At 59.0% G+C, this 100,851-nt stretch carries 83 protein-coding genes and 1 pseudogene (1 of these 84 cut by a window edge); 39 read left to right on the forward strand and 45 right to left on the reverse strand.

All coding sequences use genetic code 11. The annotated features are described in order from the left end of the window. Nucleotides 1–372, forward strand: partial view of a carbonic anhydrase gene (locus BM131_RS03645; protein ID WP_090185795.1) — the 3' portion only. 369 nt of this gene lie to the left of the window's left edge; the window shows 372 of its 741 coding nt (coding positions 370–741); its start codon lies beyond the left edge, outside the window; the stop codon is at nt 370–372. 91 nt (nt 373–463) lie between these two features. Here BM131_RS03645 and BM131_RS03650 read toward each other — a convergent pair whose 3' ends face one another. From BM131_RS03650 to BM131_RS03665, 4 genes are all read right to left on the reverse strand, one after another. Beyond that, the gene (locus BM131_RS03650) at nt 464–1,702 is read right to left on the reverse strand and encodes an aspartate kinase (RefSeq protein WP_090185798.1); all 1,239 of its coding nucleotides are present in this window, start codon (nt 1,700–1,702) and stop codon (nt 464–466) included. A 140-nt stretch (nt 1,703–1,842) separates the two neighbouring features. After that, a complete protein-coding gene (locus BM131_RS03655) occupies nt 1,843–2,487 on the reverse strand; it encodes an SDR family NAD(P)-dependent oxidoreductase (RefSeq protein WP_090185801.1) in 645 nt (214 codons plus the stop codon). Nucleotides 2,488–2,499: 12 nt separating this feature from the next. After that, nucleotides 2,500–2,886 carry a DUF1178 family protein gene (locus tag BM131_RS03660; protein ID WP_090185803.1) on the reverse strand — a complete coding sequence of 129 codons (387 nt, stop codon included), beginning with the start codon at nt 2,884–2,886 and terminating at the stop codon, nt 2,500–2,502. Nucleotides 2,887–2,961: 75 nt separating this feature from the next. Then, nucleotides 2,962–3,453, reverse strand: a complete 492-nt coding sequence (locus BM131_RS03665; RefSeq protein WP_090185805.1) for an NUDIX hydrolase — start codon at nt 3,451–3,453, stop codon at nt 2,962–2,964. Nucleotides 3,454–3,473: 20 nt separating this feature from the next. Between BM131_RS03665 and BM131_RS03670 the strand changes: the two genes are divergently transcribed. Genes BM131_RS03670 through BM131_RS03690 form a run of 5 tightly spaced genes read left to right on the forward strand, consistent with a single transcriptional unit; the run spans nt 3,474 to nt 7,649 of the window. Next, entirely contained in the window at nt 3,474–4,637 is a 1,164-nt protein-coding gene (locus BM131_RS03670; protein ID WP_090185807.1) for an acetoin utilization protein AcuC, read from the forward strand. A 42-nt stretch (nt 4,638–4,679) separates the two neighbouring features. After that, on the forward strand, nt 4,680–5,414 hold the full coding sequence (modA, locus tag BM131_RS03675) for a molybdate ABC transporter substrate-binding protein (RefSeq protein WP_090185809.1): 735 nt from the start codon (nt 4,680–4,682) through the stop codon (nt 5,412–5,414). Beyond that, on the forward strand, nt 5,414–6,103 hold the full coding sequence (gene modB / locus BM131_RS03680; RefSeq protein ID WP_090185812.1) for a molybdate ABC transporter permease subunit: 690 nt from the start codon (nt 5,414–5,416) through the stop codon (nt 6,101–6,103). Before modA ends, modB begins: the two co-directional genes overlap by 1 nt. Next, nucleotides 6,100–7,149, forward strand: a complete 1,050-nt coding sequence (modC, locus tag BM131_RS03685) for a molybdenum ABC transporter ATP-binding protein (protein ID WP_090185815.1) — start codon at nt 6,100–6,102, stop codon at nt 7,147–7,149. The genes modB and modC overlap by 4 nt, the downstream gene beginning before the upstream one ends. Then, nucleotides 7,146–7,649: a gluconokinase gene (locus BM131_RS03690; RefSeq protein WP_245754125.1), complete on the forward strand. Its 504-nt coding sequence runs from the start codon at nt 7,146–7,148 to the stop codon at nt 7,647–7,649. Before modC ends, BM131_RS03690 begins: the two co-directional genes overlap by 4 nt. Here the strand turns inward: BM131_RS03690 and BM131_RS03695 are convergent. The 9 genes from BM131_RS03695 to BM131_RS03735 all read right to left on the reverse strand — a co-directional run bounded on the left by BM131_RS03695 (nt 7,618) and on the right by BM131_RS03735 (nt 15,616). After that, entirely contained in the window at nt 7,618–8,730 is a 1,113-nt protein-coding gene (locus tag BM131_RS03695; protein ID WP_090185818.1) for a THUMP domain-containing class I SAM-dependent RNA methyltransferase, read from the reverse strand. The two genes, BM131_RS03690 and BM131_RS03695, sit on opposite strands and share 32 nt — an antisense overlap. Before the next feature lie 79 nt (nt 8,731–8,809). Then, the gene (locus BM131_RS03700) at nt 8,810–9,382 is read right to left on the reverse strand and encodes a peptide-methionine (R)-S-oxide reductase (protein ID WP_175499145.1); all 573 of its coding nucleotides are present in this window, start codon (nt 9,380–9,382) and stop codon (nt 8,810–8,812) included. Nucleotides 9,383–9,646: 264 nt separating this feature from the next. Then, nucleotides 9,647–10,534 (reverse strand): polysaccharide deacetylase family protein, encoded by an 888-nt coding sequence (locus BM131_RS03705; RefSeq protein ID WP_090185822.1) that lies wholly within the window; start codon nt 10,532–10,534, stop codon nt 9,647–9,649. After that, a complete protein-coding gene (locus BM131_RS03710; RefSeq protein WP_090185825.1) occupies nt 10,531–10,947 on the reverse strand; it encodes a nuclear transport factor 2 family protein in 417 nt (138 codons plus the stop codon). Before BM131_RS03710 ends, BM131_RS03705 begins: the two co-directional genes overlap by 4 nt. Next, entirely contained in the window at nt 10,944–11,570 is a 627-nt protein-coding gene (locus tag BM131_RS03715) for an aspartate/glutamate racemase family protein (protein ID WP_090185827.1), read from the reverse strand. The genes BM131_RS03710 and BM131_RS03715 overlap by 4 nt, the downstream gene beginning before the upstream one ends. Beyond that, nucleotides 11,567–12,406: an ABC transporter permease gene (locus BM131_RS03720; RefSeq protein ID WP_090185830.1), complete on the reverse strand. Its 840-nt coding sequence runs from the start codon at nt 12,404–12,406 to the stop codon at nt 11,567–11,569. Before BM131_RS03720 ends, BM131_RS03715 begins: the two co-directional genes overlap by 4 nt. Beyond that, a complete protein-coding gene (locus BM131_RS03725; RefSeq protein WP_090185833.1) occupies nt 12,406–13,260 on the reverse strand; it encodes an ABC transporter permease in 855 nt (284 codons plus the stop codon). Before BM131_RS03725 ends, BM131_RS03720 begins: the two co-directional genes overlap by 1 nt. Before the next feature lie 57 nt (nt 13,261–13,317). Further along, a complete protein-coding gene (locus tag BM131_RS03730) occupies nt 13,318–14,595 on the reverse strand; it encodes an ABC transporter substrate-binding protein (RefSeq protein WP_090185836.1) in 1,278 nt (425 codons plus the stop codon). A 34-nt stretch (nt 14,596–14,629) separates the two neighbouring features. Next, complete coding sequence (locus BM131_RS03735; protein ID WP_090185839.1) at nt 14,630–15,616, reverse strand: ABC transporter ATP-binding protein; 987 nt, start codon at nt 15,614–15,616, stop codon at nt 14,630–14,632. 236 nt (nt 15,617–15,852) lie between these two features. Here BM131_RS03735 and BM131_RS03740 point away from each other — a divergent pair, with 236 nt between their 5' ends. Continuing rightward, nucleotides 15,853–16,554 (forward strand): GntR family transcriptional regulator, encoded by a 702-nt coding sequence (locus BM131_RS03740; RefSeq protein ID WP_090185842.1) that lies wholly within the window; start codon nt 15,853–15,855, stop codon nt 16,552–16,554. A gap of 3 nt (nt 16,555–16,557) precedes the next feature. On the opposite strand, the gene BM131_RS03745 is transcribed toward BM131_RS03740, so the two are convergent. Continuing rightward, nucleotides 16,558–17,250 carry a FadR/GntR family transcriptional regulator gene (locus BM131_RS03745; RefSeq protein ID WP_090185844.1) on the reverse strand — a complete coding sequence of 231 codons (693 nt, stop codon included), beginning with the start codon at nt 17,248–17,250 and terminating at the stop codon, nt 16,558–16,560. Nucleotides 17,251–17,431: 181 nt separating this feature from the next. On the opposite strand from BM131_RS03745, the gene BM131_RS03750 reads away from it, so the two are divergent. The 5 genes from BM131_RS03750 to hydA are packed head-to-tail and all read left to right on the forward strand — an operon-like array spanning nt 17,432 to nt 22,366. After that, nucleotides 17,432–18,217: a transporter substrate-binding domain-containing protein gene (locus BM131_RS03750; protein ID WP_090185847.1), complete on the forward strand. Its 786-nt coding sequence runs from the start codon at nt 17,432–17,434 to the stop codon at nt 18,215–18,217. Nucleotides 18,218–18,271: 54 nt separating this feature from the next. Continuing rightward, nucleotides 18,272–18,946, forward strand: coding sequence for an amino acid ABC transporter permease (locus BM131_RS03755; RefSeq protein ID WP_090185849.1), 675 nt, complete (start codon nt 18,272–18,274; stop codon nt 18,944–18,946). After that, nucleotides 18,943–19,677: an amino acid ABC transporter ATP-binding protein gene (locus BM131_RS03760; RefSeq protein ID WP_090185850.1), complete on the forward strand. Its 735-nt coding sequence runs from the start codon at nt 18,943–18,945 to the stop codon at nt 19,675–19,677. Before BM131_RS03755 ends, BM131_RS03760 begins: the two co-directional genes overlap by 4 nt. Before the next feature lie 14 nt (nt 19,678–19,691). Then, on the forward strand, nt 19,692–20,948 hold the full coding sequence (locus BM131_RS03765; protein WP_245754126.1) for a cysteine desulfurase-like protein: 1,257 nt from the start codon (nt 19,692–19,694) through the stop codon (nt 20,946–20,948). After that, the gene (gene hydA / locus BM131_RS03770; protein WP_090185852.1) at nt 20,945–22,366 is read left to right on the forward strand and encodes a dihydropyrimidinase; all 1,422 of its coding nucleotides are present in this window, start codon (nt 20,945–20,947) and stop codon (nt 22,364–22,366) included. Before BM131_RS03765 ends, hydA begins: the two co-directional genes overlap by 4 nt. Here hydA and BM131_RS03775 read toward each other — a convergent pair. Next, entirely contained in the window at nt 22,363–23,307 is a 945-nt protein-coding gene (locus BM131_RS03775; RefSeq protein WP_090185855.1) for a DMT family transporter, read from the reverse strand. The two genes, hydA and BM131_RS03775, sit on opposite strands and share 4 nt — an antisense overlap. A 114-nt stretch (nt 23,308–23,421) precedes the next feature. Here BM131_RS03775 and BM131_RS03780 point away from each other — a divergent pair, with 114 nt between their 5' ends. Next, the gene (locus BM131_RS03780) at nt 23,422–23,880 is read left to right on the forward strand and encodes an Lrp/AsnC family transcriptional regulator (RefSeq protein WP_090185858.1); all 459 of its coding nucleotides are present in this window, start codon (nt 23,422–23,424) and stop codon (nt 23,878–23,880) included. A 51-nt stretch (nt 23,881–23,931) separates the two neighbouring features. Here the strand turns inward: BM131_RS03780 and BM131_RS03785 are convergent, their stop codons facing one another. After that, on the reverse strand, nt 23,932–26,970 hold the full coding sequence (locus BM131_RS03785; protein ID WP_090185861.1) for an efflux RND transporter permease subunit: 3,039 nt from the start codon (nt 26,968–26,970) through the stop codon (nt 23,932–23,934). Between the two features lie 6 nt (nt 26,971–26,976). After that, nucleotides 26,977–28,014: an efflux RND transporter periplasmic adaptor subunit gene (locus BM131_RS03790; protein WP_245754127.1), complete on the reverse strand. Its 1,038-nt coding sequence runs from the start codon at nt 28,012–28,014 to the stop codon at nt 26,977–26,979. A gap of 229 nt (nt 28,015–28,243) precedes the next feature. Here BM131_RS03790 and BM131_RS03795 point away from each other — a divergent pair, with 229 nt between their 5' ends. Next, nucleotides 28,244–28,930, forward strand: a complete 687-nt coding sequence (locus tag BM131_RS03795) for a TetR/AcrR family transcriptional regulator (RefSeq protein WP_090185864.1) — start codon at nt 28,244–28,246, stop codon at nt 28,928–28,930. Nucleotides 28,931–28,946: 16 nt separating this feature from the next. Here the strand turns inward: BM131_RS03795 and BM131_RS03800 are convergent, their stop codons facing one another. The 5 genes from BM131_RS03800 to BM131_RS03820 all read right to left on the reverse strand — a co-directional run bounded on the left by BM131_RS03800 (nt 28,947) and on the right by BM131_RS03820 (nt 32,913). Then, entirely contained in the window at nt 28,947–29,750 is an 804-nt protein-coding gene (locus BM131_RS03800; RefSeq protein WP_090185867.1) for an N-acyl homoserine lactonase family protein, read from the reverse strand. Next, nucleotides 29,747–30,037, reverse strand: coding sequence for a putative quinol monooxygenase (locus BM131_RS03805; protein ID WP_090185870.1), 291 nt, complete (start codon nt 30,035–30,037; stop codon nt 29,747–29,749). The genes BM131_RS03800 and BM131_RS03805 overlap by 4 nt, the downstream gene beginning before the upstream one ends. Before the next feature lie 12 nt (nt 30,038–30,049). Beyond that, the gene (locus tag BM131_RS03810; protein WP_090185872.1) at nt 30,050–31,330 is read right to left on the reverse strand and encodes a TRAP transporter large permease; all 1,281 of its coding nucleotides are present in this window, start codon (nt 31,328–31,330) and stop codon (nt 30,050–30,052) included. Then, nucleotides 31,327–31,836 carry a TRAP transporter small permease gene (locus BM131_RS03815; protein WP_090185875.1) on the reverse strand — a complete coding sequence of 170 codons (510 nt, stop codon included), beginning with the start codon at nt 31,834–31,836 and terminating at the stop codon, nt 31,327–31,329. Before BM131_RS03815 ends, BM131_RS03810 begins: the two co-directional genes overlap by 4 nt. A 75-nt stretch (nt 31,837–31,911) precedes the next feature. Next, complete coding sequence (locus BM131_RS03820) at nt 31,912–32,913, reverse strand: TRAP transporter substrate-binding protein (RefSeq protein WP_217646837.1); 1,002 nt, start codon at nt 32,911–32,913, stop codon at nt 31,912–31,914. Nucleotides 32,914–33,035: 122 nt separating this feature from the next. Between BM131_RS03820 and BM131_RS03825 the strand changes: the two genes are divergently transcribed. The 3 genes from BM131_RS03825 to BM131_RS03835 are packed head-to-tail and all read left to right on the forward strand — an operon-like array spanning nt 33,036 to nt 35,829. Further along, nucleotides 33,036–34,127: an isocitrate/isopropylmalate dehydrogenase family protein gene (locus BM131_RS03825; RefSeq protein WP_090186018.1), complete on the forward strand. Its 1,092-nt coding sequence runs from the start codon at nt 33,036–33,038 to the stop codon at nt 34,125–34,127. Further along, on the forward strand, nt 34,124–35,155 hold the full coding sequence (locus BM131_RS03830) for a Gfo/Idh/MocA family protein (protein ID WP_090185880.1): 1,032 nt from the start codon (nt 34,124–34,126) through the stop codon (nt 35,153–35,155). The genes BM131_RS03825 and BM131_RS03830 overlap by 4 nt, the downstream gene beginning before the upstream one ends. Beyond that, complete coding sequence (locus BM131_RS03835; protein ID WP_090185884.1) at nt 35,152–35,829, forward strand: GntR family transcriptional regulator; 678 nt, start codon at nt 35,152–35,154, stop codon at nt 35,827–35,829. The genes BM131_RS03830 and BM131_RS03835 overlap by 4 nt, the downstream gene beginning before the upstream one ends. 61 nt (nt 35,830–35,890) lie before the next feature. Here the strand turns inward: BM131_RS03835 and BM131_RS03840 are convergent, their stop codons facing one another. From BM131_RS03840 to BM131_RS03850, 3 genes are all read right to left on the reverse strand, one after another. Further along, the gene (locus tag BM131_RS03840) at nt 35,891–37,081 is read right to left on the reverse strand and encodes a GAF domain-containing sensor histidine kinase (RefSeq protein ID WP_090185886.1); all 1,191 of its coding nucleotides are present in this window, start codon (nt 37,079–37,081) and stop codon (nt 35,891–35,893) included. A 197-nt stretch (nt 37,082–37,278) separates the two neighbouring features. Then, nucleotides 37,279–37,917: an NrsF family protein gene (locus tag BM131_RS03845; protein ID WP_090185887.1), complete on the reverse strand. Its 639-nt coding sequence runs from the start codon at nt 37,915–37,917 to the stop codon at nt 37,279–37,281. Then, nucleotides 37,914–38,477 (reverse strand): sigma-70 family RNA polymerase sigma factor, encoded by a 564-nt coding sequence (locus tag BM131_RS03850; RefSeq protein ID WP_090185890.1) that lies wholly within the window; start codon nt 38,475–38,477, stop codon nt 37,914–37,916. Before BM131_RS03850 ends, BM131_RS03845 begins: the two co-directional genes overlap by 4 nt. Before the next feature lie 213 nt (nt 38,478–38,690). On the opposite strand from BM131_RS03850, the gene BM131_RS03855 reads away from it, so the two are divergent. From BM131_RS03855 to BM131_RS03870, 4 genes are all read left to right on the forward strand, one after another. Next, on the forward strand, nt 38,691–38,984 hold the full coding sequence (locus tag BM131_RS03855; RefSeq protein WP_090185893.1) for a BufA1 family periplasmic bufferin-type metallophore: 294 nt from the start codon (nt 38,691–38,693) through the stop codon (nt 38,982–38,984). A 71-nt stretch (nt 38,985–39,055) separates the two neighbouring features. Next, nucleotides 39,056–39,901 (forward strand): MNIO family bufferin maturase, encoded by an 846-nt coding sequence (bufB, locus tag BM131_RS03860; RefSeq protein ID WP_090185896.1) that lies wholly within the window; start codon nt 39,056–39,058, stop codon nt 39,899–39,901. Further along, nucleotides 39,885–40,649 carry an HvfC/BufC N-terminal domain-containing protein gene (locus BM131_RS03865; RefSeq protein WP_175499147.1) on the forward strand — a complete coding sequence of 255 codons (765 nt, stop codon included), beginning with the start codon at nt 39,885–39,887 and terminating at the stop codon, nt 40,647–40,649. The genes bufB and BM131_RS03865 overlap by 17 nt, the downstream gene beginning before the upstream one ends. After that, a complete protein-coding gene (locus BM131_RS03870) occupies nt 40,642–41,118 on the forward strand; it encodes a DoxX family protein (RefSeq protein ID WP_090185902.1) in 477 nt (158 codons plus the stop codon). Before BM131_RS03865 ends, BM131_RS03870 begins: the two co-directional genes overlap by 8 nt. Nucleotides 41,119–41,183: 65 nt before the next feature. On the opposite strand, the gene BM131_RS03875 is transcribed toward BM131_RS03870, so the two are convergent. The 7 genes from BM131_RS03875 to glpD form a co-directional block, all read right to left on the reverse strand. Next, entirely contained in the window at nt 41,184–42,902 is a 1,719-nt protein-coding gene (locus tag BM131_RS03875; RefSeq protein WP_090185904.1) for an ABC transporter substrate-binding protein, read from the reverse strand. Nucleotides 42,903–42,973: 71 nt separating this feature from the next. After that, nucleotides 42,974–43,249, reverse strand: coding sequence for a DUF2160 domain-containing protein (locus BM131_RS03880; protein ID WP_090185907.1), 276 nt, complete (start codon nt 43,247–43,249; stop codon nt 42,974–42,976). 24 nt (nt 43,250–43,273) lie between these two features. After that, nucleotides 43,274–44,113 (reverse strand): carbohydrate ABC transporter permease, encoded by an 840-nt coding sequence (locus tag BM131_RS03885; protein WP_090186021.1) that lies wholly within the window; start codon nt 44,111–44,113, stop codon nt 43,274–43,276. 45 nt (nt 44,114–44,158) lie between these two features. Further along, the gene (locus BM131_RS03890) at nt 44,159–45,031 is read right to left on the reverse strand and encodes a carbohydrate ABC transporter permease (protein ID WP_090185910.1); all 873 of its coding nucleotides are present in this window, start codon (nt 45,029–45,031) and stop codon (nt 44,159–44,161) included. Beyond that, nucleotides 45,028–46,110 carry an ABC transporter ATP-binding protein gene (locus BM131_RS03895; RefSeq protein WP_090185913.1) on the reverse strand — a complete coding sequence of 361 codons (1,083 nt, stop codon included), beginning with the start codon at nt 46,108–46,110 and terminating at the stop codon, nt 45,028–45,030. The genes BM131_RS03890 and BM131_RS03895 overlap by 4 nt, the downstream gene beginning before the upstream one ends. A gap of 1 nt (nt 46,111) precedes the next feature. Then, complete coding sequence (locus BM131_RS03900; protein ID WP_090185915.1) at nt 46,112–47,188, reverse strand: ABC transporter ATP-binding protein; 1,077 nt, start codon at nt 47,186–47,188, stop codon at nt 46,112–46,114. Beyond that, nucleotides 47,185–48,768, reverse strand: coding sequence for a glycerol-3-phosphate dehydrogenase (gene glpD, locus BM131_RS03905; protein ID WP_090185917.1), 1,584 nt, complete (start codon nt 48,766–48,768; stop codon nt 47,185–47,187). Before glpD ends, BM131_RS03900 begins: the two co-directional genes overlap by 4 nt. A gap of 245 nt (nt 48,769–49,013) precedes the next feature. On the opposite strand from glpD, the gene BM131_RS03910 reads away from it, so the two are divergent. The 8 genes from BM131_RS03910 to BM131_RS03945 all read left to right on the forward strand — a co-directional run bounded on the left by BM131_RS03910 (nt 49,014) and on the right by BM131_RS03945 (nt 59,822). After that, complete coding sequence (locus BM131_RS03910; protein WP_090185919.1) at nt 49,014–49,778, forward strand: DeoR/GlpR family DNA-binding transcription regulator; 765 nt, start codon at nt 49,014–49,016, stop codon at nt 49,776–49,778. A gap of 18 nt (nt 49,779–49,796) precedes the next feature. Beyond that, entirely contained in the window at nt 49,797–51,797 is a 2,001-nt protein-coding gene (locus BM131_RS03915) for a bifunctional DedA family/phosphatase PAP2 family protein (RefSeq protein WP_090185921.1), read from the forward strand. A gap of 193 nt (nt 51,798–51,990) precedes the next feature. Beyond that, nucleotides 51,991–53,607, forward strand: coding sequence for a peptide ABC transporter substrate-binding protein (locus tag BM131_RS03920; protein ID WP_090185925.1), 1,617 nt, complete (start codon nt 51,991–51,993; stop codon nt 53,605–53,607). 113 nt (nt 53,608–53,720) lie between these two features. Next, entirely contained in the window at nt 53,721–54,638 is a 918-nt protein-coding gene (gene oppB, locus BM131_RS03925; protein WP_090185928.1) for an oligopeptide ABC transporter permease OppB, read from the forward strand. 2 nt (nt 54,639–54,640) lie between these two features. After that, on the forward strand, nt 54,641–55,555 hold the full coding sequence (locus tag BM131_RS03930; protein ID WP_090186024.1) for an ABC transporter permease subunit: 915 nt from the start codon (nt 54,641–54,643) through the stop codon (nt 55,553–55,555). Nucleotide 55,556: 1 nt separating this feature from the next. Further along, a complete protein-coding gene (locus BM131_RS03935; protein WP_090185931.1) occupies nt 55,557–56,525 on the forward strand; it encodes an oligopeptide/dipeptide ABC transporter ATP-binding protein in 969 nt (322 codons plus the stop codon). After that, on the forward strand, nt 56,522–57,520 hold the full coding sequence (locus BM131_RS03940; RefSeq protein WP_090185933.1) for an oligopeptide/dipeptide ABC transporter ATP-binding protein: 999 nt from the start codon (nt 56,522–56,524) through the stop codon (nt 57,518–57,520). The genes BM131_RS03935 and BM131_RS03940 overlap by 4 nt, the downstream gene beginning before the upstream one ends. A 154-nt stretch (nt 57,521–57,674) precedes the next feature. After that, nucleotides 57,675–59,822 (forward strand): esterase-like activity of phytase family protein, encoded by a 2,148-nt coding sequence (locus tag BM131_RS03945; RefSeq protein ID WP_090185936.1) that lies wholly within the window; start codon nt 57,675–57,677, stop codon nt 59,820–59,822. An 84-nt stretch (nt 59,823–59,906) separates the two neighbouring features. Here the strand turns inward: BM131_RS03945 and BM131_RS03950 are convergent, their stop codons facing one another. From BM131_RS03950 to BM131_RS03975, 6 genes are all read right to left on the reverse strand, one after another. Then, the gene (locus tag BM131_RS03950) at nt 59,907–61,121 is read right to left on the reverse strand and encodes a hypothetical protein (protein ID WP_090185939.1); all 1,215 of its coding nucleotides are present in this window, start codon (nt 61,119–61,121) and stop codon (nt 59,907–59,909) included. Further along, nucleotides 61,118–61,792: an ABC transporter ATP-binding protein gene (locus BM131_RS03955; protein ID WP_090185941.1), complete on the reverse strand. Its 675-nt coding sequence runs from the start codon at nt 61,790–61,792 to the stop codon at nt 61,118–61,120. Before BM131_RS03955 ends, BM131_RS03950 begins: the two co-directional genes overlap by 4 nt. After that, complete coding sequence (locus tag BM131_RS03960; protein WP_090185944.1) at nt 61,792–62,214, reverse strand: hypothetical protein; 423 nt, start codon at nt 62,212–62,214, stop codon at nt 61,792–61,794. The genes BM131_RS03955 and BM131_RS03960 overlap by 1 nt, the downstream gene beginning before the upstream one ends. A gap of 81 nt (nt 62,215–62,295) precedes the next feature. After that, entirely contained in the window at nt 62,296–63,804 is a 1,509-nt protein-coding gene (locus BM131_RS03965; RefSeq protein WP_090185947.1) for an alkaline phosphatase, read from the reverse strand. 138 nt (nt 63,805–63,942) lie between these two features. Further along, nucleotides 63,943–65,535 (reverse strand): DEAD/DEAH box helicase, encoded by a 1,593-nt coding sequence (locus BM131_RS03970; protein ID WP_090185949.1) that lies wholly within the window; start codon nt 65,533–65,535, stop codon nt 63,943–63,945. Nucleotides 65,536–65,620: 85 nt separating this feature from the next. Continuing rightward, nucleotides 65,621–66,535, reverse strand: a complete 915-nt coding sequence (locus tag BM131_RS03975) for a hydrogen peroxide-inducible genes activator (protein ID WP_090185952.1) — start codon at nt 66,533–66,535, stop codon at nt 65,621–65,623. A 93-nt stretch (nt 66,536–66,628) separates the two neighbouring features. On the opposite strand from BM131_RS03975, the gene BM131_RS03980 reads away from it, so the two are divergent. Continuing rightward, nucleotides 66,629–67,600: a sodium-dependent bicarbonate transport family permease gene (locus BM131_RS03980; protein WP_090185954.1), complete on the forward strand. Its 972-nt coding sequence runs from the start codon at nt 66,629–66,631 to the stop codon at nt 67,598–67,600. A gap of 389 nt (nt 67,601–67,989) precedes the next feature. Here BM131_RS03980 and BM131_RS03985 read toward each other — a convergent pair whose 3' ends face one another. The 5 genes from BM131_RS03985 to BM131_RS20210 form a co-directional block, all read right to left on the reverse strand. Beyond that, on the reverse strand, nt 67,990–69,702 hold the full coding sequence (locus BM131_RS03985; RefSeq protein ID WP_217646838.1) for a nuclease-related domain-containing DEAD/DEAH box helicase: 1,713 nt from the start codon (nt 69,700–69,702) through the stop codon (nt 67,990–67,992). Next, nucleotides 69,702–74,558: a protein NO VEIN domain-containing protein gene (locus BM131_RS03990; RefSeq protein WP_090185956.1), complete on the reverse strand. Its 4,857-nt coding sequence runs from the start codon at nt 74,556–74,558 to the stop codon at nt 69,702–69,704. The genes BM131_RS03985 and BM131_RS03990 overlap by 1 nt, the downstream gene beginning before the upstream one ends. 112 nt (nt 74,559–74,670) lie before the next feature. Further along, nucleotides 74,671–75,483, reverse strand: coding sequence for a hypothetical protein (locus BM131_RS03995; protein WP_175499150.1), 813 nt, complete (start codon nt 75,481–75,483; stop codon nt 74,671–74,673). Then, on the reverse strand, nt 75,381–76,097 hold the full coding sequence (locus tag BM131_RS04000; protein ID WP_090185960.1) for a hypothetical protein: 717 nt from the start codon (nt 76,095–76,097) through the stop codon (nt 75,381–75,383). Before BM131_RS04000 ends, BM131_RS03995 begins: the two co-directional genes overlap by 103 nt. Then, nucleotides 76,094–76,264: a hypothetical protein gene (locus BM131_RS20210; RefSeq protein ID WP_175499152.1), complete on the reverse strand. Its 171-nt coding sequence runs from the start codon at nt 76,262–76,264 to the stop codon at nt 76,094–76,096. Before BM131_RS20210 ends, BM131_RS04000 begins: the two co-directional genes overlap by 4 nt. A 127-nt stretch (nt 76,265–76,391) precedes the next feature. Here BM131_RS20210 and BM131_RS04005 point away from each other — a divergent pair, with 127 nt between their 5' ends. After that, entirely contained in the window at nt 76,392–77,336 is a 945-nt protein-coding gene (locus BM131_RS04005) for an HNH endonuclease (protein ID WP_175499160.1), read from the forward strand. A 105-nt stretch (nt 77,337–77,441) separates the two neighbouring features. On the opposite strand, the pseudogene BM131_RS04010 reads toward BM131_RS04005, so the two are convergent. After that, nucleotides 77,442–78,378 (reverse strand): annotated as a pseudogene (locus BM131_RS04010) (IS5 family transposase). A gap of 508 nt (nt 78,379–78,886) precedes the next feature. On the opposite strand from BM131_RS04010, the gene BM131_RS04015 reads away from it, so the two are divergent. From BM131_RS04015 to BM131_RS04025, 3 genes are all read left to right on the forward strand, one after another. After that, the gene (locus BM131_RS04015; RefSeq protein WP_090185967.1) at nt 78,887–81,988 is read left to right on the forward strand and encodes a hypothetical protein; all 3,102 of its coding nucleotides are present in this window, start codon (nt 78,887–78,889) and stop codon (nt 81,986–81,988) included. Further along, nucleotides 81,985–86,925 (forward strand): DEAD/DEAH box helicase, encoded by a 4,941-nt coding sequence (locus BM131_RS04020; protein WP_090185970.1) that lies wholly within the window; start codon nt 81,985–81,987, stop codon nt 86,923–86,925. Before BM131_RS04015 ends, BM131_RS04020 begins: the two co-directional genes overlap by 4 nt. A gap of 72 nt (nt 86,926–86,997) precedes the next feature. After that, on the forward strand, nt 86,998–93,108 hold the full coding sequence (locus tag BM131_RS04025; protein ID WP_090185971.1) for a hypothetical protein: 6,111 nt from the start codon (nt 86,998–87,000) through the stop codon (nt 93,106–93,108). A gap of 591 nt (nt 93,109–93,699) precedes the next feature. On the opposite strand, the gene BM131_RS04030 is transcribed toward BM131_RS04025, so the two are convergent. After that, nucleotides 93,700–94,374, reverse strand: coding sequence for a hypothetical protein (locus tag BM131_RS04030; protein ID WP_090185975.1), 675 nt, complete (start codon nt 94,372–94,374; stop codon nt 93,700–93,702). Nucleotides 94,375–95,198: 824 nt separating this feature from the next. On the opposite strand from BM131_RS04030, the gene BM131_RS04035 reads away from it, so the two are divergent. From BM131_RS04035 to BM131_RS04060, 5 genes are all read left to right on the forward strand, one after another. Beyond that, nucleotides 95,199–96,005: a hypothetical protein gene (locus tag BM131_RS04035; protein WP_090185978.1), complete on the forward strand. Its 807-nt coding sequence runs from the start codon at nt 95,199–95,201 to the stop codon at nt 96,003–96,005. A gap of 132 nt (nt 96,006–96,137) precedes the next feature. After that, nucleotides 96,138–96,365, forward strand: a complete 228-nt coding sequence (locus BM131_RS04040) for a MerR family transcriptional regulator (RefSeq protein WP_090185981.1) — start codon at nt 96,138–96,140, stop codon at nt 96,363–96,365. A gap of 26 nt (nt 96,366–96,391) precedes the next feature. Further along, nucleotides 96,392–98,497, forward strand: coding sequence for a tyrosine-type recombinase/integrase (locus BM131_RS04045; protein WP_090185984.1), 2,106 nt, complete (start codon nt 96,392–96,394; stop codon nt 98,495–98,497). A gap of 38 nt (nt 98,498–98,535) precedes the next feature. Next, nucleotides 98,536–99,855, forward strand: a complete 1,320-nt coding sequence (locus BM131_RS04050; protein WP_090185986.1) for a site-specific integrase — start codon at nt 98,536–98,538, stop codon at nt 99,853–99,855. Nucleotides 99,856–100,573: 718 nt separating this feature from the next. Then, a partial coding sequence (locus BM131_RS04060) for a transposase (RefSeq protein ID WP_217646839.1) occupies nt 100,574–100,851 on the forward strand: 278 nt, incomplete at its 3' end.

Below are 100,851 nucleotides of genomic sequence, written 5' to 3' on the forward strand. Positions count from 1 at the left end.
TTCCCGATGGAACTGCACTTTGTGCATCAGGCCGCTGACGGGCGTTTTGCCGTCCTTGGGGTAATGATTGCCGAAGGGGCCGCAAATCCTGCGATCGCGCAGTTATGGAACGTCGCGCCCTATGATCACGGCACCACTGGCATCGGCGACGCCATGTTCAACCCGCGCGATCTGCTGCCAAGCAGTCAAAGCTACATGCGTTTCATGGGCTCTTTGACAACGCCGCCCTGCACGGAAGGAATCAACTGGCACATGCTGATGTCGCCGATCACAGCCTCTGCGGAACAAATTGCCGCATTTCAGACTGTGTTTCCCAACAACGCCCGCCCAATCCAGTCGCGCAATGGGCGGCTTGTCGTGGCAGAGTGGTAACGGCATCGCCGCTTTGGCGTAGGGATAGGCGGTCTAACTGAAAGGTGGATTGGCCCGAACCGCGGACCAATCCTTTCTGTAGAAACGAACCTTAAGCGGATTTTTCCAGCTCAAACGCGTCGTGCAGGGCCTGCACGGCCAGTTCCATATATTTACGGTCGATCAGCACGCTGATCTTAATTTCGGATGTGGTGATGACCTTGATATTCACACCTTCGTCGCGTAGCACGGCAAACATCTTTGCTGCGACGCCAGCATGGCTGCGCATGCCGATGCCGACGATGCTGACCTTAGCCACACCTTCATCTGCAACCAGATCGTGGAAGTTGATCGTCCCGCCAGCCTTGGCATCTTCCATCGCCTTTTGCGCGCGGACGACCTGATCGACCGGGCAGGAAAAGGTCATGTCAGTGCGACCCTCTTCGCTGATGTTTTGCACGATCATATCGACGTTGACCCCGGCATCTGCCAGCGGGCCAAAGATCGCCGCAGCGATACCCGGCCGGTCCGCGACCGAGATCAGGGTCATCTTCGCTTCGTCACGCGAATAGGCCACACCGGCCACGACATTGCTTTCCATGATGTCCTCCTCGGCGCACACCAGTGTGCCCGCATTGTCTGATGGTTCCTCGAACGATGACAGCACCCGCAGCTTGACGCCAAACCGCATTGCCAGCTCGACAGAGCGGGTTTGCAGCACCTTGGCCCCGAGCGACGCCAGCTCTAGCATCTCTTCAAAGGCGATGCGGTCCAGCTTGCGCGCTTTACGAACGATACGCGGGTCGGTGGTATAGACGCCGTCAACGTCTGTATAAATATCGCAACGCTCTGCATCGAAAGCGGCGGCAAAGGCGACAGCGGTCGTATCCGATCCGCCCCGGCCCAGCGTCGTGATCCGGCCTTCTGGGCTGATGCCCTGAAAGCCAGCGACCACGGCAACCTTCATGCCTTCGGCAAACTTGGCGTTGATGTTGTCGGTCGGGATCCCCTCGATGCGCGCATTGGCATGGGCAGAGGTCGTCTGCACCGGCACTTGCCAGCCTTGCCAACTGCGTGCCGGGATATCCATTTCCTGCAGCCGCAACGCCATCAGGCCCGCCGTGACGTTCTCTCCGGACGATACGACAGCGTCATATTCGCGTGCATCATACAGCGGCGACGTCTCGTTCACCCAGCCGACCAGCTCGTTGGTTTTGCCAGACATGGCTGACACAACGACGATCACGTCATAGCCATTGGCCACTTCCAACGCGACGCGTTTGGACGCGCGCGCGATCCGGTCAAGGTTTGCGACGGACGTGCCGCCGAATTTCATCACAAGTGTGGGCATGATATTTCCCCGTGCTTCCGCGCCGCCCTTTACGCGACGAGAGGCGCAAGAGCAATCCACATGCATGGAACGTCCGTATTCTTCTCGTTAAAAATATCCCGGGGGGGCGCGTCGCGGCGGGGCAGAGCCCCCTTCAAGCCTTAATAAGGGTGATCTTCCCCGTCCCAAGTCTTGAAACATCCCGTCGTCGCCACGGATAAATCATCGAACCTGTCCAGTAACCCGCCTGCGGCCTGAACGGGCGTAATCGCAGCGCTGCTGCCGCCCATGTCCGTTTGCACCCAGCCGGGGTGATAAATCCCGACGGCGATCCCGTCATCCTTTAGGTCCGCCGCAAGGTTGCGGCCAAAGTTCAGCGCCGCCGCCTTGGATGCACGGTAAACATAGGACCCGCCCGGCGCATGGGTGTCGGATGCCATCTGGCTGCTGATGATTGCGATCTTGCCGCCAGCGGCTTTGATGTTTGGCAAAAGCGCCTGAATGGTTAGGAACACGCCCGTCACGTTGACCGCAAATTCCTGCGCCCAAATGTCGGCGGTTAGATCTGCCACGGACTGGCCGCGATCCAGAAAAACGCCCGCGTTGCACACCAGTAGATCCAGCGGTGTATCGCCAAAATCCTTGGCCATCTGTGCGACCGAACCCGGATCGGTCACGTCCAGCCGCATCCAATCCGTCGTTGGTGCATCACGGTGGGTGCCAATCACCTTTTCGCCGCGGTCGCGATACCCTTCGAACATGGCCCGGCCAATGCCGCGATTCGCGCCAGTAATCAAAGTTGTCATGTCGTCACCTTTTCAGTTGGTACGGCGGCGCGGCATAAACGGCAGCGGCAGCACGGGAATATCATCGGCCAGCAGGGCGCGCACATCTGCGCCCGTCGCCTCGCCGTAGATAGCGCGCTCTGGCGCGTCGCCCAGATGCATTGCGCGCGCCTCTTTGGCAAAACTGGTGCCGACGTCCTCTGCGTTTGCTTCGACCTGTTTGCGCAACTTTTGGACAGCAGCCTCTTTGCCGCGATCGGCGGCGACGGCGGGGGCCATGATCGTTTTGCTGACCTTCGCCGATCCGCAGACGGCGCAGGTCAGCTGCCCTGCGGCAGAGAGCGCAGCATAGGCATCAGCCGACTGAAACCAGCTGTCAAAGCGGTGATCACTGTCACAAATCAGGGTATAGCGGATCAAGGGTCACATCCGTTGCGGGGTGGGGCAAAGATAAGCTGACTGCGCCCGGATGCAACGGTTTAACCGCAGCTGGGGTTAAAGGCTATCGGGATCAAACGCTTCGACAATGCGCCGCAGTGCGGGTTCCTCCAGTTTCGACGCCGCCTTGCGCCGAGAGAACCACTTGCGCTTGCGTTCAGCCTTTTCCGGCCAATCGCTGGCGACCTGCAGGACTTCCAGCGGATAGACCATGACAACGACCGGAGTTGTCCGATTGGACAGCGGTTTCACATAGGAAAATACGCCAAGACAGCGGTCTACCGGGTGTCCGGTCAGGCCCGCTTCTTCCCAAGCTTCGGTTGCTGCGGCCTCTGCTGGGGTCTGTTTGTGCATCGGCCAGCCCTTGGGCACGATCCAGCGTTTCGTGCGGCGCGATGTGATCAGGCAGACCTCGACCTCTCCTGCTGCGTCGCGGCGCCAGCACAGGGCCGCGAACTGGCCGCGGACATCCGTTTTCCCGCCGCGCAGCTTGAGCGGCAGCTGGGCGCGGGCGGGGAATGGCTGGTCAGGGGTGGCGTCGGCTGGCAAAGGTCTTACATCCCGTTGATATGCACCCTGTCGTCCCACACCCCCATGACGTCCGCAAGACGCAAACCCTGCCTTGGTTTATCGGGTCGGAAATATACCGCCATTCGTCCTATGGCCCGTTTCATCCGCTACGTGTGCCGCGCGTATCGACGGTGATGGACCTGTGCCGCGCCATGGGTTGGATCGCGCCAGAGCAATATCTGAACAGCCCCCGCGCCAAGCCTGCGGCCCTGATGTCCTATCACACGCCCGAATATGTCGCCGCCCTGCAACGGGCAGAGGCGACGCAAACCGTCAGCGACACTGACCGCACGCGCCACGGCCTCGGCACCTCGAATAACCCTGTGTTCAAAGAGATGTATCGCCGCCCCGCGACCTCTGCTGGGGCGGCGATGTTGGCGGGCGAGTTGTTGCGCCGGCCCGGCACCGTGTTCACCCCTGCTGGCGGCACGCATCATGGATTTCCTGACCGGGCTGGTGGGTTTTGTTATCTGAATGATCCTGTGCTTGGCATTCAGTCCCTGCGCCGGAATGGGGCGGCGCGGATTGCCTATCTTGATATCGACGCGCACCATTGCGACGGCGTGGATCACGCTTTTCGGGACGATCCCGATACGCTGCTAATTTCCACGCACGAGGCGGGCCGTTGGCCGCGCACCGGACCGCTTGATGATGCGGGCGCTGGCAACGTGCTGAACGTGCCGCTGCCCAGCGGCGCGCATGACGACGACATGGCCCTTGTGCGCGACCGCGTGATCCTGCCCGCGCTGGCGCTGTTCCGCCCCGACGCCATCGTGTTGCAATGCGGCGCAGACGCTGTGACCGAAGATCCGCAATCGCGCCTGTGTCTGTCCAACAACGCGCATTGGGCGATCTTGCGCGCGATCCGCCCCTTGGCACCGCGCCTGATGGTGCTGGGCGGTGGCGGCTATAATCCGTGGAGCGTCGGGCGGCTTTGGTCGGGTAACTGGGCGATTTTGAACGATCACCCTATTCCCGATATCCTGCCTGACCCGGCGCAAAAGGTGCTGGCCGCGCTGCGCTGGGACGGGCAGCGCCGTATCACAGTTCCGCCGCCGCATTGGATCACAACCCTGCGCGATGCGCCGCGCCCGGGCGCGATCCATGACGCGGTGCGGCACGCCTGCGATACCCTTTCGGCGCGTCTGCTCTCTTGGACGTAAAGGTGACTTGCAGCGGCTGCGCCCGCGCGGGATAGTCCGTTCATGAAACACATCGCCCTTCTACTTTCGCTGCTTTTTGCGACCTCTGCGCAAGCCCGCGATCTGACCATTTTCGCCGCCGCAAGTTTGAAAGAGCCGCTGGACCAGTTGCTGCAAACCCAGCCCGGCGTCACCGCGACCTATGGCGGCAGTGGCACGCTGGCGCGGCAGGTCATGGCTGGTGCCCCTGCGGATCTGGTGTTTCTGGCGCATCCCGACTGGATGCAGGCGATGGATAAGGCTGGCGTACTGACCCCGGGCACCGTGACCGACCTGCTGGGCAATCAGATTGTGATTGTGGCCCCTGCTGGCACCCCTGATCTGGCGTTGACGCCCGATGCGTTCGCCGCTGCGCTTGGCCCGGATGGCCGCCTTGCCATTGGTCTGACGGCATCCGTGCCCGCCGGGATTTACGGCGCTGAATCCCTGACCGCACTGGGCCTCTGGGACACGGTAAAGGACCACTTGGCAGAGGTCGACAGTGTCCGCGCTGCCCTTGCCTTAACAGCGCGGGGCGAGGCGCCGCTTGCGCTGGTCTATCGCACGGACGCGCGTGTCGAACCCGCCGTCACCATCGTCGCAACCTTGCCAGAAGATAGTCACACCCCGATCCTGTACCAAGCCGCCACCGTCGGCCCCGCCAATCCCGAAACCACCGCCTTGCTGGATTTGCTCAAATCCCCGGCCGGGCAAGCAGCCTTTGAACAGGCGGGCTTTATCCCGCTGGCTTCGCACTGATGTCGCTTGACGCAGCCGCCTGGGCCGCCGTCGCGCTGTCGCTGCGCGTGGCGTTGGTCGCGACCCTGCTGGGGTTGCCCCTCGCGATTGCCGTGGCCTGGCTACTGGCGCGCAAGCAATTCTGGGGCAGGGGCCTACTGAACGGGTTGGTGCACCTGCCGCTGGTGCTGCCCCCCGTCGTGACGGGGTATCTGTTGCTATTGGCCTTCGGCACCCAAGGGCCGATTGGCGGCTTTCTGCGCGACACCTTTGGGATCACGCTGGCGTTTCGCTGGACCGGGGCCGTATTGGCCGCCGCGATCATGGCGTTTCCCTTGACCGTCCGCGCGATCCGGCTGGGATTCGAGGCTGTGCCACCGGGCCTAGAGGACGCAGCTGCCACTCTTGGCGCATCGCGCGCCCGTGTGTTCCTGACCGTAACCTTGCCGCTGATCGCCCCCGCCGTGCTGGCCGGGGCGGTACTGGGTTTTGCCAAAAGCCTTGGTGAATTCGGCGCAACGATCACCTTTGTCGCCGCAATCCCGGGTCAGACGCAGACGATCCCTTCGGCGATCTATGCGCTGTTACAGGTGCCCGGGCAGGACGGGGCGGTGGTGTCGCTGGTCGTAATTTCGATCGTTTTGGCCATGGGCACGCTGGCGCTGGCCGAGTGGTTGTCGCGCCGCATGACCGCCCGGATTGCCGGATGATTGATGTCGCTGTCACGAAACGGTTGGGTGATTTCACCCTTGATGCCGCCTTTACTGCGCCTGCCGGCGTGACGGCGATTTTTGGTCGCTCCGGCTCTGGCAAATCTTCGTTGATTAACGGGATCGCGGGGCTGTTGCCGCTGGATGCAGGGCATGTGCGTGTCGGCGGCACCGACCTGACGCGGCTGCCGGTGCATAAGCGGCGGATCGGCTATGTCTTTCAGGACGCACGGCTTTTTCCCCATATGTCCGTCCTGCAAAACCTGACCTACGGCGGCAGCCATGACCGCGGCGCTGTGATCGATATGCTGGGGCTAGACGATCTGCTTGATCGCCGCCCGGCGTCCCTGTCTGGCGGGGAAAGGTCCCGCGTGGCCATTGGCCGCGCCCTGATGATGCGCCCGCAATTGTTGCTGATGGATGAACCCCTTGCCGCCCTTGATGCGCCCCGCAAGGCAGAGGTGTTGCACTATCTTGAACGGCTGTGCAGCACCGCGCGGATCCCGATCATCTACGTCAGTCATGCCATGTCAGAGGTCGCGCGCCTTGCGACGACCCTTGTTTTGCTGGACGCGGGCCGCGTGACCCGCGCTGGCCCGCTGGACGATATCCTGTCCGATCCCGCTGCCGTCCCGCTGATTGGTGTCAGAGAAGCAGGTGCCGTCCTGACCGGCACCGTGCGCGGATTAAACACCGCCGACGGCCTGACAGAGGTCGCCTTGTCCGCTGGCCGCCTGATCCTGCCGGGCCGCCTTGGCTCCCCCGGCGCACGCATTCGCCTGCGGATTCCTGCGCAGGATGTAATCCTGTCCACGGCAAAACCTGCCGGGCTGTCGGCCCTGAACGTGTTGCGGTGCCAGATCGCCGCGATTGAAATCGGTCAAGGTCCGGGTGTTGCTGTTTCGCTTGTCTCTGGCACGGACCGTTTGCTTGCGCGGATCACACGGCGTTCTGCCGCGCTGATGGGACTGGCGGTCGGGCAAGAGGTGCACGCCATTCTGAAAGCCACCGCCATGGCACCGCAAGATATCGGAGGCAGCGCATGAGTGACGCCGCACCATTGATCATTGTCATGGGGGTGTCGGGTTGCGGCAAATCCCATATCGGGGCCGCGCTGGCGCAGCGCCTTGGGCTTGGTTTTCTGGACGGGGACAGCCTGCATCCGCCTACCAATATTGCAAAGATGGCGCAGGGCATTGCGCTGAACGACGATGACCGCGCGCCTTGGCTTGATGCGGTCGGCGGCGCGCTGGGCGCAGGGTCAGAGGTGATTGCCTGTTCTGCGTTAAAACGCAGCTATCGTGACCGCATCCGCGCCGCCGCGACGGGGGTTGTTTTTGTGCATTTGGACGGCGCGCGCGCCGTGCTGGCGCAGCGGGTCAGTCAGCGCCCCGGCCACTTCATGCCGCCCGCGCTGTTGGACAGCCAGCTTGCAACGCTACAGCCGCTGCAAGCTGACGAGGCGGCGGTTGTTGTTGATCTGGACCAAACACCGGAGCAGATCATCGCAGCTATTATTTCAACGGATCTGTTCGGAACAGCGTGACCTTCAAGCCGCCATGCGGCACCTGAAGCCGGTCCTGCGTGAAAGGCAGACCCGTCGCCTTGGCCAGCCCCGGCTCGCTTGTGACAAGGCCGACACGCCAGCCGCGAAAGCGGTCTTTCAGCGTCGCACCCAGCGCGCCGTACAGCGGAAACAGCAGATTGCGGTTGCCAATGCGCGCGCCGTAGGGCGGGTTGACCATGATCAGACCCGGCGGCCCGGCAGGACGCGGCAGATCGCTGATCGCGTGGTGGGCAAAGGTCGTGATATCGCCAACGCCCGCCCGCTGCGCGTTCGCCGTCGCATTGCGCACTGCGCCGGTATCGCGGTCCGAGCCGTAGAATTGCAGATTGGTGTCGCGCAAAGCGTAGGCGCTGCGCAGCGCATCAAAGGCGGCCCGGTCAAAGCTGGCCAGCTGCATAAAGGCGAAATCACGCGAACGACCGGGCATCAGCCCGCGCGCGATCTCTGCCGCCTCGATCACAAAGGTGCCTGACCCGCACATCGGGTCCACGACGGGTTCGGTCCCGGTGTAGCCGCAATGCGCGAGGAACAGCGATGCCAGCGTTTCGCGCATCGGGGCCTTGCCGACAGCCTCTTTATGGCCGCGTTTATGCAGGCTTTCGCCGCTGGTATCGACGGACATCGTCACCGTATTGTCGTCGATCCGCACCTTCAGCGTGATCGGGGCATCAGAGGCGATGGTGATCCCGGCCTCTTCTTTCAGGGCGGTTTCAATGCGCTGCTGGGCTGCACCCGCATGATAGATTTTCGATTTATGACAGGTGACTTCGACCCGGACAGGTACGTCGGCGCGCAGGGTGTCGGTCCATGGAAACTTGCGTGACCGCTTGTCCAGCTGCGCCAAATGGAACGCCAAAAAGCTGCCAAACCGCACAAGGACGCGCCCCGCGCCGCGCAGTTCCACATTGGCGCGCCACACATCAGGCCAGCCACCTGGAAAGCTGACGCCGCCCGGTACGGCTTGCGCCCCGGCAAAACCAGCGGCCTGCACCTGCGCCAACAACAAAGGCTCTAGCCCCGGCGGCGCGGTCACGAAAATGTCGAATGAGGTATCAGTCATGCGCCCATCTAGCGCGAAACGCAGGCCCGCGCATCTGGAAAAGCGATTGCACCAGACGCACGGGATTTAGGCGTAGGGATTAGCTGGGGCGAAAGTTAAGCGCTGTCCCGTTAATGCAATGCAGCGGCCTGTTGCCGACAATCAGGTGGTGACCCAGATGGCTGCCACAGCGGCGGCAATGAATTTCGGTCAGCGCAATTTCTGCATTGGGGCGCATGCCATAGGCAGGGTTGGGGCCGTCGATATCGGTCATCACGGCGTTGGGTTCAGAATGGAAAAAGAACGAAAATCCTTTGTCCACAATGGTTTTCCAGCGCGAATCGTAAACTTTCAGATCGCAGCCTTTGCAGTGGTATTCGCCGTCTTTGGTTTCTTGCCACAAAAAGCTGGACTTGGGGACTTCAGTCTCGCCCTCGCGCATGATGCTGTATTCTGTGTCGCTTAGCATCGCGCGCCATTCTGCATCGGTGCGGCGCACTTCGTAAGGATAGGACCGGTCGGGTTGGTAGCGACGGTTGACGCCGCCCAGATCGGCCGCGGCCCCCGGTGTGATATTCGCGCCTGCGCAGCCGGCGGCACCGACGGTCAAAGCTGCGACACTGCTTGCCGCAAAAAAGCGGCGCCGTGTTAGGTTGTCTGTCGTGGTGTCCATGTCGTTCCCTCGCGCGTTATATCGTGCCGCCCTAGTAGCTATCGCCGAGGTCTTAGGTTTTGGTGAATGTTCACCGGGGTGACGATCGCAATTGACAGCCATTAACCTGTATTAGGTCTTTGCGCATTATGACAGTTTTTTGCTGTATTGATGACACGAATGTCACCGCGCTCGCTTTTCGTTTGCCGTCAAAGGTACCCCTTCATTGGGCTGATATGGACGTGGTCTGCCGCCTTGGTAAGGGCACCAAAGGTCTTAATCCGTCTAGGATACGGGCGGCGGGATACGTGCGGCATAGGCCTGCGCGATCTGCCCTGCCGTCGTGATCCAGATGTCATCCCGGCGCTGGGCAATATGGTTTAGCGCGCGTCGCAGCTGGCGCAGGCGAAAGGGTTGGCCGACGATATAAGGGTGCAGCGCGATGCCAAAGACCAGCGGTTGCGCGACGCTTTGATCCAGCAGTTCGTCAAAGTTGTCGATGATCATATCGGCAAACTCTGCCGCGCCGGTTTTGCGCCCGACAATCGCAGGGATGTCGTTGATTTCTTGACCGTAAGGCAGGGACAGTAGCGGGCCGGACCTTGTTCGCATCCAGACTGGCTGGTCGTCCATGCACCAGTTCATGGTGTAGCTATATCCCGCCTCTACCAGCAGATCTGGCGTCACCTCGGTCTCGGCAATCCATGGGCTAAGCCACCCCTTGGGTTGTTGCCCGGCGTGCGCCGTGATCACATCAGAGCAATGGGCAATCATCGCCGCCTCTTCGGCCTCGCTCATGCCGCTTTGGCTTTCGGAATTGGTGCGGCCATGGCCTGCGACCTCGTCCCCGCGGACGGCGTGGGCCGCCATCAGGGCGGGGGCGTAATCGTACATTTCGCTATTGGGCAGCACGGTGGCGGGCAGGTTCAGATCGTCCAGCAGATCAATCAGCCGCCACGCACCGACCCGGTTGCCGTAGTCGCGCCAAGCATAGTTCAAAACATCAGGCTCGGGTTCGGCATTACCGATCTGCGCGCCTTTTCCTGCCCCAAAGGCAAAGTGTTCATGGTTCACACCTAGATAGACCGCCAGCCGCTTGTTGCCGGGCCAGTCAAAATCGGGGCGCTGGGTGATCGGGGTGTAATCATAGCGTCCATGCGTTGGCAGGCTCATAGCGGCGCCTCTGCCAGGCCGGCACGGTCCAGCAGGATTTCCGCGCTGTCGTTCCAGATTTGCGTTTCAACGATTTTGCCGCCGCGCACCGTAAAGATGTCGATATAGCGGTTGCCGTCAAATGCGGTGCCGTCCGGCCAAGCGCCGTACAGATGCCCTGTATTATAGACGTGAACGTCGCCGGTTTCGTGATCCTGAACCGCATCGGTGCGGATGAACCGCTTTTTCACCCATGCATAGCGTTTGGCGTTGAACGCAGCCGTCTGCGCTGGCGCGGTAAAGGCGCGGCCGCCAGTAAAGGCGATCTTAAGATCTGCCGAAACATACTTGGCGGCACCCTCTGGGTCAGGGACCATCGACCGTTCTAAAAACGCCTCGACCACTTGTTTGGCCTGCGTCGCGGGGTCTGTCATTGCATCGTCCTTTCAAGCGCGGCGCGCAGGCCGTCGATCAACGGCACAGGGAAATCAGGCGCGTTGGCCGCCACGTCCACCATGCCTGCGCAGCCCAGAACAATAGCGCTGATGTCGTCTTCGGCCACCGCCTGCCGCGCCTCTGCCAATACGCGGGGGATGGCGGTGGCGGGATCGGTATCAAGGTCCAGTACCGGTACACCGCTGGCGCGCACGCGCGCGCATAGCGGGGTCAGGCCAAGGGCTGCGATGTTCCCTTCCAGCACCGGGATCGAGACGGCGAGCGTCGTTACCACGCTGAAACGGCCCAACTGCGCGGCCTTGTCATAGGCGGCCTGCCCAATCCCGATCACAGGGCAGGGGACCAGCGCACGCGCCTCGGTCAAGCCTGTGTCGTCAAAGCAGCCGATGATGATGACCGATGCACCTGCGTCATAGGCCTTTTTCACCAGCTTCAGCAGCGGCGGGATGCAGGCGGCACCGTCCTGCGGCCCTTGGATCGCGGGCGGGCCGTCATGGGATGTCCAGCCTTCGATCTGGGCATCGGGGCACATCTGGCGGGCGGTGGTCAGCAGCGTTTCGGTCATCGCTGCCGTGCTGTTCGGGTTGATGATGACGATCACAACACACCTTTACCCGCGTCCGATCCCGCCCGCGCCCGGCGGCGGTTGCCGATCAAGGCGATGGTCAGGAATACGCCGATAATGGCCAATGAAAACAACGTCGTCAGTGTCCCCAGCGCATAAAGGACCGGAGAGGTGACATTCGTTGTCATCCCGTAAATCTCGAGCGGGAGCGTGTTGTAACTGCCCGCGGTCAGCAGCGTGCGGGCGAATTCGTCGTAGGACAGGGTGAAGCCGAATAGCGCGACGCCGATCAGCGCGGGCGCAATAATCGGCAGCACGACATGGCGCAGGGTCTGCCACGGGCTGGCCCCCAGATCACGCGCCGCTTCCTCATAGCTTTTGTCGAAACGGTTGAAGACGGCGAACATGATCAGCAGGCCGAACGGCAGCGTCCACGTCAACTGCGCCCCAAAACCAGAGGTCGCCCAGTGTACCGTCAGGCCGGTTTGGCTGAACAGCAAGCCGACGCCCAAAGAGATCAGGATGGAAGGGATCACCAGCGCGGTGATGATCAGGTAAAACAGGATGCCAGAGCCCTTGAACCGGGTGCGGAACGCCAGCCCGCCCATGACCGACACGGTGACCGTCGTGACCATGACCATCAGGCCCAGCACAATGCTGCGGCTAAAGCTGCCCCAGATGTCGCCGACCGCCTGCTGCTGGAACAGGTCGCGGAACCAATAGGTCGACACGCCGCGCATCGGAAAGGTCAGGCCGCCGCCCTCGCCCTGAAACGACAGGATGCCGATGGTGATGGTCGGGCCGTAAAGGAACAGCATGAACAGCGCAAAGAACGCAGTCAGAACGTAAAATGACTTGGGGCGGGGTTCCATTACAGCTCTTTTCTTATGTCAACAAAGCGCAGCAGGATCGCGATGGTGATCAGCACGGTGGCCAGCAGGACAATCGCCGTGGCCGAGGCGCTGGGATATTGCAGCAAGGCGATATCATTAGAAATCAGGCGTCCGACGTTGGCGGACTGTGAGCCGCTCATAAAGCGGACCGTGATGAAGTCGCCCATGACAAGCGTCACGACAAAGATCGTGCCGATCATGATGCCGGACTTGGTCAGCGGCAGGATCACATTCCACAGGATCTGGCGGCCGCTCGCGCCTGCGTCCCGCGCCGCCTCTATCAGGGATTTATCGATGCGCATCATGGTGTTGAAGATCGGGACCACCATGAACAACGTATAAAGATGCACGAAGGCAAGGATCACGGCAAAGTCGCTAAACAGGAGCCAGTCCAGCGGCTCGTCCACCACGCCCCAACTGATGAGTGCGGAATTGGCGATGCCGTTGCGGCCCAGAAACGGGATCCAACTGATCATGCGGATGATGTTGCTGGTCCAAAATGGGATCGTGCACAGCAAAAATAGGGCGATCTGCCATGTCTGCGTGCGGATATGAAAGGCAAGATAATAGGCAATCGTGAACCCGATGCTAAAGGTCAGCGCCCACGTGATAATCGCGTATTTAAAGGTGTTCAGGAACACGCTGTATGTGACGGGTGATCCGAACAGAAAATCGTAATTCTCCCATGAAAAGGCGGGGATGATGCTGAACTCTGTCGCCGTCCAAAAGCTGACGACACCGATCAGGATGATCGGCAGCACAAGGAACACGGCCAGCACGATCGCCAGCGGCGACACCATCAGCCAGCCGGTCAGGTTAGGTCTTGCTTGCATCACAGCGCCTTTTGATTGGGGGTGCGGCGCGCCGATACAGGCGCACCGCGGGTTTCATCACGCGGCGATGAATTCATTCCACTTGCGGACCATGTACTGGTTTTCGTCCATGACGGAGTTCCAGCAAGCCACGGACCCCATTCGGTCATCAAAAGAGCCGCCGTCGCGCACATCGCCAGCCTGCGCCAGCGCGTCGCCGGTGGGGGATGTGATGACATCGGTGGCAGCCTTGCCTTCGAACCAATAGCCCCACTCGTTTTCGGACATGAAGTTCTTGGATGTTTCAGGCACAGCGGAATAATAGCCCTGCCGCATCAAATAACCGCCGACCCAGCCGTCCAGATACCAGTTGATGTATTCATAGGCCGCGTCACGCTCTAGCCCGGTCAGGGATTTGGACAGGCCGATACCGCCGCCCCAAGACCGGTAACCTTCTTCCAGCGGCTGATAGACACATTCGATCCCGCGCGATTTGACGGCGGTGATGGCAGGCGACCACATGGACTGGATGACGACTTCGCCAGATGCCATCAGGTTCACGGATTCATCGAAGGATTTCCAGAACGACCGGAACTGGCCGTTTTTCTTGGCTTCGGTAAAGATGCCAAGAGTCATGTCGATCTCTTCGCGGGTCATGTTGCCTTTGTCGGGGTATTTATATTCGCCCATCGATTCCACGACCATGGCCATGTCCATGATCCCAATAGAGGAAATATCGAGGATCGAAGCTTTGCCTTTGAATTCGGGGTTCAGCAATTCGGACCAATTGGTGATGGGACGCCCGATCAGATCGGGGCGGATGCCCAGCGTGTCGGCGTTATAGATCGTCGGGATCAGGGTCATCCAACCGGACTCTTCTTGCACGAAATCGGTGCCGTCCGGGCCAGAGGTAAAGCCGACCGTATGTGGCGCGGTGCCCTGTGCAATCGTGCTGCCCGGGGTCAGCAGGCCATTGCGGAAAATGCCGACGATCTTGTCGTAATTCTTGATCTTGGATGTATCCATCGCCTGCAGGTTTCCGGCGGCCCAGACCTTTTTACAGATGAAATACTCGATATCTGCGATATCAAAACTGTTCGGCTGTGTGGCGGCCCGCTGGGTCACGCTGTCCGTATCAAGCGCTGTCATCTCTAGCGTAAAGCCAAGGTCCTCTTTCACCTTGTCGGCGACGTCGTTCAGGTTTGACACGCCGGTGCCGAACTGGCGCAGGGTGATGTCCTTGATGTTCTGCGCCCAGATCATTGGTGCGCCCAGCGTGGTGCCAGCGGCAAAGGCGGCGGTGGCGGCCCCGCCTTTCAGAACGGAGCGGCGGGAAAGTTTGGTGGCTTTGGTCATGGCATCTCTCTCTGTTTTGTGGGGACGCGGCGGTTCACGCCGTCAATTGGTGAAGGTTTTTGGCATCCCAGGTCAGACCGATGCGGTCGCCGGGGTGGTGCGGGGCGTCGAAATAGGCAGCATCTGGGACAAGGGCCGTGACCTCTTGATCGCCTGCGATGCGGGACATGACACTGACGTAGGTGCCTTGATATTCGATGGCGGTGACGTGGCCTTCCATCTGGCCGCTGCCTGCGGGGGTGACGCCGACGGCGTCGGACCGGATGGCGAAATGGCCTTGGGGCAGGGCGATGACGTTATGTCCGCCCATGAATTGCGCGACGAACCGGGTCTTGGGCGCGTTAAAGACTTCGCGCGCTGGGCCAGCCTGTTCGATGACAGCATCGTTCATCACGACAATCTCGTCCGCCAGCGCAAGCGCCTCGTCCTGCCCGTGGGTGACGTGGATGAAACTGATCCCCAGCTCTTTTTGCAGGTTGCGCAATTCGGTCCGCATCCTGACCCGCAAGAAAGGATCAAGCGCTGACAGCGGCTCGTCCAGCAACAAGACCTGAGGGCGGGTGATCAGCGCCCGCGCCAGTGCGACGCGCTGCTGTTGCCCGCCGGACAGTTGCGCAGGCAGGCGGTCTGCAAGGGCAGTCAGATCGACCAGTTCCAACATCTCGGCCGCTTTGGCACGGCGTTCCTTGGCATCAACGCCCTTCATTTTTAGGCTAAAGGCGACGTTATCCAGCACGCTAAGGTGCGGAAATAGCGCATAACTTTGGAACATCATCGCTGTGCCGCGCTTGGCAGGCGGTAGATTTGAAATGTCGCGGTGCGCCAGCAGGATCGACCCTTCGGTCACGCTTTCATGCCCGGCAATCATCCGCAGCGTCGATGACTTCCCGCAGCCTGATGGCCCAAGCAAACAGGTATAGCTGGCAGGGCGAAACCGGTGGCTGACCGCATTCACCGCAAGCGCTGTGCCATAGCGTTTGGTCACGCTGACCAGCTCTAAATCTTGGATAATACCGCTCATATGGCCCCCGTGACTGCTGGGCTCAGCTAAGGGGCGGATTTGCACGCCAGCAAACAATTGCACGGATTCTAGCAGGACGAGGCGTAGCTTTGCCGCTTTTTGTCGCAGAATTGGAGGTGGGTGCTCAGAAATTAGGATGAATATTGTATACAATTAACTCAAGGATTGGTGACGATACGGTGGTTGATACTCATCACGGGCTTGCTCCGGTCTGCGGGATTCGGCAAAATAGGGCGATGATACAACCAGTTTCCGCTTCACCCAGCGACCGCGTCATGACGGCGGCGAGCCTTGCGCAGGATCTGTCTGCGGCGATTCATGCCCACCGGATCGCGCCAGGTACCAAGCTGCGAGAGGACGAGCTAAGCGACATTTACAGTGTGTCCCGCACCATCGTACGCAGTGCTTTGCAGGCGCTTGCGCATCAAAAGCTAGTTGATATTCAGCGTAACCGCGGTGCCAGTGTTGCTAGCCCTACGCCGCGCGATGCGCATGACGTGTTCGAGGCGCGGATCATGATAGAACCGCAGATGGCGCAGGCCGCGGCGCAAAAGGCGATGCCGGACGATATCGCGATTCTGCGTCAGCATATCGCCGATGAACATGCCGCCGTGCTGGCGGGTGATCGGGGGCAAGCGCTTGCGCTGTCTGGGCAATTTCACGTCGAAATCGCGCGTATGGCTGATCAATCGATCATCGCAGAATTCGTGCGGTCCTTGGTTGAACGCTCTAGCCTGATTATTGCGCTGTATTGGCGCAAGCCAAGCACGTTGTGCGAAAGCGACGCGCATCACGCACTTCTTGCGGCGCTGGCTTCGCATGATGGCCCGGCTACGCATAAATTGATGACGCAGCACTTAACTGATCTGCATAGCAGTCTTGATTTGCACATGCAGGGTTCAGAAATCGTTAACTTAAAAGACGCTTTGCGCCGATAACACCTAACCCAGTGATACCCCGGCGCAGGCGGCGGTATTGCGGATATGCGCGGCCATCGCGGCGGCAGCCTGCGCAGGGTCGTGCTGGCGCAGCGCTTCTAGAATGGCGCGATGCTCGCTGATGGATCCGCTCATCCGCGCGACAGCCGTGTTCGGAATCGGCACGCGTTGGCTTTCGGTCATCTTGTCGCGCACCGACTGATACAGCTGCCGCAGCATGGCATTCGGGCAGGCTTCCATGATCAGACCATGAAAGGTCAGGTCTGCCTCGACGTGGGTGACCAGATCGCCAGCGGTCCACGCGTCTTCGAACTGCTGCGTTGCACGGTGCAGACGGTCGGCGATCACGTCGGTTATGTGCGGCGCGGCAAGGCGGCAAAGCTCTGTTTCGATCAACAGGCGCGACTGAAACACGTCGCTGATTGTGAATTGACCGTCAAATCGCCACGATTGTTGGCCTGCGTCAGTCGATACCTCTGTCCCCGTCACAAAGGTGCCGCGCGCGGGCAGGGTGCGCACAAGGCCCAGCGTCTCTAGGGTAAGCAGCGCTTCACGAAGCGAGGCGCGCGATACCTGCAACTGTTCAGACAAGATACGCTGAGAGGGAATTTTCTCGTCCTTGGACAGCTCGCCGGACTTGATCATCTCTTGCAGCCTGCGGGCGACAGTCTGGGTGACGCTACTCTTGCCGCTCATGTGATTCATCCTGCAACTCTCGATTTGGCGCATTTTTATGCGTATAGCGCCTGATTTCCGATTTCCCCAGTGCCAAGCCTTGCCAGATGGCGATCTGTGTGCTTGCTATTGGTCAGACCGGTCTGACCGGTCAGACCAATAGTGAAGCAATATTCACATCAGCAACAGGGAAAACAGCAACATGATTTCATCGTTTAGCAAAATTGCCGCCATTGCACTGGCCGCTACCATGGGCACCGCCGCCACAGCGCAAGACCTGCAAGTCGGCGCAAACATCGGCAACGTGCCGTGGGAATTTCAGGACGACACCGGGGCCAACGTCGGGTTCGAAGTTGATCTGGTCAATGCCGTCGCCGAAAAACTGGGCCGCGGCGTGGAAATCGTGAACATCCCGTTTCAGGGCCTGTTCTCTGCCGTGCAATCGGGCCGGGTCGATATCGCCATGTCCTCGATCACGATCACGCAGGAACGCCTTGAGTCCGTGACCTTCGCCCAGCCCTATTATGACAGCGACCAGTCGCTGACCGTGGCCGCAGACGGCCCCGCGTCCTTGGATGAGATGTCGGGCAAGGTCGTCGGTGTCGATACCGGTTCCACAGGCGACATGTGGGCGACTGAAAATGCGGCTGAATACGGCTTTGCCACGATCAACCGCTACGAAGGTCTTGCGCCTGCCATGCTCGACCTCGCGGCTGGCCGGATCGCTGGCTACATCTCTGACATTCCGGCGCTGCAGTATTACGTCAAGGACAAGCCAGAGCTGAAGGTCGTCCAGCGGATCGCCACCGGCGAAGCCTATTCTATGATGTTCGCCAAGGACGCGCCGCTGGCCACCGAAGTAAACGACGTGTTGAGCGCGTTGAAAGAGGACGGCACCGTCGCTGCCCTGCATGAAAAGTGGTTCGGCGCGACCCCAGAAGACACGACATCGACCGTGACCGTCATGGATATGCCCACCTTGAACTAAGCGCCAAAAGCACGGCCCTAACCGGGGCCGTGCGACCTTGACTGAAAGACGCTCATGGACTTTTTCGACACCTTTTTGAACATGGCGGTGCTGCGCCGTAGCCTGCCGATGCTGCTGGACGGGCTGTGGCTGACGCTGCAACTGGGCGCTGCCAGTATCATTGCCGGGCTGGCGCTGGGATTAGTTGTGGCCTTGCTGGGCCTTTACGCCGTCAAACCTGTGCGCCTGCTCATGCGGCTTTATATCGACATCTTTCGGTCGATCCCGCTGCTGGTGCTGCTGATCGTCATCTACTACGCGCTGCCCTTCCTCGGCCTGCGCTTGTCCTCTTTTGCCTCTGCCATGACGGCCCTGACGCTGGTGTCGGGCGCTTACACCGCCGAGATTTTCCGCGCCGGGATCGAGGCGATCCCCCATGGCCAGTTTGAAGCGGCCGAAGCGCTGGGCCTGAACCAGCGGCAAACCATGTTCGATGTGATCCTGCCGCAGGCCGTCCGCATCGTGATCCCGCCGCTGACGAATAATTCGATTAACGTCATCAAGGACACCGCGCTTGCCTCTGTCGTCGCCATGCCGGACCTGTTGAAGCAGGCGACCCAAGCGCAGGCTTTGACGGCGAACCCCTCGCCGCTGATCGGGGCTGCGCTGATCTATATTGCGTTCCTGTGGCCGCTGGTCTTGTTCGTATCCTACCTTGAACGCCGCTATCACGGGGGGCGCCGGGCATGAGCTATGTCAGCATTCGCGATCTGCACAAATACTACGGCACCTATCACGCCCTGCGCGGCATCAACCTTGATATTGGCAAGGGCGAAGTCGTCTGCGTCATCGGCCCCTCCGGCTCTGGCAAATCAACCCTGATCCGCTGCATCAACCGGCTGGAAGACTTCGACAGCAAAAGCGAAATCCGCGTCGATGGCACTCCCGTCGTGCCGGGCCGCGCACTGGCCAAGGTCAGGGCAGAGGTCGGCATGGTCTTTCAAGGCTTCAACCTGTTCCCGCACTTGTCCGTGCGCGACAACGTCATGCTTGCCCCGCGCCGGGTGCGCGGCACGTCCCGCGCGGATGCCGCTAAGTTGGCCGATCAACTGCTTGCCCGCGTCGGAATTGCCGAACAGGCGGACAAATACCCGCAGCACCTGTCTGGCGGTCAGCAACAGCGCGTCGCCATCGCTCGCGCATTAGCGATGGAGCCGCAGGTGCTGCTGTTCGACGAGCCGACCTCTGCCCTTGATCCAGAGATGGTGGGCGAGGTGCTGGACGTGATGAAATCCCTTGCCGGAACGGGCGTCACGATGATCGTCGTCACGCATGAAATGGGCTTTGCCGCCCAAGTCGCCGACCGCGTCATATTCATGGACGGCGGCGAAGTGATCGAAACCGGCACACCGCAGCAGGTGCTTGAACATCCAACAGAATCCCGCACGCGCAATTTCCTTGGCGCCGTGCTGAACCACTAAAGACAGGCCACATTATGACAGATACACAAGACGCGCTCGACATGGGTTTCGTGCAATCCCAGTTCCCCGGCCTTGCATCGAACTGGGTGTTCTTTGACAACGCGGGCGGCAGCCAGATTGTCGGCGGCGTCGTGGATAAGATCAGCGAATTCCTGATCCACCGCAACGTGCAAATCGGCGGCAGCTATGCCGTATCCCAAGCCGCTGCCGAAGGGCTGATGCTTGGCCGCGTTGCCGCGCAAACGCTGGTGAATGCGGCCCGACCCGAAGAAATCGTCTTCGGCCCCTCGACTACGCAACTGATGCGCACGCTGGCCGCATCCATGCGCCGCCAGTTTCAGCCGGGGGACGAGATTATCGTCAGCCATGCCGACCACGAATCCAACATCGGTCCGTGGAAAGAGCTGGAAGAGTTCGGCATCGTCATCAAGAACTGGCCGCTGGACCAAGCCAGCATGACAATGCGGCTAGAGGATCTGGAACCGCTGATGACGGACCGCACAAAGTTGGTGTGCGTCCATCACGCGTCCAACATCCTTGGCTGGATCAACCCCATCCGTGACTTCGCCGATTTCGTCCATGCGCGCGGTGCGCGGCTGTGCGTCGACGCCGTCGCCTATGCCCCGCACCGGGCGATTGATGTGCAGGCGATGGACGCCGACTACTACGTCTTTAGCCTGTATAAATGCTACGGCCCGCATATGGCGATCATGTACGGCAAATACGATCTGCTGGGCGAGCTGGATGGCCAATACCACTGGTTCTATGGCAAGGACAAAATCCCCGGCAAACTAGAGCCCGGCAACCCGAATTACGAACTGGCCTACAGCACGACGGCGGTGGTTGAATACCTTGTCGCACTAGGCACCCGCCTTGGGGCCACGGGCAGCAACCGCGAAAAGCTGGAAGCCGCCTTTGACGGCATCACGGCGCAGGAAAACCTGCTGGCGGACCGTCTGCTGTCATGGTTGTCGGCCCGTAACGATTGCCATATCGTCGGGCGCGGGTTCGAGGGCGCGCAGCGCGTGCCGACCATCGCATTCCGCTTTGACGGCATGGACTCTGGCGCGATTGCCGGCGCGATGGATGCCTACGGCATTGCCATCCGCTTTGGTGATTTCCATTCGCGCCGCTTGGTCGAGGATCTGAATGAAAGCCACGACAGCGGTGTGCTGCGGGTGTCCATGGTGCACTATAACACGCTGGCGCAGGTCGATAAACTGACCGCCGCGCTGGCCGAAGTCGTATCTACCCAAGCGCTTGCATCATGAGCGCGCCGCACGATCTGGCCATCCGGGGCGGCACCATCGTCACTGCATCTGACCGTTTTCGCGCCGATATCGGCGTGCGGGACGGGCGCATCACCGACATCGCCGCCAGCATCGAAGGCGCGACAGAGGAAATTGACGCCACGGGCCTCTTCGTGCTGCCCGGCGGTATCGATGCCCATGTCCATCTGGCGCAGCCGACCTCTGACGGGACGGTCATGGCCGATGACTTTGAAAGCGGCACGCGGTCGGCGGCAGCGGGGGGCAACACCACGGTCTTGCCCTTTGCCATGCAGGTGAAAGGCACGTCACTGCGCGACTGCGTGACGGCTTACCACGAAAAGGCGGACGGCCAGTGCTATACCGACGTGTCCTTCCATCTGGTGATTTCCGACCCCACGCCGCAGGTGCTGGGGCAGGAACTGCCCGCCTTGGTGCGTGACGGATACACGTCGTTCAAGGTCTTCATGACCTATGACGATCTGGTGCTGAACGACGCCGAACTGCTGGACGTGTTCGACGTCGCCCGGCGTGAAAAGGCATTGGTCATGGTCCATGCCGAAGGCCACGACGCGATCAAATACATGACGTCCCGGCTGGAATCCGAAGGCAAAACCGCGCCCTATTATCACGCCGAAGCGCATCACCAAGTGGCAGAGCGCGAGGCGACCCACCGCGCCATCAGCCACGCCCAGCTAACCGATGTGCCGGTGATGATCGTTCACGTGTCTGGCCGCGACCCTATGGAGCAGATCCAGTGGGCGCAAAAGCGCGGCATGAAGGTCCACGCCGAAACGTGCCCGCAATACATCGCCCTGACCCGCGACGACCTAAAGGGGCTGAATATGGATTTCGAGGGGGCAAAATACGTCTGCTCTCCTCCGCCGCGTGACGCGGACAGCCAAGCTGCGATCTGGGAAGGTCTGCGCGACGGCACGTTCGAAGTGTTCTCCTCCGACCACTGCCCGTTCTTCTACGAAGGCTCGAACGGCACGGGTAAGGACAATCCAAAGGCGCGGACGTCTTTTAAATGGGTGCCCAATGGCATCCCCGGCGTTGAAACCCGCCTGCCGATCTTGTTTTCCGAAGGGGTCAGCAAGGGCCGCATTTCACTAGAGCGCTTTGTCGCGCTGACCTCGACCAATCCGGCGAAACTATACGGTCTTTACCCGCAAAAGGGTGCGTTGGTCATCGGGGCCGACGCGGATATTACGCTGTGGGATCCGGCAAAGCAGGCGGCGATCACGCAAGACAATCTGCACCACGGATCGGATTATACCCCATACGAGGGGATGCAGATTACAGGCTGGCCGGTCCGCACGATCCTGCGCGGACACACGATCATGCAGGACGGCGTAATCACCGGGACCAAAGGTGGCGGCCGCTATCAGACGCGGGGTACCAGTCAGGCGATGATCTAGGGGGCAGGGGCCCGGACGGCGCGGGTGCGGTTGGCCAACATGACGCCCGCGCAGATCAGCATCACCGCCAATGCGGTGCCGATGCTCAGCGCCTCGCCCAGCAATGGCACTGCCATCACGGCGGCAAGGGCGGGGGCAAGCGATCCGATCGTTGCCGCCTTCGCCGCGCCCAAACGGGCAATCGCGATGGCATAGGTCAGGGTCGCAACCAGCCCGGCCCCGACGCCTTGGGCAAGGATGAATGGCAGCGCATCGTGCAGACTGACATGGGCCAGATTGCTAGGCAGCACGCCGGTGGCCAGCAGCGGCGGCAGGACAAGCGCCGATGGCAGCGCCAACACCAGCGCGCAGCCCACCGGATCAAGCCCGCTGCCCCGCACGCCCAATGTATAGGTCGCCCAAAACAGGCTCGCCCCCAGCAGCATCGCCATGCCTGCCACGCTGCCCGCGGCCAAGCTGCCAGAGGCCGCGATCAAAGCCGCGACGCCCAGCAAGATCAGCGCCAAGGCGACAACGACCGACGGCTTTGGCCGCTCTCGGTACATCAGCCACGACAGAACGGCGACGGATACGGGCACTGTCCCGGCGATCAAGGCGCTGACATGCGTGGCCGATGTCTGCACCCCGCCGGACGCGGCCAGCCAAAAGAACGGCGCGCCTGCGCCGATCCCGATCATGGCCCAATTGCGCAGCGGTAAGCGGCGAAGCATGCCGATGCGTTTGGGCAAAAACGGCAGGAATACCAGCGCCGGGATGCCGGACCGGATGATCGCGACATCGCCAATCGTCAACTGGGACGCCGCCGCCGCACGGGTCGATAATGCGAACCCAGCCCAGACCAGAACGGTCACAGCTATCGCCGCGTATCCGATGATAAGTTGCAGGTGCGTGTCCCAGAAATTGACGCGCGGAAGGCCGAGGGGGTGGGGGGCGCTGTGCATGATCGTCCTGCGTGCAAAAGATGTCATTTTATACGATGAATGGATCGGCAGGTGATTGCTAATAATTGCCCCGAACGATTATTCTTTGGCAGATTATGCTAAGGAATCCCCTAAATGGATCGCAAAGACCGCCAGATCATCGCAGCGTTGCAACACAACGGCCGCCTGACCAATCAAGATTTGGCGCAGCAGGTGAACCTGTCCCCCTCGCCCTGTCTGCGTCGTACCCGCGCGCTAGAGGAACGCGGCGTAATCAAAGGATATACGGCGATTGTGGATGAAAAGGCCTATGGACTGCCGGTCACGGCGCTGGTGCGGATCAGCCTAGAACGGCATACCGGCGCAGTTGTCGATCTGTTTGAAAAGAAGGTGCGCGAGACGGCCCAAATCCTTGATTGCTACGTCATCACAGGCAGTGAGGATTATCTGCTGCGTGTGCTTGTCGAGGATTTGGCGGGCTACGAGGCCTTTGTGCGCACGAAGCTGCACAATATTCCGGGGATCGCGTCGATCGATTCAAGCTTTGCTTATGGCGTCTTAAAGCAGTCGACTATCTTTCCCGTATTGGACTGACGAAACTGATGCGCGACGCGGTCCATGACCACGCCGCGCATCATGCAAGCGTCACGCTTGCGCGGCCTTGGCCGCTGCGCGTTTGAAGAACAGAAAATACAGCACTGGGGCCGCGATCAGCGTCAGCACCGAAGCAAAGGCCAGGCCGCCCATGATTGTCACGGCCATCGACTGAAAGAACGCGTCGCTGATCAGAGGCAACATGCCCAAAATCGTGGTCGCCGCCGCCAAGAACACCGGCCGCAAACGCGAGGTAGAGGCCGAAACGATGGCATCGTCGAGCGGCATGTCGGGATAGGCTTCGCGGGTCAGGTCGATCTCTTCCACCAGCACGATCCCGTTTTTGATAAGCATGCCGGACAGCGATAGCAAGCCAAGCAGGGCCGTAAAGGTAAACGGCATGCCCGTACCCAGCAGGGCAAGGCTGACACCGTTGACCGACATCGGAACCAGCAGCCAGATGATCACCGGTTGTTTTACGGCATTGAAAAGTAACACAGAAATCAGCACCATAATGATAAGGCTGATGGGCAATTGCCCGCCCAAAGACGCCTGCGCGTCTGAGGAGCTTTCAAGCTCTCCGCCCCATTCCATCGTGTAGCCGTCTGGAATGGGCATTTCCTCGATGGTGGCTTGCACCTCTGCCATGACCTCTGTCGCGGTCATGTTGCGGGGAATATCTGCCCCCACAGTGATGACATCTGCGCGGTCGCGGCGGTGAAATAAGGTGTCCTGCGGTTCGAACACGAAACCGTCGATAACCTGCACCATCGGGACATTCACGTTGCCGCTTTCGGAATAGATCACGTGATCCGTTAAGGCCATGTCGTTGCCGGGCGGCGCGCGCAGGACGATCGGAACCTGGCGGTCGCCTTCGCGGAAGGTGCCAGCTGTCAGCCCCTCGACGGCGAACTGCAGAACCTTGGTGATATCGGATCGAGAGATCCCCGCATCCTGCGCGCGGTCATCGGCATAAATCGGGCGCAGGACCAGCTCTCGCTCGCGCCAATCTTGACGAAGCGCGCTGACGTTGTCTGACGCCGCATCCATCCGGGCCATCGCCTGATCCGCCAAGTCGCGCAGCGTGTCGGGGTTTGGACCGGAAAAGCGCACCTCGATCGGGGCACCGCCGCCGGGACCAAACGCCAAGCGCTTCACGCGGAATTCACCCTGTGGAATCGCGCTGTTCGCGTATGCCTCTAGCGCGTCCATCTCATCTTCGATCACATCAAGCGAGGTGACGCGCACGATCATATGGCCGTAGCCGGGATTGGGATCCTCGGAATTATAGGTCAGCATAAACCGCGACGCGCCTTGGCCGACGAAGGCGGAATAATCCGTCACCTCGGCACGTTCGGCCAGCCATTTTTCTAGTACGGCAATATCGTCAGAAGTCTGGTGGATCGACGCCCCTTGCGGCAGCTTGTAGTGCACAAAATAAAGCGGCGTGTTGCTGTCGGGAAAGAACTGCTGCTTAATTTGGCCGAATAGGCCGTAGCAAACAACCGTGGTCGCAACCAACCCCGCAACCACCAGCCAGCGGAACCGCAGACACACCCGCAACACGCCAGCATAGGCGCGAAAAAGCCCGCCATTGTAGCCGCCGGTTTCATCGCCGTTGCCACGTTTGAAAAAGTAATGCCCCAACAAAGGCGTCACGGTGATCGCTAAAACCCATGATAGCAGCAGCGAAATCGCGATCACAGCAAAGAGGGAAAACAGGAACTCGCCCGTCGCATCGGGGCTAAGCCCGATCCCCGCAAAAGCCATGATGCCAATGACCGTGGCCCCAAGCAGTGGGATCTGCGTTTTGGACGCCGCGTCAGAGGCGGCGTCGCGGGATGACTGCCCGCCGCGCATGGAAATCTGCATCCCCTCGGCCACAACAATCGCGTTATCCACCAGCATCCCCATGGCGATAATCAGCGCGCCAAGGGAAATCCGCTCCATCTCGATCGAGCCGATGGCCATGAACAGCAGCGTGCCGACGACGGTCAGCAGCAAGGTCGTGCCGACGACGATTGCGGCCTGCCAGCCCATAAAGACGGCCAGCACGACAACCACGATCACGACTGACATCGCCAGGTTGATCAGAAACGCGTTCGAGGCTTCTTCGACCAATTTGTGCTGTTGGTAAATCGGTTCTATCGACACGCCAAGCGGGATATCGACGCGCAATTCAGCCAAGCGCGCCTCGACCCGTTTGCCGACTTCGACGATGTTTTCAGTCGCAATTCCGGCAACGCCAAGGGTAAAGGCATCGACGCCATTGTGCCGGATGATCAGGTTAGGGTTGGTTTCCCGCGCCCGGTAGACTTCTGAAAAGTCGGCCAAATTGATGACTTCGCCGCTGACCCCGACGGACAAGGCGGCGATTTCTGCGACGCTGTCAGACCCTTCGGGGCGTTGGATGATCGTGCGGCCGTCCGGCGTTTGAATTGTGCCGCCGTCAACAACCTCATTGGCACCGGCCAGCGCGCCTTGAATCGCGGCAGGCGGAATCCCCATGGTTGTGCTTAGCGCCAGATCGGGTTCGACAAAGATCACCTCGTTAGGAACGCCTGACAGCGCCACGTTCGACACGCCTTCGACGCCCAGCAGTTGCCTGCGCAAAAAAGCCGACAGATTGTTAATCTCGGCGTCGGAAAAGCCGGGGGCGGTGACGGCAAAATACAGGCCATACACATCGCCAAAACTATCGTTAATAAACGGTGTCGATGTGCCGCTGGGCAGGGCCGCTTCGCCGACACGGTTGCGCAGTTTGGTCCAGATTGCGGGCAGTTCGGTGCCGTCATATTGGTCGCGCATATTGACCGTAATCCACGACAAACCAGGCTGGTTCATCGTCTGGATGTCTTTGACTTCGCCCATCTTTTGGATTTCGGACTCAATCGGCTCTGACACCTCTAGTGCGACCTCTTCCGCTGATGCGCCGGGGTATTGCGTGACGACGATGGCGGTTTTGATGGTAAAGGCCGGGTCTTCAAGGCGGCCTAAAGTGCTAAAGCCCCAGATGCCGCCCAATAGGCAGATCAGCATCATAATCCATGCGTAAACCGGGCGGTCGATAGAGGCGCGTGCGATATCCATGATGATTTAGTTCCCGAAGCCGACAAAGCGGCGCACGGTGTCGCCGTCGGTCAGCGCGCTGGCCCCGATCACCACGATTTCCTGCCCCGGTGTCAGCCCTGCCAAGACCTTTACCTTGCCGTTGTCGGTCGGCGTGATGTCCACCGGCGTTGCCGCGACTGTGCCCTCGCTTGCGCCGGTTGGCGAGAAGACCATGACGCTGGTGCTATTGTCATTTTCCACGATCACGGCAGAACTTGGCACGATAATGCCCGCCTTGCCGGTCGGTAAAAGGGCGGTCACTTTGGCCGACGCGCCGGGCAAAACGTTCAGGTCATCGGGCGGTGTCATGCCCAGTGTGATGCTATAGGTTTGGCCAATTTGCGCTGTCTCGGCGTTATACTCGCGCAATTCCAACGGGTAGGTTTTGTCGTTGGATGAGAATTCAGCATAAACTTGGATCGCGGAATCGCGGCTTGCGCTTTGAAACAGGGTTTCGGGCACGTCGATTTCGATCCGCAAATCAGACATGTCATGCAGGCGCACCACAGAGCTGCCCGCCGCCACGGTCGAGTAATTGGGCACAGAGCGGGCGGCGACGATGCCGTCAAATGGCGCATGCAAAGTGGCGTTGGCCAGATCGCGCTGCGCGTTGCGCACGGCGATATCGGCCAGTTCAGCCTGCGTATCCGCATCCTGCAGCGTCGTTTCGGTGACAGAGCTGCCGACCAATTCGCGGTAGCGATCGGCGGTGCGATCCGCCTGTGTTTTCTGCGCGGTCGCCTGCGCAAGCGCGAGTTCGAACGGCACTTGATCCATACGGGCGACCAGATCGCCAGCTTTGACGGTGGCGCCTTCTTCGACAGGGAATTCTTCGATTTGGCCGCCGACTTGGAACGCCAGATCGACGGTTTCACGCGCTACGACCCGTCCAAAAAACACGCGCTGCTCTTCTGCGGCGCGCGAGGTGACTGTTTCCAGTTTGACGAAAGGGGCCTGCGATTGTGCCACGGCAGGCATCGCCAAAGTGCAGGCCAGAAACGCGATCAAAAAGGGCTGTTTCACCTAATATTCCTTTGTCGGGCGTCAGGTCATATTATCAACCTACCGCGTGTCACCTTACCAAAACGCTACGCTTGCACTGTAGTGGCTGCGTTTGGGCACGGCAAATGATGGTCCAAGCCCAGCTTGATTCAAGTTCGCGGCTGGAATGACATTTGTGTCAAAATGATGCAAGTGTCATTTTAGTCCGCGTGCGAATGTGTTATGCGCTGCATCGAAGGGGACGAACGCCATGTCTGACACAGCGCCATCTGACCACCGCACCCGCGTTGCCGCCGACCGGCGCGAAAAGACGCGCGCGCGGCTGGTCCAAAGCGCGATCCCCGTTTTCGCCGAAAAGGGCGTTGATGCCTCGGTGATCGACGACGTGATTGCCGCGGCGGGTGTGTCGCGCGGTACTTTTTATAACTATTTTCAAAGCAATCGCGACTTGCTGATTGCTGTAAATCATCAACTTGGTGACGAGCTGATCCTTGTGGTCAAGGAAACAGTGGCAGGTTTCCCTGACCCCGCTGAACGGGTTGCGGCGGGTATTGGTTTGCTGATCCAAGTGACGCGGGACAAGCCGCTGCTCGCGCGTTTTGTCGCGAAATGCGGCCTTGATACCGCGGGGCCAAGCAGTTTGGTCTATCAGTATCTCGCCGATCAAATCCAAAAAGGCATTGATGAAGGCCGGTTCTTGCCATGTCCGCTGCCCATCGCTTTGGATATGCTGGCGGGGGCGACCCTATGCGCGGTCCTGCGGATCAGTCAGGGCGGGGTTAGCGACCAGCACGGGCCAGAGGTTGTGAACATGATCCTGCGCGGTCTTGGCCTGAATGCGCACGACGCGCAAACGCTTGCTGCCAAGCCGTTGCCGCACTTGGATATTCAGGCAGCATGTTCGTTGATGTCCAGCACATCGCAGGCACAGGGCTAAGGGCCGAACTGCGCCCTTATACCTTAGTTTGCACCGGCGTCGTCGGCCCATGATCCAGTCGAAAGATATGGTCAGCCGCCCCTTTGGGGAAATATTGTCGCACCAGCGGGTCATGCCCGGGCACAATCAGCCCCGGCGCAGAGGCAAGGTGTTGCAGCGTGTCAAAGCCATCGAGCATGTTCTGCAGATCGACGACGATGGGAAACGGTTTGCGCGCCCACAGGTTTTCATAGAAATGCGCCGCGTCAGAGGCGAGCACCAGCCACCCTGCTTGCGTGCGCACGCGGACCGCTTGCAAACCGCGTGAATGGCCGCCGATGCAATGCACCGTCACGCCGTCCGCGACCTGTGCTTCACCATCGTGAAAGATGACTTTGCCAGCATACAGCCGCTTGATCGCGGTGCAGACGTGATCAGCGGTGAAAGGCGCGCGCAGGGTGTCGTGGCACATGCACGGTCCGGTGGCATAGGCCATTTCGGCGGTCTGCAAATGCAGGGCGGCATTGGGGAACAGGTGCAGCCCGCCCGCGTGGTCATAATGCAGATGGGTGACGATCACCTGCGTAATATCGTCTGGCGTCAGGCCCAGGGGGGCAAGGGCGGCGGCGGGGTTCATGCGAATGGGGCGCTGGCGCAACGCGGCCTCGGCGTCGTCATAGCCGGTATCGACAAGGATCACCTCTGACCCGCGCCGCAGCAACCACATGAAATAATCCATCGGATGCGGCGCGTCGTGGTTGTCATCAAAGATAAAGCTATCGCCGCGCACACGCGCATTGCGGTCAGCGTATTTGATTGCGTGAACTTCCCACAGGCTCATTGCCAGACCTCGGTAAAGGTCTGAACGGTTTTATCCGCCACCATGTCGCGCACTACCGTGTCAAAGGACACGAAATGCGCGCTTTTCAGATGAACCTGAAACGCATCCGCGTCGGTGTAGACCTCGTATAAAAACACCTCATCAGGGCGGGCCGGGTCGGTGCAGACGTCGAACTGATGGCACTCTGGCTCTGCACCCAGCGACTGGGCGGCATTGGCCAGCATGTATTTCAAAAACGCCGTCTGCGTTCCGGGGTGCAGGCGAAAGGTGACAGTCACGACAAACATAAAAGCCTCTTTTCAGAACAGACGTACCAGCGTCAGAGAGATCGCAGGGATGTAGGTGATCAAGCCTAGCGCGATGATTGCGACAATATAAAGCGGTGCCATGGCCCGCGCGATGCTGAGCACGCCGACCCCTGAAATCCGCGATGCCACATAAAGCGTCGCACCGACGGGTGGCGTGAACAAGCCGATGGCAACATTGCAGACCATGATGACGCCCAGATGCACTGGGTCGACGCCAAAGCTGACCGCCGTGGGCAGGAACAACGGCGCGGTCAGCAAAATGGCAGGCACCGGGTCCAGCACAAGTCCAAGGATCAGCATCACGATATTGACCAGCAGCAGGAAGACCCAAGGCGAGCTGGAAAAGGACTGCACCGCACCCACAAGGATCGTCGGCATCTGCTCTAGCGTGATCAACCAGCCAAGCACGCTGGTCGCGCCGATCACGACCATCACGATGGCAGAGGTCACAAAGGCGTCGATCATCAGGTTCGGCAGGTCGCGCAGTGCAAAATCGCGGTAGACCAGCATCGTGACGGCAAGGCCGTAGATGACGGCAACGGCGGCGGCCTCTGTCGGGGTGACGAAGCCGGAAAAGATACCGCCAAGGATCAGGACAGGCATCATCAGCGCGGGCAGGGTGCTGACAAAGGACTGCCGCAGCGCCTTGCGGCTGGTGCGGTGCCCGCCCGCGTCGCAGCCTGTCGATTTGCCGACGCGGTAGCAGACGATCATGAACAAGCCGCCAAACAGCAGGCCCGGCACGGTCCCGGCCAGAAACAGATCGGCGACGGATACGCCGCCGACGAAGCCATAAATCAGCATCGGGATCGACGGTGGAATGATAATGCCGATCGTACCCGCAGCAGCGACAAGCCCAGCAGCAAAAGCGGGTTTGTAGCCTTGCTTGGCCATATTCTTGATCATCACGGACCCGATGGCTGCGCTATCGGCAATGGCAGAGCCAGAGATGCCGCCAAAGATCATCGACGCCCCGACAACAACCATGCCAAGCCCGCCGGGCATGAAACCCAAGAGTTCCTTAGAGAACGTAATGATCCGTTGGCCGACGCCGCCCCGGCTCATGAGTTCGCCAGCGACGATGAACAGGGGGATGGCGATGAAATGGTTCGGCTCCACCCCGCCGATAAAGTTGAGGTAAAGCGCCTGCAGCGGGTAGCCCAGATCGAAAACAATGATCGGCAGGACCGAGGAGATCAGGATCGCCCAGACCAGCGGAATGCCAAGGAAGACGGTCGTCAGAAAGACCACGACAACGAAAAGAAGGATCATGCGCCGCCCCCGTCCGTCATCGGCACGCCGCGCAGGACAAGCCACGAATTAAACAGGTGAAACATCAGGCTAAGCGCCATGCCCGCCGGCATAGATGCGTAAAGCAGGCCGACCGGCCAATACAGCACTGTCGTGCTTTGCCGCCACGTGTGCCCGGAAATGCTGATGCCTTTGATAATCAGGCTGAGCAGCAACGCGGCGATCAGCAGGTTGATTGCATGTTCCAGCAGCGCCTTGGCGCGGGGCGAAAACAGTATGTCCACAATTTCCGTCACGCGCATCTGTGCGCCCCGCGCCGTCACGGCGGCGCACCCCAGAAAGGTCGTCCAAAGCAGCAAGAACGCTGTGACCTCTAGCGACCACGCCAGATCGAACCCGGCCAGGCTGCGCAGCGTCGCATTCGCGAAAACCAGTGTCAGGATCGCAAAGCCGCCAAGCGCAAGCAAAGCATCAATCACGCGGCTCAGGCCAAGCAAAAATGGCGGGTAGTACAAACGGAAATCCATGGCGGGGGCCTTTTAAAACCGGAGTGGGGGAGGTGCCGGTTCAGGCACCTCCGCAGGTCGGGCGATAATGCTTGGCTATTGGGCAGGCATTGCGGTGCGGATCGTCTCGACCTCGGCCAGCACCTTGTCGACTTCGGTGCCGTAAACGCCGCGCGCCTGATCATAGACCGACGCGACCGCATCGCGGAACGGGCCCACGTCTGGCGTGATGATCGTGGCGCCCTCTGCGGCCATCTGTTCAAGCTGGGCCGCCTCAGAGCTTTTGACCAGTTCGCGGCTAAACGCTGACGAGTCGGCGGCGGCGCGGGTGATCGCGTCTTTGTCGACGTCAGAAAAGCTTTGCCACGTCTTCTCGGCCACGGTCAGTGGCAGGGGCGAATAGACGTGCCGCGTCAGGGTCAGATAGGGCGCGACTTCGGTGAATTTCAGCGACAAAATGGTGTCGACCGGGTTTTCCTGGCCGTCCACAGTGCCCTGCTGGATCGCCAGGTAAACGTCCGTCACCGGCATGACGACAGTCTGAAAGCCGATTGCTTCCATCGTCCAGCGGATCATGTCGTTCGGAAAGACGCGCATTTTCTTGCCCGCGGCATCGGCCGGGGCATTTAGCGGAAATGTCGTGGTAAAGCTGCGAAAGCCAGCTTCCCATGTGGATAGGACGCGAAAGCCGACCTCTGGCAGTTTGGCAAATTCGCCCTGCATCCATCCAGAGTTGTCGTAGAATTCCCAGCCCTGTTCGTAGCTGTCGACCAGAAACGGCATCGCCGTCAGGTTCAGGGATGGCAAATACGATGCATAGGAACCCGTCGCGGACACGGTGAAATCGACGCCGCCAAGCTGCATTTGTTCGATCGCTTTGGGGTCATTGCCCAGCTGACCGGCCGGGAAAATCCGCACCTCGTAGCGGCCTTCGGTGTATTCTGTGACCTTTTCGGCAAAGACCGCCGCCGCCTGATCGCGCGACCCGCCGGGGTTGTCGGTGTGGCTGAATTTTAAAACTGTCTGTGCCTGCGCGGCCCCGGCAATCAGCAACGCTGCGGCGGCTGCGGCAAAGCGCAATGATGTGGTGATCTTCATGTTCATGGTTTCCTCCCAAAAGCTAGAACAGTCGGTATTGTATTTATTTGCGTATGCGTTAATAAATGTGTTGTCAACTTTTGGATTTGATCCAATGCAACGAAAGCCCGAGGATGCAGGCCATGAAGCAGAATTTTGAAATTGCGGTATTTGAAGGCGACGGCATTGGTCCTGAAATCATCAGTCCCACGGTCGCGATCCTGAAAAAACTGGCGGCTCTGTCGCCTGATTATACCCTTAGCTTTGCCGATGCGCCTGCGGGCGCAGCGCACTATGCCCGCACAGGGGAATCGTTGCCCAAGGCGTCGATGGATCTGGCGCGCAGCGCTGATGCGATCCTGCTGTCGGCGATGGGGCTTCCATCCGTGCGTTACGCGGACGGCACCGAAATCTCGCCTCAGATTGATCTGCGCAAGGCGCTGACGCTGTTTGCCGGGGTGCGGCCTGTGACGGTGCGCGCGGGGCAACCGACGCCGCTGAACATGCCGGACGGGAAAGAGATCGATTTTGTCCTGATCCGCGAAAGCACCGAAGGCCTGTTTTATACCCAAGGGCGCGGCGAGGTGACGAAAGACGAAGCGCGAGAGACGCTGCTGATCACCCGCGATATTTCGGAAAAGCTGTTCCGCTTTGCGTTCAATCTGGCGCAAACGCGCAAAGACACGGGCCGCGGCCCCGGTAAAGTCACCTGCGTCGACAAGGCCAACGTTTTCCGCGCCTTCGCCTTTTTCCGAGAGATCTTTGACGCAGAGGCGGCGCGCCACCCTGATCTGATCGCCGATCACGCCTATGTCGATGCAACGGCGCTTTGGATGGTGCTGAAGCCGTGGGATTTCGACGTGCTGGTGACGGAAAACATGTTCGGCGACATTTTGTCCGATCTGGGGGCCGGGCTGATGGGCGGGCTGGGCCTAGCGCCTTCGGCGGATATCGGGCTGGATCACGCGGTGTTTCAGCCTTGCCATGGCTCTGCGCCCGATATCGCGGGGCAGGGGCTGGCCAATCCGCTGGCGATCATCTTGTCCGCGGCCATGATGCTAGACTGGCTTGGCATCAAACACGATAACCCGGCGATGACCGCAGATGGCAAACGTCTTCGCGAAGCGGTGGAGGCCGTGGTGGCGACAGGCAAAGTTCTGACGCGCGATCTGGGCGGCACCTCTGGCACGGCGGATGCGGCGGACGCGGTTGCCGCGGCATTGGGTTTGGTATGACAGCGCCTGCGCGCCTGCGCGTGGCCTGTGTCGGGGCCGGCTATTTCAGCCGGTTCCACTATGACAGCTGGGCGCGCATTGACCGGGTCGATCTGGTTGGATCGTGCAACCGCGATATCGAAAAGGCGCGGGCGACTGGATTGCCCGCCTTCGATGACCTGCAAGCCATGTTGGACCAGACACAGCCTGACCTGCTGGATATCGTCCTGCCGCCCGTGGCCCATGCGGACACCATCCGCACGGCGCTGCGGTGCGGGGTAAAGCTGATGATTTGTCAAAAGCCGTTCTGCCAATCCTTGATTGAAGCCCGCGCTATCGTCGCAGAGGCAGATGCCGTTGGCGCCCGCATCGTCGTGCACGAAAACTTTCGGTTTCAGCCGTGGTACCGTGTGATCAAGGCAGCGCTTGATCGCGGCGCGATCGGGACGGTTTTGCAGGCCACGTTTCGGCTGCGCACCGGCGACGGGCAGGGCCCGGACGCCTACCTTGATCGGCAGCCATATTTTCAACAGATGGACCGGTTTCTAATCCACGAAACAGGCGTGCACTGGGTCGACACATTTCGGTATTTGTTCGGCAATCCGCTGTCTGTCTATGCCGACCTGCGCCAAGTAAATCCCGTCCTTGCGGGCGAGGATGCAGGCTACGTCCTGTTTGATCATCCCGGCGGGGTGCGGGCGATGTTCGACGGGAACCGCAACCTTGACCACGCTGCCGACAACCTGCGCCGCACCATGGGCGAGGCTTTAATTGAAGGCACCGACGGAACCCTAACGTTGACCGGCGACGGTGTGGTCACCCTGCGCGGCTTTCACGCGATGACGACGCAGACTCTTATCGGACCAGATCACTGGGACGGCTTTGGCGGGGACTGTGTGCATGCGTTGCAAAGTCACGTCGTCGCCGGGGTTCTGGATGGCGCGCCGCTTGAAAACCTTGCACCGGACTACCTGTCTGTGATTCAGATAGAGGACGACATCTACGCGTCCTCGCGCGAGGGCCGCAAAATCAAGCTGGAGCTGTCTTGAAAAACCTCGATGACCGAGTCCTTTCCTCGACACAGCGCGCGGTTCAATCCCTGCGCGAGCTTATTTTCTGCGGTGAACTTCCCGCCGGTTCTGACCACCTAGAGGCAGAGCTGGCAGAGCGGTTCGGTATGTCCCGCACCCCGGTCCGAGAGGCCGCTTTGGTGCTGGAAAGCCAAGGTTTGGTGGAAATGCGCCCGCGCAAAGGCATTCGCATTTTGCCTGTGTCTGCTGACGACATGCGCGAAATCTATGATGTGCTGACCGAACTGGAAAGCCTTGCCGCGCAGCAGGCCGCGCTGCAAGGCTATCAGGCCAGCGATCTGAAAAACCTAGAGGCCGCGATCAACGACATGGACGACGCGATCAAAGCGGGTGACCTAGACGCTTGGGCGCAGGCGGACGACCGGTTTCATACCGAACTCGTGCGGCTTGGCAAAAACGCGCGGATCGAAGCGATCGTCGCAATGATGAGCGATCAGGTCAAACGCGCCCGCGCGCTGACCCTGTTCATGCGCCCGCTGCCCGTCAAATCGAACGAAGATCACCGTATGGTGTTTGAGGCGATTAAACGCGGTGATGCGGATGCGGCGCACCGCATTCATAAAAGTCATCGGCAAAACGCCAAGGACATGCTGATCGCGCTGCTGCGCACCAATCGGTTGTCGCGGATATAAGCCCGCTTTCCTGCTGCATGCTTGCGGCACCGCGAAAGCGTCCCGGCCCAGCCTGCGGGCGCTAGACCAGTGCGGCGTTTGGCATTTGGAACGTGAAAACCGTCTCGTTATCGGTTGATGTCACGGACAAGGTGCCACCATGACCCTTTGCAATTTCCGACGCGATAAACAGGCCCAATCCCAAACCTTCGCGGCTGGGCCGGTCGCCGCCGCGGTGAAACGGCTCGAACAAGGTTGGCAACATGTCATCGGGGATCTTGGCCCCGCCATTTGTCACGGCCAGCGTAAAGGTGCCGCCTAGGACCTTGGCGCTGACCTGAATGGGTGTCCCTTCGGGGCCGTGCGTGACCGCATTGGCCAGAAGGTTCGAAAACAGCTGCGAAATGCGCGGCGCGTCGCAGTTCACGGTGCCGGGCAGGTCGATGTCTGCGACGATCTGTTGGTCCGGCGCAACCGCCTGCAATTCAGCAATGATCTGCGCTAGCGATGCGCCAAGGTCAGTGTTAGCGCGCCGTTCAATGACGATGCCGCCGCCACTGCGTTTGCGCGCCTGATCTAGCAAGTTTTCAATCAAAAGCGCCATCCGGTTAACTGACGCCCGCATCAACCCAACCAGCTCAGTCGCTTGTGGGTCATTAATGCGCCGTTCTATCATCCGCAAACCAGCTGTCAGTGCGTTGACCGGATTGCGCAGATCATGGGCCAAAATCGCAATAAACTGCTCTTGTTGTTCGGCCAATGCGCGCTCTTGCGTCAGCGCCGCGCGGCTTTGCGAGAGCGCTTCGTCGTTGTCCAAAATCTCGCCGATCATGCGGGCGAACAGGCGAAACATGGCCAGAATCCGGTCCTGTTTCAGCACACGCGGGGTAGGGTCGATGGCGCAAAGCGTGCCAAAGAATGACCCGTCAGCCCGCAGGATTGGGACGGAAATATAACTGCGAAAGTCGTACTGCGCGGGGCAATGGTGGTCCACATAATGCGGATCGCTGTGGACATCGTTGATGACGATCTCTTCACCATAGTTGCGCACCTCGTGGCACAGCGTGCTTTCAACGTCGAGCTCGTCACCGGGTTTTAAGCCGAAATTGATGTGATCAACGGCCTGACAGGTCACCCATCGTGTATCCGTCACGCGGGCCACGGCGGTAAATCCCATGCCTGTGGCCAGCACAATGGTTTCCAATAGTGTCGGTATGGTCGGGCTGCGGCCAATCGCGGCAATATCTTCGTGAAAATCGTGCGCAGGTGTCACAGGCGGGGTACTCTCATCGAAGGTGCGCAGGCTTATTTATCTGCGTCATATGTCACCGTTTAAAAGATGACACCTCCTTGTGCCATAAACTATGACATATGTTAACGCTCAGCGGGCTTCGCGGCGGCACTCGGCCTATATCAGCCGCCTTTGCTGATGTTGCCCCGGTTGGGCCACGCAAGCGTGGCCCGCCGCCGCTACCATTTCAGCGCAAACCGCCCGGCGATAGCACCGACCCCGGCCACGCCAAGGATCGCCAGCGTGTACCATGTGCCGTAAAATAGCGGAGAGTTCTCAATGCAATACAGCGAATAGATCGCCGCGGCAAAGCCTGCTGCCGTCAGCCCGGCCACCATGCCGCAGCGCATGGGATGTTCCGGTGCGCCGCGCCGCAAGGCAACCAGCAGGGCGGCAAGGATCGGGGCGGACAGCACGGGAATCGAGACCAAACAGGTCATGATGGACTTGCCCTGCAACGCCATGGACCAAGACGGACCGGGGGTGGTTAACAAAGTCGCCGCGACAAGCAGCGCCAACACGGCGGGCAGGGCCCAGATCGCATGGCGGGTGCGGCTTTGCCCAGCAGGGCGGGCCTGCGCCAGCATCCACGGCAGCGCAATCGCGCCCAGCGCCAATGGCAGTAGGGTCTTGGCCAGCAGCGGCATATTGCCATAAATCGCGGCGGGATCGGACCGAACGCCCCACAGCACAGCAAACAGCACCGCCGTCAAAGCCGTCCCGCCTGCAAGGCCCAGCATCACGCCGTTGGTCAGTAGACCGGGACGCACCGGGGTCATATCTGCCCCAAGGCTGGCAATCAGATCATTCGTATTCATGTCGGGGCCTTCTGGTTGGCCGTTTCAGGGTCGTCTTCGGCAACCGCAGCGCTAAGCCGCGTCATTGCCCTGTGCAGGGCCACGCGCACCGCGCCGGGTGTCATATTTAACTGGGCCCCCACCTCTTCGGCGGTCAGCCCTTGCAGTTTAATTTGCCGCACAATCGCGGCAGAGGTATCGTCAAGCCGCGTCAGCAACACGTCCAAATCACGCGCAGCAGTCGGGTCGATAACGTTGTCATCAGCCACCTGCGCCTCTTCGCCGTCAAAGGCGGTGGTGCGGCTCCGTCCTGATTTGCGCAGGGCGTCGATCGTTTTGTACCGCGCAATCGCATAAAGCCATGCGCTGACCGGTTCATTTTCACGCCAAGTATGGCGTTTTTCGTGGATCGCAATCAGGACGTTCTGCAAGATGTCCTCGCAATCTTCGTGACGCCCACCACTGCGGGCTTGGATGACACCCCGCAGCACCGGTGCGACCTGTTTCAGGAACGCGATATAGGCGTCGCGGTGTCCATTATTCGCTTGCCGCAGTAGGTCGGCCCATTTGGCGTCTCTCATTGGTCCGACACCTTTCAGTTCGTTGCAGCGACGTGCTTCGTTACAGGCTGCGGCATAAATAGTTCACACCACCTTTCAAATGCAAATCTTTGGCAACACGGGATGTTACATTGCTTCACCTAAACGCGAGGGCTGTAACAGATCGGGTTTGGCCAGCGAATTGCCTAGCATCGGACGCCAACAGGGTGCCGAGTGTTAGACCGGAGAAGAAACATGAACACCAAGACAACAACCCTCGCTCTCGCAATCCTCGGCGCATGTGCCACCGTGACCGGCGCCAGCGCGCAGGACATGGAAAAGTGCTTCGGCGTGGCACTGGCCGGCGAAAACGGCTGTGCAGCTGGCCCCGGCACGACCTGCGCCGGCACCTCCACCATCGACTATCAGGGCAACGCTTGGTCCTTGGTTCCCGCTGGCACCTGTGCAGACATGGCTGTGCCTGCTGCTGCTGACGGCACCGACCGCATGGGTTCGCTGGAAGAGCTGACACGCGACATCCCGGCCTAATCGCCGATCTGCACCGCGCGGGCCCCAATCCGCGCGGTGCACCTTTAGCCTAAGACATAAGGACCTCTGCCATGACCCAGCTTCCTGATACCGTCGGCATCGGCTTTAAACGCTCCCACTTCGATGCGTTGCAGGCCACGCCAAATCGGCTGGGTTTCCTAGAGGTTCACGCAGAAAACTACATGGGTGACGGCGGCCCGCCCCACGCCCAACTGATGAAATTGCGCGCTGATTACGCCCTGTCGATCCACGGTGTGGGCCTGTCCATCGGCGGCGCTGGCCCGCTGGACCGCGATCACCTGACCCGCCTCAAAAATCTGTGCGAGCGTTACCAGCCAGAAAGCTTTTCCGAGCATCTGGCATGGTCCAGCCACAGCGATGCGTTTTTGAACGACCTGCTGCCGCTGCCCTATGACGACGAAACGCTTGCGACAGTGTGCGAACATATCGACCAGCTGCAAAGCGCGATTGGCCGCCCCATGTTGCTGGAAAACCCGTCCACCTATGTGACGTTCGAAACCTCTACCTTGGCCGAGACGGATTTCCTGCGCGCTATTGTTGATCGCACCGGATGCGGGTTGCTGCTGGATGTGAACAACGTTTTTGTCAGCTGCACCAATCACCGCGCCGATCCGCGTGCCTATCTGGCGGCCTTTCCAACGCAAGCCGTCGGTGAAATCCACCTAGGCGGCCACGATGAAGAAGAGTTGCCGTCTGGCCCGCTACTGATCGATTCCCACGGTGCTCCTGTCGCTGACCCGGTCTGGACGCTTTATGCGGAAACGATGCACCGCCTTGGCCCGCGCCCGACATTGATCGAATGGGATACAGACGTGCCCGCGCTGTCTGTGCTGCTGGATGAAGCGAACCGCGCGGCCGATATTCTGGACGGGGCGCGCCATGCAATCGCATCTTGAAACCCAAGCCGCGTTCCGCGCGGCCCTGAACAACGCAGAGCTGCCGCCCGGCATTACCGCTGTGGGCGATCTGGACCGGCGTTTTTCGGTCTATCGCAACACCGTCGCCCATTCCCTGTCAGAGGCGCTGGGCCAGCGCTTTCCATCCGTTGCCCGCATTGTGGGGGATGCGTTTTTCAAGGCTGTGGCGCAGATTTTTGTGACCGCGCATCCACCGCGTTCACCCGTCTTGCATACCTATGGCGACGCATTCCCCGCATTTCTGGCCAGCTTTCCGCCCGCCGCCACGCTGCCCTATCTGCCAGACGTCGCCCGGATCGAACTGCTGCGCGGCGAAGCTTATCACGCCGCCGATGCGGACCCGATGCCTGCAGATACCTGCGCTGCGCAGATCAGCGCTGACCCGGATAATGCGGTGCTGTCGCTGCACCCATCGCTGCGGGTCTTTGTTTCAGACAGCTATCCTGCTGTGTCGATCTGGGCAATGAACCAGCCCGGCGGGGCCGCCGTCCCGCCACCGCCGGACGCAGAGGCGGCGTTGATCTTTCGCCGGGGCGACAATGCCGCCGTGCTTAAAATTGACCCTGACGCGGCCCGGATCGTCGCCGCGCTTATCGGCGGTGCGCCCCTTGGCGCGGCCTGCCAAGATGTCGCGCCCGATATCGCGGCTTCGGCGTTTTCGACCCTTCTACAACACGGGCTGATCATCGGCCTGTCCCAAGCCAAAGAAAGTGGGACCCATGACTGATTATACCGGTACGAACATGAGCCAAACCAAAGGCGACGCCATCCGCCGCACGTTCCGCAGTGTGAACGCCTTGGCTGGACGCTTGCCGTGGTCAGTCCCGGCATTGCTGGCCCGCCTGATTCCGGCGGCGGTATTCTGGGCATCAGCCCGGACCAAGGTTGACGGCTTCGCCATTGCGGACGGCACATGGTGGCTGTTTGAAAACGAATACGCCTTGCCGATCATCCCATCCGCGCTTGCCGCTGTGATGGCGACGCTGGCAGAGCATATCTTTGCCGTCACGCTGGCGCTTGGCTTTGCAACGCGCCTGTCGGCAGCGGCGCTGCTGGGGATGACGCTGGTTATTCAGGTGTTCGTCTATCCAGACGCTTGGATCACACACGGGCTGTGGGCGGCGTGTTTTCTGGTGCTGATCGCTAAGGGTCCGGGCGCTATCTCGCTCGACCGTGTGCTGCGCCTTGATGACTGACGCGGGCGCGCAGACACAAAAAAGCCGGGGCGCATCGCTGCGCCCCGGCCCCTGTCACACCTAGATTAGTTCCAGGACGCGACGAGTTCGTCGTAACCAATTGTCATCGGCTCTTCGTCTTCATTGGCCAGCTTGGGCTTGGGCGCGCCTGGCTGGTCCAGCCAGTACTGCGCGTCCTGCACGTCGTTCATCACCGGACCCAGGTCGCCCTGGATGCCGGAACGCTCGATGCGCTCCATGACGCTTTCCATATCAGCACACAGCTGATCCAGCGCTTCTTGCGATGTTTTCGCACCGGACATTGCGTCGCCGATGTTCTGCCACCACAGCTGCGCCAGCTTAGGATAGTCAGGCACGTTGGTGCCGGTTGGCGACCACTGTGTCCGCGCTGGCGAGCGGTAGAATTCAACCAGACCGCCAAGCTTGTCAGCCCGCTCTGTGAAGTGCTCAGAGTTGACGGTGGACTCGCGGATAAAGGTCAGACCCACATCGGATTTCTTCACGTCGACAGTCATCGATGTGACGAACTGCGCGTAAAGCCATGCGGCCTGTGCGCGGTCCACCGGGGTGGATTCCATCAGCGTCCAGGACCCAACGTCCTGATAGCCAACCTTCATGCCCTCTTCCCAATACGCGCCGTGCGGGCTGGGGGCCATGCGCCACTTGGGCGTGCCGTCTTCGTTCATCACGGGCAGATCAGGCGTTACAGTTGCCGCGGTGAACGCGGTGTACCAGAACATCTGCTGCGCGATGTTGCCCTGACCAGGGATCGGGCCTGCCTCGGAAAAGGTCATACCCATGGCAGATGGCGGCGAGTACTTTTGCAGCCAGTTGATCGCCTTATCCACGGCATAGACCGCAGCAGGAGAGTTGGTCGCACCGCCGCGGGTGGTGCAAGCGCCAGTCGGCTGAGAGTTCTCGTTGACGCGGATACCCCATTCGTCGACCGGAAGGCCGTTGGGCTCACCCTTGTCTCCCATTCCAGCCATGGACATCCACGCGTCAGTGTAACGCCAGCCCAGGCTTGGGTCTTTCTTGCCGTAGTCCATGTTGCCAAAGACTTCGCCCTCGACACCCATACGCGACAAATCGCGGCCGGTGAAGAATTCAGCGATGTCCTCGTAGGCGGACCAGTTCACAGGAACGCCCAGATCGTAGCCGTAGGTTTCTTTGAAGTCGGCCTTGTTCTGTTCGTCGTTGAACCAATCGTACCGGAACCAGTACAAGTTCGCGAACTGCTGGGTCGGCAGCTGGTACAGCTTGCCATCCGGTGCGGTCGTGAACTCTGTTCCGATAAAGTCTTCAAGGTTCAGGGTAGGGGACGTGACGTCCTTGCCCTCGTTTGCCATCCAGTCGGTCAGGTTGCGGACCTGCTGATAGCGCCAGTGCGTGCCGATCAGATCGGAGTCGTTGACGTAGGCGTCATAGATGTTCTCGCCCGACTGCATTTGCGTTTGCAGCTTTTCGACAACGTCGCCTTCGCCGATCAGGTCGTGGGTGACCTTGATGCCGGTGATCGCGGTGAACGCAGGGGCCAGCACTTGGGCTTCGTATTCATGCGTTGTGATCGTTTCGGACACGACGTTGATTTCCATACCCTGATAGGGCTGGGCCGCGTCGACGAACCACTGCATTTCAGCTTCTTGATCCGCGCGAGACAGCGTGGATACATCGCCGATTTCCGCATCCAGGAACGATGTGGCAGCTGCCATATCGGCCCAGGCCGGTTGGGTCATGGCAAGTGCCAGCCCCAGCGCGGTGGAAGATTTCAGAAGAACGTTCATTATAGGTTTCCTCCCTTTAGGTTGAACGTAAACGATCCGGTGCGGTGGTCTGCGCCGGGTTTTGACATGGCCTAGACCCAGCGGAAGACCGCAGCGGCATAGACCAGACAGACGATCAGCGCGTAGGGCTGCGGGCCAAAACCCGCACCCAGCCACGCCAGATTGATAAAAGCGGAGCCCAGCAGCGTGATGAACAAACGATCACCGCGTGTGGTTTCAATCCGCAGGACGCCCTTGCGGGGCACCTCTGGAAACTTGATCGCCAGCGTGGTGAAGGTCACCAAAAGCGCGGCAATGATCAAGAAGAATGACGCAGTCGGCCACGTCCATGCCATCCAGTCAAGCATTGTAAGCTCCTTTCAGGGTCCGCATCACACCCGCCCCAGGGCAAAGCCCTTAGCGATGTAGTTGCGCACGAAATAGATCACCAAAGCGCCCGGCACGATGGTCAGCACACCGGCCGCAGCCAGCACGCCCCAGTCGACACCTGCCGCGCCCACGGTACGGGTCATGGTGGCGGCGATGGGCTTGGCGTTTACCGATGTCAGGGTCCGCGACAGCAGCAATTCGACCCACGAGAACATGAAGCAAAAGAACGCCGCGACACCGATGCCGCTGGCGATCAGCGGGGTGAAGATTTTGACGAAGAACGCCGGGAAGGAATAGCCGTCGATATACGCCGTCTCGTCGATTTCCTTGGGCACGCCGCGCATGAAACCTTCCAAGATCCAGACGGCGAGGGGCACGTTGAACAAGCAGTGGGCCAATGCCACGGCGATATGCGTGTCGAACAATCCGATGCTGGAATACAGCTGAAAGAACGGCAGGGCGAAGACAGCGGGCGGTGCCATGCGGTTGGTCAGCAACCAAAAGAACAGGTGCTTATCGCCCATAAAGGTATAGCGGCTGAACGCATAAGCCGCCGGCAGCGCCACGGCGAGGCTGATCGCCGTGTTCATCAGCACATAGGTCAGCGAATTGACGTAGCCCATGTACCAGCTGGGGTCGGTCAGGATCGTCGCGTAGTTTTCCAGCGTAAAGTTACGTGGCCACAGGCTGAAGGCACCAAGGATCTCAGAGTTGGTCTTGAGGCTCATGTTCAGCAGCCAATAGATCGGCAGCATCAGGAACAGCAGGTACAGACCCATCACGATGGCCCCGCCCGACGGGCGCAGGTTGCGCTTAATCTTGCGCGATGGCTGGATCGTCATGGCAGGGGCGTCGCTTGCGACATTTGGCATTGCGGTATCGGTCATTTACTTACCATCCCGTTTATCAAGGGTCGTCATGACCGTGTAGAACACCCAAGAAATCGCCATGATCACAAGGAAATACATCAGGCTGAATGCCGCTGCGGGGCCAAGGTCGAACTGTCCCAGCGCCATCTTTACAAGGTCGATCGACAAGAATGTCGTCGCATTGCCCGGACCGCCGCCTGTGACGACAAACGGCTCTGTGTAGATCATAAAGCTGTCCATAAAGCGCAGCAGGATCGCGATCATCAGCACGCCTGCCATCTTTGGCAGCTCGATATAGCGGAACACGGCCCAGCGGCTGGCTTGATCAATCTTGGCCGCTTGGTAGTACGCGTCAGGGATCGAACGCAGGCCGGCATAGGCCAGCAAGGCCACCAGCGACGTCCAGTGCCAGACGTCCATGACGATGACTGTGATCCAAGCGTCTAGGATGTTCTGGGTATAGTTATAATCGATGCCCAGCGCGTCCAGCGTATAGCCCAGCAGGCCGATATCGACGCGGCCAAAGATCTGCCAGATCGTGCCAACCACGTTCCACGGGATCAGCAGTGGCAGGGACATCACGACAAGGCAAAACGACGACCAAAATCCCTTTTTCGGCATGTTCAGGGCGACGAAAATGCCCAAGGGGACTTCGATCGCCAAAATGATCGCCGAAAACATCAGCTGACGGCCCAGCGCGTTCCACATCCGGTCCGAATGCAGCATGTCATCGAACCAATCCAGGCCCGCCCAGAAGAACTGGTTGTTCCCGAATGTGTCCTGCACGGAATAGTTTACGACGGTCATCAGCGGGATGACGGCGGAAAATGCGACAAGGATCAGGACCGGCAGGACCAGAAACCACGCCTTTTGATTGACGGTCTTGTTCATGCGGCGGCCCCCTGCGGTGTAATACGCCAGTCGTCGGCGTAGACGTTGATCCCGCCGGGCGCAAAGGTGATGCGGTTGGTGTCAGCGGCGATATTTTCGCCCTCAGCGGCAACAGCGCTGATTTCCTTGCCGCCCACGTCAAGGCGAACGATTTTATGGCGACCCACGTCTTCGATCCGGCGGATGGTGGCGGGGATGCCGTCGCTGCCCGATGACAGGCGGATGAATTCAGGGCGCACGCCAAGCTGCGTTTTGCCGGTCGCGGCATAGGACCCGTCCAGCTGCACGGTGGCATCGCCGACGCGGGCGACGTTGCCGTCGATCTGCGCGTCGAACAGGTTCATGCCGGGCGAGCCGATGAAATAGCCGACGAAGGTATGCGCTGGACGCTCGAACAATTCCTGCGGCGTGCCGATCTGCACAACGCGGCCATCATACATGACGACGACTTTGTCAGCAAAGGTCAGCGCCTCTGTCTGGTCGTGGGTCACATAGATCATCGTGTGACCGAAGTCGTGATGCAGCTTTTTCAGCTGGGTGCGCAGTTCCCATTTCATATGGGGGTCGATGACCGTCAGCGGCTCGTCGAACAGCAGCGCGTTCACGTCCTCGCGCACCATGCCGCGGCCAAGGGAAATCTTTTGCTTGGCATCAGCAGTCAGGCCGCGCGCCTTGTGATCCAGCTGCGCTTCCATGTCGATCATGGCGGCAACCTTCTGGACGCGGCGCTTAATCTCTGCCGTGTCCATTTTGCGGTTCTTCAGCGGAAAGGCCAGATTTTCGCGCACGGACATCGTGTCGTAGACGACGGGAAACTGGAACACCTGCGCGATATTGCGATCGGCGGTAGGTGCGGTGGTGACGTCTTTGCCGTCGAACAGAACGCGGCCCTGTGACGGAATCAGCAGGCCGGAAATGATGTTCAGCAGCGTGGACTTGCCGCAACCGGACGATCCCAGCAGGGCGTAGGCTTCGCCGTCGACCCAGTCGTGGTTCAATTCCTTCAGCGCGAAATCAGATTCCTGCTGTGGGTTAGGCAGATAGGAATGCGCCAGGTTATCTAGGGTGATCTTGGCCATGCTACGCGGCCTCCGCATAGGGGGCAGTCGCGGCAAGGGTGCCGTCCTGCGCAAACAGATAAATCCGCGAGGGGTCTAGATAGACCTGCAACGCCTGACCCGGTTTCAGGTCGCGCACGCCGTGGATCAGGCCAACCCAGCGGGCATCGCCGTGGGTCAGGTGAACAAAGGTCTCTGATCCCGTAATCTCGACCACGCTCAGCGTCGTATCAAAGGCCATCGCGCCAGCACTGGCTTCTAGCGTCAGGTGGTTCGGACGGAAGCCGACGGTATAGTGCCCATCGACCACGTCTGCGGTGGTGGGCATTGTTTCGCCCGCGCCAAAGTGCATCAGATTGCCGCGCTTTTCGACCTTCAGAAAGTTCATCGGCGGGTCAGAGAATACGCGCGCCGTCGTCGCATCGCCGGGCTTGCGGTATACCTCTGCCGTCGGGCCGAATTGCGTGACGCGGCCTTCCCACAAGGTGGCGCAGTTGCCGCCTAGCAGCAGGGCCTCTTCCGGCTCTGTTGTGGCGTAGACAAAGATCGAGCCCGATTCCGCAAAGATACGCGGAATTTCGGCGCGCAGTTCTTCGCGCAGTTTGTAGTCAAGGTTTGCCAGCGGCTCGTCCAGCAAAACAAGGCCAGCGTTCTTGACCAGCGCCCGCGCCAGCGCGCAACGCTGCTGCTGGCCGCCCGACAGTTCCAGCGGCTTGCGCTGCAACATTGGCGTCAGCTGCATCAGTTCAGCCGTTTCGCGCACGCGGCGATCAATTTCGGCTTTATCCAGACCCATCAGCTTCATCGGGGACGCGATGTTGTCGTAGACCGTCATGGCCGGGTAGTTGATGAACTGTTGGTAAACCATCGCGATCTTGCGGTCCTGCACGCGCTGGCCGGTGACATCGTCGCCATTCCAGAAAATACGGCCCTTCGTCGGCGCATCAAGACCCGCCATCAGGCGCATCAACGTCGTTTTGCCGGACGATGTTGGCCCCAAAAGCACGTTCATCGTGCCCTTTTGCAAGGTCAGCGTTGTGGGGTGGATAAACGTCTGCGCCCCCACGACATAGCTGACGTCTTTGAACTCTAGGGTCATGCGATGTCCTTTTTCTTTGCGCGCGCCGCGGCCATGTAGACGTCCAATGCGGCGGCGTCGGTCTGGCGCAGGCCCAGCTTGCTGCGGCGCCACAGGACGTCCTCGGCTGTGCAGGCGAATTCATGTTCCATCAGCCAGTCGACCTCTGTCGCGGTCAGGGTGCCGCCGAAGTCTTGGCCCAGATGTGCGAGGGTCGTGGCACCGTTCAGCATCTGCTTTGCATCCGTGCCATAAGCGCGGATCAAACGTTTCGCCCAGCGTTCATCCAAGAATGGATACTTCGCCATCAGATCGGCGATCAGCTTAGCCACATTGCCAACAGGGAAATCACCGCCGGGCATCGCCACGCCAGCGGTCCAAGGGCCACGTTTGACCTCTAGGCGCTGGCCGATTTTGTCCAGCGCGCTTTCGGCCAGACGGCGATAGGTCGTGATTTTGCCGCCAAAGATGTTCAGGGCAGGGGCACCGGCGCTGTCATCCAGCTTTAGCGTATAATCCCGCGTGGCCGCCGTGGCAGAGCTTGCGCCGTCGTCATACAGCGGCCGCACGCCGGAATAGGTCCAGACGACGTCGTCCGTGCTGATCGGCTCTTTCAGGTAACCATTCACAAAGTCGATCATGTACTGCTGCTCTTCTGGTGTGCAGACCGGTTTGACCGACGCGTCGGGGTGTTCCTGATCGGTGGTGCCAATCAGGGTAAAGTCGGTTTCATACGGGATCGCAAACATAATGCGCCCGTCAGTGCCTTGAAAGAAATAGCATTTTTCGTGGTCAAACAGGCGGCGTGTCACGATGTGGCTGCCGCGCACAAGACGCACGCCGTCTTGGCTGTTGGACCGGATTTGCTGGCGCAGAATGTCACCAACCCAAGGGCCGCCAGCGTTCACGACCATGCGGGCGCGGATCGTGCGGATGGCACCTGTATCAGTATCCTGCAGCGTCACGGTCCAAATGCCGTCCGCCGCATCGGCAGACACGACCTTTGTGCGGGTCAGAACCGTGGCCCCGCGCAGCGCGGCGTCGCGGGCGTTCAAGGCGACAAGGCGCGAATCCTCGATCCAGCAATCGCTGTATTCATAGGCCTTGCGGAACTTGTCATTCAGCGGCGCGCCCTCTGGTCCGCTGGTCAGGTCAACTGTGCTGGTCGACGGCAAAATCTGGCGGCCACCCAAGGTGTCGTACATGAAAAGGCCAAGACGGATCAGCCAAGCGGGGCGGCGCCCCTTCATCCACGGCATCACAAAGGACAGCAGCTTGGACGTCGGCGTGTCGCCTTCAAACCGCATATCGGCGTGGTAGGGCAGCACAAAGCGCATCGGCCAGCTGATATGCGGCATAGCCCGCAGCAGGGTTTCACGCTCGATCAGCGCCTCGCGGACAAGGCGGAATTCGAAATATTCCAGATAGCGCAAACCGCCATGGAACAACTTGGTCGAGGCAGAAGATGTGGCCGACGCCAAATCATTCATCTCGGCGAGAGTCACGGTCAGGCCCCGCCCAACAGCATCGCGCGCAATGCCGCAGCCGTTAATGCCGCCGCCAATGACCAAAAGGTCACAGACTTTGTTGTCAGCGATCATGTTGGATCCTCCCAAACCCTAAGGTTAATGTTACAAATCTTTCCTTAAAAGAAAAGAACTAGTTTCGTAAATGTTCGTTTTAGTATTTTTGCGCCGGATTTCCCGGTGAAAACGCAAAAATGCTTGTGATGTGATGACCTTGGCGTGATACCTGACAGTCAAACAAATTGTACTGGGACAATGTAGGCCCAGCACGCAGGCCGAATCCGCAGCCGCGGTGCCGGCAAAAGGGTGGGTTTGACACGATGTCACAGACAATACGCTTTCCAGAGATTCTTGATATCGCGCGCCGCGATGGCAAAGTGACCGTTGAACATCTGGCAGAGCATCTGGGCGTCACCTTGCAAACCATCCGCCGCGATTTGTCTGAACTGGCGGACGCGGGCAAACTAGAGCGTGTGCACGGCGGCGCTGTGCTGCCATCCGGCACCGTCAATATCGCCTATGAAGAACGCCGCCGCCTGAACGCGGACAATAAAACCGCCATGGCCAAGGCCTGTGCTGCGATGATCCCGCAAGACTGCGCGATTTTCCTGAACATCGGCACCAGCACAGAGGCGGTCGCGACAGAGCTGCTGCACCATCGCAATCTGATGGTCGTGACCAACAACATGAACGTCGCCAACATCCTGACCCGCAATCCCGATTGCGAGGTGATCGTCACGGGCGGATCGCTGCGCCAGTCCGATGGCGGGCTGACAGGCGATATTACCACCTCGACCATTCGGCAGTTTAAGTTCGACATTGGCGTGATCGGGTGTTCGGCCATTGATACCGACGGCGACATTCTGGACTTTGACCTGCAAGAGGTCGGCGTCAGCCAGACCATCCTGCGCCAATCCCGCCGCACCATGCTGATTTCGGATCATACCAAGTTCAAGCGCAAGGCACCGGCGCGGATCGAATCCCTGTCTGCCATTGATGTTTTCTTTACAGACGCGCCGGTCGCCCCATCTTTGGCGAAACGCTGTGCGCAGTGGGACACGCAGATCAGTGTCAGCCGCGCCTGACCTGCTAGAAAGCATGCCATGCCTTACGCCCTCGACCTGATCCTGCCGTCCGCGTCTGCGTTCGGCAGCTGGACCTACTGGCTGCTGGTGCTGATCGCGCTGCTAGAGGGGTTTGTGCTGACCGGTATCCTCGTGCCCGGCACGGTCATCATCGTTGCGGCGGGTATGTTGGCGCAGCGCGGGGTGATTGATTTTGCGACCTTGGTCTGGTGCGTCGCGCTAGGCTCTTTTGTCGGGCATCAGATCAGCTATGTCCTTGGCCGCTTTGCAGCCACTGCGCTGCGGGAACGGCATGGATTTTCGGCGTCGCGCTACGGGGGCAGGGCGAGCGGTGTGCTGCGCCGCCACGGTCCGGCCGCCATGCTGCGTGCGCGGTTTATGGGGCCAGTGGCGGGGTTCGTGCCTTTCGCGGGCGGCGCGGCGGGCCTACGCGCGCGGCGGTTCACGGGGTGGAACGCGCTTGGCGCGCTGCCCTATGCGCTGATCGTCCCAGCGCTGGGGTACGGGTTTGGCGCGTTGATCGGCACCCTGACAGCCACCGCGCCGCGCATCGCCGTCTTTGCGGTGATCGTGACTGCGACGTTGATCGTGTTGGGGGTCATTCTGCGCCGGTTGCGCCTTGCCCTTCCTGCCTTGCGATCTGTCGCCGTGTCATTGGTGCGCGCTGTGCAAAACCTGCCGCGTGTCCGGGCGTTTCTGGCCCGCCACCCGCAGACCTTTGCCCAAATCCAAGCGCTGATCGCGGCGCGGTTTGGCACTGATCAGTTCCTTGGACTGACTGCGACGGTGCTGGGGGTGCTGCTGGTTTATGTCGGCTTTGCTTATGCGGATTCAGTTTTTGATTTTCTGGGCGACCAAAGCACCGTGTCGGCGGATACGCGCATCGCGAACCTGCTTTATGCGATGCGCGATGACCGGCTGATTGTGGTGCTGGGCTGGATCACCGATCTGGGCGGGCGGCATGGGCTGCTCCCCTTGTTGGCGGGGGCGACCTTGGCGCTGTTGGCGCTGCGCCGCTATGACCTGCTGGGCGGGCTTTGGATCGCTGCGGTGGGCAATCAGTTGACCGTGACCTTGCTCAAAAGCTTTTTTGATCGGCCCCGGTCCGATCTTGGCTATTTCGTCGAAACCTCTGGCAGTTTTCCCAGCGGTCATGCGGCGGGGGCGGTCGCGGTCTGGGCGATGCTGTTCTATCTGGCGTGGCGGCTGCGTCTGCTGCCGCTGAATATCGCCGCTTTGGCCGCCGTACTGACCGCCTTTGCGATCGGGGTCAGCCGGGTTTACCTGGTCGAGCATTACCTGTCGGACGTGTTGAACGGGTATCTGGTTGGCGCGCTGTGGCTGATCCTTGGGATCGCGTTTTGCGAATGGCGCAGGCCGATGCCCCGCGCCAGCGCTGGCTCCCTGCGTAAGGGCGCTGCGGCGGTTTGCTTTGCGGTCTCGGCGCTGGTCGCGGTTTATGCCGCAACAGCCATGTCGAACCCGCTGAACCAGATCGCAGACCGCACAACGCAGGTCATGGATGATCCGGCCGGATTGGCCTCCACTGATCTGCCACAGATGACAGAGCTTCTGTCCGGCGCACCGCGCCAAGTGTTGAACCTGATCATTGTCGCCCCTGACATCGCGGCGATCACGCAGGCGCTGGGCCCCGATTGGCGGGCCGCCCCGCGCCCAAGTGTGCCCGTTCTGGCCGCTGCCGTTTTCGACGATTGGACTGGGCGGGCGCTGCCTGATCCGCTGGTCATTCCAACGTTTTGGGACAATCGCCCCTCTACGATGGGTTATACCCAGCCCGCCCCGGTGGATGGCCTGCGCCTGCATCTGCGCATCTGGGACAGTCTGTATCGCACGCCGGACGGGCAAGTAATTTACGCCGCGACGATCACCCAAGAACACCCGCTGGATTGGGCCGACGCAGAGGACGCAATCGCCCCGCCGGGCCCCGATGTCCCCGCAAGCGTGGACGCCGTGATCGCCGCACTGAATGCGGCAGGGCTCCGCGGCTTGCGCCCTTAAAGGCGCGCGGCAACCCAACCCATGCCTTCGCACGCACGGGTTGTATTGATCTGTCGCAATCTGCGGCCATGTGGCGGGCAGTTACCCGCTGATGCCGTCAGGTCAGGACTTGCATCTTGCGGTTTTGCTGGTTTGACTAAAGGATCAATTGTCGACCCCAAAATAATAAGATCGACCCTAAGGGAGTATACCTATGAACATGAAAACCTTGCTTGCCACATCGGCCATCGCACTCAGCTTGTCGTTCCAAGCGCAGGCTGCATCTGTGCCGGATGGCGTCACGCTTGCGGCCGAGCAGAGCTATACCTTCTGGTTGCTGGACGCGATCAAATCGATGGACCCGCAGATCAACACCGACGTCGAAGGTTCTGACGTGCTGCGCAACCTGTTTGAAGGTTTGTACAACGAAGACAGCGACGGCGCATTGGTGCCGGGCGTCGCCATCGACCACACTGTGTCTGACGATGGCCTGACCTATACCTTCAACCTGCGCGACACCGCGAAGTGGTCGAACGGAGAGGCCGTCACCGCCAACGATTTCGTCTATGCATGGCGCCGCTTGGCTGATCCGGCGACCGCGTCGGAATACGCATGGTACATGGAACTGATGCAGGTCGAAAACGCCTCTGCCGTTGTGGCGGGCGACATGCCGACTGACGCGCTGGGCGTCACAGCGATCAACGACCACACGCTAGAGGTTAAGATCACCACGCCGCTGCCTTACTTCCCGCAGATGATGGTTCACGCCTCGACCTTCCCGGTGCCGCAGACCGTGATCGAAGCCAATGGCGACAACTGGACCCAGCCCGGCACGCTGGTCGGCAACGGTGCCTACACGCTGACGGAACACACGCTGGGCGAGCGCGTCGTCATGGAAGCCAACGACACCTATTGGGATGCCAGCAACACCGTCATGAAGACGCTGACCGCGCTGACCATCAACGACCAGAACCAAGCGCTGACCCGCTACTTGGCAGGCGAGCTTGACCGCGTCGATATCCCCGCTGGTCAGTACCCACGTCTGGCAGAAGAGTATCCAGATCAGGCGACTTCGACCCCTTATAACTGTTCCTACATCTACATGCTGAACGTCGGCGAAAAGGGTCCAGAGGCGCTGAAGGACGTGCGCGTGCGTCAGGCCATGGCCTTTGCCATCGACCGGGACATCATCGTTGATCGCATCCTGCAGGGCGGCCAAAAGGGCGCTTACAACTGGACCCATTGGGCCGTCGCCGATTTCGAGCGTCCGCACTCTGAATGGGCCGACGACATGGACCAAGCGCAGCGCATCGAAAAGGCCAAGGAGCTGATGGCCGAAGCTGGTTACAGCACCGACAACCCGCTGGAACTGCGCCTGCAGTACAACACGTCTGACGATCACAAAAAGATCGCGATTGCAGCGTCTCAGATGCTTAAGGCGATTGGCGTGAACATCGTGCTGGATAACTACGAGTGGAAAATCCACACAGACCGTATGCAGAGCCAAGACTTTGACATGGCGCGCTATGCATGGTGCGGCGACTATAACGAAGCGTCCACCTACCTTGACCTGATGACGTCCTATTCGGGGCACAACAACGGTCAGTGGTTCAACGACCAGTACGATCAGATCATGGCAGATTCCAAAACCGCCGCTGATCCGCAGCCGCTGTATCAGCAGGCCGAAACCCTGCTGACCGACGAAATGCCGATCATCCCGATCTATCACTATGCAAACGTCGACATGATCGCAGCAGACATCAAAGGTCTGCCGCAGAACAACGTCAACAACACATGGTACGGTAAGGACATCTACCGCGTCGCAGAGTAATCGCGGCCGCGTGCGTCATTGACGCCGTGACACTTGGACTGGGCCGCTATAAGGCGGCCCAGTCTTTTTAATTCCAGACGATTTCATTCCCTAAACCCGGACGCCCCCCAGCTGTGTTCTCATATATCCTTAAGCGCCTTGCGATCGCGGTGCCAACTTTGCTGTTGCTGATCGTGATCTCTTTTCTGCTGATGCACTCCGCCCCCGGCGGCCCCTTCACGGCAGAACGTGAATTGCCGCCGCAGGTGCTGGCGAACCTGAATGCGAAATACGGGCTGGATCAGCCGTTGTGGCGCCAGATCACCAGCTATGTCTGGGGCATCGTCGCGCATTTCGATTTCGGTCCCAGCTTTGTCTACAAGGACCGCACGGTGAACCAGATCATCGCGCAGGGCTTTCCGATCACGCTGACCTATGGCCTGCTGTCCTTTGCACTGGCCGTGATCGTCGGTGTGTCGCTTGGGGTTGCTGCCGCGATCCGCCACAACACGTTGCTGGATTACATTGCCGTGGGTCTGTCCATCGGTGCACAGGTGCTGCCGAACTTCGTCATGGCGCCCATCTTGGTGCTGATCTTTACCCTGTGGCTGGGCTGGTTGCCCGGCGGTGGCTGGCAAGGGCCGGAATACTGGATCCTTCCCGTGATCGCTTTGTCGACGTCCTTTATGGCGTCCATTGCGCGGATCACGCGCTCGTCCATGCTCGAAGTGCTCACGTCCAACCACATTCGCACCGCCCGCGCCAAAGGCCTGCCAGAACGCCGGGTGATCCTGCGCCATGCGCTCAAGCCCGCGATGCTGCCGGTGATTTCTTACCTTGGGCCAGCTTTCGTTGCGATGATCACCGGCTCTGTTGTCGTGGATATCTACTTTTCCACGGGCGGCATCGGCAAAGCCTTTGTCGATAGCGCGCTGAACCGCGACTATGCGGTGATGATGGGCGTGACGATCCTGATGGGCGCGCTGACGATCCTGTTCAACCTTGTCGTGGACATCCTGTACGGATGGATCGACCCGAAAATCCGGTATTGATGATGGTCGCTACAACCGAAAACAACCCCGCCACCGAAGGCATGGCCGCACGCGGCCGGTCCCCTTGGGCCGACGCTCGCCGCCGGTTCCTGCGCAACAAAGCGGCGATGTTCGGCCTGATCATCCTGCTGTTCGTCGCCGCCTTCGCGATCTTTGGCGGGCTCTTCTCGCAATGGTCGAACGAAGAGCTGGACTATAACGTCATGGGGCAGGTCGAACAGCTGGGCGGCCCGTCCTTTGCCAATGGCCACTACTTTGGCACCGACGATCTGGGCCGCGACCTGTTTGCCCGCACCGTGCAGGGCACGCAAATCTCGCTCGCCGTGGGCGTTGTTGGCGCGATCATCGCGATGGTCGTTGGCACGCTTTATGGTGCGACCGCTGGCTATGTCGGCGGGCGCGTGGATGGCATCATGATGCGCACCGTCGATATCCTGATGGCCGTGCCGTATATGTTCGTGCTGATCCTGATGCTGGTCATGTATGGCCGGTCCATCACGATCCTTTTCGTCGGCGTCGGCCTGATTTCTTGGATGGATATGTCCCGCATCGTGCGCGGTCAGACCCTATCGCTGAAGGGCCGCGAATACGTCGAGGCCGCCCGCGCCACTGGCGTATCTGCCCCGATTATCATCCTGCGCCATATCGTGCCGAACCTGCTGGGCGTGATCGCGGTCTATGCCACGCTGCTGGTGCCGCTGATGATCCTGACGGAAAGCTTCATCTCTTTCCTTGGTCTTGGCGTGCAGGAACCGATGACGTCCCTTGGCGCGCTGATCTCCGAAGGGGCCGGCACCATCGCCTATGGCACCACATGGCAGCTGGGCTTTCCACTGCTGTTCTTCTGCCTGACTTTGTTCGGCTTTTTCTTCGTAGGCGATGGCCTGCGTGATGCCCTCGACCCCAAGGATCGCTGATATGGCGCTTTTGCAGATCAAAGACCTGTCGGTCACATTCGACAGCCAAGACGGCCCGGTCCACGCGGTCAACAACCTGTCCCTGTCCATCGACAAGGGGCAGACGCTTGGCATCGTGGGGGAATCCGGGTCCGGCAAATCCCAGACTGCCTTTTCCATCATGGGCCTGCTGGCCGGGAACGGGCGCACATCGGGGTCGATTAAATTCGACGGTCAGGAAATACTTGGCGCATCGCCAAAGGTGCTGAACAGCCTGCGGGCCAAGCGGATCGCGATGATCTTTCAGGACCCGATGACGTCCCTGAACCCCTACATGAAAATCGCCGACCAGATGGCAGAGGTGCTGACCCTGCACCAAGGCATGTCCAAGCGTGACGCCGTGGCGGAATGTGTCCGCATGCTGGACGCCGTGAAAATCCCGGCGGCAAAAGAACGCATTCGCCTGTACCCGCACGAGTTTTCCGGCGGCATGCGCCAGCGCGTGATGATCGCGATGTCGCTCTTGTGCCGTCCCGACCTGCTGATCGCGGACGAGCCGACGACCGCGCTCGACGTGACGGTGCAAGCGCAGATCATGGATCTGCTGAATGATCTGCAGCGCGAATTCGGCATGGCCACGGTTCTGATCACCCACGATTTAGGCGTCGTCGCAGGCTTTTGCGAAAAGGTGCTGGTGATGTACGGCGGCCGCGTGATGGAATCCGCGCCCACCGATCCGCTGTTTGCGCAGCCAACCCATCCCTATACCCGCGGCCTGCTGGGCGCCGTGCCGCGCGTCGACGACGAAGACGCCAGCATGACCGCCATTCCCGGCAACCCGCCAAACATGGCATCCCCGCCCTCGGGTTGCCCCTTCCGTCCGCGCTGCAACTACGCTGGCGAGGATTGCTATGTCATGCCGCCCCTTGCCGATTTCGCACCCGGCCGCGCCCGCGCCTGCCACCGCCCCGTAGAAAAGGTGATCGCATGACCGCCCTTGTCTCTGTCCGCGACCTGAACGTCACGTTCCCCATCGCCCGCCCCGGTGACATGCCCTGGACCGCGCCGCGCCTGCTGCGCGCCGTGAACGGCGTCAGCTTCGATCTAGAGCCGGGCCAGACCCTTGGCGTCGTGGGCGAATCCGGCTGCGGTAAATCCACCATGGCGCGCGGCCTGATCCAGATGGTGCCCGCCACGGGCCAAGTCATTTGGGAAGGGAAGACCGACCTTTTGTCGTTGTCGCCGCGTCAGATGAAACCGCACCGCGCTGACATTCAGATGGTGTTCCAAGACCCGCTGGCATCCTTGAACCCGCGCATGACCGTCGGCCAGATCATCGCCGAACCCCTGCGCACACACCGCCCGTCCATGTCCGCCAAAGACCGCCGCGCCAGTGTCGCCCAGATGATGGAACGTGTCGGTCTGCTGCCGCAGATGATCAACCGCTACCCGCACGAGTTTTCGGGCGGACAATGCCAGCGCATCGGCATTGCCCGCGCTCTGATCGTTGGGCCAAAGCTGTTGATCTGCGACGAACCTGTGTCCGCCCTTGATGTGTCGATCCAAGCGCAGGTTGTTGATCTGCTGAAAGAACTGCAGCGCGATCTGGGCCTTGCGATGATCTTCATCGCCCACGACCTTAGCGTGGTGAAAAACATCTCTCATGACGTCATGGTTCTGTATCTGGGCCGCGTCATGGAAAAGGCCCCGCGCCGCGAACTTTACGCAAACCCCCAGCACCCCTACACGCAGGCGCTGCTGTCCGCCGTGCCCGTGCCCGACCCGGTGATCGAGCGGGCCAAGAAGATCATCGCGCTTGATGGCGACATGCCGTCCCCGATGTCGCCGCCATCGGGCTGCGTGTTCCGCACCCGATGCGCCCGCGCGATGCCGGATTGCGCGACCATCGTGCCCCAGCCAGAGGGGGGCGATCACCGCGTGGCCTGTCTGCACCCCGGCCCGGTGCGGGACGCCGAATTGGTCTAAGGCGGGTTCAGCCAAGTCAAAGGGGCGGATCGTGCAAGCGGTCCGCCCCTTTGCCATGCGCGCCGCATCTGTTGTGGAAGTTTTACAAAAGCGCAGTCAAACCGTCATGAAGTGATCCTTAATATGCGATGCCTCAATTAAGGATATCGGACATATGTCACTCAAATTGGTCAGCCTGACCTCTGCGCTCGCGATTGCCGCCTCTGCCGCTGCGGCGGAACAGAACTTTAACCGTATCGCCAGCTTTGCAACTGCGACCAACAACGCGGACGCCAGCGCTGAATCCTCGGCCGAGATTATCAGCGTATCCGGTGACGGCATGACGCTGGCCTATTCCGACAGCCCGCTGGGCGTCGTCGGCTTTATCGACATCACCGATCCCGCAGCCCCCGCCGCGCTGGGCAATATCGACGTCGGCGGCGAGCCGACCGCCGTGTCCCTTTCGGGCACCACCGCGCTGGTCGCTGTGAACACGTCGCCGTCCTTCACATCGCCGTCGGGCATGCTGAAGGCCTATGATATCGCTGACAAATCCGAACTGGTGTCCTGCGATCTTGGCGGACAGCCTGACAGCACTGCCGTGGCCCCCGATGGCAGCTTTATCGCGATCGCGATTGAAAACGAGCGGGACGAAGACCTTGGCGATGGCCGCGTCGGTCAAATGCCCGCTGGCTTTGTCGTGACCCTGCCGCTGGTGGACGGGTTGCCTGACTGCGCTGGCATGACGACCATAGACGTGACCGGCTTGGCTGACATCGCGCCCGAGGATCCAGAGCCGGAGTTCGTCGATATCAACGCCGCAGGCGAGATCGTCGTCACGATGCAGGAAAACAACCACATCGTCATCATCAAGGATGGCGCGGTCACGGCTGACTTCTCGGCCGGGTCCGTCGATCTGGGCGGCATCGACGCCACGGACGAAAAGGCCGCGCTGACCTTTACCGAAAGCCAACCCGCCCGCCTGCGCGAACCTGACGGCGTGCAGTGGATCGACGACACCCACTTTGCCATCGCGAACGAGGGCGACATGGACGGCGGCGCGCGCGGCTGGACGATTATGTCCAAGGACGGCACGCAGGTTTACGAGTCCGGCGCAGACTTTGAACATGCCGTCGTGCAAACCGGCCATTACCCCGACCGCCGGTCTGACGCCAAAGGCGTAGAGCCTGAGGGGATGGAATTTGCCACCTTCGACGGCACGCCTTACGTCTTTCTGCTGGCGGAACGTGCCTCTGTCGTTGGCGTTTATGACGTGACCGACCCCGCAGCCCCCATGCTGCAGCAGATCCTACCCTCTGGCATCGCGCCAGAAGGGGCCATTGCGATCCCGTCCCGCAACCTGTTCATCACCGCGAACGAGGCGGACTTGATCGAAGACGGCGGCGCGCGCAGCCATGTCATGATCTATGAATATCAGGACGCCCCCGCCGCCTATCCGCAGCTGACCTCTGCCGGTGCGGATAGCCTGATTGGCTGGGGTGCGATTTCCGGCATGGTCGCTGGGGAAGGCACCACCATCAACGCCGTAAACGACAGCTTTTACAGCTATCAGCCCACGATCTTTACCATCGATGCGGGTCAAACCCCGGCGCAGATCACCGCAGCCTTGCCCGTGACCCGCGGCGGGATGCCCGCGCAAAAGCTGGATATGGAAGGCATCACGCTGGACGGGCAGGGCGGTTTCTGGGTCGCGTCCGAAGGGCGCACTGACCGCATGACGCCGCACGGCATCTATCACGTGGAGGCGGACGGCAACATTGACCGCGAAATCAGCCTGCCTGCCGAACTGCTGGCTGTTGAAGACCGCTTTGGCTTTGAGGGGATCACCCAGATCGGCGACACCCTGTGGATGGCCGTGCAGCGCGAATGGGGTGATGACGCCAAGGGCCACGTCAAGTTGGTCGCCTATAACCTTGATACCGAAGACTGGGGCGCCGTGTCCTATCCGCTGGACGCCGCAGGCGCGGGCTGGGTCGGCCTGTCAGAAATCACCGCGCATGGTGATTTCGTTTATGTCGTGGAACGCGACAACCAGATCGGCAGCGCCGCCGCCCTGAAAAAGGTCTACCGCATTCCCGCCGCCGATATGGTCGCCGCGCCCCTTGGCAGCGATCTGCCACTCGTAACCAAAGAAGAGGTCCGCGACCTGATCCCCGATCTGAAAGCCAATGGCGGCTATGTCGTGGACAAGGTCGAAGGGCTGGCGATCATGGCGGATGGCACGGCTTGGGCCAGCACCGATAACGACGGCGTCGATGACAGCTCTGGCGAGACGTTCTTCTGGTCGCTGGGTCAGTTCTGATCGCCTGACCCGACACCGGTAGCAAAGAAAATGGCCGGCCCCGAATTTCCGGGGCCGGCCATTGTTTTGTGTAATACCTGCAGGTTAGCGCAGATAATGCACCGCTGGTTTGCGGAACAGCAGCAGCGCAGGCAGCACCGCCAGAACAGCGCCCAGCACGACGACCAGTGCGACAAGGCGCAGCTCCTCCAATCCCAGCCGGGTGGTCAGGGTCAGGCCGGTTTCGCTGGCAAACAGCGCGGTGATGGCGCGGGCCGTCAGTGTGCCGCCGGCAAGACCCAGCGCCGCGCCGCCCGCGATCAGCCCCATGACGTAGACCCACATCACGGCGAAAACATAGCCCCGCGTCGCCCCCAACGCCCGCAATAGCGCAAGCCGCGCGCTGTAAAGTTGCATCAGGGCGACGACGCCCGATAGGATCGCCGCGATCACCAGCGCCTGCGTTGCCGTCGTCAGCGCTGACATGATCCGGCGCACATCGCCCATATAGGCGTAGATCTCGCTCAGCGCTTCTGCCGGGAAAAAGGCGGTTGTGGCGTCCGTTTGCCAGCGCGTGCGCAAGCCGTAGGCATCGACCAGTTTTTCGGTATCCAGCACGACCGCGGGCACGGGTCCCAGCGCATCGCCGGGTTCCAGAACGCCCGGCACGCCCGGATCGCCCGCCAGCAGGGCATGGGTGGACCAGCTGTATTCAATTGGGACCAGCACGGCGGAATCCCACGCGGTGCCGGTTTTTGGCATCCGGCCCACAACGCGCAGGCCGCCGTGGCTGTCTGCGTCGTCATCATCGTGCGCGTCGTCATGGCCCGCGATATCGCCGTCGCCGTGGGCGGAATGGATCGTCTGCCCAATCGCGAACGGCAGGCTGGCACCGATGATCGCTTCTTCCTCGCGCGCCCACATTGCGCCGTCGATAACGCCGTCGCTGGCCAGATGGTGCAGCATGTCGGTGGTGGTGCCGACGATGGGAAACCCTTCGGCGTTGTCGCCAAAGGCGATGGGGGCAGCAAAGGCGGGAACGGGGTCGGCAAGGATGTCTGCTAGCGTTTCCGCCGGGATCAGTTCCACGGCAGAGGGGCGCAGGTAGACGACGTTGAACAAGATCTCTGTCCGGCTGCCGGGGGCCGCCACGATCAGATCAAAGGGATCAGAGGCGCGGGCCGATCCGGTCCGTAGCCCGCGTTCCTGCGCAATGATTGCTACGCCAAGCGCGATCGAAATCGCGATCAACAGCAGGAACAGCGCCGAGGTCACGCGCGTGCGCCGCCATAGGGCCAACACGATAGGAAAGGGGTTCATCTGGTCGCCTTTTCGGTCAATTGGCCGCGATCAAGGTGCACAACGCGGTCAGCGGCGGCGATCATCGCAGGGTCGTGGCTGACGGCCATCACGAACCGACCCGCGTCATGGGCAAGACTGCGCAATCGGTCGATCACGACAGCGCCAGAGGCCGCATCAAGCGAGGCCGTCGGCTCGTCCGCCAGAATGATCAGCGGATCAAACATCAGCGCGCGGGCAAATGCTGTGCGTTGGCGTTCGCCGCGGGACAGATCGGACAGGCGGCGGCGGGCGGGCACGCCAAATTCGCGCAGCAAAGCGGTGGCGCGGTCTATCAGCGATCCGGCGCGGAACCGGCCAAACCACGCGGGCACCAGCACGTTATCCAGCGGCGACAGCTCTTCAATCAGCTGAAAGTCCTGAAACACCAGCCCGACATGATCGCGCCGCCAGCGGTCGCGTGCTGTCTCGCTCAGCTCGCTCAGGTCGGTGTCGCCCCAATGGACATGGCCCCGGTCTGCCGCCTGCAAGCCGCAAATCGCCTGCATCAAGGTGGTTTTGCCAGAGCCGGAAGAGCCGGTCAGCACGATAAACGCACCGGGTTCTGCGGCGAAATGCGCGATATCCAGCACATCAAAACGGCTGCGGGCGGCGTCCTGAAAGGATACGCCAAGGTCGGTGACGGTCAGCATCAGGCGCGCGCAAACCGGGCGTCCGTCAGGCGGACCCGGCTGACAAAACCCAGGTCGGGGTCGGTGTAGGTGCCAAGCGCCAATGTGCCCGTGGCGATGATCGGCACGTTGAACGGGATCGGCGTAATCGTGCGGCGGGCGTAGATGGCCACGATGTCGTCGGGCCACTCGGCCTCTGTCTCGCAAAAGGGGCAGGTGGCAAGGGGGCGTTTGGTCAGGACAAAGAACTGCGTTTCAGCCTTCAGCGGCGGGGCCATGAAACCGCTGACATCAATGCTTTGCCCGTCCAGCCCTAGCGCCAGATCGGAAAAGCTTTGATCCTTGTTATAAAGATCGCGCAGGCGGATTTCATCGCCTGCAAGTGCGGCGCATGGGGCGAACAGGGTGCAGGCGGCGGCGGACAGGAACAGGCGGCGGTCCATGGGGTGATCCTTTGGCCAGAAACGAAAACAGCGGGGCCGCGCAGCGATGCGCAGCCCCGCCAAGGGTCAATTCGCGCGCGATTACTCGGCGGTGACAGCCTTGTGCATCACGTGAAAGATCACGTTCTGCTCTAGCGTGCCGTCGAACAGGTGGGCGTAGGGGCCTTTTGCATAGACCGCGACGTCCTCGCCCGAATGGGTTTCAGAGGACATCGGGATCAGCGCCTGCTGCAGATAGTCAGGGTCGATCGCCTCTTCTTGCGTCAGGTCGGGGCGCGCGCCAGAGAAATCGTTGCCGTTTTCGACCAGCACAGAACCTGCGCCGTTCAGGTAGCCGATGACGGTATAAGGCTTGCCGTCGGCGGCCAGCAGCGGCTCTCCGTTGTTCATCTCGCCGGTGTCGGCGACGCCCATGCACAGGCCCAGAATGTCGGACCCGCGACCGCAATAGCCGTTGAACGCGATGGCGTGTTCGTGGTCGGCGGTGACGATGATCAGGGTATCTTCGTCATTGGTCAGCGCGTCGGCCATGGCGACCGCTTCGGCAAAGGCGACGCCGTCGGTCAGGGTGCGATAGGCGTTGCCGTCGTGGTTGGCGTGGTCAACGCGGCCCGCTTCGATTTCCAGATAGTAGCCGTTTTCGTTCGTCGACAGATAGTTAATCGCGGCCTTTGTCATCTCGGCCAGCGACGGCTCGCCGGAACGGTCAGCTTCGTACTGCATGTGGCTGTCCTCGAACAGGCCCAGCACGGGTGCGGTGCCGGACAGATCCAGCGCGGCAAAGCTTTCGTCATCGGATGCGAACTGCACGCCGCCTGCGGTCGCTGTTTCAATCAGGTTCAAACCATCAGCGCGGCTGCCCTTCAGGCCGCCCATTTCCATGTCAGCGGGAAGGAAGAACCGGCCGCCGCCGCCCATGGCAAAGTCGATGGTGCCCGCCTGCATGGCGTTCATCAACTGCTGGGCGATATCGACCTGAGAATCGCAACCCTCTGGCACGCTGTCTTCCCAGTCGCGGCTGGCGGTCTTGGCGTAAACGGCGGCGGGGGTGGCGTGGGTGATGCGGGCGGTGGACACGACGCCGACCGACTTGTCCATGCCGGTCACGATCTCGGAAAACGTCGTCAGCTCGTTACCAGCAACGGTCGAGCAATCGTCGATCAGCGCATCGCCGCCAAGGTTGATCATGTTAAAGCGCTGCTTCACGCCGGTATTCATCGCGCCAGCGGTTGGGGCAGAATCGGGCGTCTGGGCGTTGATGTTATAGGTCTTGATCAGCGCGTTGTAGAATTCAGGTGTCTCGTAGGGCAGGACGTTTTCTTCGCCCATCATGCCCTTTTGCTGGCCGTCGAACAGGCGCAGCGCATAGTTCGTGCCGACACCGTTGCCGTCGGCGACCAGAACGATGACGTTCTTGGCGCGGTTCAAGTTGGGCTGACGCGCCATCAGCGCCTCGACCGCGGCTTGGCCGTCGGTGAACCACGGGCTGGACGCCTGCGGCAGGTCCATCGCGTGGGATTCGGCAAAAGCAGCGGTCGACAGGGCGATAAGCGAAGCCCCGGTCAGCGCGATTTTAGTGCGGTGCAGCATATGTTTTCCTTCAGAAATGCAGCCGCTGGTATCGCGGCCATGGCGTGAACTGATGGAAGCCTCTTAGGCGTGCTGCATGAAGCAAAGTTAACAGTCGTGTAACGGATCAAAGACAGGAACAGGTTTTTTGCCGCGCGCTTAATGCGCCCGGCCATTGATGTGGTTTTTCAGGATATGGCGATACAGACCGATCCCCAGCCGTGACATTTGCCCGGACTGGTCTGTGCCATCCAGCTTGCCAAAGCCGCGAATATCCCGGTCCTTGCGCGCAATGCGAAAGCCTGCGCCGATCTCTGACATCTCGCAAAAGGCGGTCAGGCGGGTGGCGGCTTCACTGCCGCTATCGCGTTCAACGCCCGTCAGCAGCAGCATATGCGCCGGCAGTTTGCTGCGCCCGATGCGGCCGCGCAGCTGGTGCAGTTGCGACAGGCCAAAGCGGTCGGCGTGCCAGACCACCATCGTATTGGCGCGGCCATTATCCAGCCCGCTTTCGATGATGGAGGTCGACAGCAACACATCCACCTCGCCCTCCATAAAGGTCAGCATCGCCTGCGCCATATCATCATCGGCCATCTGCCCGTGGGCTGTGGCAAAGGTGAAGGACACGCCGCGTTTGCGCAGCAGCGCCTCTAGCTCTTCGACATCAGAGACACGCGGGCAGACGATATAGCATTGCCCGTCGCGCGCGACCTCGGTGTCGATGGCTTGCAGCATGTCATCGTGATCCAGCCCGCCCAGCCGGGTCTGCACCGGTTTGCGGCTTTTGGGGGCGGTGGCGACGACGCTGACATCGACCAGCCCCACTTCTGCCGCAGCAAGGGACCGGGGGATGGGCGTGGCTGTCATCGACAGCACATGCAGGCCGGGGACCAGATGGTGCAGCTGGTCCTTTTGCTCTTCGCCGAACTTCTGTTCCTCGTCGATGATCACAAGCGAGAGGTTTTTGAACGCAATATGATCGTCCAACAGGGATTGCGTGCCGACGACCACCTTGATCGATCCGTCCTGCAAACCTGTCAGCGTCGCATCGTAGTCATCAGTCGGTGTCAGGCGCGACAGCTCTGCCACGGCAATGCCAAGCTGTGCGAAGCGGGCGTGGAAACTGTTGAAATGCTGCCGCGCCAGCACCGTGGTGGGGGCGGCGATGATGACTTGATGACCGCTCAGCGCCGCAGTGGCGGCAGCGCGCAAGGCGATCTCTGTCTTGCCAAAGCCGACATCGCCAACCAGCAGGCGGTCCATTGGCGTATCTAGCGCCAGATCGTCCAGAACTGTGGTAATCGCCCGGTCCTGATCATCGGTCGGTTCATGCGCAAAGGCGTCGGCAAAGGCGGCATAGGCCTTCGCGTCAGGCACCAGTGGTGTCGCCGCATGGGCGCGGCGGGCGCGGCCCATTTCGATCATGTGATCGGCGCTTTCGCGTAATTCCGCGATCATCTCGTCCCGGCGTTTCAGCCAGTCGCCGGATTTTAGCCGGTCCAGCGTCAGATCATCGGCAGGCGCGCCAAAGCGCCAAAAGTCCTGCCCCTCGATCGCGGGCAGCATCAGCTTGCCACCGTCACGATATTCAAAGGTCGTCAGGATCTGGTCCGTATCCCCCAGATCGCAAGACATATGTCCGTCGTAACGGGCCAGCCCGTGTTCCAGATGCACAACGGCGTCGCCGGGTTCTAGCGCGTCCTCTCCGAACAACAGGTCATGGTCTCTCTCGTTCAGGTGCTGCTGTGTCATGGGGGTGTCCTAGGTGATGTCTTGCACTGAACGCCCGGCTGCGGGTTTTGATCCCGACTTTGCGATTTGTTAATCGCTGGCAGCTTTATTCCGCCGCGACGGCCAGATGCAGCGCTGATGCCGCGTCCCTGATCGCGGCGACCAGCCGCTTGCGGCTGTCATCTACGGGCTGATCGGCCGGGAACATCAGGCTGATGCCCCGGTTCGCATCCGCCATGGCCAGCGGCCTGACGGCGACCTCTTCGCGGTGGATCGCTTGGCGGCGCGCAAACAGGTCTGGCAGCACGGCAACGCCGGCCCCCGTCGCGGCCATCAGCAGGATGGAATCAAGGCTCGTGCCTTCGTAATCATTGCTGACGATGCCGCCGCTGAGCCCTGCAAGCCCGTAGACAATGCGCGCCAAACGGTGCCCCGTATCCAGCGTCAGCAGGCGTTGGCCCGTTAGGTCCGCCGCCGTGACCTGCTTGAGTGCGGCAATGGGGTGGTCCGTCGCGACCGCGACCCACAACGCTTCGGTAAACAAGGGACGTTGCCACGTATTCGGGTGATCCTCTGGCGTAGAAATAATCGCGTCAAAGCGGCCGTTCCGAATACCCTCATCAAGGCTGAGCGTGTTTTCCTCGCGCACGATGACCCGCAAATCCGGCTGATCGCGGTGCAGCGCCCGCATGACCTGCGGCAACAAATACGGCCCGATCGAGGGCAGGGTGCCCAGCCGCAGCCGCCCGCCAAACGGCAGGTCTGACGTCATCACGCTGCGCAAATTCGCAACCTCTGCCAAGATGCGGCGGGCGCGGTGGATGAATTCCAGCCCCTTGGCCGTCGCCTGCGCGCCGCTGCGCCCGCGCGTGAACAGGCGCACGCCAAGGTCAGCCTCGACCGCGGCGATCTGATTGGACAGGCTCGGCTGGCTGACATGCAACAAATCTGCGGCCAGACCAAAGCCGCCCAGCTGGTGGACAGCAACGATATACTCAAGCTGGCGCAGGGTAGGTCTCATGTATAGCCCCTAGCTATGATTGGCGTGAATACAAAGTATTTAAACTATCTAAAACTTTGCGGCAAGCAGCGGCAACTGAAATGGAGACCGCCCATGCCCGCCTTTTTCGACACCCTTGTCGGCAACCTGATGGTTCCGACAATTTTGTTCTTCGTCCTTGGCCTGATCGCCGCCTTCGTGCGCAGTGATCTGTCGATCCCCGAAGGGGCAGCCAAGTTCATGTCGCTTTACCTGCTGCTGGCCATCGGCTTTAAAGGCGGCAATAGCCTGGCGCAGCACGGGCTGCAGGGCGACCTTGCCCTGACCATTCTAGCGGGTTTGCTGCTGTCCTTCCTGATCCCGTTTCTGGCCTTTGCGTTGCTGCGTATCCTGACCCGGCTGGATCCGGTAAACGCGGCCGCCGTCGCGGGCCATTACGGGTCCATCTCTATCGTGACCTTCGTCGCCGCCTCTAGCCTGCTGGAACTGTCGGGGATCACCTTTGATGGCTATATGGTCGCCGTCGCCGCCAGCATGGAAGTGCCAGCAATCCTGTCCGCGCTGTGGATCGCGCACCGGTATTCCGGCAGCCAAGATACGGGCCGCGTCCCGATGCGCGAGCTTTTCGCAAACGGCTCTGTGCTGCTGTTGACCGGTGCCTTTGTCATCGGCGCGTTGACCCAAGACAAGGGCATGCAGATGATCGCCCCCTTCGTTGTCACGCCCTTCACCGGCATCCTGTGCCTGTTCTTGCTGGATATGGGCCTGAATGCAGGGCGGAGCATTCTGAACAATCGCCATATGCTGACGCCGGGGCTGTTTTGCTTTGGCTTGTTGATGCCGATGATCGGCGCATCCCTTGGCTGGGCGGCGGGCGCGATGATCGGCCTGCAAACTGGCAGCGTGTTCCTGCTGATGGTGCTGTCAGCCTCTGCCTCTTATATCGCCGTGCCCGCCGCGATGCGGATCGCGCTGCCAAAGGCCGAGTCCGGCATATACCTGACGCTGTCGCTGGGCGTGACCTTTCCCTTTAACATCACCTTGGGCTTGCCGCTGTATCTGTGGCTGGCTGGACTTGGTAGCTAAACGACCTGCGGCCCCATCCGCATCCCGGCCTTATCATAGGGCCGGACAGCGCGATGGGGCCTGCTTGTTCAGGTGACGCAGGGCCGCAGGCAAAGGTCCTGTCACCAGATCCAGTGCGCGCATATAAATCGGCGCAAAGTCCGGTGGCGGATCGTGCAAAGTTGCAAAATGAGGGCTAAGGTTGTGTTGCCAAATCAACGCCTTGCGGGGTGATTGGCTCCGACGGTAGGGGCCGGAGCATTCACCTCAACGCACTGATATCGCGACACTTTTATGGAGCGACTCCTGTCCGACTCCGCAACGAGACAGTCTTTGTGCCGTAACCTGTGCCATTTGGCAAGAGCCCCTCGAAGGGACCGAGGTAGCTGGAGCGCGCGTCCATTATCTCATCAGCTGAGTTCGAACTTCGCAGCAATGGTCTCCTTCGTGCCACACAAGTAGAGCATGCTCTTTGCGCGTGAGAGGCCAACGTAAAAAGTCTCACGATCACGCTCTGTGTCACAATCTGAAAACTCCCATACGATTGTCACCGCACGTTCGAGGCCCTTGAACCTGGCCACGGTGTCCACGGTAAGGCCATTGGGGCCATAGTCCTCGATGCGGCCCAGCCGAATAGAATTTGGCAACGGGCACTGGCTGAGCAACTTCTCGCAAGTGTCCCGATTAACGGCAGTGCAGAGCAAGACGGCAATATCATGCGCCGGAATGCCTTCTAACTGCGTAAGCCGGGTGACAAGCTGGGCAATTTGTCGTGCTTGAAGCTCCAGCGTTGGTGCCTTGATAAACTCTACAGGTAAGCCGGCTATCGCCGATTTTTGCACCGGACCCCCACGGTAGTGCAAGTAAGCAGCATCATGAATGGCCGCCGTGTTTCGACAGTTGCGATCAAGAACGAGTGGTTCGCCCAGCACCGGAATGCTGGCTGAGCGGCGATAAATATCTTGGTTTTCATCGAGGAAGACATAAAGCAGTCCGTCCTCAAGGTCCGTTAGAAGCATTTCGACGGGTAGCCAGAAATCATCGGCAAAATCTTGTGCTTCGTCCACAATTACTGCGTCGTAAATCGCTCCGCTATGATCAACGGCGTTCGAGAGCGCGATCGGCATAAGTTCATTGTAGAGGTCCGCGCCCGGATAGTCCCGCTGAGCTTCGGCCAGATAATCGGTCCCGTGCTCGGCCAACACCTTTCGGGTCCACAAATCGCAGACCTGATGAAATGAGGCGACATCCAAGCCTTCGATTTTTGCACATTGTTCACGCAAGTGGTCGGCCAGGCCACGGTTGTAACACAGAAGCAGAACTCGCATCCCTTCGCGTGCAAGGCGAACGGCTTTCTCCCTGGCAATCAAGGTTTTCCCTGTGCCTGCACCACCAGCAATAACAACCCTTCGTTGCCGACGAAGGAAATCAAGGATACCCGCTTGGCGGTCGGTTAATTCTATACGCATCTCCTCTTCTTCCAATAGCCTGGTCGAAAGCAGAGGCCGGGTCGTGGCGGTCCTTGCAAAAATATCAATGAAGGCATGCAATCCGTTTTGACGGATGGCCACAAGGTCGCCTGAGTTACTTGCGGACCAATAGCTGAAAGCTTTTTCTGTCCATTCAGACAGTGATGAGAGGTCACTCTGATCACCAATCAAATCTGCGGGGCTGGCTGGATCACTAAGGCGGCCAGCGTCTCCAACGTCGGGAAAAAACGCAGCGTGGCCGAGGCTGATACGACCAATGCGCAGTCTCTGCCATGTCTGAGATTCATTTAATTTCTCGAGCAACGCGTATTTTGCAGTTTTAGCCTGCTCAAAGGGGTTCTTAATGATGTGGCTTTTTCCGCCTGCGTCCGTCGAGGTCCACGAACCCTTTGTCGCATCTCGTGTGATCTGACCTCCCTTAACCTCGACGACCAAGATGCCGTTGGACGGGTGAACGATAATAATATCTGCTTCACCGTCGCGTGGCCCTTTGCCGTGAGGCCGGGAGATCCAAGCAATCGAGTGAAAGATTGTGTATTGGGGCCCGAGTTGATCGGCCAATGCGCGGAAGAGGATCAGCTCTGCGCGAGATTTAGATCGAGCAAGGTGTGCGTCGGGAAAACAGGTTGCCATTAGTCGATAAACTTTAATTTATTGAAGGGGAGAAATTTTTTGCCTTGAAAGCCGAAGTCGACTTTCGCGCTGGTCTGCAAGCCGGTCTTCTTGACTTCCAAGATGCGCCCGTCTCCCCATTGCGCATGATTTACGGTTGCTCCGATGCGAGCGTTTAGCTGCACTGTATCAGCGAGGCGTTCGGCGACATCCTTCCAAGCAAAATCAAACCAGTATTCGTCGACCCGCTGAAACGGATTGTGAATTGCATAGAGTTGCTGCGCATTCGGGTCCAAAGCAGCCTCGACAATGTAAAGCCAAAAGTCATCTGCGTTATTCTGGGCCATCGAAAACTGCGTCCGCGACATCTTGGTCCCGCGGGCGTTCCACGGCCCCCGCAGCCCCTTCACTTCGATTAGCCGCCGCTTCCCGTCAGTTTCGGTCGAAACAATGTCGAAACCGGGATTGAAGTGATCCTGTTCGATGGGCGATCTGCCCTGGTCGGCCTCGTAGCGCATAGCGCGTTCGATGGCACTGGCATCGATTTCCTTGTTCTCATCGACCGAATATTCGGTGCGATCTTCGTCGGGGCGATCATTGGTTCGGGCGACATAGGCAAGCATACGATTAGTCTTGAGTTTCCCCTGACGACCATTTTGAGCATTGGCGGATGAATGATCATTCTTTAATTTACGATCTATCGTAGGATGTTCCTCCGACATCATGCCAAATGGCTTTCCTCCGGTTTTGGATTTGTAGTCGTCAATCTTTGGAATGGCCTGGCTCGATCTATCGGTCTCTGGACGGCCTGATTGGTCCCCAAACGGTTCAGTTTTTTGGGCGTGCAGGCTAATGTCATCGATCGTCGTCGATTTTGCTATAGTTAGTCGATTATTGATTTTTTCCCCTAATCGTGAGACATCACTTTCGCCTAATTCCGAGGCATCGTGAGCTTGTGAGTTGACCGTTACTATTTTCCCTTGAGATTGAGCACCTGGAGAATTATCCTCATCCTCAAAAAGCTCGTTGGGTCTTTCCAGAGCTGAATCTTCGGCGAGCTCCGTTAATTCGACTTCAGCGTCAAGGTCTTCGAGAGCACTTGCCTTTGCGCCATACCACCCTGAAGCAATTGGCGGTGAAAATCCACCTTCGATCAACAACGCTTCCGCTTCAGACCTGGTGCAGGAGTTGATCAAAAGAACCGCAGTGGTTGCGAGCGGCTTTATGTCCGTCTGTGGACAGAGGTGTTCTACAGAGAGAAATAATTGGCGGAATGCTGCTGCCCAAGTATTTTGGTTCATCGCAGAGCCACGGATATGTAATGTGCCCTTTTCCAAGAAAGCTGCGGCAGTCACCGGAGGAGAAACAACCGGTGCGGCCCCCAAGTTGAGCTCAACTTGAATTTTCAATTCACGCGTCAAAGTCACCGAAAGGTCGTGTAAGTCCGCTCGCAAAGCTGACCGAGCGTCCTCATTGGGGGCGAGCCAAAGTAGCAGTTCGGAACGCTCTGCAAGAAGCGAGGTGGCGGAGGCATCGGGACTGCGATCAGGTTCTTGCGCCAGTTTTTGTGCGGCCAGGCTGCTTAAGGGACTAACACCAATTCTGTTGTAGAACCGATTGAGGCTGGCGCGGTCAGTTTGAGGCGGCGTTATCAGTTTGTCGTTAAGATCATTTCCAAATGGTTCGGCAAGAACATTTCGATCGATCCAAAGGACATCTTCAGGAAACGCTCCATTGCCATCTTGGTCGATGAGGCTGAGCCCTTCGGCAATAATTACAAGCGCGTCGGATAGGTCAACATCTTCTACCTCCTGCGCGCGGCAGATCTGAACAATACAACTTTCATGCAGCTGCCTAAATTCCTTTTCTGGCTCCGAATCGGAGGAGATTTCAACCATCAGCCGGGCAAAATCCTTAGGACCTGGCGCGTTCCTGACACCCAGAAACTCATGCAGCATTTCTTGTCGACGCATTTCGGGGTTCGCGTTTTTCCAGTATCGGCCAGCGTCTGGCGCGGTCCAGAAGACCTCCGTCGCCTTCAGATAGCAATCAGCGCTTCGATCGAAAATATATGGCTCGTCCGCAAGGTATTCGATCTGCTCCAATTCTCGCTTATCTGAAACTGCCTCGTTCAGCAGTTCATAAGTCATAGGACTCGCCTTGGTGCCAGAGCTGACGCAGTATCTGAGATGAGAGACAATCGATGCGACTGGTGGCACTCGAGGCATATCGATTAAGCTCATGAATTCGATGTGCTGTCGACGCGGCCCTCGAAGTGCATTTAGTTCGATGATCGGGACTTGTGACTCGAAGCCGGGTGCCCGGCCCGCTTGGTAGACATCGGAGGGTAGATGAAACTGAGTCTCATCCCTTTCGCCACGTATCAAGGCAGGAAGAAATGCCACAGTCTTTAGTGCGGCTATACTTCGTTTGTCGTCTTCATCGGCACCAAGAAGAAAGTCGGAAATTTTATCGACTAAATTATTGAGCGACTTGACTGTATCATCATTAATAATGCCAGCGTCTGCTATCTCTGTTATCCTGCGCAACATGTGACGAAGCGTTGGATGAACGGGCATTCTGAGTTCAGCCTCGAGAACGTCTCTGAATTGCATGCCTGCTCGGCTCTGCGGTAACCAACTATCTTCGAGCCAATTGTGAGGATCAGGTCCCAGAACGCGCTCGATATTGGGCGACCACTGGTAGCAGTCGATGGGTCTCGCAAAGATGCCGGCGCGCGTCGGGATAAAAGCTAATTTACGGAGTTGACGCATCACTCCGTCGTCAGTGAGTTCGCGCCGATACTGGACTATCTGCTCGGCAATCGAACTGAATCCTTCCTGTTCAAGGCGATGTTCTGCAACAATACTCGGAATGTAGTCTGTGAGATATCTTCCGAAAGAAACAATGGGCACGTTAAGGATTTTTTCGGCGAAACACTCCATTCCAGGTGGAAAATGTTTTGTGTCAACAAATTCGAGATAACCAGTAGGGTCCTGAAATCCACCTGGCAGCTGCGCCCGTTCCGGATTAACGTATCCCCTCGGAGTTCGTAGAAAAGGCACTAATTTAAGCACATCGGTTACATGAGAGGGATCGGCTGGCAACGAAAATTGCAAAAGAAGTTCGTATAGGCTACCTGCGGATTCACCTTTAGTCCCCAACAAATCCTTTGCCATTTGCTCGGTCGTCAAGGCGTTACTGAGATCGGCTGCACACTGATCGAGATCATACTCATCCAATAGATTGCTAATGCCCGCGATTGCGATTGCATCGTGCGAAACAATCGGGCAATCCGTTACAAAATTCAGTAAAACATCGGCTTGAACGCCCTCTGGGAGCCGCCATACCTCTTTAGGCATTACTGGGTTTCCAGACGTATCCAGTAGGAAACATGCAGATTGTAGTCGGCTACAGATCTTTGAGGAATTATCATCCTCCAATTGGACAATCTCACCTACGAGTTGCCAAACTTGCGGTAGGTGAGGACGAAGCGCATCATCGCGCGATGGTGCTCGCTTCTCGATAGCACTGACAGCCATTTCTGCTGTAATAGTTCGCACACCCGCTGCCTCAAGGCTACGCCAAAACGGGCGGACTTTCTCGCTGATTAACGGCAGCCCCAATTCCGAAAGCATTACGGAGGTGTCGTCTTGTTGAGTTTCACTGCTATAGAAAACTGAGTTCGGTTGTAACCACAGTCCAGATTCTGAAAAAACAGAATTTGTTTTTCTTGCAGCGTTCTCGAAAGCTTTCCAATAGCAACCAAAAATTTCGTCGTCTCGCTGTTCAAAGCAGCTTTCGCCGAGGCGCCAAAGGCCAATCGGACCGAGTTGCTCCCTCAACTGATCGAATGCGGCCCCCAATATATCGGCAGCGGCCTCGATTAGCGCTACGTTCCAGTGCCGTTCCTGACCTTGTCCGCGCAGAACGATATTTTTACGGCTCGACTCCGGGTAAAAATCCGCATTCAAATGCAGGGGTAACCGTGAGCTTTGTTCAGTTGGTAAGTATGCGAAGAGACGGCCGTTAACAGACTCTTCATCTGTATCGATGGCCAGAGTCACTTCTTCGCTTCGGTTGTGATTTTGTAGCTGGGGAAAGTCTTCGAATAACTTTCTCTTTTCAATAATTTTACTTGCTGATGTCCTTAAGAGCAACCAGCGTTTTGTGAGCCCTGAAATGCCAAATTGTAAAACGAGGCTATTTAGACCTCGCTCGATAACGAGACGTTCCGTTAAGGTGCCGCTACGATACACTTCAACTACTTTAATATGCCGCAAAAATAACATGCTCGAATTGATGGTTTCGAGAACTTTTTTTAGAACAATATCAGCGATGCCTGTAGGCACGGGCGACTGGTCAATCTCTTTCCGCACCAGTGTCTCATCAGTCGCCCAAGGCAGTTCGAATTCAGTGTCATCACGATAGGGAATAATTTTCGGTTCAATTTGCGGCGCAGCGGGGTTGAGAACTAACTCGCAGTTTCCGGAGCGAATTATCGGAGTATCTGTTACTTGAAAAACTGATACGAAACCGATGCCGAAACGCCCAATTTGATTCGCTGACTCGAACTTACTGCGCGCACCCATCGTGCTGATCGCGTGAATATTGCAGGACTTGTGGCTCCCAGACGGACCACCGCTTAATTTCCATTCACAAGTTTCGCCATACTTACCACAGTTTGTAAAGGTGGCAGAGTTTCTAATGACTAACGCATCGTCGCGAACGTCGATGGTGAAGTGAGATGCCCCAGCGTCGTCGGCATTTTGAATAAGCTCCAACGCCATAATGTCATAGCCTTGCAAAGCCTTCAGCGACTGAGAGACTGTCCCGCTTAAGTCAGCGGTGTAGCGCATATTTAACGGCAGGCTCATTTCTTCTCCTAACTGGGGCGAGTGCGTTTAGCTAATAACAACTACCAGATGATTTGCGCACAAAAGATGGCAGTTTCTTGTTCTTCGCTGATTGTGCCTGATTGTCCTGCCACTAAGCCCCGCTGAGGAGCACATCGAGCGCGAGCGCCGTGGTCAATCCGACACCCAGATCGCCCATGGCAGCCCGCAATGCGCGTGGTTCGACTCGTCCGGCGCGGATTGCTTTGCTGGCGGCAAAAGCGGCGCTTACGAGAATGGAGTTGTCGGCGCCTTCGAACACCTCTTCGGGCACGCTTGTGCCCGGAAGAAGATGCAGGGCCTGACGCACGTCCGCTTCGAGTTCGACGTTGCTGTATCCGCTGCTGGAAATGCCCGGAAATAATCCGGCAACTTCGTCAGTCGCCAGAACGTCGATGCCCGGATACCGCGCTAGATGCTCGTAGATGTGCTCCGGCGAAGCAACGGCCTTCAGCTGCACAGAGCCGATGATCTCGCCGTCCAACATGAATTCCACATCCGATCCCGGGTGGTTCGTGGCTTCCGGCAGCTGCGCCAAGACGAGGTCCCCGTCGGCGTTCTCCGCGGCTGCGAAAAGTAGCTCATGGTAGATGCCTTTGACGTTGGAGATCACGCCGCGCAATTGGTCCACATCGAGACCGGCCAGATATGTCGCCAAATCTGCATCACTCGCATCGCGAAGGCTACTCTTGGACCGGCGTAGCGCATCCAGAACGAGAGCCTCGTCTGCGCTCCATGCTCGGTCCGGATCATTCATAAGGCGCTGGAGCGTGACCGCCAATACGACAGCTGCACTGCGACGGCCTACGCTTTCGCCCATATCATGGCGATGCGGTCGAGACGCCGGACGGCGCGCGTCAAACGACGTCGCGGCCAGTAAGCCAAAGAACCATTTCGTGCCGCGCATCTGTTCTCTCCATCGATCCTGGGAACGTTAATGTAGTTTTCGTTGAGAGCTGCGATGAGCGGAGCAAGCCCAGTCTGAGCGAAAATGCGCATTTCAACGGGGAGGAGCGGGGACGCCTTTGCCTTCATGATACGCACCGGTGCTGCGAGACAAAGGGCAGCATACAGTGCAGCTTGCTCTTGTGATCCGAGGTCCGCGGTTGTCCTGCGGCGCCCGAAAATCCGCCGCCGCACCAAGAGCGCAATCGGGATGCCAGCGGCGAGCGCGCCGCCTGTGACCATCACGCTGCCCGCAGCCACGCCCATGCCGACGCTGGAGCCGACCCAGTAAAGCGTTGCCGTCGTGGCTGCGGCACCGGAGAGGGTGGCGATTGCAGTGCCGGTGCTTGCAGCACCGAAGGCGGCGATACCGCTGAATGTTCCAGCGACCACGCCGGCGGCGACAATCTTTGATGTTGCGACGCCGACGATTGTGAACGCAGTGCGGTTCGATTCTTGGAGGATGCCGCCTACCACGGCCGTGAGGGCTCCGTCGAGCGTTTCAAGATCCTTGGTAGCCGCACGTGCGCGTCTCAAGCGTGGGTTGAAAGCGCGGCGAGCCATATCAACTATCAAAGATCCACCTCATTTTCAGCATGGTTGCCGATCTTCTCACGCACCAACCAACTGGTCAGCGCCCCGAGCGCGTCCATACTTAAACTCTCTAAAGCGAGAGTGTCTTTCTCGATGGTATGCCCCACTTCGTCACCGTGAATCACGTCAAGATCATCGTGTCCAGCCATTGTCAGTCCGATCAACGTGAAGCTGTTTTTAACAGTATGAAATCAATTTGAGTTTTTAAACAATTCAAACCTGTATTGACATCGCGGCCAGGCGATTGGCCTATAAGCAAAAGTCAGGATGCTTAGCGTGGACAATTTTAGATATATTCGAATGGCTGGCAATGATCAGGGCTGGAGGCGCCCTCATAGCGGTCGAAAAGGTGGCGACGATTATCTTGGAAAGCAAGGGCTTGGGCACGAGGACTGGAACTTTGCTCATGATATTTGGGAGGATGGCCGCTACCACCTCTACCTTAAGGCGACACCTGCGAACTTTGATAAGAGCTCATTTAATTTTGTTCTTGGGGCGCATGCGAGTCCATTTCCAATGATTATCGGATTTGTCGAAAATGCAACGTATGGACTTTCCGAGTTGCCGGAACAGCTTCTGCTCAGACGTGCTCAAGAGGTTTTCGCGCTAAATGAAGACGATAGTCTCGGATCGGCTTATGGGCAACGGAGCGTCGAAGAAATTGCAACTCTTCTGAAGCAGGAGGCGAGCGGGTATCGCGTTTCGGTCGCGCCACGAAACCTGCATATTCTGGCGCAGCCTGTTCCTATGCCGTTGGCAATTTATGAAGTTTCCCATCCAGGTTACCGTCCACTCCCCATGACGGAAAAGCAGTATGGTTTACTCAAGGGAAGAGTGCTGAAAAGCGATACAATGGCCTCCGTGGATCAAGAGGAGGAAGCAAGCTTTCCCGAAGGGAGATTGGTTGAGAGACTTCACAGGTTTCGAGAACGTAATCGAAAGGTTGTTGAGGAGGCAAAAAGGTTATTTATTGAAACGAATGGGGTGCTTTTTTGTGAGGCCTGCTCTTTAGAACCGGAAAAGCACTTTGGCTCATCCAAGATGCGCAACCGGATCATCGAGGCACATCATGATGTGCCACTCTCTGATTACAAGCATGAAGGAAAGACTAAGGTCTCCGATCTAAGAATGGTCTGTCCTACATGTCACCGAGCCATTCACAGTGTAAGGCCTTGGCTCTCTGTCAAAGAGCTCGAATCACTCTTAAAGCCAAATAGCTGACCCGTGAGTTCGGTGCAGGATTATGCCAAATATTAATTTTGTTTTTATACCGGCTCTGTTGCGTAATTCAGCCTACGAACGGATCTCCCCTTTCCCCAGACGGATTTATCCCACTGCTTTCGTGAAAAGGATGCCGAGGGCGGTGTAACCGTTCAGGATCGCAAAGCGCACCTGAACCTCAGCGACTTGGCGGTCAAAGTCGCGCGCCATCAGCCGCTGGCCCAGCAGCTTTATACAATGCATCTTTGTCTCGACGCGGCTCCGGCGGTGGTATCTGCTCCAGTTCCGCCAGAGTGCCCGGCCCAGATACTTCGATGCGCGGAGCGCATCATTCCTAGCGATGGCACCGGGGGTTGTTGGCTTCCATGGCTAAGCGCCTCGGACGTGGTGGGATGACCGCAGACGCTCCACGATCGGCGATGGCGTTCTGACATCGGCGCGTGTCGTATGCGCCATCCGCAGTCACGCTGCCGATCTGCTGATTGCGCGGAATCTTGTTTAGTAGATAGGGCAGCATCGGTGCATCCCCGGTGTTGCTGCCCGTGATCTTAACTGCTCTGACTTCCAACGTTTGCTCGTCGATACCGATTTGGATCTCGCTCCAGACGCGTTGCTTGGGGCCACCGTGCTTGCGCGCATTCCATTCGCCTTCACCCTCGACCTTGATGCCGGTGTTATCGATAAGCGGGTGCAGCGGGCCCTTCGCGCCACGACATGGAATGTTCACCCCAAGCGTCCTTTGACGGCGGAAGATGGTGCTGAAGTCAGCCACTTCCCAATTGAGACCCGTCAGCTGAAGCAGGCTTTCTACAAATTCCGTCGTCTGACGTAGGGCCATCCTGAACAGGCCCTGCGCGCTGCCCGTTCAGGGCTGAAACATGCCACTGGCATGTTTCCGGGACGCCCTTCCACCCTTCATCGTCAAAAATGTCGGGATGGCAGCGTCACTGAATGTCCGCGACCTGGCCCTCTTGCCGGAGGGTTCGGCATCCCAGTTCATCTCGGGATCGAACCAGATCGTCAGTAATCCGCGGCGCTTCAGTTCCGCATTGTAATCAGCCCAGTTCGTCGCCTTATAGGTAGGTTATGTCGGGTTGCTCATGCGGGCCAGCTACCACACTGGATTCACGACATAAATCCAGGCTGGATTGGTGCAGCAAAGCCGACGTTGATGTCCATTACATTGATCCCAGAGACAGAGGGAAAACTCTCCAGCTCGTGCAGTTTCTTTGAGTTGTAGGTGAAGGCACGAAATTTCTTGCCATATTCTTGCTTAAAATGCTCAGTGGTGATTTTCAGGGATAGAAGATTGTAAAAGTGAGCTTTGCAAAAAGTTTTAGCCCAGGCACTGAAACGGGACAATAATAAGTGGCTGTTGATGGTGCAATTTTACAACCTCAGATTGATGGCTGCCGAAGTGTTCTTGACCAAGCCAGTCCGTGATGCAAGCTTGCGAAGAGTCAACAACTCGACGTAATTTCAATGTATAGAATTGGTTTATAATTGATTATTTCTGAAACGATTAACTATTTAATTATGCAAAGGCCTGAATGAGAACTCTTGGCTCAAGCAAGTCCCATGGTATCATTTCTCCCGAACAATTAGCTGAGATTGAGGCCAGACTGCATGCTGCATGGACTGGCCAAGGGTCAACTCCATTTATCGTTGATATCCAACCCGGCCAAGATCTTCTCGACGAAGCAGCATGCATTGCACGCGCCTTACCTCGTTGGCGCCTTTTTACAATCGCCCCGACTCTCGCTGTTTGGGCCGTGCTGCGAGCGCTGACGCTAAGCTACGGCACGGCAACGCACGACGTTTACATACACATTAACAACTTCGTTGGCAGAAGCTGTGATGATCCAGACCGGGATGATCTTAAAAGTCGCTTCAGGCGCGCAGCCCGCGATCTCGGACTTCCGGTTTCAGGCAATGATCCGACGAACCTGTTTTTCGCCCCGCTCGGGCCAGCCCATGCCCAACACGACGACCTTGCCCGAGCTTTTGTCGCGGCGTCCCTTCACGTCGGTCCACCCGCCATTGAAGATACTGCCACGGCGCGCCTCTGGCAGCGTCGGGCAGTGATCGAACGATGCCCAAGCCTTACACGGCTACGGACGACGGTGTTCTTCGACACCTCCGCGCACCTTGCGCGTCGCTTCGAGGCCTGGCGCAAAAATGCTGATCCGATCGGAGACACAGAGTCTCACCTCTTCAAGGCTTACGATGGCGCCGCCAAACGCGTGGGCCGCACCAAGGCCGATCTTGTGGGACCTCCTCGGCTCTTCTGGGCCGGCGACCGGATCGGCCTTGAGATCGAGCAATCCCAGCAAGCGCAATCTCTTCGACTTGGTGCCTTTCCCACCAAGCTCACCAGTGGAGATCGACTGCGCATCGCTCCACCCTGGGGTCTTGAATTAAGCTGGAGCGCCGGCGCAATCATTCAGAAGATTGCCTTTGGCCCAGCCGCCGGAGAAGCTCTAATTTTCGACGCCGATAGCGGCGCACTCTTAACGCGCATTTCGGCGGACCAGCAGGAATTGGAAGTCGCGGCGGAAAGGCTTGTCGTCCTTTCCGCCCACAAATTCTCCAGCCCATCTTTTGGGGAGGCTATTCCCGCACAGGACCCGAACTTCTGGGTTGCTTGGGTGCGTGCAGAAGAAACGCTTTCTTTCGTCGGACGGCGGGACCTTTCGCTCGCAAGACCGCGAGAAGATGCTCTCTGGATAGATGGCTCAGTTCTTGGGCGCGACGGCAGTCACGCCCTCTATGCTTGCGACGGAATTTTGCGGCTGAAGGCCGATCCTGACGTCGGCGGCTGCGAACGCATCATTCGGATGCGTATTGGAAATGAGGTCCGATATCACAGCCTTCTCCTTGATGCCGAGGGGCAGGCCATGGTGCCCTTCTCTGATTTGCGTCTCGACGCACATTCAGATCCATCAGAGGTCAATTTCGAGGTTCTCACGCCGGGTGCGGCAGGAGATCTGGGGGCCCGCGCCGCGCTCTCGACACAATGCTGGATTTGGCCAGGCACGAAGTCCTCTACGGATGACCTTGCAGACATACCGATACCCGGCAACTTCAGCGCGGCCCGCAGCGCCGGGCTTCGCGTTCTCGACGGACTACTCTCCGTCGATCCTCATGCCGACCAGGAAGCCGCCATTCTCGGCCTTGCAGGCAGGAAGCGGGTCCACGAATTCCAACTTGTCGCGCGAGGCGAAAAGCTCTGGCATTATTGTATTGCTACAAATCAGCGGGTATTCGTCCCGCGCGGAAATTCTCTTCTTTTCGGGCATGATAATCGTCACGACACGCTCCTCCTGAGATCTCCCGACCGGGATGCTTCACTTCTCGTCCTTGGGCGTGAGATTCGCCGTCCGTTCTTCCAGCGCCACACGATAGAAATTGGTGCGGGTCAGCTCGAACATCCGGAGGGTGGCGACGATCGTATTGCCCTTAAGCGAGCAGACGGACGCGTTGATATCCTTGCCCGAATTCATCGCGCGTCAGACCCATCGGAACTTGAGCTGATTGAGAAGTCGGATGAAGTCAGCATTAAATTCAAACCATCCACTCCCTGTCGGGCCTTGGTGGTGCGCATCGAGCCCCTGACAAGTCCCGCACTCGAAAGCGAGCATACCTTCGACCACTCGGTGCCTGACCTCCCGCCCCTTGAATTAATCCAAGCCAGCCTCAACTCGGAGAGCGGCAAAATACATGTCCATATTCGCCAATTAAATCTCTCCGCTCCTTCGCGGGCAACATTCTTCTTACGCGACGCGGCTGGATCTCTTCACCAGCTCCGCGATATCCGCAACGCACCGATCGCAATCGGCCTCGCAGGACCGGTGGCAGCCCCATCACTCCAAACCCTCCTCGCCCTCGCACGTTTTCTCTCCGAGCCCGAGGCCGAATGTCTCGGTGGCCAACTCGGTCGATCTCTTGCCCCGATTTACGAGACCACTCTCGATCATGTCGGCGCTTCACGGATGCTGGGGTCGGTAAAGTCCCTGCTTAATGTGGTGCGCCCGGACGGGCAGCCGCCGCGACATGACATCGTTGCGAGCGCTCCATGGATTCTCGAGGCCCAACCGCTTGCATTTGCGGGCCTTCAGACCGAGACGGGGCTGGCCCCGCTCGGAAAAATATACTCGATACCCTCGCCCTCACCGGCCCCTGACTTAGGAAGCGATACGCCACTTTCGAGTTGGCTGGATCGCGTAAGTGCGGATTCAAGCATCCCAACCGAACTTCAGGTCGACAAACTTCAACATGGCTTTCGGGCCTTGCGCTACCGGCTAAAGGAGACCGATCTGCACGATATCGCAGGCAGCGGCACTTTGTCCGGCGCAGTGCGATTGATTTGCGGAGCGCATGTCGAGGGGCTTGAACAGATCCGCTCCTTCGATATCAATGGCGGCGGAGATCCCCTTCCTGCTCGGATCGCGATCCAGATAGAGCGCCACGCGCGCAGCTGCGCGGACGCGCAAGCCACTTCATTCGTGGACGACATTGTTTTTCGCACCGGACTTCCACGAAGAGAGGTCGGTCAGTCTCTCACTCTAATGCTTCGCGCGGGGGTGGAGATCTTCGCCTATTTTCGGGCCCTCTGGGGCCATGCCAGCAAGAACGGACCTTCCTCTTTATGACGATCCTCAATCCCAACTCTTTCCGTGAACAGCTGAATGCAGTCTTGGCCCGCTTCGTGGCGACCTCATCGCCAATCAACGAGATCCGGGCACCCCGACTGGCCGAACAACTAAGGCAGAGCATCGGCCGTCTTAATTTCGTCAAGGGGCCGTTTGTGGAGACCCTGCCGGACTTCGAAAAGGGTAAATCACTCAAAGGGCTCCAGGATGAAGGGGTTCTTATGCCAGAATGGCGCAACCTCGCTTCGGCCGCGCCATCCATTTGGTCTCGCCCGCTGCATGGCCACCAGGAGGCGGCGATACGGAGGCAGGAAAACTATCTGGTCGCAACCGGAACGGGTTCCGGCAAGACCGAAAGCTTCCTCTTTCCTCTCATCAACGACATCCTCTCCCAAGGCGAACTTGAGCGACCGGGCGTGCGTGCCATTCTGGTCTATCCTCTCAACGCCCTGGCAAACGACCAGCTGAGCCGGATCGCTCAGCTTCTTTTCAGGGATCTCGGAGATCCTGGCATCACGCTTGGCCGTTACACTGGTCAGGTGAAGTCTCGCGCGACACGCGAAGAAGAGATGACGCGCCTCCGCTCTACACCAAGCTTTCTCGACACCTTCGGCGAAGACGCCGACGTCCCGGGCAACTGGCTGCTCTCGCGTGAGGAAATGCGAACAGCTCCTCCGCACATCCTAATTACGAACTACGCCATGCTCGAGCACATCCTCCTGCTCCCGACCAACCGCCGCCTCCTCGGTGGAGCAGACCTGCGCTGGATCGTCCTCGATGAAATCCACACTTATGCTGGCGCGCAGGCAATCGAGGTGTCCTTCCTGCTAAGGAGGCTGAAAGCGCATCTCGGCATTCCTGATAATCAGGTGCGCTGCGTCGGAACATCGGCTTCGCTCGATCCAGGCCGTAAGGATGAACTCGCGGATTTTGCATCCCGCCTCTTCGGTGAGCCTTTCGACGGAGAGCGTGCCGTCATTACGTCCAAACGAAAGGCCCATCCAAGCCTTTCCCGCTCCTCGGTGCCGAGCGGCCTTTCGGCTGCCAGTTGGGCCGCGGCACGAACCCTTGCCGAGACCGCCCGGGAAGCGGTGCAGAACGACACCCCGATGACGATCGAAGACTGGAATTTCGAGGCGGATCTTCTCGGTCTCAGCGATCTCCATCTCGAAGATGGTCCGTCGTTGGGCGATGCGCTAATTAAGCGCATGGCCGCTTTCGAAGAAATTCATCACATCGCCCAGCGCCTTGATGGCGGGTCGATCGCGATAGAGGCGCTTGCGTCAGAGATCTTTCCCGATGACTGCGATAATGCCGTGCCGGCACTCGTCGGCCTTATCTCCGTGGGTGTTCTTGCGGTAAGCGCCAACGCGGCCGTCTTCCCTCTCCTCCCAGCGCGGTATCACCTGATCTCGCGCGCACCCGAGCGCACGGGCATCACCCTCATGTCGAACGCAGAAGATAATCTCGGCACCGTTGTGATCGGTGCAGAACGCGATGAGGACGACCGACCTGTCTACGAGCTCTATGTCTGCCGGAACTGCGGTGAGCCATACATTGAGGCTTGGGATAACGGCGCACTCCTCGATCCGACAAAGGGCTCCGGCGAGAGGCACATGCTGCGTCTCGTCCCGGGTGGTTTGGCAATTGAGGAAGATGATGATGCCGATCCTTCCCATCCAGGCCAGATAATCTTCGTCGATCCCTCCACGGGAAGGCCGATGGAAGCGGATGATGCCGGTGCGGTCGCCCTTGAGGACGTCGCCTTGCAGGAAGACCCCGATGACGGCAGTCGCTACATGCGCCGCTGTGCCGCCTGCAACCACCGCTCTGCACGCTTCAATGAACCTGTCACGACCGTTCGTCCGGGCGACGAGGCCATCGCCGCTGTCGCCGCCCAAGCTCTCCTCGAAGCCATGCCGACCCGAGACCTGGGCACCAATCCACCGATGGGTGGCCGCAACCTCCTGGTTTTTTCTGACAACCGACAGGATGCGGCCTTCTTTGCCCCATTCTTCGAGCGCACCTCGCGTGAACAGGCAATCCGCAGCGCGATACTTCGTGCCGTTGATACCGGTGGCCGTATGGACATCGACAACCTCGTTGGGGCCGTTCTGCGCGAGCTTCAGGCTGACGGTCTGCGCCTCCACCGCCCGGGTGTTGTTCCTGAACGGGAGACGGGATCAAACGAGTTGCTTCGCCTGAAAGCCCTGATTGCCGCCGAGATCACAGTGTTTGGCCGCGGTCGCCTCAGTCTCGAGGGCTTCGGCCTGATCGGTATCGACTACGAGCTCATCAATCGCCCGATCGAGATGGTCAGGCGCGCCATGCCAGACGCCCTTAAGCCCCATGCTGAGGCATTCGTGCGATACCTGCTCAAGGTCATTCGCGAGCATCGCGCAATTGCCCAGAAGGAATCCGGCATGATCGACCTCACCGACGAGTCGATCTGGACCCGCATCGCAGCGCAGCTAAACCGCTGCGTTAGTCGCGAGCGAAATCCTCACACCAGCCTTCCTCTCAACCTCATCCCTGCGGGCGGACGTCCCAACCGGTTCACGGATCTGATGACGCGGATGTCCGCAGCCTGCGGGACGACCATCGACGACAACGAGATGCGGGACGTGCTTACACAATTCTGGAAAGCGATCGAGCACCCGAAGTCGATGACGTCGAAGCACGGCGTGGGGCGCGGCCTGAAGCTCGACCGGTCACTCTTCATCGTGCCCGGCAAAGACATATCGCTATATCAATGTCTGTCTTGCGGTGCCCGCACCCAGTTCGACACCGCCGGGGTTTGTCAGGCGATGCGGTGCGACGGTGCTCTACGGAAAATTACACCAGCCGAGCGCAGCGATCTTTCGAACCGCAATCACTATGTCGCCCGCTACCTTGAACGTCCTCAGATGGGAATCGCCCGCGAACATACGGCCGCAATAGCTGGAGAGATCCGGTCGAACATAGAAGAGGAGTTCAAGGTCGGTGAGGTCAACATTCTTTCCTGCACGACGACCATGGAAATGGGTGTCGATCTGGGCGACCTCGAGGCGGTGCTGTGCAAGAACGTGCCACCCTCTATCTCCAATTACCAGCAGCGCGCCGGTCGCGCTGGCCGACGTGCGCAGGTCGCACCGATCGTTCTCACGACCGCACGGTCCGGCCGCTACGATCGCGCCGTTTTCGAGAATTTTTCTGAATATCTTGCGGCACAACCGATCATCCCCTACCTCAGCCTCGATAATGCCGGCTTCTTTCAACGCCACCAAGTCTCCATGGTGCTCGCTCGATTCCTCGATCATCGATTGGCGGGCTACGCTCGCCCCGGCTCGCCCAGGATGCGTGATATCTTCGCCGAAGCCCTGACGGATGAGACCCGGGCGGCCTTCAATGAAGATTTCACTGACTGGCTTGGGCGCGCCGGGCCCAGCCTTGCCGAGGCAGCCGCACTTTCGAAACGGCTTCCTCCCGCGCTTGCATGCATCGCGCTTGACCAAGACGGCCTCGAGGCCGTTATGCGGAACCGCATCATGCACTTCGCGGACATGGCTTGGGGTCGCTTTGGCCTAATGCAGGAAGCCATCGACAATCTGGAGACTGAACGGGGGGAGATTGAGAAAACGGACGCTCAAAGGTTCATAAAGATAGACCGGTCCCTGGGCGCGCTGCGCACTCAACAACGGCTCTACATGAACCAATTTTTGATCGACCAACTCTCGCGCCGCGCCGTCATCCCAACATACGCCTTTCCGGTTCACTCGGTCTCTCTGGAGGTCCTCAACTCCGCAGGTCAGACCTCTGACACGGCCGTTCTCGAACTGGATCGGGATGGCTCGATCGGCATCTCGGAATACGCACCCGGCGCTGAAATCGTCGCCGGCGGGCGCGTATGGGTGAGTGAGGGTATTTCCAAACGATCTAAGTTCACCGGAGACGACGCCTACATCGAACGCGCACGATATCGTGTCTGCTCCGCTTGTCGCTCACCGCAGCTTACTCCTCAGGGCATGGACCCCGAAGAAGAATGCCAGCAATGCGGGGCAACCTTCCAGAAGGTGAACGCGACACGCGCTTTCATTCGTCCACATGGCTTTGTAACCTCTGTCGCTGACGGCCAGGGACGTGATCCTGGAGCAACTCGCATTCGCCCGACGGTGTCCGACGAAGCCCTCCTTCTTACGGAGGCTCCGCGTTCGAAATACATCGCCACCGACCTACCGGGCATCCTAACTTTCCATGCGCCAGGCTCAAACCGCCCGGAGCACGAGCTCGGTCGCATTATCACCGTGAACCGCGGCCGGCATGGGGGTGGCTTTGCTTGGTGCAATAGCTGTGAACATGCGGTTCCAACACATGGTTGCGGTCCAGATCATGCATGGCAACAACAGGTCTTTCTGCAAACCCACTTGAATCCCCGCAGCGGGCAACCTTGTCGATTCGACGTCTCCAAGCCGAGCTGGCCGATCGACCTCGCACACGTATTCGAGACCGATGTCCGAGGCTTGCTCTTCGAAGGCCTACCGCGCACGCCATCAGGCGACGCGATCGTGCCCGACGGCTCGCTGGATCGCACACTCCAGGAGGCGCTTCGTCTCGGGGCGGCGGAACTTCTGGAGACGGACCCGCGCGACCTGCGGGCACTCGTGCAGAAACTCGACGGATTGCTTGTTGTCGTCATCTACGACTCCGTCTCCGGCGGTGCGGGCTATGCGACGCGCCTTACGAACGAGGATGGATACCTTGCCCGCGATCTATTGCTGGCGGCACGAAAGATACTCAACTGCCCAAACCGCGACTGCATCACCAGCTGCACACGCTGCCTCAACGACTATTCCAATCAGCGCAACTGGCATGACTTTAACCGCCGCCCCGCCCAGGCCTGGATCGAGACGATCCTGATGGACGCAGGCGTGAAGATCGATCCCCAATGGGACCTCTGAGTAGCACCGAAAGACTAACATGACGGCAATGATTGACACCCCCTCCAGAACAAATTTGAGACATGCCCTACGATGAACGATCTTCTTAACTCTACCTTTAGTCAGCAGAGCCCTGAGATGTCGAAGACGCACCCGGCGTGCATGGCAATGACCAGTTGGACTCTCGAAGACTGGACGCCGCCTGGAGCTTTCGAGCGCTTCCCCCTGCTTGAGATATGCCCTGATGCACCCACCTACTTTGCACAGGCCGGTCATTTCACGGCCCGCGATTTGCGGACCATCGTCACCATGCTCAACCTTGATACCGATCATCGGGATGCCGAAAAGATCTACCGGTTTATTCTCGAGCGTAGTGAGAAGGCACCTTGGATTTTTCCGGTCCTCGAAGCCAGCGTGGCCGATAAGCGCACCACGAACGGAGGGTCTAAGTCCAGGCGCAAGAAGAAAGCTCCCCTCGTTCTCAGCAAGATGCCCCTGATGAAGCTTCGCCTTCGACAGAACACGCATTTGCACGACCGCACCGCTGAGCTTCTCTCCCAAACCGTCCAGGCAGATGTAGCCGTCGGTGCCTTCTGCGAATACGCCATTGCCTTCTACCATCAGCGGATTGAGGAAACCGATCCCAATCAGGTATTTCTCGAAGCTAAGGCAATCCTCACCTATGCAAGTTCCGATGAAGCACTTGCTGGCGAACTCGGCGACCTCAAAAAAGTAAACGACTGGGAGGGTCACGCCGGCCTTATCCTCGATCTCGCGAGAGATTACCCCGAGGCCGCCTCAGACAAGCTTCACGTGCATTCCCTCGAGACGCTTCGGCGTCTCGCTCAAGAAATTACTCTGACGACCGAAAAGCACATCTTTCAGCAGATTTCCGCCCTTGCCTACATTTGCTCGCAGCAAGTGGAGCTGTTGAGCGTTCCACGCCGCGACGCTGTTCTTCTTCAGGTTTCTAAACTTGGCCTAAAGCACTCGCCTGATCAGATCGATGACGACATGATCGCAACATTGTCGCTGGCCCTTGACGAAGGTCTTGCAAGCCGCATGCGCACTCAGGCTGTCGAGATCGCTGAACTCGAGGAAAGCGTCATCGAGTTTAAAGAGAAGATCCAAGCTGCGGGGCAGGATGAGGATTATTCCTTGCTTGCCGAGCTTGCCCAAAAGGCCAACTCCGGTAAGGAGGCGCTGAGTGCCGCGCGTGCTGCACGCAGCGACCTGGTAAGCTGCCTTGAAGGGCTTCTGTCCGGAGAGATCCAAGATCATTACGTCTCCCTCGACAGGATTCTCCGACATATCGCTGACGTTGCCGATGAACAGGAAGATCCGGCAGATGCCAGCGTTGTTCTGACGGCGGGCCTCTTCGATGTGGCCAGCAAAGTTAGTGCAACCGCAGACGCTGAAGACGAATGCGAGGAGCTCGACAGCGGGGAGGCTGTCGAACCCGCCGCCTCCGACCTGCCCGGGATTTCCGCCGAGCAATCCTACGCAGACGAGGCTGCCGATTATTCCGTCGTCTATCCTCTCGTTGAAAGCGACACTGAGACCTCTGCCGCTATTAACACAGATTTTGTTGACCATTCTCGGGCCGCCAATGCGGAGACCAACGACAACTTTGAGTCGGACCTCATCGCGGAACATATTGCGATCCTGGAGACGGATAGCGACGAGATCCTTCTTTGCCTCGACGACGAAGCGCCCCGTAGTGATGAGCTTGTTGTCGGCGATGACGATGATGCAGATCCAGAAACTAACATCGGCATTCAAGCTGCCTCGGCTCCGCAAGTCGATCAACCGTTGATTGACACAGCTCCAACGGTCGATCCCGAGGTTCTCGCAGATCTGATCGACCGCGATCTTCTTGGTGTAGCCGCGGATGCGGCTGAGAGCTTCGAGGCTCATGGGCGCGCATGGCCGATTGCCGCAGTGGTTCTCAAGGCTGCGGCCGGCAGTCGTGGGCCGCACCGCGAATACGATCTGGACACCCAGCGCTTCCTAACGCTTGCCAACAGGGCCACCGGCAATGCCTCTTCGGATCTGGGCTCTGTCCTTCTACTTGGGGCGCTAATCCGGCCGTCGATCCTCGAAAAATCGGCCGCCGGCCTTAGGAGCAGCCTGTCCGGCCTGTGCCGTGGCAGCCTTGGCCAGCACCTCCAGCAAGCCACTGATGCCATCACAAAACTCGACTACGATTTTCCGCCTGATGCCGATGAGCTGGCCCGGCTTGCCGGCACCCAGCGCGTGCCCCAAAAGCAAAGGATTGCCACGCAGCTCGGCCAGTGGGCCGACACGGTAGCTGCGAAGACATCTCGCTGGCCCTTTGCAACCGGAGTCTTGCACCATATCGCGTCGGAAGCCGGCCCTATTGGTGCCGCGCGCGCCGCGATCGATGCCGGCGGCGAAGATGCCCCTAAGCTGGCACGTCAGGCGATAGATGCCCTTTCGTCGAACTCCGCGATCGGAACTGTCTCTGTCGATTATGCGAGCGCCATGGGCAAGACCAGCACACAACTGCACCCCAAGGGTCTGGAATATCTCGAGCGGCAATTCGACGAACCTCTCGGACTGCTCGACAGCTGGCTACGCGCCGCAGCGCGGGAAGGCACCTATGGTCAGCAGTCGGAAGCCCGCCTGCGCACTACCATCGGAAATCTGACATCTCGCCTCGAGAAGGCCTATGCCGGCCTCGCGCAGGATGCCGAACTCTCATCAGACCCACTCACCAGCGCGGTCTCGCGCTGGATCGGCTCCCAGGTTAATGAAGCCCTAAAAGCGCTGCGTGGCGAAGATACCGGCTCCTTTGCAACACTCGAAGAAGCCCTCACCGCAGAGAGGGATCTCCTTCCTTCCGCTGTCCGCGACGCGATGGAAGCACCCGAGCAGCGCTTCGATGCATTCAGGGACATGCTTGTAACCGATGCACTGCGCGATCCCGCTGGTGCGCTCCTCAGGGCGCGCGATGAGGGTGCATTCGAGACGGCAATGCGGTTGGCCACGCGCTTCGGGATCGACGACCGCGAGGCCATCACCCGCGACATGATCGCTTTTGCGAAAACTTGGGAGGCGGAGATCACCTCCCGCTCCCGCAGACTTAAAACGCTGTCAAAGGTCGATTACAAGCATCAGGACGAAATCTCGCGCCGCCTGAGCTGGTGCGAAATCGCCCTTACCCGGCTCGCCGCCATCAAGGATCGCTCGGAGATCCACGATCTCGCGGACCTTCCTGCCGCCACGGCGGAGCTCGATACCATTTCGAGCGTGATCGAAGACAAGATCCGTGAGGATCAGGTTGAGCGGATTGGCCAGTATCGCAACGAGCGTAATGCTGAGGAGGCGGACGCGCTTCTGGTAGGCCTCAAGGGCGTCACCGTCGAGGCCACTGAGGACAGGATCGCCCAACTCCGCGATGGCAGGTCTGCGGCAACTTTCCAAACCGAGCTTGGGGGCATAATATCTGACTTCGTCCCGGACTTTCTTGCCTACGCCACCACGGTCGGATGGCCACACACTGACGATGCCTATCAGGAGGCTGTCCTCTCCGAAGGCCCACTCTATATCGAAGAGGATCGGCGCGCCGTTGGCCTCGCGTTCATCAAGCTTTACCGGGCCATTGCCGCGTCGGCCGAAACTCGCCAGCCCGACGTGCCGAAAATCCGCGCGCTCTTCGAGGACATCGGCTACGACAGCGTGAAGATCCACAACTTCCAGCCGCTGGGGCGGACCGGTGTCTGGCAGGGCCGCATCACCGGCGCAATCAGGTCCGTGCTGACCGATGACTGGTTCCTGCCGCCAATCTTTGGTTCCCAGGCCAATGCCGGCACCCGTTTCCTGCTGGTAGGGCCTGACGCACTCCCCGAGAACATCGTGAAGGCCCTGTCATCGGATACGCCCTCGATCATCCTCTGCGCCGGCATCGTCGACGCCGCTCGGCGCCATGAGCTTGCCGAACGCCTTCGTGCAAACGCGATCCCGGCGCTTTTAATCGACGAGGCACTCATCGCCTTTACCGCCACGCGTAGGCAGACCCGGGCCCGCACGGTGTTCGAATGTGGACTGCCCTACGGTCGCATCGAACCCTACACGACCGATGCAGGACAGTTGCCGCCCGAGATGTTCTTTGGTCGCGGCGAGGAGATCCGACTAATCATGTCCAAGACGGCCGACGGCTGCCTCGTCTATGGTGGCCGTCAGCTCGGGAAATCCGCGCTGCTGGGACATATTGCCCGCATCCAGCACGCTCCCGAGCATAACCGCATCGTCATCAATCGCGAAGTTCGCTCGCTGGGCAACTCCGAGACCACCTCCGAAATTTGGGCACATCTTGCCTCGATGTTGTCGCCTGACGTCGTAAAAGCCGGTAGCCGCACGGCCGAAGACGTCTCCCGCGATATCCGTGCCTGGCTTATGCATAAGCCGCAGGGGCGGATCGTGGCGATGTTTGATGAAGCGGACAACTTTATGGACGCCGACACCAAGGACGACTATCCCGAGCTCGCCCGTCTCAAGAAGCTGATGGAGGACACTGGCCGCGCCTTCAAGGTTGTCTTTGCGGGTTTGCACAACGTTCAGCGGATGCATCGCCAGCCGAACTCGCCGCTCGCTCACCTTGGGCAGCCGATCTGCATTGGCCCGTTGAACCGGACCGAAGACGACAAGCGTGCCGCGCACGATCTCGTCGTCACACCGATGCGTTCCGCCGGGTTCCGATTTGAGACCCCCGAGGCCGTCGAGGAAATCCTTGCCTGGGCAAACTACTACCCCTCGCTGGTGCAAGAATACATGAAGGGCCTGCTTTCTACCCTCCATGGAACAGGAACCGGTAAGACCTATAAATTGGACGGCGACGGCCCCCTCTGGCCGATCTCGAGCGAGACATTATTCTCTCATCGCGGGTTCGGTCATATCGAAAGCCGCATCCGCTACAAGTTCCACCTGACGCTCGGGCTTGATCCGCGCTATGCACTGGTCGCCTACACGCTGGGGCGCCTCAACGTCGAAGGACAGGAAGACAAAGCCCGCGTCACCGGCTTCGAGCCGCGCGAGCTGCTCGACGAGGCACGTATCTTCTGGCCAAGAAGCTCCGAGTCACCTTCCCTCGCAGCCTTCGAAGCCCTGCTCGAGGAACTTTTCGACCTCGGCGTCCTCGGTCGCGTGCCGATTCCGCATACCAAGCGCTATCGCTACCTGCTGGGCTCACGACAGGTAGCCACGATGCTGGGCTCTGAAGCTGATATCTACCATGCCCTGAGCGAGATCGAGGAAAAGGACCCTGCGGTTGCATATGATCGCGCAATCCATCGTCGCCGTTACACGACCGGCGTAGTGTCCGATCAGTCCGAATGGCATTACTGTCCGCTCACGGACCTCCAGATCGAGCGGATCGTCCAGCCTGAAGACGCGCCGGTCCAGATTGTCTGCGGACTTGAGGCCTTGGGTATTTCAAAGGTCGGATCTTCCCTCAAGCGGATAGCCAGTTCGGGGCACCTTCCGGGTGCACCCGACCAAGGAATCTCGGTCGAGATCGTCCGGAATACCCGTGAGTTGCGGGCACAGGTGGACCGCAAGGTCGGCAGCGGCCTGACCTCAATCGTCGTATTTACTCCGGAAACTCCCAAAGAAGCACATGACTCCATCGTTTGGCTCGAGCGCCAGCCGCGCGTTCTTGGCAAACAAATCCGCCCGCTGATCCTTCTGGATGCCGCCGAAACCGAAATGCGCGATGTAGCCACCCGCCGTCGCGAACAGAGCCAGTTCTTGTCGGCATGGGGCGCGGAAATGGTGCGGGTTCATCTCCATCATATCGAAAAAGTTGAACTCGACACCCGGCCATTGCGCGAGGCAATCCTGTCATCTACGGGCGGCATACCCTCCGAAACCATCAATCTGATAGCCGCCATGCGCATTGCAGCCGCCCCGATGGAGGAAGCGCGCGGCTGGAAGGCGACCCTGAGAGTGCCAGCCGGACTCCTCAAAGGTGCCTTGGGGAAGGCGCTGGTCCTGCTCGACATGGCAGACAACGAGGACTACCAAGCGTTAAATGAGCTTGTGCTCGAGTATAGCGGGTCAGATCTCACGGATCTCGGACCCGATTTCGTCGCAACCGGTCTCGTGAGCATATGGCAACCGAAATCCGGACGTATCAGGCGCTCTGCGCTGGGCGATCTTCTGAGCATCCAGATTCAGAGCTGATGCTCCACTTCAGGAAAATCTGCGTCTCTTATATGCTAAAGAATTTCTGTAGAAAAAGTTACCGTCAGAGTTGAAATACGCCCATGCCTGTCGACCATTTGAGAATTTGTGTCCCCGCACAAGCAAGCTATTTATTCGAAGTGAGCAACCGATTAAAGTGGACGCCTCATAAAGGACGGACACATTACGGCCCCTGCTGAGAACAAGCCCGACTGTTCGATCATGTCAAAGCGCGGTCCTGCGGCTCGGAAGTTTGCCGGTATTCGGCTGCACCTCCGTCTCGCTTCCACGAATGCCACTTTGTGGTGAAGGATTGTAGCGAACGTTATTGTCCGCGGGCGCGGCGGTGTCGACTGACGCTTGCGCAGTTCGAAGTGAATTTGGGAATGAGTAAGTCTTCGACAAGTCGACATGCAGCTGATAGCCACGAGACCGCATCCCGGTGTGCACCGTAACGATCTGATCTATGCACGCGGAATGGGCATTGCTGGCATCAGGTCCAGTAGACGTGCTAATTCTAAGGTTGAAGTGGGTGCCAGAGGGCGGTAGTTAAGCTTTCCCGCCCAGTTGGTATCCACTCGAACTGGCTGTTCAGGAAACTCCAAGTTCCGACCCGTTCGTCCCCGTTATTTCTGCAAGTGCAGCGCGAATGTCCTCGCGCACGGCAGGATTTCGAAGTTCCGTAAGAAGACGTTCGACAGGGCCGTCATCACGCCGCACTTGCTCGAGTTCGGCCTGTGCCGACTTCAAGTTTTTGGAAATATCTGCGATTTGTGTGGCCGCTGCTTCCCTCACCTGTTCCAATTCCCGGTTCGCGTCCTCTTGTGCCATAAGTGCGGCTTCAAGCTCGGCAATTCGCCAGTTCGCATTTCGCTTGTCCTTCCGAAGTTCCTCGCACTCCGTGTCTGCGGCGATCATACAAGCCGCATTCTGGCGGGCAACAATTAGGAGTAACTCACGTCCTGCGATTGCCACCGCTTCTTCCACTGACGCGACGATAGATCCGGAAAGCCCCGCCAAGAGCGTTTTGCGCTCTTTCTCAATGAACTCCGCGTGCATAGCATCAACCAGTTTTGCAAGGCTTTCCTGACGGATTGTATCGCTCACGCCGTGTTTTTTGCACAACTGCTCTTTTACGAGATCTGCGTCGATTTCAGTAAGTGGAATTCCCGCCTCGAGGCTTCGCGCTATTATTTCGTGGACGAGTTCGGGGGAATAGCTTTTTGGTCGGCCTGTCCCATTGGTCTTTACTGTCTTCTGCGCCATATCTATTTGTCTTTCAGTTTGCCAAACCGAGTTTGACAAACTCGACTTAGTGTTGCGTCTGACAGGAAGATTGGTCGTTTCGTGATACCGAGAATAATTTTATCAGATTACGTAAGGTCAAGCCTGCGAGTGGCGGTCAGAACTCCTGCTGTCACGAAACCAAATCTTTAGTGTAGAGACCGCCGGGTCATTCTTTGAGCGATGAAAGTGGCTCCACTCGGCTTGCTCGCGCCGGCAGATCCCTATTCGATTGGGATTGATAAACCTCTCGCCAAGAGTTCGGCTCTATGACTTTCGAGACGCTGACTCCGACCGCAACGCATAGGACGGCCACTTTAGCGCCCATGAGTTGCTATGCGCCATTCTGTGTCGGCGTAATCGTGCTCTGTGATCGGACCTGAATTGTCGACCATGGTCTCAGTGCAAGTATTTGAACGATGGCCGTTGTTCCAACCTATTACAGAATATGATGCCATGCAGCCGCCACCAGTGCCAAAGGCCCCGCCTTCTCCCTGCTCAATCCCGGGGGCAAATCGCCGAACCAGAACTTGAAGAACCGATATCTTAGAATTTTTTGATATCTTCATCTTCCAGCATTTCTCACATTTCAACGTAAATATTATCTATATATATCATATCTTTAGAAGGTAATATTTGCCGAAATTGCGGGCTTCCCCAAAAAAATGTGGGAAGATCCGACGCACTTTCTAAAAGTTTCGACGGCTATGTCGTTACTGCCGACAAAAGTGCGGAGCGAGCCGACATTTTTGTGCCGATGGAACTGAACCCATCTTCTGACTTCACGCAATTGAAGGAGGCACATTATGCCACTCGACAATGGCAAGGTCATGGTCCCATGGCCTCTTGCTGAACAAATTCTCGCCGCTGGTTTTAATGCGCCAACGTTGCGCCTCGTATTCTCGATGCTTCATCAGCTTGATCTTAGAGGGGTAGGTGGCCCAGATAGTCAGGAGGTCTGTCCTGTCATCTGGGCAAGCTGTGCGGATCTGAGGGAACGCATCGGTCCGCACGGTGGTAAAAGTGCGCGAGAGATCCGCGATGCGGCCGAAGCTTTCGTTGCGACCGGCCTAGTTGAGAAAATTGCCTTATTAGACAAATCCAAAAACCTTCAATGGCAGTTCAGTCCGTGGATCTGGGACGCTATGCGCATGCGAGATCTGAGTGACTATGTTCTCATTGATCTGAACGCGCTTGGTAGTTTCCGCTCGACGTTTCGCATCCAAATTTATCTCGTTGCGCAAAAGTGCCGAGGGTCTAATGCACCACAGTTTTATGTTGCTTACGACTTCCGTAAATCGGAAGAAGCGAACGTCCGGCTTCTTATCTCCGCGCTGAAGGCAGTCGCGGAAGTGTTGAACTTGGTCTGCTACACTGCCCTTGAACTATGCTTGGATAAGCCGGAGCCGGATCGCTTTAAGGTCAAGTTAGTTCATCCCAAAACAAAGTGGCGCAAGCACAGCTACATGAAATTCAAACGCGCCAAAGCGATATGGCGCGTTGGTAAACATGACTACAATCGTTTCGATCCGAGGACCGTTCGTGATAAGCGCGCTGATCTTGTAAAGATTGACGACTTAGGGCTCGACCAACAGGTGATTGCCCCGGCGTAGTCCTGTTTTACCGCAAACGACTGCGTCCACGCCGTCAGACTGACAATTCATACGAGCGGGGCGGGTAGATTGCCCCGTTTTGGATGACCGCCGGATTTTCCTATTTCCCCTCTGCAATCAACGGAGGAAATCATGTCCGCACCAAAATACTACTCGACGAAGAAGCTGGGAAAAATTTTCGAACGAGACCCGCACACAATCCGCGACTGGATCAACAAAGGCTGTCCGACCCCAGACGGTTTAGTGAAATTGCAGGCCGCAAAACTGGGAAGATCGTGGCAGGTGAAAGACGAATGGCTCGCGGTCTTCGAGCTTCGAGTCCGGCCTCAGATTGGAAGGCCGGATCTCGAGCTCGAGTGAGCCGGTCGCCGTTCAGGAGACAGTCAATGACCCTCGTCGAAGCTCTGAAACAATATCTCGAAATCAGCGGGGAATCGAAACGCGCGCTGTCACTCCGCTCTGGTCTCGGCGAGAGTGCGGTAAAAGACATTCTGCGCATTCCAGGCCTGAAACCTCGAGCTACGACGCTCGCGGCCCTAACACGCACCACGGGAACCGACCTCTTCGCGTGCTTTGAGCACCCGCCCGTCTACTGCTCTGATCTCCTTGCGCGCTTCGACGCAGAGGGCGAAAAACGCAAGGCGACAAGATTGCGGTGGTTGACCCGCGTCGCCAAGTGGGCTCCCGAAACCACCATCGTATGCCGCCGCGACGTCGTGGAATTCCTGAGAAACCACCAGGCCGCGGAGTTCAACCTGAAAGAGGGCAGCTACGCGACATATTCCTCCGAGGCGATCGACATTGTCAGCGCCGCGCAGCCGCGTCAGCGGAAGCGCAGTTCCTTGGACCTGACCGGGACGCACGCAGAGATTTTTGCGGCGATCTCAATAAAAGAATGCGGTCTTCGGGAATGGCAGGTTGGAGTGGCGGGGGCTTTCTTGTTGTTCCTGCATGACCGGCAGATAGAGGTCCCGGACGTCACGACTGATACGCTCGCCACCTACTATGCGGAGCGTCTGGAGACTTCGTCCAAGAGCGAGGAGAAGTGCCGACGACATGTCATTGAAGTTGCCAAGTTCCTGAAGGACGCAAGCAGGATAGACTTCTTGCAACCTTATAATTTTTGTCCCGTCGAGCATCCCTTCGAAAAGTATGCTGGCAAATACGGCGTAGCGGATGAAGTCGTCGCCGATGTTCTAATGCAATTCGATCACGATGTGGCACCTTGGGCACTCGGGGAAGTATCCCGGACAGGTCAGCCGCTTGCTGCATTCATTGAAGATCTCGATAAATGCGAAACATCGATTTCCGAAAGAAGGGCGCTGTTGAAGAAGCGGCGAGCGAAGAAGGCCGCGCTTCCTGGCCAGAAGCCGGTTGCGGACACACGTTCGGATGACGATGTGCTGGCACAAAACGGGTTCCTGACCGAAAAGGAGAAGTGGTCGGCGAGAACGCTGAAAAATCGGCGGGGCTATATCGCGTCATTGGCGAAAGCGACGGCCGCGACCTTGGATATCGTGCCTGAATCATTGGAGGAACTGCTCCACCCGGAGTTCCTGGAAGCCGCCGTCGACGCCATCAGGGATGCCAATATTGGCGAGTTTTCGAGCGGGTATTTGGGAAGCGTTCTGAAATGTGCGCTGAAAATCGCCAAGAGTTTTCAGTGTCGGTCGAAGAAAGATCTTAAGCGGATCAGGAAGCTGATCAAGATCCACGACCGCAAGCGCAGGGGCATCGCGCCGCGCAACAAGGCAAAACTCCGCGAATTTGATGATCAACGTATCCAACGCACGATCGATCTGGGTGACGTGATCATCGCCGACGTGAACGCTGAGATCGATCGGCGTCGGGTGGCCCATCGGAAAAAGCACGGCGTGCTGCTATCCCGCGTCGATGTCATCAACGCCGAGCTCGGGCGGAACATTATGGCAGCTATCGCACATGAAATTCTGCTCCGAAACGCGCCCCGCAGCGACAACCTGATCAAAGCTCGGCTGGACTGGATTAGTTGGCAGGGCGAAGTAGCGCGCATCATTGTTCCGGCTGTGCATGTCAAAATGCGCGGACCGGATGACGAAGACCTCACGCTATTTCTCAACGGGCGCCAAAGCACGCTGCTGAGGGGTTATCTCGATACCGTGCGGGCGAAATGCCTGGTTAGCGGCGACGAGCGAAATCCCTATCTCTTCCCCGGGCAAGTCCGGAAAGAGAAGGCGGGACAACCCTACAAGACCATTCTCAAACGGGTCACCCGCATTGTCAACGACAGGGTTGGCAGCAAGATTAATCCGCATCTCTACCGCCATCTGATTGGGTGGATATGGCTGAAGCAAAGTATCGACAACCTGCCGAAGGTCCAGAGAATGCTGGGCCACACGAGCCTCCAGACAACGATCGACTACTATGCCGAACTCGATACGAGCCTCGTCTTCGACTCTTGGAATGAACATCTTAACAACAAGTCCAGCACCGGTCAGGTCAGGGCCTTGTAGCGCCCTCGGGTCCGAAGCGCCTAAATAGGAGAAAAGCCATGAACCCCCATCTCGTCATGCTCGCCGCCATCCGGTCCGCCGAGCCTAGTCAAGCTGTTCCTGGGCTCAGCGAATTGTCCATACACCTAAAAGAGCGGATAGCGTCCGTCGGCGATACCGCGTTCCAGGAGTTCGCATATTTGCAACAGATGGCTGCTGAGACATGGGGGGCGGAGCGAACAAGCCATTTCGCCATTGTCCTGCGAAAGGCGCGTGTCGCGCCTAAAGCGACCAAGGTCAGTCGCTGGAAGAAGGTCGGCACCGCAATCGAACGCCTTCCGGCGGATTGGCGGCCCGCTCTGCGGTCAATTGCCGAGCGTTCCGAGGCAGGGGAGAGCACAAAAGGATTGCCGATCTGGAGCTCCGAGTATCTGGGTGCGGTGACGACGGCGCTCTGCCGATATGTCGATTTCGCGACACGGCATGCCGTAGCGCTGGTCCCGGCCGGGTCGGACCTGCATCAATACGCCGTTTGGCTGACCGATCCGGCCAACGAAGAGCACGGAGTCTCATTTAGGGCGGCGGGCGACTATGTGTCGAGAATTAAGGCGGGGCTAAGCATCATCGTGCCCTCGGCAGGCTCGCCTGCCCGGGATTTCGTGGTCCGCTACTGGCGCGAGAAAGGCAAGGCTAACGGGACGCCGACGAAGGTCGGAGAGCAACTTGTCGGGGCAGTCACAATCTACGACCTTGGCTTTTTGCTAATGGAGAATGCTCGAAACGCGAGGATGCGCGGTATCAGCGCAGCCACGACCTTTCGCAATGGCTTGATCCTTGCATTGGGTATCGCCTTGCCGCAGCGGGCGCGGGCGATATCGGCACTCGAGCTTGGCGCTACTATTTGGGTTGAGCAGCCGGATCGACTTCATGTCCGTATCCCGGCCCGGATGCTGAAAGTCCCAGAGGATCAAAAGAACGGCGATCCATTCGATATGGTTTGGCACAACCCACGCCTTGTGTCGGCGCTGGATGAATACCGCCGCTGCTTCAGGCCATTGTTTGACAGTGGCGCGTGTCTCTTTCCTTCTATCCATGCACCCGACCAGGCAATCAGTGAAAAGCGGATCGGCAAAGTGACGGGGGATATTACAGAGAGGAATCTCGGCATTCGCATTCCGATTCATCGATTTCGGGACAACGCCGGCACGGACGCCGCCGAGAATTTGGTCGGCGGCCGGCTCGCGACGGCTACGCTGCTGGGCCATACCGATATCGGCACTGGCGATCACTACGATCACTCTAAGGGCATAAATGCTTCCGCTGAGTTCGCGCAGTTCATCGACTGCCGGCGCTCCATTCCGACGGATTTAGTGCTGTGATCGACTGCCAAAATCACACCCGTCAACCGCCGGGAGCCGCCGCTATTTCCGCTATTTCCGTATCGAGTTAAAAACGGGGTGGCATCATCCGCATGGGGTGGCTTGCACCCGTTCTCAACTTCTTCCGTATACCGCCTTAACTTCCGCAGGTCGCCGCTGATATTACGAGGCAGTCTCAACTTCGAAAATTAGTATTAGGTTATCAAGGTCGACGAAATCGTTTCCAAACGCTTTTTGCAAAGCTGCTTTTCCGCAATCTGGAGGACAGGGAGGCTATAGACCGGACTGTGGTTAGGGGAGGCTTGGGAAGCAATTCGTGCTTTCGCGGCGCATTTTGTTCAGCTCTTCTCGGCGAGAGCTGAACAAAATGCGCCTCGGTAAAATAGATCCCAACTAAGCCTAACCCGCATTCACTCGCGATCGAAGGAAACGTCGATGGTGCGCGGAAAGCTACCATAAGCTAAAAAATGATTCTGAGGTCAGAACCGGATCGGAAATTCAAATGTCGCTACAAAATCGTGTTGATCCCTTTGGCCATTTTCATGCCGTCCCGGCGCGAGGGGATCTGATGGGTAATCGAGGTATACTCCATGACGATCATAAGCATGTTCAAAAGACGCACGCACATCAGAACTGGGTGACCTGCCCCCTCTGTCAGGGTTGTTGTCCGCTGCTCTACTTTTCTCTAATTTTCAGGTGGGCGGGATAGGACAATGACGTGGGATACTCACCAGAACGAAAATCGGCTGTTCTGAAGCGGATGCTGCCGCCGAATAACTTGGCCATTCGGCAGCTTTCGCAGGATGAAGGGATTTCCGAGGCTACACTGCACAAGTGGCGGGCTGATGCGCGCAGCAAGGGGCAGCTTCTGCCTGACGCTGACGCTGGCCCTGAGGGTTGGTCTTCGCGCGACAAGTTCGCGGCGGTGTTGGAAACGGCAGCACTGAACGAAACTGATTTGGCCGAATACTGCCGCAAGCGCGGACTCTATCCGAC

The organism is Loktanella salsilacus (assembly GCF_900114485.1).
GTDB lineage: Bacteria > Pseudomonadota > Alphaproteobacteria > Rhodobacterales > Rhodobacteraceae > Loktanella > Loktanella salsilacus.

Coding starts and splice junctions, on each gene's coding strand:
- BM131_RS03650 (WP_090185798.1), bottom strand. CDS start 1,702: ATGCCCACACTTGTGATGAAATTCGGCGGCACGTCCGTCGCAAACCTT.
- BM131_RS03655 (WP_090185801.1), bottom strand. CDS start 2,487: ATGACAACTTTGATTACTGGCGCGAATCGCGGCATTGGCCGGGCCATG.
- BM131_RS03670 (WP_090185807.1), top strand. CDS start 3,474: ATGCACCCTGTCGTCCCACACCCCCATGACGTCCGCAAGACGCAAACC.
- modA (WP_090185809.1), top strand. CDS start 4,680: ATGAAACACATCGCCCTTCTACTTTCGCTGCTTTTTGCGACCTCTGCG.
- modB (WP_090185812.1), top strand. CDS start 5,414: ATGTCGCTTGACGCAGCCGCCTGGGCCGCCGTCGCGCTGTCGCTGCGC.
- modC (WP_090185815.1), top strand. CDS start 6,100: ATGATTGATGTCGCTGTCACGAAACGGTTGGGTGATTTCACCCTTGAT.
- BM131_RS03690 (WP_245754125.1), top strand. CDS start 7,146: ATGAGTGACGCCGCACCATTGATCATTGTCATGGGGGTGTCGGGTTGC.
- BM131_RS03695 (WP_090185818.1), bottom strand. CDS start 8,730: ATGACTGATACCTCATTCGACATTTTCGTGACCGCGCCGCCGGGGCTA.
- BM131_RS03700 (WP_175499145.1), bottom strand. CDS start 9,382: ATGGACACCACGACAGACAACCTAACACGGCGCCGCTTTTTTGCGGCA.
- BM131_RS03705 (WP_090185822.1), bottom strand. CDS start 10,534: ATGAGCCTGCCAACGCATGGACGCTATGATTACACCCCGATCACCCAG.
- BM131_RS03710 (WP_090185825.1), bottom strand. CDS start 10,947: ATGACAGACCCCGCGACGCAGGCCAAACAAGTGGTCGAGGCGTTTTTA.
- BM131_RS03720 (WP_090185830.1), bottom strand. CDS start 12,406: ATGGAACCCCGCCCCAAGTCATTTTACGTTCTGACTGCGTTCTTTGCG.
- BM131_RS03725 (WP_090185833.1), bottom strand. CDS start 13,260: ATGCAAGCAAGACCTAACCTGACCGGCTGGCTGATGGTGTCGCCGCTG.
- BM131_RS03730 (WP_090185836.1), bottom strand. CDS start 14,595: ATGACCAAAGCCACCAAACTTTCCCGCCGCTCCGTTCTGAAAGGCGGG.
- BM131_RS03735 (WP_090185839.1), bottom strand. CDS start 15,616: ATGAGCGGTATTATCCAAGATTTAGAGCTGGTCAGCGTGACCAAACGC.
- BM131_RS03740 (WP_090185842.1), top strand. CDS start 15,853: ATGATACAACCAGTTTCCGCTTCACCCAGCGACCGCGTCATGACGGCG.
- BM131_RS03745 (WP_090185844.1), bottom strand. CDS start 17,250: ATGAGCGGCAAGAGTAGCGTCACCCAGACTGTCGCCCGCAGGCTGCAA.
- BM131_RS03750 (WP_090185847.1), top strand. CDS start 17,432: ATGATTTCATCGTTTAGCAAAATTGCCGCCATTGCACTGGCCGCTACC.
- BM131_RS03755 (WP_090185849.1), top strand. CDS start 18,272: ATGGACTTTTTCGACACCTTTTTGAACATGGCGGTGCTGCGCCGTAGC.
- BM131_RS03760 (WP_090185850.1), top strand. CDS start 18,943: ATGAGCTATGTCAGCATTCGCGATCTGCACAAATACTACGGCACCTAT.
- BM131_RS03765 (WP_245754126.1), top strand. CDS start 19,692: ATGACAGATACACAAGACGCGCTCGACATGGGTTTCGTGCAATCCCAG.
- hydA (WP_090185852.1), top strand. CDS start 20,945: ATGAGCGCGCCGCACGATCTGGCCATCCGGGGCGGCACCATCGTCACT.
- BM131_RS03775 (WP_090185855.1), bottom strand. CDS start 23,307: ATGCACAGCGCCCCCCACCCCCTCGGCCTTCCGCGCGTCAATTTCTGG.
- BM131_RS03780 (WP_090185858.1), top strand. CDS start 23,422: ATGGATCGCAAAGACCGCCAGATCATCGCAGCGTTGCAACACAACGGC.
- BM131_RS03785 (WP_090185861.1), bottom strand. CDS start 26,970: ATGGATATCGCACGCGCCTCTATCGACCGCCCGGTTTACGCATGGATT.
- BM131_RS03795 (WP_090185864.1), top strand. CDS start 28,244: ATGTCTGACACAGCGCCATCTGACCACCGCACCCGCGTTGCCGCCGAC.
- BM131_RS03800 (WP_090185867.1), bottom strand. CDS start 29,750: ATGAGCCTGTGGGAAGTTCACGCAATCAAATACGCTGACCGCAATGCG.
- BM131_RS03805 (WP_090185870.1), bottom strand. CDS start 30,037: ATGTTTGTCGTGACTGTCACCTTTCGCCTGCACCCCGGAACGCAGACG.
- BM131_RS03810 (WP_090185872.1), bottom strand. CDS start 31,330: ATGATCCTTCTTTTCGTTGTCGTGGTCTTTCTGACGACCGTCTTCCTT.
- BM131_RS03815 (WP_090185875.1), bottom strand. CDS start 31,836: ATGGATTTCCGTTTGTACTACCCGCCATTTTTGCTTGGCCTGAGCCGC.
- BM131_RS03820 (WP_217646837.1), bottom strand. CDS start 32,913: ATGAAGATCACCACATCATTGCGCTTTGCCGCAGCCGCCGCAGCGTTG.
- BM131_RS03825 (WP_090186018.1), top strand. CDS start 33,036: ATGAAGCAGAATTTTGAAATTGCGGTATTTGAAGGCGACGGCATTGGT.
- BM131_RS03830 (WP_090185880.1), top strand. CDS start 34,124: ATGACAGCGCCTGCGCGCCTGCGCGTGGCCTGTGTCGGGGCCGGCTAT.
- BM131_RS03845 (WP_090185887.1), bottom strand. CDS start 37,917: ATGAATACGAATGATCTGATTGCCAGCCTTGGGGCAGATATGACCCCG.
- BM131_RS03850 (WP_090185890.1), bottom strand. CDS start 38,477: ATGAGAGACGCCAAATGGGCCGACCTACTGCGGCAAGCGAATAATGGA.
- BM131_RS03855 (WP_090185893.1), top strand. CDS start 38,691: ATGAACACCAAGACAACAACCCTCGCTCTCGCAATCCTCGGCGCATGT.
- bufB (WP_090185896.1), top strand. CDS start 39,056: ATGACCCAGCTTCCTGATACCGTCGGCATCGGCTTTAAACGCTCCCAC.
- BM131_RS03865 (WP_175499147.1), top strand. CDS start 39,885: ATGCAATCGCATCTTGAAACCCAAGCCGCGTTCCGCGCGGCCCTGAAC.
- BM131_RS03870 (WP_090185902.1), top strand. CDS start 40,642: ATGACTGATTATACCGGTACGAACATGAGCCAAACCAAAGGCGACGCC.
- BM131_RS03875 (WP_090185904.1), bottom strand. CDS start 42,902: ATGAACGTTCTTCTGAAATCTTCCACCGCGCTGGGGCTGGCACTTGCC.
- BM131_RS03880 (WP_090185907.1), bottom strand. CDS start 43,249: ATGCTTGACTGGATGGCATGGACGTGGCCGACTGCGTCATTCTTCTTG.
- BM131_RS03885 (WP_090186021.1), bottom strand. CDS start 44,113: ATGACGATCCAGCCATCGCGCAAGATTAAGCGCAACCTGCGCCCGTCG.
- BM131_RS03890 (WP_090185910.1), bottom strand. CDS start 45,031: ATGAACAAGACCGTCAATCAAAAGGCGTGGTTTCTGGTCCTGCCGGTC.
- BM131_RS03895 (WP_090185913.1), bottom strand. CDS start 46,110: ATGGCCAAGATCACCCTAGATAACCTGGCGCATTCCTATCTGCCTAAC.
- BM131_RS03900 (WP_090185915.1), bottom strand. CDS start 47,188: ATGACCCTAGAGTTCAAAGACGTCAGCTATGTCGTGGGGGCGCAGACG.
- glpD (WP_090185917.1), bottom strand. CDS start 48,768: ATGATCGCTGACAACAAAGTCTGTGACCTTTTGGTCATTGGCGGCGGC.
- BM131_RS03910 (WP_090185919.1), top strand. CDS start 49,014: ATGTCACAGACAATACGCTTTCCAGAGATTCTTGATATCGCGCGCCGC.
- BM131_RS03915 (WP_090185921.1), top strand. CDS start 49,797: ATGCCTTACGCCCTCGACCTGATCCTGCCGTCCGCGTCTGCGTTCGGC.
- BM131_RS03920 (WP_090185925.1), top strand. CDS start 51,991: ATGAACATGAAAACCTTGCTTGCCACATCGGCCATCGCACTCAGCTTG.
- BM131_RS03930 (WP_090186024.1), top strand. CDS start 54,641: ATGGTCGCTACAACCGAAAACAACCCCGCCACCGAAGGCATGGCCGCA.
- BM131_RS03935 (WP_090185931.1), top strand. CDS start 55,557: ATGGCGCTTTTGCAGATCAAAGACCTGTCGGTCACATTCGACAGCCAA.
- BM131_RS03940 (WP_090185933.1), top strand. CDS start 56,522: ATGACCGCCCTTGTCTCTGTCCGCGACCTGAACGTCACGTTCCCCATC.
- BM131_RS03945 (WP_090185936.1), top strand. CDS start 57,675: ATGTCACTCAAATTGGTCAGCCTGACCTCTGCGCTCGCGATTGCCGCC.
- BM131_RS03950 (WP_090185939.1), bottom strand. CDS start 61,121: ATGAACCCCTTTCCTATCGTGTTGGCCCTATGGCGGCGCACGCGCGTG.
- BM131_RS03955 (WP_090185941.1), bottom strand. CDS start 61,792: ATGCTGACCGTCACCGACCTTGGCGTATCCTTTCAGGACGCCGCCCGC.
- BM131_RS03960 (WP_090185944.1), bottom strand. CDS start 62,214: ATGGACCGCCGCCTGTTCCTGTCCGCCGCCGCCTGCACCCTGTTCGCC.
- BM131_RS03965 (WP_090185947.1), bottom strand. CDS start 63,804: ATGCTGCACCGCACTAAAATCGCGCTGACCGGGGCTTCGCTTATCGCC.
- BM131_RS03970 (WP_090185949.1), bottom strand. CDS start 65,535: ATGACACAGCAGCACCTGAACGAGAGAGACCATGACCTGTTGTTCGGA.
- BM131_RS03975 (WP_090185952.1), bottom strand. CDS start 66,535: ATGAGACCTACCCTGCGCCAGCTTGAGTATATCGTTGCTGTCCACCAG.
- BM131_RS03980 (WP_090185954.1), top strand. CDS start 66,629: ATGCCCGCCTTTTTCGACACCCTTGTCGGCAACCTGATGGTTCCGACA.
- BM131_RS03985 (WP_217646838.1), bottom strand. CDS start 69,702: ATGGCAACCTGTTTTCCCGACGCACACCTTGCTCGATCTAAATCTCGC.
- BM131_RS03990 (WP_090185956.1), bottom strand. CDS start 74,558: ATGAGCCTGCCGTTAAATATGCGCTACACCGCTGACTTAAGCGGGACA.
- BM131_RS03995 (WP_175499150.1), bottom strand. CDS start 75,483: ATGCGCGGCACGAAATGGTTCTTTGGCTTACTGGCCGCGACGTCGTTT.
- BM131_RS20210 (WP_175499152.1), bottom strand. CDS start 76,264: ATGGCTGGACACGATGATCTTGACGTGATTCACGGTGACGAAGTGGGG.
- BM131_RS04015 (WP_090185967.1), top strand. CDS start 78,887: ATGAGAACTCTTGGCTCAAGCAAGTCCCATGGTATCATTTCTCCCGAA.
- BM131_RS04020 (WP_090185970.1), top strand. CDS start 81,985: ATGACGATCCTCAATCCCAACTCTTTCCGTGAACAGCTGAATGCAGTC.
- BM131_RS04025 (WP_090185971.1), top strand. CDS start 86,998: ATGAACGATCTTCTTAACTCTACCTTTAGTCAGCAGAGCCCTGAGATG.
- BM131_RS04030 (WP_090185975.1), bottom strand. CDS start 94,374: ATGGCGCAGAAGACAGTAAAGACCAATGGGACAGGCCGACCAAAAAGC.
- BM131_RS04035 (WP_090185978.1), top strand. CDS start 95,199: ATGCCACTCGACAATGGCAAGGTCATGGTCCCATGGCCTCTTGCTGAA.
- BM131_RS04040 (WP_090185981.1), top strand. CDS start 96,138: ATGTCCGCACCAAAATACTACTCGACGAAGAAGCTGGGAAAAATTTTC.
- BM131_RS04045 (WP_090185984.1), top strand. CDS start 96,392: ATGACCCTCGTCGAAGCTCTGAAACAATATCTCGAAATCAGCGGGGAA.
- BM131_RS04050 (WP_090185986.1), top strand. CDS start 98,536: ATGAACCCCCATCTCGTCATGCTCGCCGCCATCCGGTCCGCCGAGCCT.